Annotated in this window: 103 protein-coding genes, 1 tRNA gene and 2 pseudogenes (1 of these 106 only partly in view); 60 read left to right on the forward strand and 46 right to left on the reverse strand. The window is 61.8% G+C overall.

Annotation, left to right across the window (positions count from 1 at the left end):
- On the forward strand, nucleotides 1-96 hold a 96-nt coding region (locus JNA92_RS12380; RefSeq protein WP_241805182.1), incomplete at its 5' end, for a transposase domain-containing protein.
- Between the two features lie 267 nt (nucleotides 97-363).
- Here JNA92_RS12380 and JNA92_RS12385 read toward each other — a convergent pair.
- Nucleotides 364-687, reverse strand: coding sequence for a helix-turn-helix domain-containing protein (locus JNA92_RS12385; protein ID WP_100412841.1), 324 nt, complete (start codon nucleotides 685-687; stop codon nucleotides 364-366).
- Between the two features lie 87 nt (nucleotides 688-774).
- Between JNA92_RS12385 and JNA92_RS12390 the strand changes: the two genes are divergently transcribed.
- On the forward strand, nucleotides 775-1191 hold the full coding sequence (locus JNA92_RS12390; RefSeq protein WP_241804934.1) for a hypothetical protein: 417 nt from the start codon (nucleotides 775-777) through the stop codon (nucleotides 1189-1191).
- Between the two features lie 8 nt (nucleotides 1192-1199).
- Here the strand turns inward: JNA92_RS12390 and JNA92_RS12395 are convergent, their stop codons facing one another.
- From JNA92_RS12395 to JNA92_RS12410, 4 genes are read right to left on the reverse strand one after another with little or no spacing between them, the layout of a single operon-like run.
- Entirely contained in the window at nucleotides 1200-1559 is a 360-nt protein-coding gene (locus JNA92_RS12395; protein ID WP_100412839.1) for a hypothetical protein, read from the reverse strand.
- Nucleotides 1556-3946 carry a hypothetical protein gene (locus JNA92_RS12400; protein WP_241804935.1) on the reverse strand — a complete coding sequence of 797 codons (2391 nt, stop codon included), beginning with the start codon at nucleotides 3944-3946 and terminating at the stop codon, nucleotides 1556-1558. Before JNA92_RS12400 ends, JNA92_RS12395 begins: the two co-directional genes overlap by 4 nt.
- 8 nt (nucleotides 3947-3954) lie before the next feature.
- Entirely contained in the window at nucleotides 3955-5559 is a 1605-nt protein-coding gene (locus tag JNA92_RS12405) for a site-specific integrase (RefSeq protein ID WP_241804936.1), read from the reverse strand.
- Nucleotides 5552-6748 carry a tyrosine-type recombinase/integrase gene (locus tag JNA92_RS12410; protein ID WP_100412847.1) on the reverse strand — a complete coding sequence of 399 codons (1197 nt, stop codon included), beginning with the start codon at nucleotides 6746-6748 and terminating at the stop codon, nucleotides 5552-5554. Before JNA92_RS12410 ends, JNA92_RS12405 begins: the two co-directional genes overlap by 8 nt.
- A 46-nt stretch (nucleotides 6749-6794) precedes the next feature.
- Between JNA92_RS12410 and JNA92_RS12415 the strand changes: the two are divergent.
- Nucleotides 6795-6959, forward strand: a pseudogene (locus JNA92_RS12415) (JAB domain-containing protein); the annotation flags it as partial.
- 70 nt (nucleotides 6960-7029) lie between these two features.
- Here JNA92_RS12415 and JNA92_RS12420 read toward each other — a convergent pair.
- Complete coding sequence (locus JNA92_RS12420) at nucleotides 7030-8619, reverse strand: ABC transporter substrate-binding protein (protein WP_241804937.1); 1590 nt, start codon at nucleotides 8617-8619, stop codon at nucleotides 7030-7032.
- 360 nt (nucleotides 8620-8979) lie between these two features.
- Here JNA92_RS12420 and rpmB point away from each other — a divergent pair, with 360 nt between their 5' ends.
- Nucleotides 8980-9216 (forward strand): 50S ribosomal protein L28, encoded by a 237-nt coding sequence (gene rpmB / locus JNA92_RS12425; protein ID WP_012312138.1) that lies wholly within the window; start codon nucleotides 8980-8982, stop codon nucleotides 9214-9216.
- 10 nt (nucleotides 9217-9226) lie between these two features.
- Entirely contained in the window at nucleotides 9227-9382 is a 156-nt protein-coding gene (rpmG, locus tag JNA92_RS12430; RefSeq protein WP_003253507.1) for a 50S ribosomal protein L33, read from the forward strand.
- A gap of 78 nt (nucleotides 9383-9460) precedes the next feature.
- Here the strand turns inward: rpmG and JNA92_RS12435 are convergent, their stop codons facing one another.
- Both JNA92_RS12435 and JNA92_RS12440 read right to left on the reverse strand, forming a co-directional pair.
- The gene (locus JNA92_RS12435; protein WP_241804938.1) at nucleotides 9461-9661 is read right to left on the reverse strand and encodes a hypothetical protein; all 201 of its coding nucleotides are present in this window, start codon (nucleotides 9659-9661) and stop codon (nucleotides 9461-9463) included.
- Nucleotides 9662-9756: 95 nt separating this feature from the next.
- A complete protein-coding gene (locus tag JNA92_RS12440; protein WP_241804939.1) occupies nucleotides 9757-10116 on the reverse strand; it encodes a cupin domain-containing protein in 360 nt (119 codons plus the stop codon).
- A 196-nt stretch (nucleotides 10117-10312) separates the two neighbouring features.
- On the opposite strand from JNA92_RS12440, the gene JNA92_RS12445 reads away from it, so the two are divergent.
- Both JNA92_RS12445 and JNA92_RS12450 read left to right on the forward strand, forming a co-directional pair.
- Nucleotides 10313-11806 (forward strand): aldehyde dehydrogenase, encoded by a 1494-nt coding sequence (locus JNA92_RS12445; protein WP_241804940.1) that lies wholly within the window; start codon nucleotides 10313-10315, stop codon nucleotides 11804-11806.
- Nucleotides 11807-11908: 102 nt separating this feature from the next.
- The gene (locus tag JNA92_RS12450) at nucleotides 11909-13048 is read left to right on the forward strand and encodes an MFS transporter (protein WP_241804941.1); all 1140 of its coding nucleotides are present in this window, start codon (nucleotides 11909-11911) and stop codon (nucleotides 13046-13048) included.
- An 8-nt stretch (nucleotides 13049-13056) separates the two neighbouring features.
- On the opposite strand, the gene JNA92_RS12455 is transcribed toward JNA92_RS12450, so the two are convergent.
- Nucleotides 13057-14607 carry a phospholipase D family protein gene (locus JNA92_RS12455; RefSeq protein ID WP_241804942.1) on the reverse strand — a complete coding sequence of 517 codons (1551 nt, stop codon included), beginning with the start codon at nucleotides 14605-14607 and terminating at the stop codon, nucleotides 13057-13059.
- A 60-nt stretch (nucleotides 14608-14667) separates the two neighbouring features.
- A complete protein-coding gene (locus JNA92_RS12460) occupies nucleotides 14668-16098 on the reverse strand; it encodes a PLP-dependent aminotransferase family protein (protein WP_241804943.1) in 1431 nt (476 codons plus the stop codon).
- Between the two features lie 177 nt (nucleotides 16099-16275).
- Here JNA92_RS12460 and JNA92_RS12465 point away from each other — a divergent pair, with 177 nt between their 5' ends.
- Nucleotides 16276-16506 (forward strand): DUF1127 domain-containing protein, encoded by a 231-nt coding sequence (locus tag JNA92_RS12465; RefSeq protein WP_241804944.1) that lies wholly within the window; start codon nucleotides 16276-16278, stop codon nucleotides 16504-16506.
- Between the two features lie 41 nt (nucleotides 16507-16547).
- On the opposite strand, the gene JNA92_RS12470 is transcribed toward JNA92_RS12465, so the two are convergent.
- On the reverse strand, nucleotides 16548-17840 hold the full coding sequence (locus tag JNA92_RS12470; RefSeq protein ID WP_241804945.1) for an NAD(P)/FAD-dependent oxidoreductase: 1293 nt from the start codon (nucleotides 17838-17840) through the stop codon (nucleotides 16548-16550).
- 132 nt (nucleotides 17841-17972) lie between these two features.
- Between JNA92_RS12470 and JNA92_RS12475 the strand changes: the two genes are divergently transcribed.
- Nucleotides 17973-18326, forward strand: coding sequence for a YkgJ family cysteine cluster protein (locus tag JNA92_RS12475; RefSeq protein ID WP_241804946.1), 354 nt, complete (start codon nucleotides 17973-17975; stop codon nucleotides 18324-18326).
- A 2-nt stretch (nucleotides 18327-18328) separates the two neighbouring features.
- On the opposite strand, the gene dadR is transcribed toward JNA92_RS12475, so the two are convergent.
- Nucleotides 18329-18817, reverse strand: a complete 489-nt coding sequence (dadR, locus tag JNA92_RS12480) for a transcriptional regulator DadR (RefSeq protein ID WP_039581953.1) — start codon at nucleotides 18815-18817, stop codon at nucleotides 18329-18331.
- Nucleotides 18818-18970: 153 nt separating this feature from the next.
- On the opposite strand from dadR, the gene dadA reads away from it, so the two are divergent.
- The 5 genes from dadA (at nucleotide 18971) to JNA92_RS12505 (ending at nucleotide 24626) form a co-directional block, all read left to right on the forward strand.
- The gene (gene dadA / locus JNA92_RS12485) at nucleotides 18971-20272 is read left to right on the forward strand and encodes a D-amino acid dehydrogenase (protein WP_241804947.1); all 1302 of its coding nucleotides are present in this window, start codon (nucleotides 18971-18973) and stop codon (nucleotides 20270-20272) included.
- Between the two features lie 85 nt (nucleotides 20273-20357).
- Nucleotides 20358-21431: an alanine racemase gene (alr, locus tag JNA92_RS12490; protein ID WP_241804948.1), complete on the forward strand. Its 1074-nt coding sequence runs from the start codon at nucleotides 20358-20360 to the stop codon at nucleotides 21429-21431.
- Nucleotides 21432-21541: 110 nt separating this feature from the next.
- A complete protein-coding gene (locus JNA92_RS12495) occupies nucleotides 21542-22090 on the forward strand; it encodes a cupin domain-containing protein (RefSeq protein WP_241804949.1) in 549 nt (182 codons plus the stop codon).
- A 154-nt stretch (nucleotides 22091-22244) separates the two neighbouring features.
- Nucleotides 22245-22649, forward strand: coding sequence for a c-type cytochrome (locus tag JNA92_RS12500; protein ID WP_241805183.1), 405 nt, complete (start codon nucleotides 22245-22247; stop codon nucleotides 22647-22649).
- A 117-nt stretch (nucleotides 22650-22766) separates the two neighbouring features.
- Complete coding sequence (locus JNA92_RS12505) at nucleotides 22767-24626, forward strand: acetyl-CoA hydrolase/transferase C-terminal domain-containing protein (RefSeq protein ID WP_241804950.1); 1860 nt, start codon at nucleotides 22767-22769, stop codon at nucleotides 24624-24626.
- A gap of 82 nt (nucleotides 24627-24708) precedes the next feature.
- On the opposite strand, the gene JNA92_RS12510 is transcribed toward JNA92_RS12505, so the two are convergent.
- Together JNA92_RS12510 and rep are read right to left on the reverse strand one after the other, a co-directional pair.
- Nucleotides 24709-25281: a xanthine phosphoribosyltransferase gene (locus JNA92_RS12510; protein WP_241804951.1), complete on the reverse strand. Its 573-nt coding sequence runs from the start codon at nucleotides 25279-25281 to the stop codon at nucleotides 24709-24711.
- Nucleotides 25282-25344: 63 nt separating this feature from the next.
- A complete protein-coding gene (gene rep, locus JNA92_RS12515) occupies nucleotides 25345-27354 on the reverse strand; it encodes a DNA helicase Rep (RefSeq protein WP_241804952.1) in 2010 nt (669 codons plus the stop codon).
- A gap of 297 nt (nucleotides 27355-27651) precedes the next feature.
- On the opposite strand from rep, the gene JNA92_RS12520 reads away from it, so the two are divergent.
- Nucleotides 27652-29319, forward strand: coding sequence for a putative bifunctional diguanylate cyclase/phosphodiesterase (locus tag JNA92_RS12520; RefSeq protein ID WP_241804953.1), 1668 nt, complete (start codon nucleotides 27652-27654; stop codon nucleotides 29317-29319).
- 97 nt (nucleotides 29320-29416) lie between these two features.
- Here the strand turns inward: JNA92_RS12520 and JNA92_RS12525 are convergent, their stop codons facing one another.
- Nucleotides 29417-30805 carry a NorM family multidrug efflux MATE transporter gene (locus JNA92_RS12525; protein ID WP_241804954.1) on the reverse strand — a complete coding sequence of 463 codons (1389 nt, stop codon included), beginning with the start codon at nucleotides 30803-30805 and terminating at the stop codon, nucleotides 29417-29419.
- Nucleotides 30806-30956: 151 nt separating this feature from the next.
- On the opposite strand from JNA92_RS12525, the gene JNA92_RS12530 reads away from it, so the two are divergent.
- From JNA92_RS12530 to JNA92_RS26080, 3 genes and pseudogenes are all read left to right on the forward strand, one after another.
- Nucleotides 30957-31883 carry a LysR substrate-binding domain-containing protein gene (locus tag JNA92_RS12530; RefSeq protein ID WP_241804955.1) on the forward strand — a complete coding sequence of 309 codons (927 nt, stop codon included), beginning with the start codon at nucleotides 30957-30959 and terminating at the stop codon, nucleotides 31881-31883.
- Between the two features lie 235 nt (nucleotides 31884-32118).
- Nucleotides 32119-33159 (forward strand): annotated as a pseudogene (locus JNA92_RS26075) (Cache 3/Cache 2 fusion domain-containing protein); the annotation flags it as partial.
- A gap of 135 nt (nucleotides 33160-33294) precedes the next feature.
- On the forward strand, nucleotides 33295-34017 hold the full coding sequence (locus JNA92_RS26080) for a methyl-accepting chemotaxis protein (RefSeq protein ID WP_431312461.1): 723 nt from the start codon (nucleotides 33295-33297) through the stop codon (nucleotides 34015-34017).
- 85 nt (nucleotides 34018-34102) lie between these two features.
- On the opposite strand, the gene hglS is transcribed toward JNA92_RS26080, so the two are convergent.
- Both hglS and JNA92_RS12545 read right to left on the reverse strand, forming a co-directional pair.
- Complete coding sequence (gene hglS, locus JNA92_RS12540) at nucleotides 34103-35497, reverse strand: 2-oxoadipate dioxygenase/decarboxylase HglS (RefSeq protein ID WP_241804957.1); 1395 nt, start codon at nucleotides 35495-35497, stop codon at nucleotides 34103-34105.
- 131 nt (nucleotides 35498-35628) lie between these two features.
- Nucleotides 35629-36519 carry a LysR family transcriptional regulator gene (locus tag JNA92_RS12545; protein ID WP_241804958.1) on the reverse strand — a complete coding sequence of 297 codons (891 nt, stop codon included), beginning with the start codon at nucleotides 36517-36519 and terminating at the stop codon, nucleotides 35629-35631.
- Nucleotides 36520-36654: 135 nt separating this feature from the next.
- On the opposite strand from JNA92_RS12545, the gene amaB reads away from it, so the two are divergent.
- Together amaB and amaA are read left to right on the forward strand one after the other, a co-directional pair.
- On the forward strand, nucleotides 36655-38145 hold the full coding sequence (amaB, locus tag JNA92_RS12550; RefSeq protein WP_277818149.1) for an L-piperidine-6-carboxylate dehydrogenase: 1491 nt from the start codon (nucleotides 36655-36657) through the stop codon (nucleotides 38143-38145).
- 148 nt (nucleotides 38146-38293) lie between these two features.
- Nucleotides 38294-39580 (forward strand): L-pipecolate oxidase, encoded by a 1287-nt coding sequence (gene amaA / locus JNA92_RS12555; protein WP_241804959.1) that lies wholly within the window; start codon nucleotides 38294-38296, stop codon nucleotides 39578-39580.
- A 129-nt stretch (nucleotides 39581-39709) separates the two neighbouring features.
- Here amaA and JNA92_RS12560 read toward each other — a convergent pair whose 3' ends face one another.
- The gene (locus tag JNA92_RS12560; protein WP_241804960.1) at nucleotides 39710-41137 is read right to left on the reverse strand and encodes a mechanosensitive ion channel family protein; all 1428 of its coding nucleotides are present in this window, start codon (nucleotides 41135-41137) and stop codon (nucleotides 39710-39712) included.
- Between the two features lie 352 nt (nucleotides 41138-41489).
- On the opposite strand from JNA92_RS12560, the gene ycaC (JNA92_RS12565) reads away from it, so the two are divergent.
- The 4 genes from ycaC (JNA92_RS12565) (at nucleotide 41490) to JNA92_RS12580 (ending at nucleotide 45806) form a co-directional block, all read left to right on the forward strand.
- A complete protein-coding gene (gene ycaC / locus JNA92_RS12565; RefSeq protein WP_241804961.1) occupies nucleotides 41490-42119 on the forward strand; it encodes an isochorismate family cysteine hydrolase YcaC in 630 nt (209 codons plus the stop codon).
- A 115-nt stretch (nucleotides 42120-42234) separates the two neighbouring features.
- Nucleotides 42235-42801 (forward strand): antibiotic biosynthesis monooxygenase, encoded by a 567-nt coding sequence (locus tag JNA92_RS12570; RefSeq protein ID WP_241804962.1) that lies wholly within the window; start codon nucleotides 42235-42237, stop codon nucleotides 42799-42801.
- 38 nt (nucleotides 42802-42839) lie between these two features.
- Complete coding sequence (locus JNA92_RS12575; RefSeq protein WP_241804963.1) at nucleotides 42840-43658, forward strand: alpha/beta fold hydrolase; 819 nt, start codon at nucleotides 42840-42842, stop codon at nucleotides 43656-43658.
- A 306-nt stretch (nucleotides 43659-43964) separates the two neighbouring features.
- A complete protein-coding gene (locus tag JNA92_RS12580) occupies nucleotides 43965-45806 on the forward strand; it encodes an amidohydrolase (RefSeq protein WP_241805184.1) in 1842 nt (613 codons plus the stop codon).
- A gap of 186 nt (nucleotides 45807-45992) precedes the next feature.
- Here JNA92_RS12580 and JNA92_RS12585 read toward each other — a convergent pair whose 3' ends face one another.
- Nucleotides 45993-46904 carry a LysR substrate-binding domain-containing protein gene (locus JNA92_RS12585; protein WP_241804964.1) on the reverse strand — a complete coding sequence of 304 codons (912 nt, stop codon included), beginning with the start codon at nucleotides 46902-46904 and terminating at the stop codon, nucleotides 45993-45995.
- Between the two features lie 135 nt (nucleotides 46905-47039).
- Between JNA92_RS12585 and ycaC (JNA92_RS12590) the strand changes: the two genes are divergently transcribed.
- Nucleotides 47040-47669 carry an isochorismate family cysteine hydrolase YcaC gene (gene ycaC / locus JNA92_RS12590; protein ID WP_241804965.1) on the forward strand — a complete coding sequence of 210 codons (630 nt, stop codon included), beginning with the start codon at nucleotides 47040-47042 and terminating at the stop codon, nucleotides 47667-47669.
- Nucleotides 47670-48453: 784 nt separating this feature from the next.
- On the opposite strand, the gene JNA92_RS12595 is transcribed toward ycaC (JNA92_RS12590), so the two are convergent.
- Together JNA92_RS12595 and JNA92_RS12600 are read right to left on the reverse strand one after the other, a co-directional pair.
- Entirely contained in the window at nucleotides 48454-50241 is a 1788-nt protein-coding gene (locus JNA92_RS12595) for a monovalent cation:proton antiporter-2 (CPA2) family protein (protein ID WP_241804966.1), read from the reverse strand.
- 161 nt (nucleotides 50242-50402) lie between these two features.
- Complete coding sequence (locus tag JNA92_RS12600; RefSeq protein WP_241804967.1) at nucleotides 50403-51377, reverse strand: GlxA family transcriptional regulator; 975 nt, start codon at nucleotides 51375-51377, stop codon at nucleotides 50403-50405.
- 178 nt (nucleotides 51378-51555) lie between these two features.
- Here JNA92_RS12600 and JNA92_RS12605 point away from each other — a divergent pair, with 178 nt between their 5' ends.
- Both JNA92_RS12605 and ycaC (JNA92_RS12610) read left to right on the forward strand, forming a co-directional pair.
- Nucleotides 51556-51927: a helix-turn-helix domain-containing protein gene (locus tag JNA92_RS12605; RefSeq protein WP_241804968.1), complete on the forward strand. Its 372-nt coding sequence runs from the start codon at nucleotides 51556-51558 to the stop codon at nucleotides 51925-51927.
- Between the two features lie 73 nt (nucleotides 51928-52000).
- Nucleotides 52001-52627, forward strand: a complete 627-nt coding sequence (gene ycaC / locus JNA92_RS12610; protein WP_012312177.1) for an isochorismate family cysteine hydrolase YcaC — start codon at nucleotides 52001-52003, stop codon at nucleotides 52625-52627.
- Between the two features lie 162 nt (nucleotides 52628-52789).
- Here the strand turns inward: ycaC (JNA92_RS12610) and JNA92_RS12615 are convergent, their stop codons facing one another.
- Nucleotides 52790-57847: a trifunctional serine/threonine-protein kinase/ATP-binding protein/sensor histidine kinase gene (locus tag JNA92_RS12615; RefSeq protein WP_241804969.1), complete on the reverse strand. Its 5058-nt coding sequence runs from the start codon at nucleotides 57845-57847 to the stop codon at nucleotides 52790-52792.
- A 242-nt stretch (nucleotides 57848-58089) separates the two neighbouring features.
- Here JNA92_RS12615 and JNA92_RS12620 point away from each other — a divergent pair, with 242 nt between their 5' ends.
- Complete coding sequence (locus JNA92_RS12620) at nucleotides 58090-59082, forward strand: response regulator (protein ID WP_241804970.1); 993 nt, start codon at nucleotides 58090-58092, stop codon at nucleotides 59080-59082.
- On the forward strand, nucleotides 59079-59453 hold the full coding sequence (locus tag JNA92_RS12625) for a response regulator transcription factor (protein WP_241804971.1): 375 nt from the start codon (nucleotides 59079-59081) through the stop codon (nucleotides 59451-59453). The genes JNA92_RS12620 and JNA92_RS12625 overlap by 4 nt, the downstream gene beginning before the upstream one ends.
- A 140-nt stretch (nucleotides 59454-59593) precedes the next feature.
- Here the strand turns inward: JNA92_RS12625 and JNA92_RS12630 are convergent, their stop codons facing one another.
- From JNA92_RS12630 to JNA92_RS12640, 3 genes are all read right to left on the reverse strand, one after another.
- The gene (locus JNA92_RS12630; protein WP_241804972.1) at nucleotides 59594-60901 is read right to left on the reverse strand and encodes an Nramp family divalent metal transporter; all 1308 of its coding nucleotides are present in this window, start codon (nucleotides 60899-60901) and stop codon (nucleotides 59594-59596) included.
- Between the two features lie 219 nt (nucleotides 60902-61120).
- Nucleotides 61121-61381 (reverse strand): DUF2790 domain-containing protein, encoded by a 261-nt coding sequence (locus JNA92_RS12635; protein WP_241804973.1) that lies wholly within the window; start codon nucleotides 61379-61381, stop codon nucleotides 61121-61123.
- A 139-nt stretch (nucleotides 61382-61520) separates the two neighbouring features.
- Entirely contained in the window at nucleotides 61521-63011 is a 1491-nt protein-coding gene (locus JNA92_RS12640; RefSeq protein ID WP_241804974.1) for a YifB family Mg chelatase-like AAA ATPase, read from the reverse strand.
- Nucleotides 63012-63235: 224 nt separating this feature from the next.
- On the opposite strand from JNA92_RS12640, the gene JNA92_RS12645 reads away from it, so the two are divergent.
- Nucleotides 63236-65263, forward strand: a complete 2028-nt coding sequence (locus JNA92_RS12645) for a DUF4034 domain-containing protein (protein WP_241804975.1) — start codon at nucleotides 63236-63238, stop codon at nucleotides 65261-65263.
- A gap of 16 nt (nucleotides 65264-65279) precedes the next feature.
- On the opposite strand, the gene JNA92_RS12650 is transcribed toward JNA92_RS12645, so the two are convergent.
- The gene (locus tag JNA92_RS12650; protein WP_241804976.1) at nucleotides 65280-65543 is read right to left on the reverse strand and encodes an accessory factor UbiK family protein; all 264 of its coding nucleotides are present in this window, start codon (nucleotides 65541-65543) and stop codon (nucleotides 65280-65282) included.
- 365 nt (nucleotides 65544-65908) lie between these two features.
- Here JNA92_RS12650 and glnK point away from each other — a divergent pair, with 365 nt between their 5' ends.
- From glnK to JNA92_RS12675, 5 genes are all read left to right on the forward strand, one after another.
- Nucleotides 65909-66247, forward strand: coding sequence for a P-II family nitrogen regulator (glnK, locus tag JNA92_RS12655; RefSeq protein WP_002555808.1), 339 nt, complete (start codon nucleotides 65909-65911; stop codon nucleotides 66245-66247).
- 48 nt (nucleotides 66248-66295) lie between these two features.
- A complete protein-coding gene (locus tag JNA92_RS12660) occupies nucleotides 66296-67630 on the forward strand; it encodes an ammonium transporter (RefSeq protein WP_241804977.1) in 1335 nt (444 codons plus the stop codon).
- A gap of 429 nt (nucleotides 67631-68059) precedes the next feature.
- A complete protein-coding gene (gene sutA / locus JNA92_RS12665; protein ID WP_241804978.1) occupies nucleotides 68060-68389 on the forward strand; it encodes a transcriptional regulator SutA in 330 nt (109 codons plus the stop codon).
- 150 nt (nucleotides 68390-68539) lie between these two features.
- On the forward strand, nucleotides 68540-69313 hold the full coding sequence (locus JNA92_RS12670) for a hypothetical protein (protein WP_241804979.1): 774 nt from the start codon (nucleotides 68540-68542) through the stop codon (nucleotides 69311-69313).
- The gene (locus JNA92_RS12675; RefSeq protein ID WP_241804980.1) at nucleotides 69279-69671 is read left to right on the forward strand and encodes a hypothetical protein; all 393 of its coding nucleotides are present in this window, start codon (nucleotides 69279-69281) and stop codon (nucleotides 69669-69671) included. Before JNA92_RS12670 ends, JNA92_RS12675 begins: the two co-directional genes overlap by 35 nt.
- Before the next feature lie 166 nt (nucleotides 69672-69837).
- On the opposite strand, the gene JNA92_RS12680 is transcribed toward JNA92_RS12675, so the two are convergent.
- From JNA92_RS12680 to lptM, 6 genes are read right to left on the reverse strand one after another with little or no spacing between them, the layout of a single operon-like run.
- Nucleotides 69838-70533, reverse strand: coding sequence for an HAD family hydrolase (locus JNA92_RS12680; RefSeq protein WP_241804981.1), 696 nt, complete (start codon nucleotides 70531-70533; stop codon nucleotides 69838-69840).
- On the reverse strand, nucleotides 70530-71429 hold the full coding sequence (gene xerC, locus JNA92_RS12685; protein ID WP_241804982.1) for a tyrosine recombinase XerC: 900 nt from the start codon (nucleotides 71427-71429) through the stop codon (nucleotides 70530-70532). The genes JNA92_RS12680 and xerC overlap by 4 nt, the downstream gene beginning before the upstream one ends.
- Nucleotides 71429-72139: a DUF484 family protein gene (locus JNA92_RS12690; RefSeq protein WP_241804983.1), complete on the reverse strand. Its 711-nt coding sequence runs from the start codon at nucleotides 72137-72139 to the stop codon at nucleotides 71429-71431. Before JNA92_RS12690 ends, xerC begins: the two co-directional genes overlap by 1 nt.
- A 13-nt stretch (nucleotides 72140-72152) precedes the next feature.
- On the reverse strand, nucleotides 72153-72983 hold the full coding sequence (gene dapF / locus JNA92_RS12695) for a diaminopimelate epimerase (protein ID WP_241804984.1): 831 nt from the start codon (nucleotides 72981-72983) through the stop codon (nucleotides 72153-72155).
- Nucleotides 72984-72987: 4 nt separating this feature from the next.
- On the reverse strand, nucleotides 72988-74235 hold the full coding sequence (gene lysA, locus JNA92_RS12700) for a diaminopimelate decarboxylase (protein ID WP_241804985.1): 1248 nt from the start codon (nucleotides 74233-74235) through the stop codon (nucleotides 72988-72990).
- A gap of 9 nt (nucleotides 74236-74244) precedes the next feature.
- Complete coding sequence (gene lptM, locus JNA92_RS12705; protein ID WP_012312193.1) at nucleotides 74245-74448, reverse strand: LPS translocon maturation chaperone LptM; 204 nt, start codon at nucleotides 74446-74448, stop codon at nucleotides 74245-74247.
- Nucleotides 74449-74700: 252 nt separating this feature from the next.
- Here lptM and cyaY point away from each other — a divergent pair, with 252 nt between their 5' ends.
- The 3 genes from cyaY (at nucleotide 74701) to rnk (ending at nucleotide 75792) form a co-directional block, all read left to right on the forward strand.
- Nucleotides 74701-75033 carry an iron donor protein CyaY gene (gene cyaY, locus JNA92_RS12710; protein ID WP_054902389.1) on the forward strand — a complete coding sequence of 111 codons (333 nt, stop codon included), beginning with the start codon at nucleotides 74701-74703 and terminating at the stop codon, nucleotides 75031-75033.
- A 1-nt stretch (nucleotide 75034) separates the two neighbouring features.
- Nucleotides 75035-75247 carry a DUF1289 domain-containing protein gene (locus JNA92_RS12715; protein WP_241804986.1) on the forward strand — a complete coding sequence of 71 codons (213 nt, stop codon included), beginning with the start codon at nucleotides 75035-75037 and terminating at the stop codon, nucleotides 75245-75247.
- Nucleotides 75248-75381: 134 nt separating this feature from the next.
- A complete protein-coding gene (gene rnk, locus JNA92_RS12720; RefSeq protein ID WP_241804987.1) occupies nucleotides 75382-75792 on the forward strand; it encodes a nucleoside diphosphate kinase regulator in 411 nt (136 codons plus the stop codon).
- 13 nt (nucleotides 75793-75805) lie between these two features.
- On the opposite strand, the gene JNA92_RS12725 is transcribed toward rnk, so the two are convergent.
- From JNA92_RS12725 to JNA92_RS12740, 4 genes are all read right to left on the reverse strand, one after another.
- Nucleotides 75806-76648, reverse strand: a complete 843-nt coding sequence (locus JNA92_RS12725) for a hypothetical protein (RefSeq protein WP_241804988.1) — start codon at nucleotides 76646-76648, stop codon at nucleotides 75806-75808.
- Between the two features lie 78 nt (nucleotides 76649-76726).
- Entirely contained in the window at nucleotides 76727-79591 is a 2865-nt protein-coding gene (locus JNA92_RS12730) for a class I adenylate cyclase (protein ID WP_241804989.1), read from the reverse strand.
- A 145-nt stretch (nucleotides 79592-79736) separates the two neighbouring features.
- Nucleotides 79737-79982, reverse strand: coding sequence for a TIGR02647 family protein (locus tag JNA92_RS12735; RefSeq protein WP_012312198.1), 246 nt, complete (start codon nucleotides 79980-79982; stop codon nucleotides 79737-79739).
- A 69-nt stretch (nucleotides 79983-80051) separates the two neighbouring features.
- Complete coding sequence (locus JNA92_RS12740; protein WP_241804990.1) at nucleotides 80052-80351, reverse strand: hypothetical protein; 300 nt, start codon at nucleotides 80349-80351, stop codon at nucleotides 80052-80054.
- A 148-nt stretch (nucleotides 80352-80499) separates the two neighbouring features.
- Here JNA92_RS12740 and JNA92_RS12745 point away from each other — a divergent pair, with 148 nt between their 5' ends.
- Nucleotides 80500-81162, forward strand: coding sequence for a glutathione S-transferase (locus JNA92_RS12745; RefSeq protein WP_241804991.1), 663 nt, complete (start codon nucleotides 80500-80502; stop codon nucleotides 81160-81162).
- A gap of 135 nt (nucleotides 81163-81297) precedes the next feature.
- Here the strand turns inward: JNA92_RS12745 and argH are convergent, their stop codons facing one another.
- On the reverse strand, nucleotides 81298-82692 hold the full coding sequence (gene argH / locus JNA92_RS12750) for an argininosuccinate lyase (RefSeq protein ID WP_241804992.1): 1395 nt from the start codon (nucleotides 82690-82692) through the stop codon (nucleotides 81298-81300).
- 309 nt (nucleotides 82693-83001) lie between these two features.
- Here argH and JNA92_RS12755 point away from each other — a divergent pair, with 309 nt between their 5' ends.
- The 7 genes from JNA92_RS12755 to rsd all read left to right on the forward strand — a co-directional run bounded on the left by JNA92_RS12755 (nucleotide 83002) and on the right by rsd (nucleotide 89404).
- Entirely contained in the window at nucleotides 83002-83751 is a 750-nt protein-coding gene (locus JNA92_RS12755) for a LytR/AlgR family response regulator transcription factor (RefSeq protein ID WP_241804993.1), read from the forward strand.
- A 134-nt stretch (nucleotides 83752-83885) separates the two neighbouring features.
- Entirely contained in the window at nucleotides 83886-84827 is a 942-nt protein-coding gene (gene hemC / locus JNA92_RS12760) for a hydroxymethylbilane synthase (protein ID WP_241804994.1), read from the forward strand.
- Nucleotides 84824-85591, forward strand: a complete 768-nt coding sequence (locus JNA92_RS12765) for a uroporphyrinogen-III synthase (protein WP_241804995.1) — start codon at nucleotides 84824-84826, stop codon at nucleotides 85589-85591. The genes hemC and JNA92_RS12765 overlap by 4 nt, the downstream gene beginning before the upstream one ends.
- A 45-nt stretch (nucleotides 85592-85636) precedes the next feature.
- Nucleotides 85637-86737 (forward strand): uroporphyrinogen-III C-methyltransferase, encoded by a 1101-nt coding sequence (locus JNA92_RS12770; RefSeq protein ID WP_241804996.1) that lies wholly within the window; start codon nucleotides 85637-85639, stop codon nucleotides 86735-86737.
- On the forward strand, nucleotides 86734-87972 hold the full coding sequence (locus JNA92_RS12775; protein ID WP_241804997.1) for a heme biosynthesis protein HemY: 1239 nt from the start codon (nucleotides 86734-86736) through the stop codon (nucleotides 87970-87972). Before JNA92_RS12770 ends, JNA92_RS12775 begins: the two co-directional genes overlap by 4 nt.
- A gap of 223 nt (nucleotides 87973-88195) precedes the next feature.
- Nucleotides 88196-88702, forward strand: coding sequence for a disulfide bond formation protein B (locus tag JNA92_RS12780; RefSeq protein WP_241804998.1), 507 nt, complete (start codon nucleotides 88196-88198; stop codon nucleotides 88700-88702).
- Nucleotides 88703-88933: 231 nt separating this feature from the next.
- Nucleotides 88934-89404 carry a sigma D regulator gene (rsd, locus tag JNA92_RS12785; protein ID WP_241804999.1) on the forward strand — a complete coding sequence of 157 codons (471 nt, stop codon included), beginning with the start codon at nucleotides 88934-88936 and terminating at the stop codon, nucleotides 89402-89404.
- A gap of 9 nt (nucleotides 89405-89413) precedes the next feature.
- On the opposite strand, the gene JNA92_RS12790 is transcribed toward rsd, so the two are convergent.
- Nucleotides 89414-90079, reverse strand: a complete 666-nt coding sequence (locus JNA92_RS12790) for an FKBP-type peptidyl-prolyl cis-trans isomerase (protein WP_241805000.1) — start codon at nucleotides 90077-90079, stop codon at nucleotides 89414-89416.
- A 224-nt stretch (nucleotides 90080-90303) separates the two neighbouring features.
- On the opposite strand from JNA92_RS12790, the gene JNA92_RS12795 reads away from it, so the two are divergent.
- Entirely contained in the window at nucleotides 90304-91359 is a 1056-nt protein-coding gene (locus JNA92_RS12795) for an AlgP family protein (RefSeq protein WP_241805001.1), read from the forward strand.
- Here the strand turns inward: JNA92_RS12795 and JNA92_RS12800 are convergent.
- Nucleotides 91335-91817 carry a TIGR02444 family protein gene (locus JNA92_RS12800; RefSeq protein WP_241805002.1) on the reverse strand — a complete coding sequence of 161 codons (483 nt, stop codon included), beginning with the start codon at nucleotides 91815-91817 and terminating at the stop codon, nucleotides 91335-91337. The genes JNA92_RS12795 and JNA92_RS12800 overlap by 25 nt on opposite strands.
- A gap of 50 nt (nucleotides 91818-91867) precedes the next feature.
- Between JNA92_RS12800 and JNA92_RS12805 the strand changes: the two genes are divergently transcribed.
- Nucleotides 91868-93778, forward strand: coding sequence for an ATP-binding cassette domain-containing protein (locus JNA92_RS12805; RefSeq protein WP_241805003.1), 1911 nt, complete (start codon nucleotides 91868-91870; stop codon nucleotides 93776-93778).
- Between the two features lie 216 nt (nucleotides 93779-93994).
- A complete protein-coding gene (locus JNA92_RS12810) occupies nucleotides 93995-94627 on the forward strand; it encodes a LysE family transporter (protein ID WP_241805004.1) in 633 nt (210 codons plus the stop codon).
- Between the two features lie 30 nt (nucleotides 94628-94657).
- Here JNA92_RS12810 and JNA92_RS12815 read toward each other — a convergent pair whose 3' ends face one another.
- Together JNA92_RS12815 and JNA92_RS12820 are read right to left on the reverse strand one after the other, a co-directional pair.
- Nucleotides 94658-95410, reverse strand: coding sequence for a slipin family protein (locus tag JNA92_RS12815; RefSeq protein WP_241805005.1), 753 nt, complete (start codon nucleotides 95408-95410; stop codon nucleotides 94658-94660).
- Nucleotides 95411-95412: 2 nt separating this feature from the next.
- The gene (locus tag JNA92_RS12820) at nucleotides 95413-96762 is read right to left on the reverse strand and encodes an NfeD family protein (protein WP_241805006.1); all 1350 of its coding nucleotides are present in this window, start codon (nucleotides 96760-96762) and stop codon (nucleotides 95413-95415) included.
- 96 nt (nucleotides 96763-96858) lie between these two features.
- On the opposite strand from JNA92_RS12820, the gene JNA92_RS12825 reads away from it, so the two are divergent.
- The 3 genes from JNA92_RS12825 to JNA92_RS12835 all read left to right on the forward strand — a co-directional run bounded on the left by JNA92_RS12825 (nucleotide 96859) and on the right by JNA92_RS12835 (nucleotide 98330).
- Nucleotides 96859-97317, forward strand: coding sequence for an aminoacyl-tRNA deacylase (locus tag JNA92_RS12825; RefSeq protein ID WP_039601719.1), 459 nt, complete (start codon nucleotides 96859-96861; stop codon nucleotides 97315-97317).
- A 61-nt stretch (nucleotides 97318-97378) separates the two neighbouring features.
- Nucleotides 97379-97621 carry a DUF2789 domain-containing protein gene (locus tag JNA92_RS12830; RefSeq protein ID WP_241805007.1) on the forward strand — a complete coding sequence of 81 codons (243 nt, stop codon included), beginning with the start codon at nucleotides 97379-97381 and terminating at the stop codon, nucleotides 97619-97621.
- Nucleotides 97622-97691: 70 nt separating this feature from the next.
- Nucleotides 97692-98330 carry an NADH:ubiquinone oxidoreductase subunit N gene (locus tag JNA92_RS12835; RefSeq protein WP_241805008.1) on the forward strand — a complete coding sequence of 213 codons (639 nt, stop codon included), beginning with the start codon at nucleotides 97692-97694 and terminating at the stop codon, nucleotides 98328-98330.
- A 6-nt stretch (nucleotides 98331-98336) separates the two neighbouring features.
- Here the strand turns inward: JNA92_RS12835 and JNA92_RS12840 are convergent, their stop codons facing one another.
- On the reverse strand, nucleotides 98337-98774 hold the full coding sequence (locus JNA92_RS12840) for a CBS domain-containing protein (protein ID WP_241805009.1): 438 nt from the start codon (nucleotides 98772-98774) through the stop codon (nucleotides 98337-98339).
- Nucleotides 98775-99028: 254 nt separating this feature from the next.
- Here JNA92_RS12840 and JNA92_RS12845 point away from each other — a divergent pair, with 254 nt between their 5' ends.
- The 3 genes from JNA92_RS12845 to JNA92_RS12855 are packed head-to-tail and all read left to right on the forward strand — an operon-like array spanning nucleotide 99029 to nucleotide 103032.
- A complete protein-coding gene (locus JNA92_RS12845; RefSeq protein ID WP_241805010.1) occupies nucleotides 99029-100573 on the forward strand; it encodes an OmpA family protein in 1545 nt (514 codons plus the stop codon).
- Between the two features lie 21 nt (nucleotides 100574-100594).
- Nucleotides 100595-102202 carry a hypothetical protein gene (locus JNA92_RS12850; RefSeq protein WP_241805011.1) on the forward strand — a complete coding sequence of 536 codons (1608 nt, stop codon included), beginning with the start codon at nucleotides 100595-100597 and terminating at the stop codon, nucleotides 102200-102202.
- Nucleotides 102199-103032, forward strand: coding sequence for a hypothetical protein (locus JNA92_RS12855; RefSeq protein ID WP_241805012.1), 834 nt, complete (start codon nucleotides 102199-102201; stop codon nucleotides 103030-103032). Before JNA92_RS12850 ends, JNA92_RS12855 begins: the two co-directional genes overlap by 4 nt.
- A gap of 73 nt (nucleotides 103033-103105) precedes the next feature.
- Here JNA92_RS12855 and JNA92_RS12860 read toward each other — a convergent pair.
- Nucleotides 103106-103182 (reverse strand) — tRNA-Arg (locus tag JNA92_RS12860).
- Complete coding sequence (locus tag JNA92_RS12865; protein ID WP_241805013.1) at nucleotides 103173-103535, reverse strand: hypothetical protein; 363 nt, start codon at nucleotides 103533-103535, stop codon at nucleotides 103173-103175. Before JNA92_RS12865 ends, JNA92_RS12860 begins: the two co-directional genes overlap by 10 nt.
- Before the next feature lie 126 nt (nucleotides 103536-103661).
- Between JNA92_RS12865 and JNA92_RS12870 the strand changes: the two genes are divergently transcribed.
- Nucleotides 103662-104132 (forward strand): Lrp/AsnC family transcriptional regulator, encoded by a 471-nt coding sequence (locus JNA92_RS12870; RefSeq protein ID WP_241805014.1) that lies wholly within the window; start codon nucleotides 103662-103664, stop codon nucleotides 104130-104132.
- Nucleotides 104133-104230: 98 nt separating this feature from the next.
- On the opposite strand, the gene JNA92_RS12875 is transcribed toward JNA92_RS12870, so the two are convergent.
- Entirely contained in the window at nucleotides 104231-105607 is a 1377-nt protein-coding gene (locus tag JNA92_RS12875) for an inorganic triphosphatase (RefSeq protein ID WP_241805015.1), read from the reverse strand.
- Between the two features lie 114 nt (nucleotides 105608-105721).
- Here JNA92_RS12875 and argE point away from each other — a divergent pair, with 114 nt between their 5' ends.
- Both argE and argA read left to right on the forward strand, forming a co-directional pair.
- Nucleotides 105722-106864 carry an acetylornithine deacetylase gene (gene argE / locus JNA92_RS12880; protein ID WP_241805016.1) on the forward strand — a complete coding sequence of 381 codons (1143 nt, stop codon included), beginning with the start codon at nucleotides 105722-105724 and terminating at the stop codon, nucleotides 106862-106864.
- Nucleotides 106865-106989: 125 nt separating this feature from the next.
- Nucleotides 106990-108288 (forward strand): amino-acid N-acetyltransferase, encoded by a 1299-nt coding sequence (gene argA, locus JNA92_RS12885; RefSeq protein WP_012312225.1) that lies wholly within the window; start codon nucleotides 106990-106992, stop codon nucleotides 108286-108288.
- 63 nt (nucleotides 108289-108351) lie between these two features.
- On the opposite strand, the gene JNA92_RS12890 is transcribed toward argA, so the two are convergent.
- The gene (locus tag JNA92_RS12890) at nucleotides 108352-109728 is read right to left on the reverse strand and encodes a glutamine synthetase family protein (RefSeq protein WP_241805017.1); all 1377 of its coding nucleotides are present in this window, start codon (nucleotides 109726-109728) and stop codon (nucleotides 108352-108354) included.
- 574 nt (nucleotides 109729-110302) lie between these two features.
- On the opposite strand from JNA92_RS12890, the gene JNA92_RS12895 reads away from it, so the two are divergent.
- Together JNA92_RS12895 and JNA92_RS12900 are read left to right on the forward strand one after the other, a co-directional pair.
- Nucleotides 110303-111661: a glutamine synthetase family protein gene (locus JNA92_RS12895; protein WP_012312227.1), complete on the forward strand. Its 1359-nt coding sequence runs from the start codon at nucleotides 110303-110305 to the stop codon at nucleotides 111659-111661.
- Nucleotides 111662-111710: 49 nt separating this feature from the next.
- Nucleotides 111711-112689, forward strand: the 5' portion of a protein-coding gene (locus JNA92_RS12900) for an aspartate aminotransferase family protein (RefSeq protein WP_241805018.1). It continues 383 nt past the right edge of the window; the window shows 979 of its 1362 coding nt (coding positions 1-979); it begins with the start codon at nucleotides 111711-111713; the stop codon falls past the right edge of the window.

Genomic DNA, 112689 nt, shown 5'->3' on the forward strand with positions numbered 1-112689 from the left:
CCGTATGCCTACCTCAAGGACGTGCTGACACGACTGCCTACTCAACGGGCGAGCGAGATCGAGGCCTTGTTGCCGCATCAGTGGACGCCTGCTTAACGAGCGCAAGGTGTGTTCGCGGGTCGCTTACTATTTGAGACGATTGTGTCAGGGTGCCACCATACCCCTGCAGGGCTGCCACAGCCACCGTATCGTCCGGGCTTGATACCCAGAGTTCCTGATACGCTGTACCTGGCTATTCCTGCGCTGAGCCATGACTGTCCGGCTGTAGAGCCACGGGCAATGCGCCAGATCAGTGCTCCTACGTCGTCTACCAGGCCGCGTTCAGCTTCCTCACCTAAGATCCAGTCGACTCGCGCGGAGAGCCTAGGGGATCGAGCGAGAGGATTTACTCAATGCTGACAGTGCAGCCTCAAGGTCCATGTGTTCAGCTTCTTGAGCAACTTGAGCGAGGAGGTCCCTAGCTGATCGGTTCTCCTTAAGGGCATAGCTACCTATCATCAGGGTTACCGGATGCACTCCTAGCACCGGCGCGATCGTGTCCAATTTCTGTATGGTTGGAACGTATCGGCCCCGCTCCAGCGTGCTGATATAGGTACGGCTGCTCACAGTCGCGAAATCTTCCTGGGTCAGTTTTTGCTTGACTCTCATCCACTGCAAAATCCGGCCGAATGCGCTTTTCAATTCCACTTTGCATGTTCCACAAAAGGAACGATAAGGCACCCGACGAACAGTATATGACTACAATGTATGCTGTTCATTTGAGAGGGAGTCGGTATGTTTATCACCAACCGATGGGCAGAAGTGGATCGTTCACACGCCTGGCTGGCTGAGGATCAGCAGGCTTGGCATTTCGTAGAGCAACGGCTTTCATCGCCTTGGATCCACATCACGGTCACGAGGGCGCGGGGAGAAGACACATGTATCGAGGTCTTTTTCCTGGAGGACATGCGGGGCCTGGAACGATTCACACGGATGGCCCTAGAGGGCACAGCACAGCTGTCCTTGCAGATTGTCACTCCAGGATGGATGAATGGCAGCGGCGAGTGGTCAATGGAGCCCTTGGAGGCTATTCATGAAAGCGATGATGGCTTGCACAGATGTTACACCGTTCAGAGCGGGCGGCGTTATTACCAGCCTAATGGCGTTGATTGCCAGCAACGTTCATTCAAAGAGCTTTTCCGAAGAGAATAGAGGCTTTGTCAGGTTGTGGCATCTCCAAAATACCGTCTTGGATCGATCGCGTCCTCCGTCATGAGCTGAGCAGCTTTGATGATAATTTGAATCAGCCGATTGTTCTCCGCACGCGCTTTCTCAAGTTGCGTTTCGAGAGCAAAAATCCTGGCGCAGCTGTCTTTTCGTCCTTTCTTTTTTATATTTAGAAGGTAATCCTGGGTAGTAGCATATAAAGATCGGATCTCCTCGTCTCTCCATAGAGTCTGGCGACTGACAGCGACTTTCTGCGCAAGTCCACTTTGTGTGAGCGGCCCCGTAACTCGACCCTCCTTATAATCGGCAAGAATAGACCTCGCACGCTCCTTCCATTTTTTATCCTGCTTCACGATGATACCTGCTTAGATTTCGAATATGCATTCAAAGCTGCCTTGCAGCTCCTAACCATATCGCAAACAAACAAAACGTGCTGATCGAATTCATGTGTGCTGTCGAGTTCGGACTCGATGCTGGCTGTTATATCTGTTCGGTTGTCAAAAATCACCTTCATAATTCGCTCATACTCTGTGAGTAAGGTCTCAATGGCTGCCCTTGCTTCTAGATCATCAGGGTTCAGATGAAATGATTTGCACCCTGCTTCCGTGCCGAACCCTCTTACGCACATGAGGCCTCGATCACAAGGGCTAATGTACAACTCCCGTGAGCATCCGCCCCATGGCGTTAGATTTAAAATGCTCAGCTTCTGAATGATCATATCTTCAATTAGATCATCAGCGACTTCCTCCTCGCGCCATCGGATGACTAATTTTCCCAAAAAGTCTTCGGGTGGCTCATCGGTCAAGTATAACGACCTCACATATTCTGCCCGTTCTTTAGCGGTCCGATAGTCATATTGACGACTCTGGCGTGGAGTACGTCCCATCCAGAGATCCACCGCTGTCTCAGAGGGACCGGCGCGTAGGATCGCCGTGGTAACCCAGCGGCGGATCTGGTGGGGAGTGATGGAAAATATCTTCCCGTTTCGGTCCCTCAAATCAAGGCGTTGAAAAATAGTTTTTTTTGACGAGTTGTTTGAAAGGTAGTTATAAAGGTCCGCCCTGAAAAGCGGGCGCGGGATAATACCTTGCTGTGAGACCGAATTAAATTGGTTCTCCCAGATAACAATTAGGTTGTCGCTGAGTTTGTTAGGGTAGCCCTTGCTCGAAAATTTTGCATGATAAGGTGCTTCTTCGCCATCATCGGGCATAGCAAATTGTTCGTCAAAGTGGCGTTGCAAATGGAATCTGTACTTTTTTTCTAGAGCTCGTTTGAATAATCTGATGTCTATGGCCAGGGAGGGAACCCCCGCTCCCATCCCTCTCCTAGACAGCATGAGTTCTCTAATGCGAGCCCATTCTCTTTTAATGTCGAACAGCTGCACGTATGAGGGCAGGGCACCAGGCTTAAATAGCCCGCTTTTGACCATCCCCTTGAGAAATATTCGAAGTTCGTCATTAAACCACTTGCATTTGTTTACTGATGAGCGAGATGAGTTGGTGTGAATCCCGATATCAAGCACAGAGACACTATAGCAATTCTTTTTGTACTCATTAAGGTAGTTCGACCAGTCCCACTTGCTAATTCGGTCGTCTATCCAGGCCGCAAAGCGTGCAGCTGTTATTCTAGGAAGTTCAATTGCAGAGCTGTAAAACCGCCCGCCGCTGCAAAGCTCTTTAGCTGATATCGCAAAGCAACTCGTTAATTCCTCTACAAAATAGTGGTGCTCTACGGTTAGGTCCAGCGATGTGAGCTGATCTTTAGCTCCGGAGTCTAGTGGATTTTTTTCTCGGTAGGTGGTGAGTATTTTATCTACAAAGGAGAAACCATTCGCTTCGATATCAAGGGCTCGATCTCTTGCATCACGGCAAAACGCCAGTAAATACGCATAAGCTTCTGTGAGTGGAGTGCTCCATAAATCTGCGACTGGTACGGCGGCTGGTACGAGGTTTTTTTCAACAGGGACCCGCACGAAAGTTGTATGAGTATCATGGTCCTGGAAGAGGCAATTTTCCGGTAAGTTTGTGATTTCACCCACCCTCAAGCCGAGCGCCATGCCGAAGCAAGTCGCTTCCAGACGTACTCTGTCGAAGCCATTGATTGGCTCTAGGCTCGGATCGTTCTTTATAAGGCATCGGGCTTTCGCGATGCCCTCGTGTAAGTCAGGAGAGAACAGGGTTTCTTCTCTGTGTCTGAATTGTTGAGACGTGAGCTCAAGGTTGCTGTGGGTCGGGTTAGGTACGCCAGTCTTCCACTTGATGAATCTTTCAAGGAACCGAAGCGGTACTCCGCTACTGGTTATACTGAAGTTGTTGAGGAAGTTTAGAAAAGCCTTTAGGGCGTTCGCTCTATGGTATACCGTAGCCTCCGAGTGATCTTGCCTGATTGAGTCCACGGTGGTGTCAAAAACCTTGCGTGTTATGTCGCTCCATTTGACGTCATGGTTATTCATTACGGCCGAGAGGCGTCTGACCGCTGCCATTCGTCCGATGACCAGGGTGGCCGACGGACGCCTAAGCATTTCATGGGCTATGAAACAGCGAGCCAGCTTTCCCGTCACTGTCGGAAGAGCGGGCTGATCTTCATGTCGTTTTTGCACAGAGCAGAGTGACGTAAATGGGATATTACTCGATCTGTATTGCCATACCTTACCCTCGAAATCTCCGGACACTAGTCCACTCGATTTGAGGTCGTTAAACTGTTTTCGTGCAAGCTCATAACGTTCATCGAGAACAGCCATTGATACGCTCAATTGTCTAGCTCCTTCACGGCAATTAGAATTGACTTGGCGCCGTGTATTGCAGCTTCGACTTGTTGAGCCATGGCGCCACTAGAAGAGCTTCCCAACATTTGTTGAAATCTAGTGATGTCAGCTAGAGCGGCTTCATGGTCTGCGTGACGGCTGGGCCTGAATTTGGAACATGCATAGCATGTAACAGTAGGGTGAAAAGGGCATGGTTTTTTCGAGCTGCATAATCCCAAGCTGCTTATAGGTGATAATGCAGATCTGTCAGCAGTATCCTCCATGAACCTTCCGCACCACATCTCAACTGCCGCATTGATTTCCGGGCTAGCCATGTGAGTGGTGTTAATGAATTCTTGAAGTTCAAGGTTGTAGCGAAAATAATGCTTTATGGAATTTAGATTTATATGATCGAGAGCTTCTGCTACCTCGTCAGGAGACGCCCCAGAAAGGACCATGGAGGTTCCTTTGGTTCTGCGAAGCCGGTACGCAGAAATACGCATAAAAGGCGCGGCTTCTCTAGGGGACTTGTGAGGATCAAGCAACTGAAGCTCCCAAGTAAGCGAGGTTAGCTCATAGCTCAAGCGTCGATTATCTTGATGTAATGTGAAGGGGGTCAGTCTTGGATTGGTTAGAAATCGCACGAGACGGGGTTCAGTTCTGAATGGTGCTGGAAACAATGGTATGGGCAGTTGAGGGACGCTGATACCATGCGTTACGCATAGCTTTTCAATTAACCCCGATGCAGCTTTGCATTGGTGCTCAGCTAAGGCGCACTGTTGCTGAACGGCTTCCGCTGTATCGTTGGAAATGTAGCGTTTCTTCAAATTACTGGGGTGTCTCCTAAGCCTTGAACGTCGAATTCCTTTCACGCTTGGCACCATGACGAAAGGGCCGTTCTCGTCAATACCAAAATCTGTGACCTGCATGAGCGCTAGCTGAATTGGGCGTATTCCCCAATCCCGACAAAGGAGAAACATCGTGCGTTGTACATGCGATACATGCTTACTTGTGAAAATACGCATTTCAATGTGCGTTAACTGTACCCGAGTAAAAGGTCCGAAGTCATCGTCTCGCATCGTGACCAGGTGCTTGTTATCAAATGCCTTTACAGTTAACTGAGAAAGCTCAAGGCTATCATGCTCATTGAATCCTGAAACATCCTCGTCCAGGCACCATCGATAGAACACTCGGAGGGCAACTAAGTCGTCGTTGCGGCCGGATGTTTTTAGGCGGATGCATTCGCGTACAGCAAAGGATGATAGCCGATCTCCAATAGTCTCTGCATCGTCACCCGGAAACTCATGAGCGGCTAAGATTCGCTGCACGAGGATCAGCGGTCTAAGGTCAATGTGGGTTTGAATTCGATCTATAAACCATCCTCTGAGAAGCCACTCCACTAACAAATTCTCGTGAAGTTGTTGGCCCCAGGCAATATTCATCGGGGCACACCCGACGATTTCGATGGTCATCTTTTCGAGCCATCCAGTATTGTTGCGAATCGTTATGGTCTGGCCGAAAGTAGATTGCACCCGAAAAGGGAAATCGTCAGTCTCGATGCCGAATCTACGTTCGATCTCTGTGGTCAACTCAGTCGGAGAATTAGTCATCAGTTTTCTCTCGTGGAAGTGTTCTGTCAGATGTCCTTAGTATTTCTCCGAGACGATCAGATATGGCTTGTCGAGAGTACTTCTGAATGCTGTCGCTGTTCGGGCTCCAGCCTCCCAGATACGCAAGAGCATCTCTGATGTTGAGGCTGGGTGCATCGCTTTTTTCAAGCTTTTTGCGGGCGTCGTTTGCACCTGTTGTTCTCAAACCATGCGGGTGAAGGCGGGTTGAGAAATTGGATAGGCCAAGGCTACTAGCGACGGTTCTGAGAATCGTGTTCACTGTTCGTGCTGACATTCGTCTGCCGTCACGGGAGCTGACAAATAGTGCGGTACAAGGCTGTTTCGGCTTGAGCAGCCTCGGTCGATGGTCGCAAAGATACTCATTCAGCATCGCGGCCAGCGATACAGATATCGGAACTATACGTCCGCGTGTCTTTAGGCTCGCGCCGTCTCTTCGTCGCTCCCTGTTGATATCGTTCGGCTGCTTAATACGAATGGTTGCAGAGGGGCCTAGATCAAGATCGTTCAACTCAATCAGTACAACTTCGCCACGTCTGGCAAGTGTTTCCAGCATGACCAAAAAAAGGCAATAGTTACGGACCTGGATTTTTACGCTCTTGAAGGGATTTTTCGAGCTGCTCGGGTATAAAACTTTTTTGAGTAGAGCTTCTTCGTCTGCATCGAGTGGAGTGGAAGGTCGGGAGGGTTCAGACTGTTGCGCGATCTTAATGACTTTTTTACTAAGGTTTCGGAGGTTTTTATTTTTGTTTTTTTCAGCTTGGCTCTGCTCCTGCAGACCCAACCGATTGAGCTCGATGTAATGATCAAACGAAAAATCTATGAATGATTTGATGGATTCGAGCCGTCGCGTGCAGGTCGACTGACTCGCTTCCGCACCGCGCCTGGTTGAGCATAGGCGCTCAGCCAGCATTGTCAGCTCCGTTGAGCTGAAAACGGCCAAGCGTTCAAGCTTTCGCTCCAGGGGAGAGTCTCGGCTGAGGGCCCACTCGTACGCGACAGCAACGTCACGAAGGTAGCTCTCAACGGTGTTGAGGCGCGATTTGTGAAGCAAATCCTCGGCCCAGAGGTTTGCTAAGATCACCGGAACCCCCTCCACCAGCAGATACGGCCTGAGGCCGCTGGAAGCAGTCCGGATCATTCGGATTTCGCAGCAAGGCACGTCGGGCATCGGAAGCTCCACGTCTGCAACGTTTCCAAACATATACCATAACTGCCACAACCATCCTTCGGGGAACAGTGAGCCGAGCCAGGACGATGTGCACATGACGCTTGCATTGAAGCAGGGGTTGGCGCTGATCGACGTGCGGGTGCTCGATCACATCATCGTCGGTGATGGGGAGCCGCTGTCGATGGTGGAGCAAGGGTGGATTATCGCTTAGTTGCTGCCTGTCTGCAGGCTCGACCAGTCGCCGGCAAGCCAGCGGTGGGTCGAGCCTGCAAAGCCAAGGGTCAGCGTTTCACCGAAACCTTGCTCAGGTCCAACCGCCCGAACGGGCTTACCTGGTACCCCTCGACCCCGTCGCGCAACAGCGCTGCCGCCGTCGGGTGCGCCAGCGGCACCCAGAGCGCCTGTTGCTGAATCAGCGTCTGCGCCTGCTGGTACAACCGGCTGCGCACGCTCTGGTCGTTGGTGGTGCGCCCTGCACTGATCAACTGGTCCAGCCGGCTGTCACAGAACCGCGCGAAGTTGGTCCCCGACTTGACCGCCGCACAGGAAAACTGCGGGCTGAGGAAGTTGTCCGGGTCGCCATTGTCACCGGCCCAGCCCATGAACAGCAGGTCATGCTCGCCGGCCTTGGCCCGACGGATCAGCTCACCCCATTCGATCACGCGGATTTCAGCCTTGATGCCGATCTTGGCCAGGTCTGCCTGGAGCATCTGCGCGCCCAGGCTCGGGTTGGGGTTGAGCAGGCTGCCCGACGGGCGGGTCCAGATCGTGGTGCTGAACCCCTCTGCGTAACCGGCTTTGCTCAGCAGCGCCTTGGCTCGCTTGAGATCCAGCGGGTAGCCCGGCAGGTCCTTAGCATAGCTCCAGGTGTTCGGCGGGTAGGGGCCGTTGGCGGCGGTGGCGGTGCCTTCGAAAACGGCCTTGAGGTAGGCCTGCTTGTCGAAGGCCAGGTTGATTGCCTGGCGCACTTCAGGTTTGTCCAGCGGCGGGTGCTCGCTGTTGATGGCCACGAAGGCTGTCATGAAGGCCGGCGTCGTGGCGACCTTCAGGTTACCGTCCTTGCTGGCTTCGGCAACGTCCAGGGGCTTGGGCGACAGGGCGACCTGGCATTCCCCACGCTTGAGTTTCTGCAGGCGTACGTTGGCGTCGGTGGTGATGGCGAAGATCAGTGGATCGACCGCAGGCTTGCCATCGAAGTAGTCAGGGTTGGCGCGGTAGCGCACCACGGCGTCCTTCTGGTAACGCTGGAAGACGAACGGGCCGGTGCCGATCGGCTGGCTATTGAGCTTTTCCGGGGTGCCTGCCTTGAGCAGTTTGTCGGCGTACTCGGCGGAGTAGATCGAAGCGAAGCCCATGCTCAAGGTGGCCAGGAACGTGGCGTCGGCGTGGGTCAGGGTGAAGCGTACGCTGTTCGGCTCCGGGGCCTCGATCGATTTGATCAGGCTGCCCAGTTGCAGTGATTGGGCGTGCGGGTAGCCACCCGGTGCGGTCTTGTGCCAAGCGTGGGCGGGGTAGAGCATGCGCTGGAAGCTGAACAGCACATCGTCGGCATCGAGCGCGCGGGTTGGTTTGAAATAAGGCGTGGAGTGGAATTTGACCCCGTCACGCAGCTTGAAGTCGTACACCAGCCCGTCAGTCGACACTGTCCAGCTCTGCGCCAGGCTTGGGACGACCTTGCCTTGGCTTGCGTCGAACTCGACCAGGCGGTTCATCAGAACGTCGGCCGAGGCGTTGGTGGTGGTCAGCGAGTTGTACTGGACCACGTCGAAGCCCTCGGGGCTGGCTTCGCTGCAGATACTCAGTGGCGCGGCCTGGGCGATGCCGGCAGCAAGCAGGGTGGTGAGCATTAAGGAAAGGGCGGCGGCACGCATCGTGGCTCCTTGGCTGTCAGTGGCCCATCTGCCAGAGCAGTCTGGAAACGTCCTACCCTAGTGTGCGCATCAGCAAATGACCACCCTCTTTTTATGCGGGTTGGCGACGAGTGGTCGACAGTTCGCCGGGCTAGCCGCTATGCTGCTCGCGCACGATTTGTCTCCGGCAGATGCTCATCAGCAGTTGTTGCAATGCAGTCTTTCTGGTATAAAGCAGCGCTCTTTTCTAGGGGCTCGGCCTGTCGCATCAGCGGATCCGGTCGGTAAGACCTCCAGAATCACGGCGCCTGGCGCCAAAGACTGAGAGATTAAGCGGCCAACCCATGCCGGGTTGGGCATGTGGTTTTAGAGGGCTGAGTCATGTCGAGAGTCTGTCAAGTTACTGGTAAGGGTCCAGTAACCGGGAACAACATTTCCCACGCAAACAACAAAACCCGTCGTCGTTTCCTGCCGAACCTGCAGCACCACCGTTTCTGGGTTGAATCCGAGAACCGTTTCGTGCGTCTGCGCGTATCTGCCAAAGGCATGCGCGTCATTGACAAGCGTGGTATCGACGTAGTGCTGGCCGAGCTGCGTGCTCGCGGCGAAAAGTTCTAAGGAGAACGTCATGCGTGAATTGATCCGTCTGGTTTCGAGTGCTGGCACTGGCCACTTCTACACCACCGACAAGAACAAGCGCACCACCCCGGACAAAATCGAGATCAAGAAATACGATCCCGTTGTTCGCAAGCACGTGGTGTACAAGGAAGCCAAGATCAAGTAATTGATCGGCGACCTGAAAAAAACCCGCATCCGAAAGGACGCGGGTTTTTTTTTACGTGGATGCCAACAGCAGTGGATATCAGCTGATGCGCAGGCCGTCGATGGTGCCGTTGGCATCGACGCTGATCATCACCCGGTCGGAGCGTATGTCCAAGGTGGTGACGTCGCGTGGGCCGGCGGCGCTCAGCAGGCCAGTAAGTTCGAGAATGTAGGGTTTGACGCTTTCTACATACTGCGAGCCAATCACGTGACGAGCACGGTCGAGGATATCGGTAGTCATGGTGTTCTCCTTGAGTTGTCCCGAATTGGACGCATCAAGGATCCCGCCTTTGGCTTGCCGGGCTGTGGTACTTAATCACCACGCTGGCGTCGCAATCATTTCTGCTCGAACATCACATAAATCTTGCGGCACGGCTCCAGCACTTCCCAGGTGCCCTGGAAGCCAGCCGGGATGACGAACCGATCACCGGCACGCAGGGTCTTGGCCCCGCCATCCGGGTCGCGCAATACTGAAACGCCCTGCACGATCTCGCAGTATTCGTGCTCGGTGTAGTTCACCGTCCACTGCCCCACTTCACCTTCCCAGACACCTGCGGCGAACTGCCCGCACGGGCTGGAATAGTGGTTGTAGACAGCCTGGTCTGGCTCGCCCTTGAGGATTTTTTCTGCCGCGGGACGGTAGCGTTCAGCCTCGGTGAGGACCTGGGCGAAGTCGATGATGTTGGCGATGTTCATGGTGCGGCTCCTATTTTTGTTTAATAAAATGCACATCAGTAGGCTTTTGAGCCTCATGTGTCAAATATATTGATAGTTTGCACTGGCTGGTTTAGGGTATCGCTTGCCAGTGTGCGCTTGTCGCCCGGCCAGAATTCTGACAACGCCTGTGAGTCCTCAGTGCGGCGTTGCACCTAAACAAGAGGAGGAGTTTCGTATGACCACCCTGACTCGTGCAGACTGGGAGCAACGTGCCCAGCAATTGAAGATCGAAGGGCGTGCCTTCATCAACGGCGAATACACCGACGCCGCATCCGGTGAAACCTTCGACTGCCTGAGCCCGGTCGACGGACGCTTCCTGGCCAAGGTTGCCAGCTGCGACCTGGCCGATGCCAACCGCGCGGTGGAAAACGCCCGTGCAACGTTCGATTCCGGCGTGTGGTCGCAGCTGGCTCCGGCCAAGCGCAAAGCCAAGCTGATCCGCTTCGCCGACCTGCTGCGCAAGCACGTCGAAGAGCTGGCGCTGCTGGAAACCCTGGACATGGGCAAGCCGATCGGCGACTCCTCCAGCATCGACGTGCCAGGTGCGGCCAATGCCATCCACTGGACCGCCGAAGCCATCGACAAGGTCTACGACGAAGTTGCACCCACCCCGCATGACCAGCTAGGCCTGGTTACCCGCGAGCCAGTGGGTGTGGTCGGTGCCATCGTACCGTGGAACTTCCCGCTGCTGATGGCCTGCTGGAAGATCGCTCCAGCCCTGGCCACCGGTAACTCGCTGGTACTCAAGCCATCCGAGAAGTCGCCGCTGACCGCTATCCGCATCGCCCAGCTGGCCATCGAAGCCGGCATCCCCGCCGGTGTGCTGAACGTACTCCCAGGCTACGGCCACACCGTCGGCAAGGCCCTGGCCCTGCACATGGACGTCGATACCCTGGTGTTCACCGGCTCGACCAAGATCGCCAAGCAGCTGATGGTGTACGCCGGCGAGTCGAACATGAAGCGCGTCTGGCTGGAGGCCGGCGGCAAGAGCCCGAACATCGTCTTCGCCGACGCCCCGGACCTGCAGGCCGCTGCCGAAGCTGCCGCCAGTGCCATCGCCTTCAACCAGGGCGAAGTCTGCACTGCCGGTTCCCGCCTGCTGGTCGAGCGTTCGATCAAGGACAAGTTCCTGCCCATGGTGGTTGACGCGCTCAAGGGCTGGAAACCAGGCAACCCGCTGGACCCGCAGACCACCGTCGGTGCGCTGGTCGACACCCAGCAGATGAATACCGTGCTGTCGTACATCGACGCCGGCCACAAGGACGGCGCCAAGTTGCTGGCCGGTGGCAAGCGCACCTTGGAAGAAACGGGCGGCACTTATGTCGAGCCGACCATCTTCGACGGCGTGACCAACGCCATGAAGATCGCCCAGGAAGAAATCTTCGGCCCGGTGCTGTCGGTCATCGCCTTCGATACCGCCGAAGAAGCCATCGCCATTGCCAACGACACGCCCTACGGTCTGGCCGCTGGTATCTGGACCTCGGATATTTCCAAGGCCCACAAGACTGCCCGTGCCGTGCGCGCGGGCAGTGTCTGGGTCAACCAGTACGATGGCGGCGACATGACCGCGCCGTTCGGCGGCTTCAAGCAGTCGGGCAACGGCCGTGACAAGTCGCTGCATGCGCTGGAGAAGTACACCGAGCTGAAGGCGACCTGGATCAAGCTGTAAATCCACAGGGGCTGCGCTACAGCCCCAACAACAGCCGGGCCGGTTCACGCCGTCCCGGCTGTGTCGTTTCTGCTATTCAAGAATTCTGCCTGGGAGGCTGCTATGCGCTGGGGAACCTACTTTGCCGTGCTGGCATCGGTGCTGAGCGTCGGGCTCGCGCTCGGCGTGAGCATGCCGCTGGTGTCCCTGCGGCTGGAGGCCTGGGGCTACGGCAGCTTCGCCATCGGCGTCATGGCGGCTATGCCGGCGCTGGGTGTGCTGCTCGGGGCGAGCCTGGCCAGCCGCCTGGCCGGGTGGGTCGGCGTGCCTGCGGCCATGCGCTTGTGCCTGTGGGGCGGGGCGTTATCGATCGGCCTGCTGGCGGTGTTGCCGAGCTACCCGCTGTGGTTGGCGCTACGCTTGCTGATCGGTATGTCGCTGACCGTGGTGTTCATCCTTGGCGAGAGCTGGATCAACCAGTTGGTGGTGGAGCAGTGGCGCGGGCGCCTGGTGGCGCTGTATGGCAGCAGCTACGCCTTGAGCCAGCTGGCCGGGCCACTGGTACTGGGCTTTCTCGGCTCTGACGATGACTTTGGCTTCTGGGCTGCGACGGGCCTGTTACTGCTATCGCCCTTGCTGCTGTTGGGCCGTGGCGGCGCACCGAGTACCGAGGCCTGCAGCGTTACCTTCCGCGACCTGTTCGCCTTCTGTCGCCGACTGCCGGTGATCGCCTGGGCCATCGCGCTGTTCGCTTCCTTCGAGGCGATGATCCTCACCCTGTTGCCGGTGTATTGCCTGCAGCAGGGTTTCACCACCGAGCTGGCGCTGTTCATGGTCAGTACTGTGGTGGTGGGTGACGCGGTGCTGCAATTGCCGATTGGCGCCTTGGCCGACCACATGTCGCGGCGCGCGCTGTTCACCGCTTGTGCGGTGACCTTGCTGTGTTCCAGCCTGGCGATTCCGTTGCTTTTGCACACGCCGGCGATCTGGCCGTTGTGGGTGCTGTTCGGTGCCAGTGCCGGTGGCCTGTTCACCTTGTCGCTGATACTGATCGGCGAGCGGTACCGGGATGATGCCCTCGTGCGGGCCAATGCCCATGTGGCGCAGCTGTGGGGTATCGGCTGCCTGCTGGGGCCGTTGCTGGCAGGTGCAGGTAGCCAGTGGCTCAGTGGCCATGCCTTGCCGCTGCTGATGGCAATTGGGGCGGCCGGGTTGGTGGTGTTGACCCGGCGGCGCGGTGCCTTCGAGCCCGCCGCCGCCTGAGGCCCGGGCTAGAGCATTTTCTCCAGCCCGACGGCCTTGCTGATCCACGCATTGAACCGCCGCCAGAGCCCACCGGGCTCTGCCGTCAGGGTGTGCAGTCGGCCGTTGTCCTCGGTCACCCAGGCCAGTTTGTCATGCTCGAGCCTGACCTGATAACTGAGCGCTGGCGCCATACCCTGAACGGCCAGCTCGCGGGTGTATTCGGCCAGCTCCGGGCTGTCCACCAGCACCCCGACCTCGGTATTCCACAGCACCGAACGCGGGTCGAAATTGAACGAGCCGATGAAGGTCTTGCGCCGGTCGAACACGATCGCCTTGCTGTGCAGGCTGGAATCCGAACCGCCTTGGTAACTCAGGCGTCCGGCACTGGGGTCGCCCGGCTGGCGGCGTAACTCGAACAGCTGCACGCCGTGTTCGAGCAGCGCCCGGCGGTAGGGTGCATACCCGCCATGCACCGCCGGTACATCGGTGGCCTCCAGTGAGTTGGTCAACAGCTTGACCGACGTACCGGCGTCCGCACGGCCGGTCAGGTACAGCAGCCCCGGCTCGCCAGGGACGAAATAGGCCGAAACCAGGATCAACTCGTGATGCACGTTAGCCAGGTCAGGGGCCAACTGCTGGCTCATCAGCAGCTGCGGATCCGGCTCGTCGTCTGCCAGCACCTTGCTCGGTGCGTCCCACAAGGCCTGACTGTGGGCCCAGATCAGCTCATTACGCCAAACATCCAGGCGTGGCTCTGACTGATAGGCCATCAGGCGGTCATACAGCGCCTTGCGTTGGACCCGCGCCTCGGCCAGGGACACTTCCAGGCGGTGGCGGCTGGCGGCAAGGTCGGCGGCATCCGGCAGTTGCCAGAGGAAGTCAGTGACAGGCCTGCTCAGGGCACTGTTCCAGTATTGGTCGAAGCTGTGCCCGAGCTGCTCGGCCACCGGGCCCACGCCGAGCATGTCGATGTCAGTGAAATTCAGGTTGGGCTCGGCATCGAAATATTCATCGCCCAGGTTGCGTCCGCCGACGATGGCCATGCTGTTGTCCACCAGGAACAGCTTGTTGTGCATGCGCCGGTGCTGGCGCGACAGGTTGAACAGGCGCCCGAACGCCCGTGTCACCCCTGTGCTGCGGCCCAGGTGCAGTGGGTTGAATACACGGATCTGGATGTTCGGATGGGCATCCAAGGTGCCCATGATGGTATCCAGGCCATCGCTGGTGGTGTCGTCGAGCAGAATGCGCACGCGTACGCCCCGATCGGCCGCGCGCAGCAGTTCATGGACCAGGGCGCGGGTGCTCAGGCCGTCGTGGACGATGTAGTACTGCAAGTCGATGCTGGCCTGGGCGTTACGGATCAGCTCGGCGCGGGCACGGAAGGCCTCGTTGCTGTTGGGCAGCAGACGGAAACCGGACCGTCCCTCATAGGGTGCGGCCTGGCGCAATACCGAACGGCCGAAAGCTGAATCTTTGGCCGGCAATGCCTGGCTGGTCTCGCGGGGTGTACCGACGCTGGCGCAGCCTGCAAGGCCTAGCAGCGCCAGCAGCAGGGGCAGAGCTCGCTGGAGTCTCAAAGGTGGATCGTCCTGTGCGGCAAGGGCTTGAGAGGTAGGACCGTCAAGGGCGGCGCAAAGTTACCCGTCGGTGTGACTTTCATCCAGTAGACGAAGGGCGGTTTCCCCCACTTTGCGCACCGCGTCCTCGATTTGCGGGGTTGGCCGCGCGGCGAAATTCATCCGCAGGCAGTGGCGGAACTTGCCAGAGGCCGAAAAGATGCTGCCCACGGCAACCTGCACGCCCTGTTCCAGTAAAGCGCGGTTCAGCCGCAGCGTGTCGAAATGTTCTGGCAGCTCCACCCACAGCATGAAGCCGCCCTGAGGCCGGCTGACGCGTGTGCCAGGCGGGAAGTAACGGTTTACCCAGTCGCTCATCAGGTCGCGGCCGCGCTGGTACTGGCTACGCATGCGCCGTACATGGGGGTGGTAGTGGCCGCTGGCGATGAAATCGGCGATCGCCAGCTGCGGCTGGGTGGCCGTGCTGCCGGTGCTGATGTACTTCATGTGCAACACCCGCTCCAGATAGCGCCCTGGCGCCACCCAGCCGATGCGCAGGCCCGGGGCGAGCGTCTTGGAAAACGAACTGCACAGCAGCACGCGACCGTCGTCGTCGAACGACTTGAGGGTGCGCGGGCGAGGGTAGGTGTAGGCCAGGTCGCCATACACATCGTCTTCGAGGATGGCGACATCATAGCGCTGGGCGAGGTTCAGCAGGGCCTTCTTGCGCGCTTCGGGCATGATGTAGCCAAGCGGATTGTTACAGCTTGGCGTGATCTGGATGAGCTTGATCGGCCACTGTTCAAGTGCCAGTTCCAGCGCTTGCAGGCTGATGCCGGTGATGGGGTCGGTAGGGATCTCCAACGCCTTCATGCCCAAGCCTTTGAGGGTTTGCATGGCGCCGTGGAAGCTCGGCGAATCTACCGCGACAATGTCGCCCGGCTCGCAGACTGCGCGGATACTGCACGACAACGCCTCGTGGCAGCCGGTCGTCACCACCAGGTCCGCCGGGCCAAGGCGGCAGCCCGAGTCCAGCACCAGGCGGGCAACCTGCTCGCGCAAGGCGAGGTTGCCGTGGATGTTGTCGTAGTACAGCCCCGGCATGTCCTGGCGCCGGCTGAGCTGGGCCAGGCTGCGCAGCAGGGGCTTCAGGCTCGGGCTGTCGATGTCGGGCATGCCACGGCCGAGCTGTATGACGTCTTGACGAGGCGTGCTGCGTACCAGCTCCAGGACCTGTTCCCACTGCGAAATGTCCACTGGCCGCTGGGCCGGGCGGCTGACGGCGGGCAGTGCGGCGAGGTGGCGATGGTCGTTGACGAAGTAGCCGGATTTGGGGCGTGGCGAAACCATGCCGTTGTCTTCCAGCAGGCGGTAGGCCTGCTGCACCGTACTCAGGCTGACCCCGTGCTCCACGCTCAGGGCGCGCACCGATGGCAGGCGCTGGCCGGGGCGGTAGAGGCCCTGCTCGATACGGGTGCCGAGCAGCTCGGCGAGGTTCAGGTAGAGCGTCACGGCATACTCCTGTGGGCGATTGCCCGCCCGACCAGTACAGTTGCGTTGAAAATACAGCATTCAGGCAGAAATTGGCCAATTCTGTATGGGAATAATAAGGGTGTATTGAATCTGTATTGCTGGTGCTGGCAACGCGCATGCTTTCTCCACGTAACCACTGAACGGGAGAACGCAGCGATGGGCGGGATGAGCGATGTGCGCTTGCAATTGTTGGCCAGGGAGCTGGAAGCCGGGCAGCAGGCCAAGGTGTTCAACGCCCCGCAAGGGATGGGGCGCTGGGGCCTGATGCTGCATCGCTGGCACACCCGCAGGGCGTTGCTGCAGTTGACTGATGCCGAGCTGCGCGATGTTGGGCTGAGCTGGGAGCAGGCCCTGAGCGAAGGGCGTAAACCCTTCTGGAAAGACTGACCTGCATGAGCCTGCGCGGTCCTTGCTGGACCGCTCAGGTTTCAGGCCAATTCTTTGAGCCTGTGCCAGAGCATCCCCAACGCCAGCAGCGGCGAGCGCAGGTATTTGCCGCCAGGGAAGGTGATGTGTGGCACCTTGGCGAACAGGTCGAAGCGCCCGCTTTGCTGGCCGCTGATGGCTTCACCCAGCAGGCGCGCTGCCAGGTGAGTGGCGTTGAGCCCATGGCCAGAGTAGGCCTGGGCGTAATAGACATTCGGCTGGCTGGCCAGGCGGCCGATCTGTGGCAGGCGGTTGGCGCCGATGCCGATCATCCCACCCCACTGGTAATCGATGCGCACATCGGCCAGTTGCGGGAACACCTTGAACATCTTCGGCTGCATGTAGGCGGCAATGTCCTGCGGATCGCGGCCGGAGTAATGGCAGGCACCGCCGAACAACAGGCGGTGGTCGGCGGACAGGCGATAGTAGTCCAGTGCCACGCGCTGGTCGCACACCGCCATGTTCTGCGGCAGCAACTGGCGCGCGCGTTCCTCACCCAGCGGTTCGGTGGCGATGATGTAGCTGCCTGCTGGCAGCACCTTGCCGCCCAGCTCGCGGTTCAGGCCATTGTGGTAGGCATTGCAGCACAGCACCAGGGTTTTGGCGCGCACCCTGCCCTGGGCGGTGTGCACTTTCACTTCAGGGCCGTACTCGATGCGGCTGACGTGCGATTGCTCGAATAGCTGCACACCGAGGCGGCTGGCCACGGCTGCTTCGCCCAGCGCCAGGTTGAGCGGGTGCAGGTGCCCTGAGCCCATGTCGATCAGGCCGCCCACATAACGGTCGGAGCCGACCACGCTGTGGATAGCGTCTTTGTGCACCAGGCGCAGTTCGTGACGGTAGCCCAGGCTGCGCAATTCTTCGGCATCTTCGGCGAAGCCTTGCAGCTCGCCGGGCTTGTTGGCCAGGTCGCAGTAACCCCAGGTCAGGTCGCAGGCGATGGCGTGGCGCTCGACCCGCTCGCGGACGATGTCCACGGCTTCCAGGCCCATCAGCTTCATGCTGCGTACGCCTTCTTCACCGATCACCGCACGGAACTGCTCGAGGCCGTGGCCCACGCCCCGGATAAGCTGGCCGCCATTGCGCCCGCTGGCACCCCAGCCGAGCTTGCGCGCTTCGAGCAGGATCACCGACAGGCCACGCTCGGCCAGCTCGATGGCGGTATTGAGGCCCGAGTAGCCGCCGCCAACGATGCACACGTCGGCGCTGTGCTCGCCTTGCAGGTACGGATGATCGGGGTGTGGCGCGCTGCTGGCGGCGTAGTAGGAGGCGGCGTGCTGCGCGCTGTGGATCATTGGCGGGTCCTGGGTGTCGAGACAGAGGAGGGAGGATAAGCCGGGTTTTCGGGGTCGGGCAACCGGCCTCATTCTGGGCAAGCCGGCGATGAGGCCTATAATCGAGCCTCAATCTTCAATGTGTTTGTCACCATGTCCTGCAACCGCCACAAGATCCAGTTCCTGCGTGAACTCATCCCTTCCTTCGAATGCGAGCCCGGTTGTCACGACTGTTGCGGCCCGGTAACCACGTCTGCCGAAGAGATGGCCCGCCTGCCGCGCAAGTCACAGGCTGAGCAGAATGCGGCACTGGAGCGCCTGGACTGTGTGCACCTGGGGCCCAATGGCTGCACCGTCTACGAAGAACGCCCGATGATCTGCCGCCTGTTCGGCACCACCCCACGCATGGCCTGCCCACGCGGCCGTGGCCCGGAACCGATGATCGAGCCGCAGGCCGAGGAGCTCGTCCACCGGTTCATCGCCACCACCCGGCAGGTGCTGGTCTAGCGTCAATCCGGGATCGGCAGGCAGAGGCTTTCCTTCACCTCCTCCATCACGATGTAGCTCTTGGATTCACGCACATGCGGTAGCTTGAGCAGGATGTCGCCAAGCAGCTTGCGGTATGAAGCCATCTCCGAAATACGTGCCTTGACCAGGTAATCGAAATCGCCCGACACCAAGTGGCATTCCAGCACGTGGGGCAGCTTGAGTACCGCGCGGCGGAACTCCTCGAACGTGTCGCCCGACTTGTAGTCCAGGCTGATCTCCACGAATACCAGCAGGCTGCCCTTCAGGTGCTGAGGGTTGAGCCGGGCGTTGTAGCCCATGATGATGCCCTCCCGCTCCAGGCGGCGCACGCGCTCGGTGCAAGGGGTGGTGGAAAGCCCGACTTTCTCGCCCAGTTCGGTGAAGGAAATGCGCCCGTCACTCTGCAGGATCCGCAGGATGTTGCGGTCGATCTTGTCCAGTTCACGCTTGCTCTGGTGCTGGGTTCTCATAGGGGATGCCCCTCCGTGAAAGGCGTTTTTGCCGAGAATTCTCGCCAAATATAGGCTTTTATATAGTGAATTGCACTGGCCTGTAATTTTTATACTGCGCGCATCCATGCCATTTCAACAAAAATGCGGTGCGCCGCGTGCGAGGGATCAACGATGCGAGTTCTGGTACTTGGTAGCGGTGTAATCGGAACCGCCAGTGCCTATTACCTGGCCCGGCAAGGTTTTGAAGTGACTGTGGTCGATCGCCAACCGGCGGTGGCGATGGAAACCAGCTTCGCCAACGCAGGCCAGATCTCGCCCGGCTACGCCTCGCCCTGGGCCGCCCCAGGCGTGCCGCTCAAAGCCATCAAGTGGCTGCTGGAGCGCCACGCGCCACTGGCCATCAAGCTGACCGGCGACGTCGACCAGTACCTGTGGATGGCGCAGATGCTGCGCAACTGCACCGCCAGCCGGTATGCAGTGAACAAGGAGCGCATGGTGCGCCTGTCTGAGTACAGCCGTGATTGCCTCGACGAACTGCGCGCCGAAACCGGTATCGCTTACGAAAGCCGCACTTTGGGCACCACCCAGCTGTTCCGCACCCAGGCTCAGGTCGATGCTGCTGCCAAGGACATCGCTGTGCTCGAGCAGTCGGGCGTGCCCTATGAGCTGCTGGACCGCGACGGCATTGCCCGTGTCGAGCCCGCCCTGGCAGGGGTCAAGGACATTCTCGCCGGTGCCCTGCGCCTGCCCAACGACCAGACCGGCGACTGCCAGCTGTTCACCACCAGGCTTGCTGACATGGCCCTCAAGCTGGGTGTCGAATTCCGCTTCGGCCAGGACATCCAGCGCCTCGACTTCGCCGGTGACCGAATCAATGGCGTATGGGTCGACGGCAAGCTTGAAACCGCCGACCGCTACGTGCTGGCGCTGGGCAGCTACTCGCCGCAGATGCTCAAACCGCTGGGCATCAAAGCACCGGTCTACCCGCTCAAGGGGTATTCGCTGACCGTGCCGATCACCAACGCCGACATGGCGCCTACTTCGACCATTCTCGATGAGACCTACAAGGTCGCCATCACCCGCTTCGACAACCGTATCCGTGTCGGTGGCATGGCTGAGATCGCCGGTTTTGACCTGTCGCTGAACCCGCGCCGGCGCGAAACACTGGAGATGATCGTCAACGACCTTTATCCTCGCGGCGGTGACCTGAGCCAGGCCAGTTTCTGGACCGGCCTGCGGCCGGCGACTCCGGACGGCACCCCGATCGTGGGGGCTACCGCGTTCCGAAACCTGTTCCTCAATACCGGCCACGGTACGCTGGGTTGGACCATGGCCTGTGGTTCCGGGCGCCTGCTGGCTGACCTGATTGCGCGCAAAAAGCCGCAAATCAGCGCTGAAGGGCTGGATATTTCACGCTATGGCAACACCCGGGAAGCCGCCAAGCAAGGCCATACGGCGCCAGTGCACCAGTAATCGCCTGGCGTCACCGGCCCATCGCTGGCCTGCCGGCGATGGGTTCAACACTGTTTTCAACCTGAACCACCATAAGGCTGCCGCCATGCGTCCCGCCCGCGCCCTGATCGACCTCCAAGCCCTGCGCCACAACTACCGTCTTGCCCGTGAACTGACCGGCGCTAAAGCGCTCGCCGTGATCAAGGCCGACGCCTATGGCCACGGTGCAGTGCGTTGCGCCCTTGCACTGGAAGCCGAAGCCGATGGCTTTGCCGTGGCGTGCATCGAAGAGGCGCTGGAGTTGCGTGCGGCAGGCATCAAGGCGCCGATGCTGCTGCTCGAAGGCTTTTTCCAAGCCAGCGAGCTTTCCCTGATCGCCGAGCATGACCTGTGGTGCGTGGTGCATTCGCTGTGGCAGCTTGAGGCCATCGAAAATACCCCCGTGCACAAGCCATTGACCGTTTGGCTCAAGCTCGACAGCGGCATGCACCGTGTCGGACTGCACCCCAAGGACTATCACGACGCTTACCAGCGCCTGCTGGCCAGCGGCAAGGTTGCGCGCATCGTGCTGATGAGCCATTTCGCCCGTGCCGATGAACTGGATGCCGACGCCACTGGGCAACAGATTGCCGTGTTCGAGGCCGCCCGCCAGGGGCTGGCTGCCGAATGCAGCCTGCGCAACTCGCCCGGCGTGCTCGCCTGGCCTCATGCCCCCAGCGACTGGGTGCGCCCTGGCATCATGCTGTATGGCGCAACCCCGTTCGACGTGGCGCAAGCCCAGGCCGAGCGCCTGCAGCCGGTAATGACCCTGCAATCGCAGGTGATCAGTGTGCGGGAACTGCCCGCTGGCGAGCCCGTAGGCTATGGCGCCAAGTTCATCAGCCAACGCCCCACCCGGGTCGGTGTCGTTGCCATGGGCTATGCCGATGGCTACCCCCGCCAGGCCCCGACCGGTACCCCGGTGATGGTCGCCGGCAAGCGCAGCCAGCTGATTGGCCGGGTTTCCATGGACATGCTGTGCATCGACCTGACCGACGTGCCCGAAGCGACCATCGGCAGCCCGGTCGAGCTGTGGGGCAAGCACGTGTTGGCCAGTGACGTCGCCATGCACGCAGGGACCATCCCCTACCAGATCTTCTGCAACCTCAAACGCGTGCCACTGGACTACGTCGGCGAATGACACGCTGAAGCGGACAGCCTGAGGGGCGGTGTGTTGTAAATACTGAACGGCATTGCCATGATATCGTTCACATTCACCCCGCCATCTCACCGTTTCAGGAGGCTCCAGCTTTGGACGTCGGCGAACGACTGCAAGCCATCCGCAAGCTCAAGGGCCTGTCCCAGCGTGAACTCGCCAAGCGTGCGGGCGTGACCAACAGCACCATCTCGATGATCGAGAAGAACAGTGTGAGCCCCTCGATCAGTTCGCTGCGCAAGGTGCTCAGCGGCATTCCCATGTCCATGGTCGAGTTTTTCTCCGTGGAACTGGAAGCGCAAAGCCAGGCCCAGATTGTCTACAAGGCCCACGAGTTGATCGACATTTCCGACGGCGCGGTGACCATGAAGCTGGTAGGCAAGTCGCATCCCAACCGCGCGATCGCCTTCCTTACCGAGGTCTACCCGCCGGGTGCCGACACCGGAGCGGAGATGCTCACCCACGATGGCGAAGAGACCGGCATCCTCCTGGAGGGCCGGCTGGAACTGGTGGTAGGCACCGAGACCTTCATCCTCGAAGAAGGTGACAGCTACTATTTCGAGAGCACCCGCCCGCACCGTTTTCGCAACCCGTTCGATGAGCCGGCCCGACTGATCAGCGCGGCAACGCCCTCGAACTTTTGATCCAGCGCAGTGCATTGATTCGGCAATACCCCTTTCCTGAGTAGGGTCGTTTCACGGCTTGTGGGTTCCCGCTATACTTTTCAACGCTCGCATTACCGTGGCCGCGGGCGTGATTAGCCACCATGAGGGTGTTCGCGTGAACCAAACCAAGAAGATGCTGGCCGTACCAGCAGCCGTATTCGCCCTTTGGGCAATGAGCGCAACCGCTGCGACCAATGATGACATTGCCAAACGCCTCGAGCCGGTGGGTCAGGTGTGCGTCCAGGGCCAGGAATGCAAGGGCATGGAGGTGGCCGCTTCGGCTGGCGGTGGCGGTGCCAAGACACCGGATGAAATCATCGCCAAGCATTGCAACGCCTGCCATGGCAGCGGCCTGCTCGGCGCGCCGAAAATTGGCGATACCGCCGCATGGAAAGAACGTGCCGACCACCAGGGCGGCCTCGATGGGATCCTTGCCAAGGCCATAACCGGCATCAATGCCATGCCCCCCAAGGGCACCTGCGCCGATTGCTCGGATGAAGAACTCAAAGCAGCCATCCAGAAGATGTCCGGGCTTTGAACCAGCGTTGAATTGCCGATAGCCCGCCTTCCATGGCGGGCTTTGTCTTTGCGCAGGCAACGACCGCTGTCGATTCCTGTCCAACCCCTGAACCTACGGAAGACTCAGGAGGCCAAGATGCACCTCTGCTCCATCGACCAGGCAGTCGAGCAGGTCTTGTCACGCTTGCCCGCCCACATTCACATGGGCCTGCCGCTGGGGCTTGGCAAACCCAATGCCTTCGTCAATGCGTTGTACGCCCGGGTGCGTGACCTGCCAGAGCGCCGCTTGACGATCTACACGGCTTTGTCGCTTGGCCGCCCACCCTTGGGCGACGGCCTGCAACGACGTTTCCTCGAGCCCTTCGTCGAGCGTGTGTTCGCCGATTACCAGGAACTCACCTACCTGGCCGACCTGCGCAACGACCAGCTGCCGCCCAACATCCGCGTCGAGCAGTTCTTCATGCAGCCCGGCGGCCTGCTGCACAGTGATTGCGCGCAGCAAGACTACGTCAGCAGCAACTACAGCCATGCAGCCCGCGACATCAACGCCAAGGGCCTGAACCTGATCGCGCAATTGGTCGCCGCCACGCCGCAAAGGCCGGTGCACTTGAGCCTGGCCTGCAACCCCGACATCACCCTCGACCTGCTGCCGATGATCGCCAAGCGCCGCGAGGCCGGCGAAACCATCCTCATGCTCGGTCAGGTGCATGCCGAGCTGCCCTACATGCCAGGCGATTCGGAGTTGGGCATGGAGGCGTTCGACCTGCTGATCGATCAGGTGGAACAGCGTCGGCTGTTCTCCACACCGAACATGCCGGTAACCACCCAGGACCATTGCATCGGCCTGCACGCCAGCACCCTGGTGCGCGATGGCGGCACCCTGCAGATCGGCATTGGCGCCATGGGTGATGCCGTGACCGCTGCGTTGCTGGCGCGCCAAGGCGACAACCCTGGGTATCGGGCATTGATGGGTGAGCTGGATGTAGGGCCCTGGCACACCCTGATCGAGCGTGAGGGCGGGCTGGATGCGTTCGCCCAAGGCCTCTATGGGTGCAGTGAGATGTTCGTCAACGGCCTGCTGGCGCTGGCCGAAGCCGGGGTGGTGCGGCGCCCGGCTGACGAGCAAGGCGTGCTGGTACATGGCGGCTTCTTCCTTGGCCCGCAGGCGTTCTATCAACGCTTGCGGGAGATGCCACTGGAGCAGCGCGCGCAGTTTGCCATGACGCGTATCAGCTTCATCAACGAGCTGTATGGCCAGGAAGAACTGAAGCGCCGCCAGCGGCGTGATGCCCGCTTCATCAACACCGTGTTCACCATGACCCTGCTCGGCGCGGGGGTAGCCGACCAGCTGGAAAATGGCCGCGTGCTCAGCGGCGTGGGCGGGCAGTACAATTTCGTCGCACAGGGCCATGCGCTGGAGGGCGGGCGATCCATCCTGTTGCTGCGCAGTTGGCGTGAGGCGGGGGGCGAGGTCAGCTCCAACCTGCTCTGGGCCTACGGCCACTGCACCATCCCCCGGCACTTGCGTGACATCGTGGTGACCGAGTACGGCATCGCCGACTTGCGTGGGCAGACCGACAGCGAAGTGATCGCCCGGCTACTGGCAATCACCGACTCCAGATTCCAGGGCGAGCTGATCGAACAGGCCAAGCAGGCAGGCAAGCTCGCAAAAGACTTTCAACTCGATGCGCGGTTTACCGACAACACGCCTGAGCGACTTGAGCAGATCAGGGCGCGGCATGCACGGCTGTTCCCTGAGTACCCGTTGGGGACAGATTTCACCGCTGAGGAACGGGACTTGCTGCGGGCGTTGGGCTGGCTCAAAAGCAAGTTCAGGTTGAGCGAGGTGCTGGAGCTGGGCAAGGCAGCGCTGGATGCGCCGGGGCCGGAGGGGTATGCGGCGCAGTTGGCGCGCATGCAGCTCGATGAGCCGCGAGGGCTGAAGGAAGAGCTGTATCAGCGGTTGGTTTTGGCAGGGTTGGCAGCGACGCGATAAATACCGGGCCTGCTTTGCAGCGGACTGCCGGGAAGCCAGCTCCTTTGGGAGCCGGCTTACCGACGATGAGGCCGGTACAGGCTCAATCGATGAAGCTGACCACGCCACCTTCCAGCGACTTGACCCGGGCCAGGGATTCAACGCGGTAACCTTGGCTGTCCAGTTCGGCACGGCCACCCTGGAACGATTTCTCGATGACGATACCCAGGCCGGCAACGGTGGCACCGGCTTGCTTGATGATCGAGATCAGCGCCTGGGAGGCCTTGCCGTTGGCCAGGAAATCATCGATCACCAGCACGCGGTCGCTGCTGTTGAGGTGGCGCGGGGAGATGGCCACGGTGTTTTCGGTCTGCTTGGTGAAGGAATACACCGAGGCCGTCAGCAGGTTTTCGGTCAGGGTCAGGGACTGATGCTTGCGCGCGAAGATCACCGGAACGCCCAGCTTCAGGCCAGTCATCACCGCCGGCGCAATGCCCGAGGCTTCGATGGTGACGATCTTGGTCACACCGGCATCGGCGTAAAGGCGAGCGAATTCGTCACCGATCAGCTGCATCAGCGCAGGGTCGATCTGGTGGTTGAGAAACGCATCGACTTTTAGAACCTGATCGGAAAGCACGATGCCTTCGTCGCGAATCTTCTGCTGCAGTGCTTCCACTGTGTATCTCCGATGTAGCAAAGGTGGCCGCAAAGCGCGGCAGAGTTAAAGAGTAATGGTTGATCAGCGTTTGAGCATTGCCCGGATATCGGCCAGCGCGTTGTTGCCACGCGCGGCTTTGACTTCCACTGGCGCATCGTCCAGGCCTTCCCAGGCCAGGTCGTCCGGCGGCAGTTCGTCGAGAAACCGGCTGGGCGTGCAGTCGATGATTTCGCCATACTGCTTGCGTTTGGCAGCGAAGGTGAAGGCCAGGGTCTGGCGGGCGCGGGTAATGCCCACGTAGGCCAGGCGGCGTTCCTCTTCGATGGTGTCGGCTTCGATGCTCGAGCGGTGGGGGAGGATTTCCTCCTCCATGCCCATGATGAACACGTAAGGGAATTCCAGGCCTTTGGACGCGTGCAGGGTCATCATCTGCACCCCCTCGGCGTTTTCTTCCTCTTCCTGCTGGCGCTCGAGCATGTCGCGCAGCACCAGTTTGCCGATGGCGTCCTCGATGGTCATGTCACCCTCTTCGTCCTTCTCGAGGGTGTTCTTCAGTGCTTCTACCAGGAACCAGACGTTGCTGATGCGGAACTCAGCGGCTTTGTCGCTGGCCGTTTGCTGGCGAATCCAGTTTTCATAGTCGATGTCGCGGATCATCTCGTGCAGCGCGGCAATCGGGTCTTCCAGGGCGACTTTGTGGCGCACGCCGTCGAGCCAGTGCTTGAAACGCTGCAGACGCTCGGTATAACGCGCGTCCAAGTGCTCGCCCAAGCCCAGTTCCTCGCTGGCGGCATACATCGACACGCCCCGTTCGGTCGCGTAGTTGCCGAGCTTTTCCAGGGTGGTCGAGCCGATCTCGCGGCGCGGTACGTTGATCACCCGCAGGTAGGCGTTGTCGTCATCCGGGTTCACCAGCAAGCGCAGGTAGGCCATCAGGTCCTTGACTTCCTGGCGGCCGAAGAAGCTGTTGCCGCCCGACAGGCGATACGGCACCTGATGGTGCTGCAGTTTCAGCTCGATCAGCTTGGCCTGGTAGTTACCGCGGTACAGGATGGCGAAGTCACTGTAAGGGCGGTTGGTGCGCAGGTGCAGGGTGAGGATTTCCATGGCCACACGCTCGGCCTCGGCGTCCTCATTCTTGCAGCGGATCACACGGATCTCGTCGCCCACGCCCATCTCGCTCCACAGCTGCTTCTCGAACGCATGCGGGTTGTTGGCGATCAGCACGTTGGCGCAGCGCAGGATGCGGCTGGTGGAGCGGTAGTTCTGTTCGAGCATGACGATTTTCAGGGAAGGGTAGTCTTCCTTGAGCAGCATCAGGTTCTCGGGGCGCGCACCACGCCAGGCGTAGATCGACTGGTCATCGTCACCCACCACGGTGAACTGGTTGCGCATGCCGATGAGCATCTTCACCAGCAGATACTGGCTGGCGTTGGTGTCCTGGTATTCGTCCACCAGCAGGTAGCGCACGCGGTTCTGCCAGCGCTCCAGCACTTCGGGGTGCTCCTGGAACAGCTTGACCGGCTGCAGGATCAGGTCGTCGAAGTCCACCGCGTTGAACGCCTTGAGCGTGCGCTGGTAATGGGTGTAGACGATGGCGGCGGTCTGCTCGCGCGGGTTTCGCGCTTTTTCCAGGGCTTCGGCGGGCAGGATCAGGTCGTTCTTCCAGGCACCGATCATGTTCTTGATCTCGTCGATGCCGTCGTCGCCGGAATACTCCTTCTGCATGATGTCCGACAGCAGCGCCTTGATATCGGACTCGTCGAAGATCGAAAAGCCCGGCTTGTAGCCCAGCTTGTCGTGCTCCTTGCGGATGATGTTCAGGCCCAGGTTGTGGAAGGTACACACCGTCAGGCCTCGGCCTTCCCCCGGGCGCAGCAGGGTGGCGACCCGCTCCTTCATCTCGCGCGCAGCCTTGTTGGTGAAGGTCATGGCGACGATGTACTGGGCACGGATGCCGCAGTTCTGGATCAGGTGGGCAATCTTGCGCGTGATCACGCTGGTCTTGCCGGAGCCTGCACCGGCGAGCACCAAAAGAGGGCCGCCGACGTAGTCACGGGCTTCCTGTTGCCTGGGATTGAGTCGGGACATGCTAGAAACCGGGGGTCGCCAGAAAATAGCCGCGCATTCTAACAGGCATGGGGCCCTTGTGGCGCGACCGTCTGACGTCTGAGTCAGACTTTGTGTCGCGCATAGCATTAGTCAGGCTCATGCTATTCATGGAAAAAATCGTATTTGCTGGTTTAACCGCTTTCGAGCAGGATGCACGTCAAAATGTGTCGGGACGCACTGTGGGCAAGGATACGTCTAAAAGTGAAAATCATTTTCATTTATCCAGTAGCATACACGGCCACCCTTTTGCCACCGTCCTCGCTTTAAGGAGCCCGCTTGTCCACGCCTGTCGAACCTTTGCGTTTGCTGTTGTTGGCTGATGAGCCGGAATGGGCCGCCTTGTTGCGCGAATGCCTGCTGCCGCTGAACGGTACAGCGGTACTGCTGACTGCGCCCAACTGGGCTGCAGTGGACAGCCTGTTCAGCCAAGACCGCCAGGCCGTGATCCTGGCCACCCAGGCCCTGCAACCTGCGCCGGGGCGTTGCGAGCTGCCGACCATCCTGTTGCTGGACGAGGAGCCGCTGACCCCACCCACAGGCGTCAGCGACTGGCTGGTGCGCAGCCAGTTGAATACCGATGCGCTTCGCCGTTCCTTGCGCCACGTACGCGAACGTGGCGTGCTGGTGGCCACCTTACAGCGCCTGGCCGAGCAGGACCCGTTGACGGGCATCGCCAACCGCCAGGGTTTCCAGGCCCTGCTGACCGCCCGGCTGGCTGAGAACGACGGGCGCGGAGTAGCCCTTGGGCATCTGGACCTGGACAACTTTCGTCATGTCAACGATGCCCTCGGCCACCAGGGTGGCGACCGGCTGATCCTGCAGGTGGTGTCACGGCTGAAGCAGCAACTGGCGGCCGGCGACCAGCTGGCACGCCTGGGCAGTGATGAATTTGCCCTGCTGATCGACACCCGCCGCGACAACGCCCGCGCCGAGCGCATCGCCGAAAGCATCGTCGAAGCCCTGGCCGAGCCTTACTGGATCGACGGCGAAAGCCTGTTGCTTGGCTGCAGCCTGGGCCTTGCCCACGCCCGCGCGCAAAGTGGCGCCGACCCATTGATGTGGCATGCGCACATCGCCATGCGCCAGGCCAAAAGCAGCCAGGGCTGTACCTTCCATGTGTTCAATGAGCGAATCAACCGCAACGCCCGCAGCCTCGCCGACCTGGAAGGCGAACTGCGCAGGGCCCTGCGTCGTGATGAGCTGGAGCTGCACTACCAGCCACGGCTGAACCTGGGCGATGGCAGCATCGTCGGCCTTGAGGCGCTGGTGCGCTGGCGTCATGCCGAGCGCGGCCTGTTGCCGCCGAGCGAGTTCGTGCCGCTGGCCGAGCAGAGCGGGTTGATCGTGCCGTTGGGCTACTGGGTTATCTCCCGTGCCCTGCGTGACATGCAGGCCTTGCGCGAGAGCGGCCTGGCCCCCCTGCACATGGCGGTCAACCTGAGCTTTCGCCAGTTCCAGGACAGCCAGCTGCTGGCGACCCTGAGCCGGCTGATCATCGAACATGGCGTCGACGCCCGCTGGCTGGAGTTCGAACTGACCGAAACGGCGGTGATGCGCCGCAATGAGCTGGTCCGCCAGACCATGGATGCTCTGGGGCGCCTTGGCGTGCGCTTCTCGCTCGACGATTTCGGCACCGGTTTCTCATCCTTCGTGCACCTGAACAGCCTGCCGATCACCTTGCTCAAGGTCGATCGCAGCTTTGTCGCCGAAATGGAGATGCGCGAGGAAAACCGCAAGCTGGTGCACGCGATGATCAACCTGGCGCACAACCTCAACCTCGAGGTGGTGGCCGAGGGCGTTGAAAGCCCTGAGCAGATGGCCTTGCTACGCGAGTTCGGCTGTGACCAGGTGCAGGGGTTTCTGGTCAGCAAGCCACTGCCGGTGGATGAGCTGATGGCGTACCTGGGGCAGGCGTGTGAACGCAAGCTGACGCAAGTGCTCTAGCGCCATATCGCTGGCAAGCCAGCTCCCGCGACTGCCTGGTTCTTCAGGTCTGCGCTTTACCGTTGGGAGCCGGCCTGCCGGCGATGTGGCCCAGCAGTCAGGCCGAAACAGCAGCCTGTGCACCCGCTCCCGCCTTGCCCAGCATCCGCTTCATCCGCCACTCAAAGGCCAGGGTCAGCGCCACCGAAGCACACGCCAGCCCCAATGCCAGCCCCCACCACACACCGACTGCACCGCCACCCAGGTTGAAGGTCAGCAACCACGCACTTGGCGCTCCGACCAGCCAGTAGCAGCAAAGGCCGATCAGGAAGGTGGTCTTGGCATCCTTCAACCCGCGGATCGAACCCATGGCGATGGTCTGCACACCATCGAACAGCTCGAACCAGGCCGCCACCATCAGCAAGCTCACTGCCAGCTGGTAGATCGGCGCAAACGCTGGATCATTGCCATCGATGAACAGGCTCACCAGCATCTCCGGGCGCAGCCAGAACAGTGCCGCGAAGGCGAACATGATCAGCGCGCCAAAGCTGATGCCTACACGCCCGGCACTGCGCGCCGCCGGCAGGTTGCCGGCACCGTAATACAGCCCTACGCGCATGGTCACCGCATACGAAAGCCCGGTCGGCACCATGAATGCGGTAGAAACGATCTGCAGGGCAATCTGGTGGGCCGCAAGCTCGGTGCTGCCAAGTACACCCATGCACAGGGCGGCAAAAGCGAACAGGCCGACCTCCACCATGTAGGTGCCCCCGATCGGCAAGCCCAGGCGCCACAGCTCGCGCAAGGCCGGCAGCGAAGGGCGCGACAGGCCCTTGCGCAGCGGGTAGGCGGCATACGCCGGGTGCCAGCGGATGTACAAGGCCAGCGCGATGGCCATGCCCATCGACACCACGGCGGTGACCAGGCCGATGCCCATCAGCCCAAGCTTGGGCAGGCCGAACATGCCTTCGATCAGCGCGACGTTGAACAGGTAGTTGAGCACCGTACCGATCAGGCTGATGACCATCACCGGGGTCGAGCGGCCCAAGGCGCTGGTGAAACCGCGCAGGGCCATGAAGGTCAGGTAGCCCGGCAGCGCCAGTGGCAAGAGGGTGAGGAATTCGGTGGCCGAGGCGACGTTTTCAGGCTGTTGGCCGAACAGCAGCAACACCGGCTTGAGGTTCCACAACGCCAGCGCGGCCACCAGCGCCAGCCCCCAGGCCAGCCACAAACCGTTTTGCGCCAGCCGGGTGGCGCCTTCGATGTCATTGGCGCCCTTGCGGATCGCCACCAGCGTGCCGACTGCAGCGATCACCCCCAGGCAGAAGATCGACACGAACGAATAGCTCGCAGCCCCCAGCCCACCGCCGGCCAAGGCCTGGGGGCTGATGCGGGCCATCATCAGGGTGTCGGTCAACACCATCAGCATGTGCGCCAACTGCGAGGCAACCAGCGGCCCGGCCAGGCGCAGCAAAGCCTTGAGTTCTTTAGTGGGCGCGACGTGCATGGGGGTGGTCCTTCTGACTCTGTGAGCGAGGGACGATTCTGAGGCTTCGGTCAACTTTGCACAAAAGGATAAAAACGATGATTGGCATGAGTTGAACTCATGCATATATGATTTCATGCATCCCCTTTCTGCCCCCGTAAGCAGGTGCCATATGTCCCGTCAGCTGCCTGCGCTGTATGCGCTGCGCGCATTCGAAGCCGCCGCCCGGCTCAGCTCTTTCACCCGTGCCGGTCAGGAGCTGTCGATCACCCAGAGTGCGGTCAGCCGCCACATCCGTACCTTGGAGGAGCACTTTGCCTGTCGCCTGTTCATCCGCAGCGGGCGCAGCCTGCAATTGACCGAGGCCGCCCGGGTGCTGCTGCCCGGCGTGCGTGAGGGCTTTGCCGCGCTGGAGCGCGCGTGCGACACCTTGCGCGGTGAGGACGACATACTGCGCATGAAGGCGCCGTCGACGCTGACCATGCGCTGGCTGCTGGCGCGCCTGAGCCAGTTCCGGCACTTGCAGCCGGGCAATGAAGTGCAGTTGACCAGCGCCTGGATGGATGTCGACCACGTGGACTTCAACCAGGAACCCTTCGACTGCGCGGTATTGCTCAGTGACGGTGCTTTTCCGCCGGACTGGGAGGTACGCCGGCTGTTTTCCGAGCTACTGATCCCGGTGGGCGCACCCGACCTGCTCAAGGAAGGCCCTTTGGACGAGCGCAGGCTGGCCGGCATCGAGCTGTTGCACCCGACCCCCGACAAGCGTGACTGGCGAGAATGGCTGGAGCGCATGGGGCTGGCTGATAGCGTTTCACTCAAAGGTGGGCAGGTGTTCGACACCTTGGAGCTGGGGATGATTGCGGCGGCCCGTGGCTACGGGATATCCATGGGTGACCTGCTGATGGTCGCCGAGGATGTTGCGCAGGGTCGTTTGAGCCTGCCATGGCCGACGGCGGTGCCCAGCGGCATGGATTACTACCTGGTCTGGCCGAGAACCCGGCCGGGTGGGGAGCGGTTGCGGCGGTTGAGCGTATTTCTGCAGGAAGAGGCCGCGGCGGTGAGCCTGCCGGCTGTGCAAATACTGCCGGCCATCTGATTGCCTGCGCTGGCTTTATCGCCGGCAGTCCAGCCGGTGGGAGTCAGCTTGCCAGCGATTTGGGCCGGTACAGAAATAGAAAACGTTTGCGAATACCCCGGCCCGACACTCAAGTATTTGCCAGCGACGCCGATCTAGTTGCACCAGCGTCCCGGAAGAGGGCGCGACTCTCCGTTGATAACAGCAGGTGGTCGGGGTGATCAGGATGATCCGGGCCGCCTGCCAGGAGCTCCCCATGTCTCAACCGCGTGCCCGAATCGCCTCGCAGCTTGGTATCGCTCTCGCCATCGTGCTGGCGCTGGTGATTACCGGCAGTACCTTGTTCGCCCTGCGTTCCCTGGACGACGCCAACCTGACCACTCGCCAGGAACACCTGGCCAGTGAAGCGCGGCTGTTGGCCGACCAGCTCGACACCTTCCATGGTTCGCTCAAGGACAACACCCAGCGCCTGAGCGGCCTGTTCGAGCGCCGCTTCGCTTCGGGGCTGTCGCTGCATGCCGGCGAAACCGTGCAGGTGGCCGGCCAACCCACACCGGCGCTGTACCTGGGTGATCAACTGCTCAACAACGACTTCCACCAGGTCGATGAATTTCAGCAGCTGACCGCGGGTGTAGCGACCCTGTTCGTGCGCAGTGGCGACGACTTCGTACGCATCAGCACCAACCTGAAGAAACAGGATGGCAGCCGGGCCATCGGCACTCAGCTCGACCGCCAGCACCCGGCCTACGCAAAACTGATGGCGGGGCAGACGTATGTCGGCCGTGCCCTGCTGTTCGAGCGCAATTACATGACCCGTTATGTGCCAGTGACCGATGGCAGCGGGCGGGTGATCGCGGTGCTGTTCGTTGGCTTTGACTATACCGACGCGCAAAACGCGCAGTTCGCCAACCTCAAGCGCTTCCGGATTGGCGATACTGGCTCGCTGGCCTTGCGCGACGAGCAAGGCAAGTGGCTGGTACCCCCAGCCAATGCCGACCAGCCTCTGTACAGCGCTTCTGCACCCTTTGCCGAAGGCCCCTGGACGGTAGTCGCCAGCATGCCTCTGGAGGAGATCCGTGCGGTGACCTGGAGCGTTGGCTTGCGCCTGGCCATCGGCAGCTTGCTGGCGATGCTGCTGGCAGTGGCCGCCACGCTGTGGCTGTTGCGCCGCAAGTTGCGCCCGCTGGATGACCTGGTGCGCCAAGCCGAGGCGCTGGGTGCAGGCGACCTGAGCGCCCGCCTGGCCGTGACCAGCCATGACGAGATCGGCCAACTGGCACGCAGCTTCAACAAGATGGGCGAAGCGTTGGCGACCATGGTCGAACACATTCGCGGGGCTTCCGAGCAAGTCAGCAGCCGTGCCCGCTCGCTGTCTGGCCTGTCGGCCGGTGCCTGCGAAGGCATGGACCAGCAGTCCGGCGAAATCACCAGCATGGCCGGTGCGGTAGAGGAGTTCAGCGCTACCTCGATGAACATCGCTGACAACATGGCGGGCACCGAGCGCATGGCCCGTGACAATGCCCAGCAGACCCGCATCGGCCGTAGCGCGATGGATGAAGCGTCGAGTTCGTTGCGCCAGATCGCCGAGGCCCTGGGTGGCACTGCAACGGTGATGGACACACTGGGTGCACGCTCCCAGGAAATTGGTGGCATTGTCGGGGTGATTACTGCCATTGCCGAACAGACCAACCTGTTGGCGCTCAACGCGGCCATCGAAGCGGCGCGGGCGGGCGAGCAGGGCCGTGGATTTGCCGTGGTGGCTGACGAGGTTCGTGGCCTGGCGGCGCGTACGCGTCAAGCGACGGATGAGATCTCCGGGATGATCGCCAGTATCCAGCAGCAGACCGGCCATGCCATCAGCACCCTGGAGCAGGGCAACCAGCTGATGCAGGAAGGCCTGACACGCAACGACAAGGTGGCTGAAGCGCTGGCGCGTATTGACGAGCAAAGCCGCGTCGCGGGTGAGCAGTTCACGGTGATCAGCACTGCCACCCAGGAGCAAAGCAGCACCGCAACGGTGCTAAGCCGCAACCTGCAGAGCATTGCCCAAGCCAACAGCGAACAGCGTGACGTGGCCAATGAGCTGGCCTTTACCGCCAAGAAGCTCGAAGGGCTGGCGGCGCAGTTGCGCCAGGAAGTCGACCGGTTTCGTTGAGTAAACCGGGGCCGCGCCTGCGAATCTTCGTAGGCGCGGCCTTGTGTCGCCAAAGGGCGCACAGCGCCCCCAGCAACCCTGAGGCTTACACCAACTCCAGGTTCAATGCCTGCGCACAAGCCTGCACCGAGCGCTGCTCAGTCTGCGCGTACAACGCCAGCTCATCCAGTACCTGCAGCCCCAATGCCGCTTCGAAGGCCTCGCGGTTGGCGTTGCTGCCATACTCGGCCTGGGCATCGTCACCCAGGTTGGACTGGAAGATCCCCGCCGCGCTCACTGGCAGGAAGTCTTCGTAGACCAGCGCCTCGAAGTGCACATGGCCGGCCTCGATCAAGCCCTGCAGAGTGGTCGGGCGCTCAGCCTGCTCGCGTGCGGCCATGCCCTTCTCGGTCGCGAAATAGCGGAAGTACGCCAGCCCTTGCTCACGCATCTGTGCCAGGTCATCCGGAAACGCGGCAAAGTGCTCTTTCAGCAGTGCCATGTAGCGCTCGGCGTTGGCCTCTGCCGGTGCGCCGCCCAAGGCTGCACGGGTAGCGTCGAGCAGCGTGTCATACAGCTGCCGGCCTTTGGGCGTGAGTGCCGCGCCGCGCTGCTCGATCTCGCCGAAACGTGCGGTGTGGCTGCCTTCGCTACCGTGCTGGTCCCTGAACGCAACCTTCTCCTGCAGAGCCTTGAAGCTGGTCTGGCGCAGCAGGATCGGGTGGCGGCGAGTGGGCGGGCCTTCGACAACGGCTTTGGGTGGGATACCTTTGGCCGGCATGCCCAACTGGATCGCATCGATGTCCAGGGTGCGCGGGGTCAGGTGATTGATGTGCGGGCCCTTGAACGCCACCACGTCAGCGATCAGGCGGTGCTGGTCGTGTAACTGCTGGTACTGCTCGGCGGTAACCGTAGCCTCCTGGTGCCAGCGGAAGGTGTGCAGGGCCTCCTGCACGAACGCCTCGGCGTCGGTCGCGTTCAGGCCGCCATCGCGCTCGCACTGGGTGATCAGCTCAAGGGCGCGGGCGGTGAAGATCTTGCGTTTGGCCAGGAGGCTCTGTGCCAACTCACGCAGTGCGGGATTGTCGATCAGTTCCAGGCGCAGCAGCGAGGTGAAGACGCGGAACGGGCTGATGTGCAGTGCCTGTTCGTGCACGGCGCGAAACGCGGTGGAGTGCACGGGCACGCCTGCGCTGCTGAGGTCGTAGTACCCAACCGGCTGCATGCCCATCACCGCGAACAACCGGGCGATGGTGGCCAGCTCTTGTGCTGTGCCGACCCGGATGGCGCCGTGGCGCTCCTGGTCCAGGCGCTCCACCTCGCCGGTCCAGCGCAGCGCCTGGGCCACCTCAGGCTGCTGGGCCATGACCTGCTGGTTGATTTCGCTCACCAGCGCCAGCAGCGTGCCGTACAGCGGCACTTCCTGTTTGTACATGAGCGACATGGCGGCAGAGAACTGCGCGCGGATGCTGTCGGGGCTGACGAAATCGTGGGCGGGCATCGCTAGCTTCCTGGTTGGGTTCGGACGCTTACATGAAAGCTGGGAATGCACTATGGCCACAAGCGAAAAAAAGTGGCTGTGTCATTCCTTTTTTGATCGACCTTCGAGGCCTTTCGCCGCAATGGCGATTCTCAAGCCTGCAACTGCTCCAGAACCCATTGCGCCAACGCCCGCACCTTCGGCACCTCTGCCGCGTGCTCGGCATAGGCCAGGTAATGCGCCCCGGTACTGTTCATCGCATGGTTCCAAGCAATCACCAGGCTGCCTTCGCTCAATTCCTTGGCCACCAGGTAGCGCGGTACCAGCGCTACCCCGCAGCCCGCCTGGGCCGCACTCAGCGCCATGTAGAAGGTATCGAACCGTGGCCCGTGGTAGGCGCTGACGCTGTGCAGCCCCAGCTCCAGGAACCACTCGTGCCAGGCTTCGGGCCGCGACGTGCTTTGCAGCAGCACCAGCTCCGCCAGCTCGGCCGCATCCCCCAGTTCACGCCCGGCCAGCAGCTCCGGGGCGCACACCGGCACTACTTGCTCGCGGAACAATTCGATGCAGGTCGCCCCCGGCCAGGTGCCTTGGCCATAGAAAAACACCACATCCGCCGAGCCCTGCAGCAAGGCGAAGGGCTCCATCTCGTTACGGATGTCCAGATGGATGTTGCTGTGGCGCTTGCCGAAGCCTTTGAGGTGCGGGATCAACCAACGCACGCCAAAACTCGGTTGAGTGGCTACCTTCAATATCTCGGTCTGCTCGCCATAGGTCAGCACGTAGCGGCTGGACATGTCCACCTGGGTGAGGATCTTGTTGACCTCGGCCAGGTACAGGCTGCCAGCGGGGGTTAGTTGCAGGCGCCGGCGGATACGCAGGAACAGGTGGTGGCGCAGCATCTCTTCGAGCTGTGCGACCTGCTTGCTGACCGCGCTCTGGGTCAGGTGCAGCTCTTCGGCGGCACGGGTAAAACTCAAGTGGCGGGCTGCAGCTTCGAAGCACTGCAGGGCGGTCATGGAAGGCACCAGGCGTTTGGACATAGCGGTCTCTGCAACTCAAATCATTACCTGACGGAATGATATGCGGAATAAAGGTCGTTTGTTGCACTGGTGTGATCGGATTAATACTGATCCACATCATTTTTCCACCCCATCACCCGATGTAGGAGAAGCACAATGGTTGCTGGATTGCTCGAGCGCCTTGGCGTTGCCGCCACGGCTTACACCCAGGGCGACTACCCTGTTCACACCCCGATCGACGGTAGCCAGATCGCCTCGGTGAAACTGCTTGGCAAGGCCGAGACCACCGCCCGCATCGACCAGGCGCAGAGTGCCTTCCAAGCCTGGCGCAGCGTGCCGGCCCCGCGCCGTGGCGAACTGGTGCGCCTGTTCGGTGAAGTGCTGCGTGAACACAAGGCCGACCTGGGCGAACTGGTGTCGATCGAAGCCGGCAAGATCACTCAGGAAGGCCTGGGTGAAGTCCAGGAAATGATCGACATCTGCGATTTCGCCGTTGGCCTGTCGCGTCAGCTGTACGGCCTGACCATCGCATCGGAGCGCCCTGGCCACCACATGCGTGAGAGCTGGCACCCGCTGGGCGTGGTCGGCGTGATCAGCGCCTTCAACTTCCCGGTGGCCGTGTGGGCCTGGAACACCGCGCTGGCCCTGGTGGCCGGTAACGCGGTGGTGTGGAAGCCTTCGGAGAAGACCCCGCTGACCGCGCTGGCCTGCCAGGCACTGTTCGAAAAAGCCCTGAAAGCCTTTGGCGATGCCCCGGCTGGCCTGGCACAACTGGTCATCGGTGGCCGCGAAGCGGGCGAAGCCTTGGTCGATGACCCACGCGTGCCGCTGGTCAGCGCCACCGGCAGCACCCGTATGGGCCGTGAAGTCGGCCCGCGCGTTGCTGCCCGTTTCGGCCGCAGCATCCTGGAACTGGGCGGTAACAATGCCATGATCCTGGCACCGAGCGCCGATCTGGATCTGGCCGTGCGTGGCATTCTGTTCTCCGCTGTGGGCACTGCCGGCCAGCGCTGCACCACCCTGCGCCGCCTGATCGTGCACCGCTCTATCAAGGACGAAGTGGTTGCCCGTGTGAAAGCCGCCTACGCCAAGGTACGTATCGGCGACCCGCGCAAGGACAACCTGGTGGGCCCACTGATCGACAAATTGTCGTTCGACGCCATGCAGGGCGCGCTGGCCAAGGCCCGCGACGAGGGTGGCCAGGTATTCGGTGGCGAGCGCCAGCTGGCCGACCAGTTCCCGAACGCCTACTACGTGTCGCCAGCCATCGCCGAGATGCCCGCGCAGAGCGACGTGGTGCGCCACGAAACCTTCGCACCGATCCTCTACGTACTGGCCTACGATGACTTCGAAGAGGCCCTGCGCCTGAACAACGAAGTACCGCAAGGCCTGTCGTCGTGCATCTTCACCACCGACATCCGTGAGGCCGAGCGCTTCCAGAGCGCCTCGGGCAGCGACTGCGGTATCGCCAACGTCAACATCGGCACCAGCGGCGCCGAAATTGGCGGCGCCTTCGGTGGCGAGAAGGAAACCGGCGGCGGTCGTGAGTCGGGTTCCGATGCCTGGAAAGGCTACATGCGTCGCCAGACCAACACCGTGAACTACTCGCGTGAGCTGCCGCTGGCGCAGGGTATCGTGTTCGACTGATGCTGCATGGCCGGGGGCTTTGCCCCCGGTTCGCCGGCAAGCCGGCTCCCACAGCGATCGTGCGGGCGATGCGATCCTTGTGGAAGCCGGCTTGCCAGCGATGGGCCGCACAGCGGCCCCAACAAGAACAATAGTGCTGGAGCCGGCCATGTCCGAACTGCGTCAACAATGCTTGTGGGAACACGTCAGCCAACCTACCGTCGCCGCTCAGGCCCTGGCCGGTGAACACAAGGCCGACGTCTGCGTCATCGGCGGCGGCATCACCGGCCTGTCGGCGGCCATCCACCTGCTCGAACAGGGCAAGTCGGTGATCCTGCTGGAGGCCTGGAAGATCGGCCACGGCGGCTCCGGACGTAACGTAGGCCTGGTCAACGCCGGCACCTGGATCCGTCCCGACGATGTCGAGGCAACGTTGGGCCAGAAGCAGGGCAGCCGCTTGAACAAGGTGCTCGGCGAGGCGCCAGGCGAAGTGTTCGCCATGATCGAACGCCTCGGCATCGATTGCCAGGCGCAGCACAAAGGCACCCTGCACATGGCGCACAACGCCACCGGCATCGCCGACCTCGAAGCGCGCCATGAGCAATGGCGCCGACGCGGCGCCGATGTGCAGCTGCTGACCGGCGCCCAGTGCCAGGAGTACTGCGGCACCGACAAGATTTCCGCCGCGCTGCTCGACCGCCGCGCCGGCACCATCAACCCCATGGGGTATACCCAAGGCCTGGCCGCGGCGGTTGCGCGCCTGGGCGGCAAGTTGTTCCAGCAATCGGCCGTGGAAGGCCTGGAGCGCGAAGACGATGCCTGGCGGGTCAAGACTGCCCGCGGCTCGGTGCGCGCCGAGAAGGTGGTGATCTCGACCGGCGCCTACACCGAGGGTGATTGGAGCAACCTGCAGAAGCAGTTCTTCCGTGGCTACTACTACCAGGTCGCTTCCAAGCCGCTGCACGGTGCTGCTGCCGACAAGGTTCTGCCACATGGCCAAGGCTCGTGGGACACCCGCACGGTGCTCAGCAGCATCCGCCGCGACGACCAGGGCCGCCTGCTGCTTGGCAGCCTTGGACGGGTGGATAACAAGCCTGCATGGTTCGTGCGCAGTTGGGCTGACCGCATCCAGAGCCATTACTACCCTGAGCTGGGCAAGGTCGAGTGGGAGATGCACTGGACCGGCTGCATCGACTTCACCCCTGACCACCTGATGCGCCTGTTCGAACCGGCGCCGGGGTTGGTTGCGGTGACGGGCTACAACGGGCGCGGCAATACCACCGGCACGGTGATTGGCCGGGCGTTCGCCGAGTTTCTGCTCAAGGGCGAGGCGGACAGCCTGCCGATCCCGTTCTCGCCGATGACCGGGGTGAGTGCGCCATCGTTGCGCACCGCGTTCTACGAGTCCGGGTTCTCGCTGTACCACGCGGGGCAGTGTTTGCGGGTAGTGCTGTAGGTGTTTGTACCGGCCCTATCGCCGGCAAGCCGGCTCCCGCAGGGTTCTGCGGCGCTGCGGATGGCGCAGGTGGCACAGACTCATTTTGGGCGCCGCTTGCCGGCGATAGGGCCGGTGCAGGCGTCAGCATTACCTGTGCAACCAGCTGAGAAAGCCACCTTTCTTGATCGCTGTCGGCTTTTGCAGCAGCAATGACTCCCGGCTCTGGCGCCGGAACCGCTGCAACTTGGTCAACGCCGTCTGCACCTCGCCGCGCTGTACCAGGCAGCTGCGCACCTGCTCCTTCTCGATGCGATACAGCACGCAACTGGTCAGGGTACGGAATTCGGCAAACGAGTCATCCTCATCGATGAGGCCCTCGATCCCCAGCACTTCCCCCGGCCCCATGCGCCCGGCTTCCACTAACGTGTCGCCATCGCGAATCGCCGCCGAAACCACGCCGCTACCGATCACCAGCAAGTGATCGGAATGCTCGCCCACGCCCAGAATCACTTGGTCTGCCAGGTACTCGACGGCAGTCATGCGCTGGCTCAAGGCATCGCGCTCCTCGTCAGTCAACGAACGGAACACCCGTACCTCGTCCAGCACTTCACGCTGACGGCTGCGCGGCGGCATGGCCAGGTCGACGTTCCACATCACGCCACTGGCCTCCAGGTGGCGATGTGCAAGATCGAACAGCTGGTTGCGCGCCTCGGTCTTGCCGCCCAAGTCAGCGACGAAGCCGCTGGCTTCGTACTCCACCGATTCCAGCGTCGAGGCCTTCACCGTCACTTTCGGCTTGGGTGATGCGAGTATCGCGCGGGTGCCTTGCAAGGCCTTTTCCAGCGCATCGAAGACCCGCTTCGGCCTTACCTTGGCGGGTACCACCACACTGATCGACACCCCATGCACATCGGCCGGGCGGCTGTGGTTGAGCAACTTGGCCTTGGCCGCCACCGAGTTGGGGATCACCGCCAGGCTGCCGGAGCCGGTGAGCAGGCGGGTGGCCCGCCAGTCGATGTCCAGCACCTTGCCTTCAGTGCCGTCGATCGAGATCGCATCGCCGATCTGATAAGGCCGCGTGGTGTTCAGCACGATCCCGCTGAACACGTCGGCCAAGGTGCTTTGCAACGCCAGGCCAATGACGATGGCCATCACCCCGGAGGTGGCCAGCAAGCCCTTTACCGGCAGCTGCATCACATAGCCTGCAGCGGCGACCACCGCCGCCAGGAAGATCAGCGCCCCCAGCACATCCTGCAGCAACCGCCCGCCATGGCTGCCGCGCGCCCCCAGCAGCAGGCCGAACACCACCGTCACCGTGCGTGCGCCGAACAGCCACCAGCCGATCGCCAGCACCGTGGCCATCAGGTTGCGCGACACGTCGTCGACCCAGGGCGGCGGTTGCAGCGGGCTCATCCCGGCAGTCACCAGCACCCAGCTGAACAGCAGGAAAATCGCCAACCGCGCACCGATACGCCATGCCCTGCGCTGAACAGGGATCAGTTGCCAAAGCACGAGGTCGAGCAGGATCAGGGCACAACCGAGCAACAAAGGGGACGACTGGATGAAAGCCAGCATGGTGGTCTCGGGTGTGAGGGGAGGGCTGTGTGTAGTAATAGAGCAGGTTGAGGTGGCCGGCAATGGGGGCGAGTGAACCTTACAGGCGCATTTCACCCGCGCGCCATCGACGGCTGTGGGAGTGCCGTCCAGCCTCCAGCGTGGCTCGCCTTCGATGACGGCGCCTGGAACCCCGCAATGCGGGCGAAGGTGGTATTTGCGAGCCGGCCCAGGACCCACAATCATCGTTCACAAAACAGAACGCTAAAGCCAAAAATCACTATCTACCGCTCCAAAGGTGGTGGTTTTAAGCTTCTCCCATCAACGCGAAACACCCAACTTACTGAACATCCAAACCCTTAGGAGCACGACCATGACCCACTTCAAATACAACCGCCTGAACAAAGACGACGCCGCCGTTCTGCTGGTCGACCACCAGGCTGGCCTGCTGTCCCTGGTCCGTGACATCGAGCCGGATGCGTTCAAGAACAACGTGCTGGCCCTGGCGGACCTCGCCAAGTTTTTCAACCTGCCGACCATCCTCACCACCAGCTTCGAACAAGGCCCCAACGGCCCGCTGGTACCGGAGCTCAAAGCACTGTTCCCGGACGCCCCATACATCGCCCGCCCTGGCCAGATCAACGCCTGGGACAACGAAGACTTCGTCAAGGCGGTGAAGGCCACCGGCAAGAAGCAGCTGATCATCGCCGGTGTAGTGACCGAGGTGTGTGTAGCCTTCCCGGCGCTGTCGGCACTGGAAGAAGAGTTCGAGGTGTTCGTGGTGACTGACGCTTCCGGCACCTTCAATGCCATGACCCGCGACGCCGCCCACGACCGCATGAGCCAGGCTGGCGCACAACTGATGACCTGGTTCGGCGTGGCATGTGAGCTCCACCGCGACTGGCGCAACGACGTCGAAGGGCTGGCGGCGCTGTGCTCCAACCACATCCCGGATTACCGCAACCTGATGACCAGCTACAACGCCTTCAACGCCGGCAAGTAAGCCGACCGCCTCGGGCACCGGCAGCGGTGCCCGCGCAGGGCAGCACACTCATCCAATCATCCGCCCGTCCGCCGTTGCACAGTGGATGCGGGCAAGCTCATCCCAAGGAACGCCGATGAACACCGCATTCCAAGACAACCGCAACGTGGTGACGCTGGTCATCCAGCACAAGGTCCGCGCCCAGGCACTGGCCAGGTACGAGGCTTGGCTCAAGCGTACGGTCAGCACCGCACGGCGCCAGCCGGGGCACCTCGACGTCAACGTGATCCGCCCGGACGACGGCGGGCTGCACTTCACCACCGTGGTGCGCTTTGCAGATGCCAGCTTGTTGCAGGCCTGGGTCAACTCCAGCGAGCGCCAGACGCTGGTCAACGAAGTGCTACCGCTGCTCGACGGCGGCGACCACACCCAGGTGCATGAAGACCCGGAGTTCTGGTTCACACCGCCCAGCATGACGTCCGCGCAACCGCCGCGCTGGAAGCAGGCCCTGCTGACCTACCTGGTGATCTGCCCGATGACCATGATCATTCCGCAATTGCTGGCGCCGTTCTTCATCCGCTTCCCGCAGTTTGGCGGGATGGTCACAGGCAACCTGATCGTCAACCTGTTCGTGATCCTGCCCGTGGTGTTTTTCATCATGCCCTGGGTAACCCGTCGTTGCGCCAACTGGCTGCGCAGCTGATTCATCTCTCAACCAAGACACTTCAAGGAGATACAGACATGACTACGCTCGTTACCCGCGATGGCACTTCGATCTATTACAAGGACTGGGGCAGCGGCAAGCCCGTGCTGTTCAGCCACGGCTGGCCGCTGGATGCCGACATGTGGGACTCGCAGATGGAGTACCTGGCCAGCCGCGGCTACCGCGCAATCGCCTTCGACCGCCGTGGTTTCGGCCGCTCGGGCCAGCCGTGGAACGGTTATGACTACGACACCTTCGCTGACGACATCGCCCAGCTGATCGAGCACCTCGACCTGCGCGACGTGACCCTGGTGGGCTTCTCCATGGGTGGCGGCGACGTCAGCCGCTACATCGCCCGCCATGGCAGCGCACGGGTTGCCGGGCTGGTGTTGCTGGGCGCGGTGACGCCGGTGTTCGGGAAGCGCGACGATAACCCGGAGGGTGTCGACACCTCGGTATTCGACGGTATCCAGGCTGGCCTGCGGGCGGATCGGGCGCAGTTCATCGCTGATTTCGCCACGCCGTTCTATGGGCTGAACCATGGGCAGCAGGTGTCTCAGGGGGTGCAGACGCAGACCCTGAACATTGCGCTGATGGCTTCGATCAAGGCCACGCTGGATTGCGTCAGTGCGTTCTCTGAAACCGACTTCCGCCCGGACATGGCCAAGATCGATGTACCGACCTTGGTGGTCCACGGTGACGACGATCAGATCGTACCGTTCGAGACTACCGGCAAGCGGGCTGCGGAGTTGATTCGGGGGGCTGAGCTGAAGGTGTACAGCGGGGCGCCGCACGGGTTCGCAGTGACCCATGCGCAGCAGCTCAATGAAGACCTGCTGGCGTTCCTGAACCGCTGAGCAGGCTAGGGCCGCGTTGCGGCCCATCGCCGGCCCTGCCAGCACAAAACGTGAACAGGGCTAACCTTCTTCAACCCACCGCACATCCATGCAATCCCTAGCCAGGCTTGAAGCGGCATGCTCCGCAGTTGCCGCTGCCGCCGCCGCACCCAGACGGAGAAGACCATGTCCCAGGACCCCAACGACAAGACCCGTCGCCAGTTCCTTGCCACCAGTACCGTGCTCGGTGCCGCCGGCGCGCTCTGGTCCGCATTGCCCTTCACCGGCGCCGCCGGCTCCGCCCACGCATCCATCCAAGGAGGTTCCATGACCGCCGACCTGATCCTGTTCAACGGCAAACTGCATACAGTCGACCGTGAAAAGCCCACCGCCACTGCCGTCGCCATCAAAGATGGCCGATTCATTGCCGTGGGCAACGACGCCGAGGCCATGGCCCACAAGGGTGCTGCCACGCAGATCATCGACCTGAAGCAGCGCACGGTGATCCCGGGCCTGAACGACTCGCACCTGCACCTGATCCGCGGCGGTCTGAACTACAACCTTGAACTGCGCTGGGAAGGTGTGCCGTCGGTAGCCGATGCCCTGCGCATGCTCAAGGACCAGGCGGCGCGCACGCCAACGCCGCAATGGGTGCGCGTGGTCGGTGGCTGGAACGAATTCCAGTTCGCTGAAAAACGCATGCCCACCCTGGAAGAAATCAACCAGGCTGCGCCCGATACCCCGGTGTTTCTGCTGCACCTGTACGACCGCGCACTGCTCAACCGCGCCGCGCTCAAGGCCGTGGGCTACAGCAAGGACACGCCGAACCCACCGGGCGGTGAAATTCAGCGCGACAAGTTCGGCAACCCCACTGGCATGCTCATCGCCCGCCCCAACGCGATGATCCTTTACGCAACCTTGGCCAAAGGGCCTAAGCTGCCGCTGGAGTACCAGGTCAACTCGACCCGCCAGTTCATGCGTGAGCTCAACCGCCTGGGCCTGACCAGCGCCATCGACGCAGGGGGCGGCTACCAGAACTTCCCCGACGACTACGCGGTGATTCAGGAACTGGCCGACAGCGACCAGCTGACGGTGCGCATCGCCTACAACCTGTTCACCCAAAAGCCCAAGGAAGAGCTGGACGACTTCAGGAAGTGGACTTCCAGTGTCAAGCTGCACAGCGGCACCGACTTCCTGCGCCATAACGGCGCCGGTGAGATGCTGGTGTTCTCAGCCGCCGACTTCGAGGACTTCCTCGAACCGCGCCCGGACCTGCCACAAACCATGGAAGAGGAGCTGGAACCGGTGGTGCGCCACCTGGTCGAGCAGCGCTGGCCGTTCCGCCTGCACGCCACCTACAACGAATCGATCACGCGCATGCTCGACGTGTTCGAGAAGGTCAACCGCGATATCCCGTTCAACGGGTTGCCCTGGTTCTTCGACCACGCCGAGACCATCACGCCTCAGAACATCGAGCGCGTGCGTGCGCTGGGCGGCGGTATTGCCATCCAGGACCGCATGGCGTTCCAGGGTGAGTACTTCGTCGATCGCTACGGTGCGAAGGCCGCCGAGCAGACCCCGCCGATCAAGCGCATGCTCGAAATGGGTGTGCCTGTGGGCGCCGGTACCGACGCCACCCGGGTCTCCAGCTACAACCCTTGGACGTCGCTGTACTGGTTGGTCAGCGGCAAGACGGTGGGCGGCATGGCGCTGTACCCGGAGGGCCTGAGCCGCGATACCGCGCTGCAACTGTTCACCCAGGGCAGCGCGTGGTTCTCCAGCGAGCAGGGCAAGAAAGGCCAGATCAAGGTTGGCCAGCTGGCGGACCTGGCGGCGCTGTCGCTGGATTTCTTCAGCGTTGATGAAGAGGCGATCAAGGGCATCGAGTCGGTACTGACTATCGTCGACGGCAAGGTCGTGTACGGCGCTGGCGAATTCGACAAGCTCGGCCCGCCACAGGTCCCGGTATTGCCGGAGTGGTCGCCAGTGGTCAAGGTGCCGGGGCATTGGCGCGTGGGTACGCCCTCATTGGCTGCAGCGGTGCACCAGTGCAGCGGGCCTTGCGGGGTGCATGCGCACAGCCATGAAAAAGCGCGGCATTCGAGTGTGCCGGTGAATGACTACCAGGGCTTCTGGGGGGCCTTGGGCTGTTCGTGCTTTGCGTTTTGAGCTGATGTGAAGAGTGGCCCCCCTGCGGTTATGCCAGTCAGTTCGTGTTATCAGGGCTGCTACGCAGCCCATCGCCGGCAAGGCCGCTCCCACCGCGACCGCGCAGTTCTTCAGGCCTCACCTCTGGTTGAATGATCCGGGACTGTGGGGCAAGCGTAGAACAAGGTTTTGGAAGCGTGCGCTGGTTCAGGCCATGTCGCTGATCGCGAATTCCTCCGCCAGGTGGTCGATCAGCGACCGCACCGACGGCAACAACCCACGCCGCGAAGGGAAAATGGCATGCACGATGCCGCAGCGTGGGTGCCACTGCGGCAACAGCTCCACCAAACGGCCTTCGGCCAGATCTTCGCGCACTGCCACCCGTGGCAAGTGCGCGATACCCACCCCGGCCACCACGAAATGGCGCAGGGCAAACAGGTCATCGGTGACCATGCGCGGTGTGTGCGGGATCACGATGCTGCGGCTCATGTCCTCGCCCTGGAACAGCTCCCACTGGTAATCGCGCTGGGCGCTACCCCAGTGCACGCTGGGCAGCGTGCCGAGCAGCTGCGGGTCGAAGCCCTTGGGCAACTGCTGCAGATACTGCGGGTGCCCCACCAGGCACTGGGTGCTGTTGCTCAGCACCTTCATCACCATGTCGGTGTTTTCCAGCGGCGGGAAGCGCACGCGCAGCGCCACGTCGAAGCCCTCGTGCAGCAGGTCGACGCGGCGGTTGGTGCTCTCGATGAACAGCTCTACCTGTGGGTACTTGAGCATGTAGCGGGTGAGCATTGGCCCGACCCAGGAGTTGAGCAGTGTGGTCGGGCAGCTGATGCGCACCAAGCCGCGCGGCTCGCTGCGGTTGCGCTCGATGATTTCCGCTGCACCTTCGGCCTCTACACGCATGGCCAGGCAACGGTTGTAGTAGGCCTGGCCGATCTCGGTGAGCGAGCAGTGCCGGCTGGTGCGGTGCAGCAGGCGCACGCCCAGGCGGTCCTCAAGGTCGGCGATGCGGCGGCTGAGTTTCGACTTGGGCATGTCCAGCGCCCGCCCGGCCGGGGCGAAGCCGCCGTGCTCGACCACCTGGGTGAAATAGTAGAGGGAGTTCAGGTCTTCCAATGATCGTTCTCCAGGTGGAACGCTAAGGGCAATTTTCGCAGTCTACCGCTCTAAAGGTGATGATTTTAATCTGTGCCCATCAACGCGAAACACCCCAGATTGCTGAAAAATTCATAAACCTCAGGAGCACAGAACATGAGCAAATACACCTACAACCGCCTCAACAAAGACGACGCCGCCGTGCTGCTGGTGGACCACCAGGCGGGGCTGCTGTCGCTGGTGCGTGACATCGAGCCGGACAAGTTCAAGAACAACGTGCTGGCCCTGGCGGACCTCGCCAAGTTCTTCAACCTGCCGACCATCCTCACCACCAGCTTCGAACAAGGCCCCAACGGCCCGCTGGTACCGGAGCTAAAAGCACTGTTCCCGGACGCCCCTTACATCGCCCGCCCTGGCCAGATCAACGCCTGGGACAACGAAGACTTCGTCAAGGCGGTGAAGGCCACCGGCAAGAAGCAGCTGATCATCGCCGGTGTAGTGACCGAGGTGTGTGTAGCCTTCCCGGCGCTGTCGGCACTGGAAGAAGAGTTCGAGGTGTTCGTGGTGACCGATGCCTCCGGCACCTTCAACGCCATGACCCGCGACGCTGCCCACGACCGCATGAGCCAGGCTGGCGCACAACTGATGACCTGGTTCGGCGTGGCATGTGAACTGCACCGCGACTGGCGCAACGATGTTGAAGGGCTGGCGGCGCTGTGCTCCAACCACATCCCGGATTACCGCAACCTGATGACCAGCTATAACGCGTTGACTGCTGGGAAGTAATACACAGCAACTTGACGGATGGCTCCTGCAAAAGGGGCCATCGTTACTTGATTCAGAAGTATTGTCAGCGTTTTGCTGGAGCGCGAAACCAGCTGCCATCCAGCGGCACTCGCTGGTGGAGGAACCCTGTCGATGGCTGGATCATCAACGTCGGGTTAGACCTCCACACCCTGGCTTGAGGGTGTATGAATATCAAGCATGATTACAGGGCCACTGGTGACAGTGGCCCTTTTCTTTGTTCGACAGCACACCGTATCGCTTGTAGAACAGCTTCCCATGACGACGTTTGTTCAGTGCCTTTGCACCGCACTGCATGATGAAGGCGAGCCTATTGGTGCCATGGGTGTAAGCGACCTCCCACGCCTCGAACGGCCCGGTTGATGTACCCAGCGCTACTTTCACATATCGCTAACTGGCGTCTTGTCGTTTCTAGAAAATGTGACGGACACCCAAAAGATGGGCTGAGACTAATGCCAGACAGTTAGCGTTATCAGGGCTGCGCAGCAGCCCCCTAGCAGCGCTGTAATAGCCCGAGCGCTCGACGGGGCCAGCGAGTACTTGGGGCCGCTTTGCGGCCCATCGCCGGCAAGCCCGGCTCCCACATGGATTGCGTCAGCTTTTAGAGATTGGGCAAGACGCTTGCTTCCTCAGGTAAAGCACAGGCCTGAAGAACAGCACGGTCGTGGTGGGAGCCGGCTTGCCGGCGATGGGCCGCAAAGCGGCCCCGGATCACTTAACTGGCTGGCATTACGCCTGAGCCCTCTTTGTCTTCGACGTACAAGCCTCAATCCGCATCCGAATCGAACAATCGCTCCAACTCCATCCGCGCTTCCTTGGCCGTCTGCATCACCTTGGCCCGGTCATCACGCACCTGCCCCTGCGCCTCCAGCACTTCCTCGTCATGCTGGGCAAACCGATCGATGCGGTCCGCCGCCTGTTCACTGCTCAGCCCCAACCCGACCAGCGCCCGGCGGGTCATTTCCAGGCTCGAATAGAACGTCTCGCGAATAGGCTCTGCACCAACGTCCACCAGCTTGTGCACATGCTGCCGGTTACGCGCGCGTGCCAGCACTTTGAGGTGAGGGTACAGGCGCTTGACTCGCTCTGCCGTGCGTATGGTCACCTCCGGGTCGTCGGTGGTAATGATGAAGTATTCCGCTTCGCCGACCTTGGCAGCGTGCAGCACTTCGGGGCGCTGTGGGTCGCCGTAAAACACCGGCGCCTGTTCGAACATACGGGTCATCTCGATGGCGTCCACCGAGGTTTCCAGGGCCACGAAAGGGATTTTCTGCGCACGCAGGATGCGTGAAACGATCTGCCCCATGCGGCCCATGCCGACGATCACCACACGCGGGGTACCGGCATCGATGGCTTTGTATTGCTCAGGTACTTCACGCGCAGGCTGCGTGCGCTTGAGGGCACGGGCGCAGCCGAGCATCAGCAGCGGGGTGATGGCCATCGACAGGGTGATGGTCATCAGCAGCAGGTCGTAGGTCTGGGTGTCGAACAGGCCCTGGTCCTTGCCCAGCTTGAACACCACGAAGGCAAACTCACCACCGGCGGCCAGTACCATCCCCAGGCGCAGTGCACTGGCGCTGTTCAGGCCACCGGCCAAGCGGCCGACACCCATCAGCAGCACCAGTTTGACCGTCACCAACAGCAGGGTCAGGCCCAGCAGAACCAGTGGCATTTCCAGCAGCAGGCGCAGGTTTGCACCCATACCCACACTCATGAAAAACAGCCCCAGCAGCAGGCCTTTGAACGGTTCGATCTGTGATTCCAGCTCATGCCGGTATTCCGAGTCGGCCAGCAGCAAGCCCGCGAGGAAGGCGCCCAGGGCCATGGAAATACCGGCTTCCTCCATCAGCCAGGCGGTACCGATCACCACCAGCAACGCGGTGGCGGTGGACACTTCAGGCAGGCCGGTGCGGGCCACGATGCGGAACACCGGGCGCAGCAGGTAGCGCCCGCCGACGATCACCACTGCGATACTGGCGAAGACATTCAGGCCATGCTGCAGGCTGTCACCGTGGCTGGTGTCCGGGCCGCTGGCAGCCAGCAGTGGCACCAGGGCTATCAGCGGGATCGCGGCAATGTCCTGGAACAGCAGGATGGCGAACGCCAGGCGGCCATGCGGGGCGTTGAGCTGCTTGCTCTCGGCCAGGCTCTGCAGGCCCAGGGCGGTGGAAGACAGGGCCAGGCCAAGGCCGACCACGAGGGCGGCCGAGAGTGACTGGCCGAAACCGAACAGGGCAATGGCGCCGATCAGTGCACCGGTCAGCAGCACCTGTGCCGTACCGACGCCGAACACTGACTTGCGCATCAGCCACAGGCGCTTGGGCGACAGTTCCAGGCCGATGATGAACAGCAACAGGACCACGCCCAGTTCGGAAATGTGCGCCACGCTTTCGGTGTCGCGGATCAGGCCCAAGGCCTGTGGGCCGATGGCCACGCCCGCCAGCAGGTAGCCGATCACGGCGCCCAGTTGCAGGCGTTTGGCCAAGGGTACGGCAAGGACGGCGGCGAACAGGAAGATCACCGCGGTTTGCAGAAGGCTGCCTTCGTGTGGCATTGGCTCGAACTCCATGAGCTGCCGGGGCAGCGTTAGAACAGTGTGGCGGGCAATTCTGGGGATTGCGGCTGCCTAAGACAATCTGCCGCAGGAGAGAAACATTGTCCCACCAAGTGTGACAGTTTTACCTGGCGCTTCCCGGGCAACGCGGAACGCTCAGCTCAACTGCCGCCGAACTGCGCCCGGTACTGCGCCGGCGTCATGCCTAGCCGCTCGCAGAACACTTTGCGCATATGCCGGTCACTGCCAAACCCACATTGCGCCGCCACCACCTTCAAAGGACGGTCGCTGCCTTCGAGCAGTTTGCGTGCCTGATCGATACGCGCGTTCTGCAGGTACTGCATCGGCGTGATGCCCACCTCACGCTGAAAGGTACGAGCGAAATTGCGCCCGCTCATTGCCACCAGGTCGGCCATCTTCTGCACAGTGAAGGCTTGGTCGATATGGTCGACGACATACGCTTGTACGCGTGCTATCACCGAGCCGTCCCGTGGCACCGCAGCGAGCAGCGGACCGTAGGGCGCCTGCCCACCCTGGCGATGACGGGCGACCAGCAGCACCTTGGCCACCTCCAAGGCCAGCGCCTTGCCGTGATCTTCTGCCACGATGGCCAACGCCAGGTCGATACCTGCGGTGATACCACCTGAAGTGATCAGGCCACGGTCGACCACATAGATCTGCTCGGTCTCGACTTTCGCTTCGGGGAATGCGCGGGCCAGGCGTTCCACATAATTCCAGTGGGTGGTACAGCGGTAGCCGCTCAGCAGCCCGGCCCGCCCCAGCAAGAACACTCCGGTGCAGATGGCGCCGAAGCGTTTGGCACTGTGCACGGCGTGCCCAAGCCAGCGCTCCAGCGTGGGCAGGGCGACGTCATAGGCTCCTGGCCCACCGGGCACCAGTAGCAGGTCGACGTTGCCTGGCAGGTCCTCCAGGCGCAGGTCTGCGATGACGTTCAGGCCACAGGACCCCCGAATGGCACTTTGGCTTTCAGCCACGGTGATCAGCCGATAGCGCCTGTCTTCGGGCAAGAACCGGTTGGCGATGGCGAAGGCGTCCATGGGCCCCGTGACATCCAGCAATAGCACATCGTTGAACAGCACCATGGCCACGGTGCGATGAGCGCGATTTTCCTGCATACCTCTTACGCCTTGAATGCTGGCCGCTGCTGCGGCCCGAAGCTGAATTCGGCGTGCATTTTAAGGTATCGGTGAGGCCTTGGGGCCAGCAGTGCACAATTAAGAACTCTTCAGGTTCGGCTCAGGACTTTGTCATGCACCGAGGGTGAGACTTTCTGCATTGAACAGGAGAGTCGCCATGAACCCTGGTTTGCCCGAAGACAACCCTCATTCCCCCGGTGCCCTGACCCCCACACGGTTACGCCAGGCCAAGGAACTGATGCTGCGCAGTTCGCTGTCGATCATAGAGATCGCAGGGGTGTGCAACCTCACCCGGAGCCACTTCTCCCGTGCCTTCAAGGTCAATACCGGCCTTTCGCCCCAGGCCTGGCGACTGCTGGCGCGGATGGAGAAGGCAAAGCGTCTGTTGGCCACCGAGGCGCCCATTACCCATGTGAGCCTTGAGTGCGGTTTTTGCGACCAGGCCCATTTCACTCGCGCCTTCAGCCGCCTGGTAGGCCAGCCGCCCAAGGCCTGGCGCCGAGCAGCGCGCATCGATGCCCATCCTTAAGACGTTTTTATCCACAGGTATAAGCCCTCGGAACAGTGCCGAGGCCATTTTCCCTACCCAAGGAGTTACCCCAATGAGCCAACCCGATTACAAGCGCCTGAACAAAGACGACGCCGTGGTGTTGCTGGTCGATCACCAGACTGGCCTTATCTCACTTGTGCAGGACTTTTCGCCAAACGAATTCAAGAACAACGTTCTGGCGCTGGGCGACCTGGCCAAGTTCTTCGGGCTGCCGACCATCCTTACCACCAGCTTCGAGCAAGGTCCCAATGGCCCGCTGGTGCCTGAACTGAAAGAGATGTTCCCGGACGCGCCTTACATTGCCCGCCCTGGCCAGATCAATGCCTGGGACAACGAAGACTTCGTCAAGGCAATCAAGGCCACCGGCCGCAAGCAACTGATCATCGCCGGTGTGGTTACCGACGTGTGCGTAGCGTTCCCCACCCTGTCGGCACTGGCCGAGGGTTTCGAGGTCTTCGTGGTGACCGATGCCTCAGGCACCTTCAATCAAACCGTGCAGCAGGCGGCGTGGGTCCGCATGACCGAGGCGGGCGCGCAGATGATGAACTGGTTCTCGGTGGCCTGTGAGCTGCACCGTGACTGGCGCAACGATATCGAGGGGCTGGGCAATCTGCTGTCACAGCGCATTCCCAACTACCGCAACCTGATGAACAGCTATGCGGCGTTGAGCGCGCGTTGATGTGACGCGAGGGCCGCTAGGCGGCCCAACCGCCGGTCAAGCCGGCTCCCGCTTGGATTGTGCCAGCTTTCGGGGGCAGTCCAAGTGCAGGGCCGATCGAGCTTGAGCAACTGGGCTAGCTGAGGGCGCTTGCCGGCCATTGGCCGGTGCCGAAAGGAGAATTCAGGGCTGCTGCAGCGCGAGGGTAAGCCGAATCCTGCACCCACCCAGTGCCGAAACCTGCGCCTGCAACTGCCCCCCATGGGCCTGTACCACCGAATTGCAGATCGCCAGGCCCATCCCCAAACCGCCGCTCTTGGTCGTATAGAACGCGCCGAATACCTGATCCCGCTCCTCCGGAGCGATGCCCGGGCCGTTATCATCGACGCAGATCTGCACTTTGTCTGCCAGCACCTCGGATGAAATCTGCAGCAATCCATCGCTGCGATAGCCCGCCAGCGCCTCCAGCGCATTGGTGATGAGGTTGAACACCAACTGCTGCAATTGCACGGGGTCGGCCATCACGCTTACCCCGGCATGCAATCTGGTCTGCACCTCCACCTTGCATTTGCCGGCATCCCCAGAGGTCAGCCGCACTACTTCCAGAATCAGGTCGTCCAGCTTCACCGCCTTGAGCTGCATCGGCGTTTGTTTGGCCAGCGAGCGCAGTGCCCGCACGATGTTGGCGGCGCGCTCGCTGTCGTTGCGAATGTCTTCCAGGCCGGCAATGGCTTCCTTCAGATCAGGTGTTTCGCGCTTGAGCCAGCGCAGGCTGGCTGCGGCATTGGCGGCGATACCCAGAAGCGGCTGGCTGATCTCGTGGGCGATGGATGCCGAAAGCTCGTTCATCACCTGCTGGTGCGCACTGCTGGCAAGCTGCGCACGTGAACGGCGCAGTTCGGCTTCCATCTGCGCGCGAGTCTGGTTGTCTTCGGCCAGGCGCGTATAGAACTTTGCCGTCTGCAGCGACACCGCCGCTTGCGAGGCCAGAATCTCCAGCATGGCCAGGCGCTGGCTGCCGAACAGGTTCGGCACCAGGCGGTTCTCCAGGTAAACCAAGCCGATCAGCACACCCTGGATCACCAATGGCAGGCACAGTACCGAGCGCGCATTGCGCGCCTGCAGCTCTTGGCGGAAGGCTTCCGGGCATTCGCTCAGGGCATCGTCGAGCACCAGCGGTTTCTTGGTGCGCATGGTGGCGTTGATGATCGACAGCGGGGCCTGGGTCAGGAATTTCTGGCAGTTGTCCATGTGCACATGCAGGCCGACATCATCGATATAGGCCAGGGCGGCCATCTGGAACTCCGCGCCGCTGACGATCAGCAGTGCGCCGTGATCGGCGCCGGAGTGCTGGGTCAGGTGGCCCATCAGCGTCTCGATGAGGCCTTCGAGCAACACCTCTTCGGACAGCGCCCGTGCAGCTTCGATACCCGCTTCCAGGTCCAGCCGCGCCTGGCTGGACGAACGGTGGGTTTCTTGTACCGGCTGGGTGCGCAGGAACGGGTGCAGTGTCTCGAGTTGGCGCACTTTGCCAGTCGCGCCCCAGATATGAAAACAGTCGCGGGCAATGCGCAGGTGCAGGTTGGCGCCAGAGATCAAGCCGTTAGGGATGCATACCTCGGCCAGTTGTTCGTGAGCCAGGGCCTGCTCATGAATGAACCCGGCAGTGGTGGCGGCGATCTGTGCCTGATCGAAGCAGCGGATGGCGGCCATGCCGTCGTTATTGAGTTTGGCGATGACCCCTTCTATCAACAGCAGCTTGTTGCGGAAGGTAACCGGGTTGAAGTTCGCCCAACTGGCAAAACGCACGCGCGCGGCTTGCAGCGCGGCCAGTTTGCTGGCAAGGCTGCCAGGTGCCTCGGGGCTGCCCAGCGCCAGGCCATGGAACAGGTAGTAGTCCGCCAGGTTGATGTGCGCAGGTGCCGCCCAGGCATGCTCGTCCGCACAGGCAAGGCTGTGTATGGCCTGCTTGATGTTGCCCAGGTAGAAGGCCGACATGCCGCTGAACAGGTGTTTGAAGAACAGGGTCGTTGGTGATCTTACCTCCCCGGACGAGCCTGAGCAGGGGGTGCCGCACAGGTCGGCGACGAATGCTTGTTGGGCCAAGAGGATATGTTCAATGTCGCTGTAGTTGTACCTGCGCACGGTGGCCAAGCCTTGTGCCACTTCATCGGCAACTTCCGGCAGGTAGCGCCCCATGAACAGCGAGTCCGAGACCAAGTGATTGCAGGCATAGCAACTCATTGCCAGGTCGCCGCTCAAGCGGCCTGAATCAACAGCCTCCAGGGCGGTGCGCCGGGCGAATTCCATGGGGGCAGTCCAGGCACTGACCTGGTCCAGGGCAAGCAGGGCGCTGGTCAGGTCTGCCTCGAAGCCGTGACGCTCGATCAGTTTCAGTGCCGCCAGGCAGCAGGCATGCCCATCGTGGTAGGCACCGAAACGCTCGGCGATCATCACCCCGTACCAGGCCAGCCCATAGGTGCTGCCGGGCGCAACGCCCTGGCTCAGGGACAACTCCACGAGCTTGGCCAAGTGCAGGAAACAAATATCGTCCTGGACGAAAAAAGACGATGAAAGGGTCGCCAGCAGGCCAACGGCGACCGTCACCTCCTGCGCATTGCACCGCGGCAGTGACTCCAGGCAGTGGCGGCCTTTGCGCTCGATCAGGGCCTGCACAACGGCGAAGCTGGCCTCGACCTGGGCCTGATTGCTACCGCGGTCCAGGGTGATGCCCAGTAGCTCGAGGCCGTAAAGCGCTGCACTGATGGCCGCCTGATAGTCGCAGTGCAAGGTATGCAAGCGTGCCTGCAGCCTGCAAACCTGCGCCTGGTCAAGGGGCGTTCTCGCCCGTTTCTGGCAATCGGCGAGACGGGCCTGAGCCTGCGGCATGCGTGACAGCTGCATGTCGCACTCCGCTGCCAAGCAGGCGATGCTAAAAGCGTGTTGCGCATGGGCGGAAGGTGTCCCGCTGACGCGCAGCATAGGGTCGGCGGTGTGCAGGTAGCCTGCCGCCTGGTCAATGGCACCACTGTCGCGCGCTCGCAGGGCGGCCTCGCGCAGTAATGGCAGGAAGGCCTCGCAGGTATTCGTTTCAAACGCCTGGCCGCCGGTGCGTTGCAGCTGGTTGGCAATATCGAAGACGGCATCGTTCAGGTCGTCTTGCCATGTGTGCAGCATGGCGTGCGCGATCTGCGCATGCAGCTGTGCCCGTTCACGCAGCGGCGTGAGTGCGTAGGCGGCGCCCTGTACACGGTCATGGGCGAAACCCAGGCCCTTGTTACCCGGCAGCAGGAAGCCCGCGGCAGTCAGTGCTCGGAGCGATTCGGCGCAGAGCCCGGCAGGCAGCCCCAGGATGTGCTCAAGCAGCCGCTCATCGCAACGGTTGCCGACCGCGCTGGCAATGCGCAGCGTATCGCGCTGGGCAGGGGGCAGGCGCACCATGCGCTGGACCATCAGGTCGGCGACGTTATCGGCGTAACGGTGGCGCGACACCGCTTCCAATGACCATGACCAGCGCATGGCTTGGGTGTCGAACGTAAACAGCCCATCCTCGACCATCGCGGTGAGGATCTGGTTGATGAAAAACGGGTTGCCCGCGGTCTTGTCGTGCACCAGTTGCGCAACCTCCAGAGCAGCCTCGGGCTGCACGTGGTAGCGCTCGCCGATAAGCGCTGTCACAGCGCTCACGGTAAGCGGGCGCAGGTTCAAGGTGGTGCTGCGTACCGGGGCTGCAGGCGTCAGGGCATTGCTGCTGGGGTGGGCATCGTTGCGCCGGGCGAAAATCAGCAAGAGGTTGCCCGGCGGTTTGGCGAACAGCTCCGCCAGCAAGTGCTGGGTGCCATCGTCGGCCCACTGCATGTCGTCCAGGAACAGCACCAGCGGGTGGCCCGGCCGGCTGAGTACATGGAGGAACTCGACTATGGCCTTGAGCTCTTTCTGCAAGGCCAACCGCGAAGGTTTTTCCGGCAGTTCAGGCAGTGGGCCGATGATCAGGTTGAGGTCTGGCGCCAGCTTGCCCAGCAGGCGGCCACGGCCTTTTAGCCGGCGCAGGATCTCGCGGCGCAGCGTTTCGAGGTCTTGGCTGTTTTTGGCCAGCAACTGCGTGGCCAGCGACTGCAGAATTTCGATCCAGGGCGCGTAGGGCACTGCCTGTTCGAGGCTGTTGCATTTGCCGATGGCCCAATAGCCGTGGGCATCGGCCCTCAGCGCCGTCTCGACAAGGCGCGACTTGCCCATGCCGGTCGCACCGCTGATGAACAGCGCTTGCGGTGTGCTGTTACGGCGCACGGCTTTCATCAGCAGAGCGATCACCTTCTGCTCGGCATCGCGACCGTACAGGCGTTCGCGGCTGGGCGCGATACCGTCCGCGCTGCCTGGTTCAAAGCCTTCGATGGCCTGCGTGGTGGCCCACTGCCGCTGACAATGGTCAAGGTCGATGGCCAGGGCACGTGCGCTCTGGTAACGGGCTTCAGGCTCTTTGGCCAGCGCTTTGGCGAGGATGTCGCTTAGCGCCAGCGGCACCCTGGCATCGACTTCGTTGGCTGCCCGCGGCTGCACGCCGGCATGTAGCTGGCGCCAGTGCAGCTTGTCGCGCCCGCGCAAGGGTAGCTCGCCCAGGAGCAACTGGTAGAGGATCGCGCCCAAGGCATAGATGTCGCTGCGCTGATCGCGGCTGGTGCCATGGGGGCAGAGTTGCTCCGGTGCCAGGTAGGCCCAGTTGCCGATGGGCGTTTGCTGTGCGCTGCCCTGTGCCTGAGTGTCGGCGCTGAAAAAACCAAGCCGCACACGCTGCGCTTTGCCGATGCAGATATGTTCCGGTTGCAAGGCCCCATGCAGCACATTGTGCTCATGAGCCTGCGCCAGAGCCTTCGCAGCGTTTACCGCAACGCCGAGAAAAGTCGCAATCGCCGCCGGGCCTTGGGCGATGAGGTCCGCGACCGAACGGCCTGCCGGGTATACCAGCAATGAGCCTTCGGCGCAGCGCAGAAAAGCCGAAGGGAGCACCGCCCACTCAGGGTCAAGGTGCAGGCGGTAGTCGCGTTCCAGGCGTTGGCAGGCGGCGGGCGCTTCGACCGGGGCGCGCACGGCTAGCCAGGCCAGGCGTGTGACAGGGTCGTGCAGGCGGAAGTAAGTGAGGTCGCCTAGCTGGCCCCGTTGCGTGATGTCACACCGGTTCAACCAGCCTTCGTCAATAGACTGAACGTAGTCGACGTGCCCGTGCACAAGGCGTTCATCGAGCATCCATCACCCCCTGCTTGGCGACATCCAGAGGCGCGAGTATACGCAGCGAAACCCTTGCCCTTGATGCAGGGAGGCAGCTTGGCAGGATTGGGCACCATCTTGACCGTTATGAGCCCCGGTGCAGCGGCGCACGCTTGTATAGTCCTGATGCCAACCTATCCCTCGGGATAATTGTTAGATCGCGCCCGCTGGCCTAGATTGCACAAGGCCGCGCAACCGCCCGTGCCCGCGAGATGAAGCCCATGATCCGATTAGGCAATGCCCAAGTATCGTTGGAGCGGCGAGAAGCCTTCGTCGACGGCAAGCCGGTGCCTTTGGGCGGGCGTGCGTTCGAGGTGCTGGCCACCTTGATCAAGGCCAAGGGCCGCGTGGTCGGCAAAGACGAGCTGTTCAGCCAGGTCTGGGCGGGCACGGTGGTTGAAGACAACAACCTGCAGGTGCAGGTCTCTTTGCTGCGCAAGGCCTTTGGCGCCCCGGGTCTGATCCAGACGGTACCACGGCGTGGCTACCGGCTGGCTGTCGACGTTGTCCTCGATCTGCCGCGCACTGCCCTGGGTAAGCCACCCTTGGAGGACGCGGCAGAGGGCCTGGTAGATCTGGGCGACAGTGCCAGCGTGCCGGTGCTGGTGGTGGATGACGACCCGGCGGTGCGCAAGGCTCTGGCGCGGCTGTTCCGTTCACAGGATATCGCGCATCGGTTGTATGCCTCGGCTGAAGAACTGTTCGAAGGCCAGGCAGATACGCCCTACGCGTGCCTGTTGCTGGACATGAACCTGCCGGAGGCCAGCGGGCTGGAGGTCCAGGATGTACTGCGTCGGCTCGACCTGCCCTGGCCGGTCATCTTCATGACCGGTTACGGCACCATCCCCATGACGGTGCAGGCCATGCGCGCAGGTGCGGTGGAGTTTCTGACCAAGCCCTTTGACGAAGCGCAGTTGCTGACGGTACTCGACGCGGCGCGCGCACGGGCCTTGGTGCAAGGTCGCAAATGGCATCGAGCGCGGCAGGTGAAGGAGAAATACCAGCGCCTTACCCAGCGTGAGCGTCAGGTGTTCTCGTTGGTGGTCGATGGCCTTTCGCACAAACAGATTGCCAAGCAGATCGGCACCAGCGAGGTGACCACGAAGGTCCACAAGAAGAACATCATGAACAAGATGCAGTCGCGCTCACTGGTCGAACTGGTCGCCATGCACAACGTCATCGAGTCGTGTGCCGAGGGCCAGGGCCCGGCATGAACGGAGTGGTGTGTATCGTTGATGACGATGCTTCAGTGCGAAAAAGCTTGGCCAACCTGTTGCGTTCGGCCGGGGTTGCCACGTTGCTGTTCGCCTCGGGTGAAGAGTTGCTGGCCTCTGAGCTGGCACCGATGGCCGGGTGTGTGCTGTTGGACCTGAAGATGCCTGGGCTGAGCGGCCTGGAGGTTCAGCGGGAACTGGCGCGGTTGGGCTGGCGGTTGCCGGTGATCTGTATGTCGGCGCACTGGGATGATTTGGCGGTGCAGGCGTCTATGCGCAACGGGGCATTGGCATGCCTTGGCAAACCATTCAGCGAAGAGGTTTTGCTTGGGGTTGTCGAAGAAGCCCTGGCAAGTGCAAGGCATTTGTGAACTTCAAGCCAGATGCTTCAGCGTCGACCTGTTTGGCAAGGGTCCCAAGCGCATGCCTCAGGGATAACGCGTTCGCCAAGAACAGCCAGCGTTGACCTTCAGTGCCCCATCGCCGGCAGGCCGGCGATGGGGCGAGGGGCTCAGCCCAGGCCGAGCAGATCCACACCCAACTGGAAGGCCACCCATAACGCCAGCCCGGTCGCGAATGCCAGCGCGATGTTTTCGAACAGGTTGTTGCGGTATTGCTTGCTGAGCAGCGACTTTTGGTTCGACATGATCAGCAGGCCCAGCGAAATGACAGGCAAGCCAATGATGTTCAACGCACTGACGCCAATGGTCAGGGTCACGAAGTCGGGCATGCCCGGGATCGACCAGATCAGCGGCGTTACCAGAATGAACAGCATGAACCACTTGTGCATCGGGTCCTTGTGGAACTCTTTGCCGTAACGCTCACGCCGCTGCGGGCGGACATGCTGGAAGGCATCGGTAATCAGCATCGGGAAGGCCGTGGTCTTGCCGGAAATGCTGGCGCACAGTGTGGCGAACACACCGATGAAGAAGATGTACCAGCCGATCGGGCCGAAGAATATTTCCAGTGCCTTGCCCAGGTCGCCGAGGGTTTTCACTTCGATGCCGTTTGGCCGCAGTATTTCCGCGCCGACGATCCAGATGGCCAGGTTGATGACGATACCGATGAACACGGCGAACAGCAGGTCATTGCGCTGGATGCGTTTGTGTTGCGGGCCTACCCAGCCCTTCTGGCGCATCACGTAGGGGTGCACGAAGTTGGCCACCGAGCCTGCCACCGCGCCGATCACCGACACCGCCACCAGCAGTGCACCGTGCACGCCTTCGTCGGCGGGGATGCTGAAGCCGATGGTGCCTTTGACGATACCGGCCACATCCGGGCCAGACATTACGGCCAGTGCCAGAAACGCCAGCGTCATCACCGCCAGCAGCAGCTTCATCACGCCTTCGATCATGGCGTAGATGTTGCGCCCGACCAGCATCCACACCGCCAGCACCACAGCCATCGAGCACAGCAGCGGGTAGTCGATGCGCAACAGCATCGCCAGCGCTTCGCCTGCGCCCTTGATCATGTAGGCGTTCATCAGGTGGCCCATCAGCAGCGCGTAGGCCAGCATGAACCAGGCAAATATGGGGTGCAGTTGCGCGTACCCCTGGAGGATGGTCATGCCTTGGTTATTGCACAGCTGGAAGCGGGCGATGATGTTGACGATGAGGTACCTGAGCAGCAACGAAACGGCCAGTACCCACATCATGGCGTAACCGTAGTTGGCGCCTGCCACGGATGAGGTTATCAGATCACCTGCGCCAAGCCAGGACAACACCGCGATGATGCCTGGGCCCAGCAGTTTGATCAGCCGTGTTACGCGGCTTTGAGAGGGTGCGGCAGCACTGCCCTCGGCCGAATGAATGCTCGACATGGGGATGTCTCCGTTATTGTTCTTGTTTAAACGAGCGCAGTCGAACACAGTAGATAGGATGTCGTACAACTACATTTTGTTTTCAAATGTGTCTAAGTATTACAGGTTTTAGGTAACGCCTTGTCGCTACGGGTGTCGCGAGCAGTTGCTTTGAATATGCCAGGATCCTGCAAATGCAAAAGGCCGCTTGCACGGCCTTGTTCGATCTTGCATGGGCATTCAGTTCTGGTTGCCTTGAGCGTTATCGGGCTGGTAGTAGCGAATGCTCCGGACTTGGCCAGTGCTGTCTCGGTAGGTCATGGTAGCGGTGCTTGGCTGGCCCTGGATCGTGGCCGAGGGGGCCAGGCTGATCACTTGCGCGATGTCCAGGTTCATGCCGTAGTGGTAGGGCGTCGCTTCGGTGGACTGAGCAAAGGTACCGGCACTGGTGCCCAGTGCAAGGGTGGCGAGGGTGAGTGCGAATACGGTGCGAAGGGTCATGGTCGTTCTCCAGATTCAGTAAGGGGTGGCGACGATTGCTTTCTGTCTGGAGCTAATATTGCGCGCTATTATTTTGCGCACAAAATATATTGCCGCTATGGGTAGTATTGAGTGCGCATATGAAGGGCCCGCCGGATGGCTAGTGACTTCCGGGCCGGTACTGCAGGGCTTCGGCCAGGTGCGCCCTGGCAATCGTACTGGCCCCCTCCAGGTCAGCCAGCGTGCGGGCCACCTTCAACAGCCTGTGGGCGGCGCGCAGGGAAAGTGTCAGGCGCTCGCAGGCACTCTCCAGCCAGGCCTGGTCGGCAGCGCACAATTCGCAGTGCCGGCGCAGCCCCTCGAGGTCCAGAAACGCATTGGCACAGCCTTGCCGCCGGTACTGCACCTCGCGTGCCTCGGCCACCTGGGCGGCCACATCGGCGCTTGTCTCGCCGCAAGGTTGGTTGTTGAGCGTGGTGGTTTCACGCGCCACGGTAAGGTGCAGATCGATGCGGTCCAGCAGCGGGCCGGAAAGCTTGTTGCGGTAGCGCTGGATCTGTTCGGTGCTGCAGCGGCAGCGGCCGGTGGGGTCGCCCAGGTAGCCGCAAGGGCAGGGGTTCATGGCCGCCACCAGTTGGAAACGCGCCGGAAAGCGTACTTTGTCCCGTGCCCGGGCAATCACGATCTCGCCAGACTCCAGCGGCTCGCGAAGCACCTCAAGTACACGACGCTCAAACTCCGGCAATTCATCGAGAAACAGTACCCCATGGTGCGCCAAGGTGATTTCACCTGGTTGCGGCCGGCTGCCTCCGCCGACCAGCGCGGGCCCGGACGCTGAGTGGTGCGGATGGCGAAACGGCCGTTGCGGCCAGCTATCAAGGGGTTTGTGCCCGCTTACCGACTGGATGGCTGCCACTTCCAGCGCTTCATGTTCATCCAGCGGCGGCAGCAGGCCGGGCAGGCGGCTGGCGAGCAGTGTCTTGCCCGTGCCGGGCGGGCCGGTGAACAGCAGGTTATGAGCACCTGAGGCCGCCAGCAGTAACGCACGCTTGGCGGCTACCTGGCCCTGCACCTCGCTGAGGTCGGGGTAAGGGCGGCTGTGCAGCAATAGACCGTTAGCGGCAAAGGGAGGCAGAGGTACCTGGCCGTTGAGGTGCGCCACCAGTTCCAGCAGGTGCCCCACCGCGTACACCACCAGCCCACCCGCCAGGCTCGCCTCTTCGGCGTTTTCCCGTGGCACTACCAATGCCCGGCCAGCCTCGCGCGCCGCCAGTGCCGCAGGCAGCACGCCCTGAACCGGGCGCAGCTTGCCAGACAGCGCCAGTTCGCCCAGGCATTCGATATCGGTCAGTGTGGCCACCGGCACCTGACCGTCAGCGGCAAGGATGCCCAGGGCGATGGCCAGGTCGTAGCGCCCGCCATCCTTAGGTAGGTCTGCCGGTGCCAGGTTCTGGGTGATGCGCCTTTGCGGGTAGTTCAGCCCGGAGTTGACGATGGCGCTGCGCACCCGGTCCTTGCTTTCCTTGACCGTGGTTTCGGGCAGGCCGACCAGTGTGAGATTGGGCAGCCCGTTGGCCAGGTGAGTTTCGACGCTGACCGCCGGTGCCTGCACGCCAACCTGGGCGCGGCTGTGGACGAGGGCAAGGGACATGGACGCTCCGTTGTCGCGAATAGGGGCCGCTTCGTGCGGTATTGCCAAGCATAGCGAGGCTCAGGAGGCCAGGAGCAAGAAGAGTGCATCCTCGTTTTTCACGTCATTACAAAAATGGATCCAATAACTTTGCACCCGGCAAATCTATGGCTTAGTGTTTAAACGTTACTTTCCTGCCATCGGATGGCAATGCATCGCCTGCAAATGGACTTGAGGTACTGCCCGTGCAATCACTCACTCGCACCCGCCAGCAGATCCTGGAACGGGTCAAGGCCAATGAGTTCACTGAACTCAACCGTTTCTTCGATACCCTTCAGGCGCAGTGGCGGCAAGCGCGCCCTGGGGAGTGCCCGGCCTACCTTGAGGCCGTTCAGGGGTACATGCTGGTCGACTGGGATGTCGAAGGCAGCAAGGCCCTGACCCAGCGCCTCAACGCTTGGATCGAAGCCTGCCCCAAGGCCTATCACCCCCAGGTGGCCATGGGCTTTCACTGCTTCAATCGTGCTTGCCATATTCGCGGTACGGCTCCCGCCCATGAGGTGTCTGCAGCGCGCTGGCTGGCCGCCGAGCAAGCCTGCGAAATGGCTGCGGCGCACTTTCTGAGGGCCATCGAGCGATGCGCGCAGCCCGTAGCGGCGGCGATCGGTATGTTGCAGATCAGTGCGCACTTTCGTGAGCCAGGCTGGCTGGTGGAGCTGTTTCATGGCCGGCCGGCGCGCTTTCGGCCCAGTGCCCATGCCGATGTCGAAGTGCAGGAGGCCGCTGCACCGTTGCTGGTCAAATATGGACTGGCACCGCTGGTCGAGCTGCCGCACGTGTTGCCTTCGTGCCTGAGTTTGCGCCCGCTCGCCGAGCAGGGGTCTGCGCGGGACTACTGGTTGCGGCATGCCTTGAACGGGTTCCCTGGCTGTTTCGAGGCGGTCGAGGCCTATGCCAGCTACCTGACACCCCGTTGGGGCGGTAGCTATGAGGCCATCGATGCCGTGGCCAGCGGCCCTTTGTGTCGGGACTGGCCTGAAACTTTGCGTAATGCGATCCGCTGGCTGGCGCTTGAGGATCAGTTCCGGCTGCCGCCTGCCGATCAGGTGCAGCAGGTCGCGGCGTGGCAGCGCGTCTTCGAGCGGTGGATGCAACGCGAACTCAGGCCAAAGGAACGCGCCACGCTCATGGCGTGGCGAGGGGCCTTTCGCCGCTATTCGCTGCAAGACTACCCCGGTGCGATGTGCGACTTCGTCGCCTCTGTCGCGCTATACCCCGACCAGGGCTTCGTACCGGCCATTGGCGAGCCGTTCTACAGCTTTGTCTGCCTGGTCGTGAGCCATGGTGTGCCAGACGATGCGCAAAGCCTGCGTATCGCCATCGAGCGGTTAAGCGAAAACCGCAGGCAAGCGGCGGCCTGTGCGTTGCGCTCGGTTGGGCACCAGTTCGGCATGTGGGGTTTCAGGCAGTGCGTCGAGCAGGCGCGTATCTGGCTGCACGCTGCGGTGAAACGCCAGTGCGGGCGCGAGGGGCTGGGCTTTGATGTACTCGAGGTGGCGCGCCTGCTTTGGGCCGCCAAGTACCACGAGGCCGCGTATTTTCTATACAGGCAGTGTGCCGAGTGCAAGCTGCCCGATGCCGCCGCCGCGCTTTATGCGCTGCATTGCGGTCGGCTCGAGAGTACGCCGGAACACTACATCGATACTGGGGTTGCTGCGCATTGGCTGCTGTGTGCCGCGCAGTCAGGCAGCCAGGTAGCCAAGTACGAACTGGCCTGCCAGCGCATGCGTGATGAACAGCGTTTGAGCGAGCGTAGCGCGATGCTGGCGGTCAGGCGCTTGCTGCTCGATTGCCTGGGCAACGAAGCGCTCGATGCCCATGCCCGCTTGCAAGTGGCCATTTTGCAGCGCCAATTCGGCGACCCTCGGGAACGTGCGGAGGCGGTCGCCTATTTGCTGGATCTGGTGCACTACCCCGATTGCGCGATAGCCGGGCGAGCCAGCGCGGAGCTTGGCCTGGCCTGGATGCACGGGCATGGTACGCGCAAGCCGAGCCGCTTTGCGGCCATCGAGTGGGCCAACCGTGCTGTCGCGCTGCAGCCGGGGGATGCGACCATCGAGGGCATTCAGGCGCAGATTCGCAACTCGCACAACCTGTTCAGGACGCTGTTCACGGTGTGCGGCGCAACGCTGTTTCGCGGGGACCTGCACGCCAGCGAGCTGCCGCCCAAGCCAAGCAGCCAGGCGCCCGGCCGGGTGCGGGCTCCCGCGTGAGGGCAGGGCGCGGGGCTTACTCCTGTGACGCAGGTGCCATGCGCGCTTCCAGCTCGGCGACCTGTTTTTCCAGGGCCTCCAGGCGCGCACGGGTGCGGGCCAATACGACCATCTGGCTGTCGAATTCTTCGCGGCTGACCAGGTCCAGCTTGCTGAAGGCACCTTGCATCAGCACCTTGAACTGGCTTTCCAGTTCAGCGCGGGGCTGGGCGGTGTCGCCGCTGAACAGGCGCGAGGCCTGGTCGCTGAGGGCATCGAGAAGGGCTTTGGGCGCGAGCATGATCGGCTGTCCACTGCAGATGGGTAATGGCCGGCAGTGTAACACGGGGCCGGTTTGGCGTTCCGTTGCACATTTTTCGAGCAGCCCCGTGCACTGCCGTGCACCAAGGTTGTGCATCTTTTCAATGCTGGCGACTGGCCAATCCTCAATCTTTCACTCAACTGCCTGTTTTTCAGCGCTTTAACAGAACTGGCAAGGTTTCTGCAAAGACCTGTACGAGCCATGCACTGATGCAGTTCCTTGTGACCAGGCAGTGCGCACGCGGAGCCGGATGCCGACGACGCGTTACAAAGCCAACCGCTGCGCTTAGACTTGAGACGGGTTTGTTTTCCTGGGGCAAGTCCACCAAATCGGGAGAGAGTTTCATGAAGCTAGTCACAGCCATCATCAAGCCGTTCAAGCTGGACGACGTGCGCGAGTCACTGTCGGAAATCGGCGTGCAGGGCATCACCGTCACCGAAGTCAAAGGCTTCGGTCGGCAGAAGGGTCACACCGAGCTGTATCGCGGTGCGGAATACGTGGTCGACTTCCTGCCCAAGGTGAAGATCGACGTCGCCATCGACGACAAGGACCTCGATCGAGTGATCGAAGCCATCACCAAGGCTGCCAACACCGGCAAGATCGGTGACGGCAAGATCTTCGTGGTGAATCTGGAGCAGGCAATCCGCATCCGTACCGGCGAAACCGATACCGACGCGATCTAAGCGCCCAAAAAAAGCCTCACCAAACCCAACGCCCCAGGAGAAAACAACATGACTCTGCGTAAGATCGCAGGGCTAGGAGCCCTATTGTCCCTCGTAATGCCGGGCATCGCCCTGGCAGAGGAGGCTGCCGCCCCTGTACTGAACTCCGGTGACACCGCCTGGATGCTGACTGCCACGGCGCTGGTGCTGTTCATGACCATCCCGGGCCTGGCCCTGTTCTACGGCGGCATGGTGCGTTCGAAGAACGTACTCTCGGTGATGATGCAATGCTTTGCCATCACCGGCCTGATGAGCATCCTCTGGGTCGTTTACGGTTACAGCATGGCCTTCGATACCACCGGTATGGAAAAGGGCGTGCTCAACTTCAATTCCTTCGTCGGCGGCTTCTCCAAGGCGTTCCTCAGCGGCGTAACGCCGGACGGGCTGACGTCGGCTGCGGCACTGTTCCCTGAAGCGGTCTTCATTACCTTCCAGATGACCTTCGCCATCATCACCCCGGCGCTGATCGTGGGTGCCTTCGCCGAACGCATGAAGTTCTCGGCGATGCTGGTGTTCATGGGCATCTGGTTCACCCTGGTCTATGCACCGATCGCGCACATGGTCTGGAGCGGTGATGGCGCGCTGATGTGGGACTGGGGCGTGCTCGACTTCGCTGGCGGCACCGTGGTGCACATCAACGCAGGTATCGCTGGCCTGGTCTGCTGCCTGGTACTGGGCAAGCGCAAAGGCTACCCGACCACCCCGATGGCCCCGCACAACCTGGGCTACACCCTGATGGGCGCAGCCATGCTGTGGATCGGTTGGTTCGGCTTCAACGCCGGCTCCGCCGCGGCCGCCAACGGCACTGCCGGCATGGCCATGCTGGTGACCCAGATCGCTACCGCTGCTGCAGCGCTGGGCTGGATGTTCGCCGAGTGGATCGGCCACGGCAAACCGAGCGCCCTGGGCATCGCCTCTGGTGTGGTCGCCGGCCTGGTTGCCATCACCCCGGCTGCCGGCACCGTGGGCCCGATGGGCGCCCTGGTGATTGGCCTGGTGTCTGGCGTGCTCTGCTACTTCTGCGCTACCAGCCTCAAGCGCAAGCTGGGTTATGACGACTCCCTGGATGCCTTCGGCGTGCATGGCATCGGCGGCATCATCGGCGCCATCCTCACCGGTGTGTTCGCGGCACCGGCCCTGGGCGGCTTCGGCGCGGTCACCGACATCGGTGCGCAGGTCTGGATCCAGGCCAAGGGCGTGATTTTCACCGTGGTCTACACCGCCATCGTCACCTACGTGATCCTCAAGGTGCTGGACGTGGTGATGGGCCTGCGGGTCAACGAAGAAGAAGAGTCGGTCGGCCTCGACCTGGCTCAACACAACGAACGTGGTTACAACCTGTAACTGCGACGCTGGAAAAACTTGCCCGGCTTGCCGGGCATTTTTTTGCCTGTTTTTCGCCATTTTCCGCAGAGCAAACGGTTTATCAGTCACGTTCGCGACGTAGGCAAAAAACTTACAACTCGCAGGGCGTTCATGGAGCTTTGCTTTTTCTCCGGGCGCGCTAGAATGCGCGCCGAGAGGTGTTGCACGAGTTGTCCGCACGCTTCGTCAGCCTTTGCTAGGCTTGCCAATAGCGTGTGGCCAGCAAGGGCTGCAAGGTTTTGTCGGGTCCTGCCAGGAGCAGGGCCTGCTGGGCGGGGCGTCCCATCAGGAGTGCCGTCTCAAGGGCAGTGGCCAACCCACGGCCAGTTGAATTTTCACTGGTGGCTGCCGGTCTACGGCTGCACTGGTCTATAACTAACCTGCTTTTCGCAAGTCATGAGGTAGAACATGAGCGACGACGATCTGGAAAATGATGACCTCGAAGTAGGCGACGAAGACGAGGCTGATGATGGCCTCGAAGCTGCGGCTGACGATGTTGCCGAGGACGCTGGCGATGACGACAGCAGCCCGGCACCGGTCGCCAAGGGTAAATCCAAGGCGGCTGTTTCGGTAGACGAGATGCCGAGCATGGAAGCCAAGCAAAAGGAGCGTGATGCCCTGGCCAAGGCGATGGAAGAATTCCTTTCGCGCGGTGGCAAGGTGCAGGAAGTCGAGGCCAACGTAGTCGCCGACCCGCCCAAGAAGCCGGACAACAAGTACGGCAGCCGCCCTATCTGAGTGGCTGAATACAAAAGAGCCCGCCGTCGCTGCGGGCTTTTTTGTGCCTGACGAAAATTGCAGTTATTTCTTACACAAAAAGTAGGTGTTTTAAGCTAGGCCATGTTGTCGCTTCCAGGCAAGCATTGCTCACTGATTCTGGAGGTGTTTATGGACAAACTGGTTCGTCGTTGCAAGCTACGCAAGGAAGACTTTTCTAGAGTAGAGGACCCTTTTTTTGCTAAGGGAAACGGAGAGCGTGCTCTTAAAGGGAACAGTCGCCTTGACGGTAAGGATGAGTTTCTCAGGAGTTGCGGCATCACCCTTCAGCGAGACCTTTCCGCCAAAGATATCGAGGTAGGAGTCGAAGAAATCAGAAGCGGCAGGTGGCTATTTTTGACCAACGAACCATTCAAGCCCATGAGGATAGATGGTTACCAAGGTGCAACTCAGTGCTTTCCTCTGCCAGGGCCGTTCAAGCAGCAGGCCGATGATGAGAGAGGGCCTGGTAAGTGGCGCACGATCGACATCGATTATGACGGGTTGAAAAATACATTCGCGATGCTGCAAAACCGCCTAGGCTCGCTGGGTGACGAGGGTCGTCTCTTCGGCTCGGAAGGCAAGGATTATGACAACACCACCCGTGTCGTAACCCCGCAATGGGTTCCCCTCGATGGTAATGATGATCATCTGGCATCACGATCTGTTATTCGTCGCTATGGGGAATTGCGAGCTATAACGCAGCGGTATTCTGAAGGAGATGATAAGTGGCAGGTCAGTGGAAAATCTTGGCACTGGCAGCCAGTTCTTCCTTTTGAAACCTACGAACACCGAGAAAAAAATGATGCCCGGAGGACGAAAAGAAGAGCGTTGGGTATTGCAATTGTGGGGCATTCTGGATGCCCTTTCTTTGCTGCTCTACATCGTAGCCAGCGTGCGGCGTAGCCATCTACCTTTCTTTACTGACTTGCAGAGCATGTTGAGCTTATGGCGAGAGCAAGGTCTGCTAACCGTTATGCTCATTTTGATGAATCTGGTTCTGCACGTTTCGATCATTCTCAGCACTGTGCTTCTCCTCAGTGGCAGAAAGTCTGGTGTGTATTTAGGGCTCGCGCAGATACCCTTTAGGCTGCTTTTCGCTGCACCTTCGCTCTCGATATTGTTGATCTGGGCTAGCTTCGTACCCGATTACGATCCGTGGCTGATGCTTGGTTTCATAGGGCTTTCAGAGCTGATCAAGGGCGGCACCTCCTGGTGGTGGCTGCATCGCCAACGATCGCATCACCGGTTAGCCAGCAATTGAACAGTCTTTGTTGTGCCTGTGAGATTTGTATGGCCTGTGCCGGCCTCTTTGCGGCGGTTCGGCGCCCCGACACGCCCGCTCCCACAGGAACCGCACAATGCCTAAGGGCGGTGGTATTACTGTGGGAGCGGGCTTGCCCCGCGAATGGGGCGCGAAGCGGCCCCTGTCAGCGCCAGCGCGCGAGCACGTCGGGCAGCTGGGACAAGCGCTGGATCTCGGCATCCGGCGCCCGCTCGCCCGCCCAGGCCTTACCCTGCGGGTTGAACCAGACGGCGCGCAAACCGGCACGCTGGGCCCCGGCGATGTCGTCGCCTGGGTGATCACCAATATGCACCGCCGCACTGGCTTCAGCCTCGCCACGCTTGAGTGCTTCCATGAACGGCGCCGGGTCTGGCTTGCCGATGCCCAGGTCCTCTGCACACAGGGCAAAGCGGAAGTAATCCGCCAGCCCCAGACGGCTTACATCGGCGTTGCCGTTGGTGACCACGCCCAAGGTGTAGTGATGGCGCAGAATCTCCAGCACCGGCTGCACTTCAGGGAATACTTCGACCTGATGGCGTGCATGCAGGAACACTTCAAAGCCCTCGTTGGCCAGTTCTTGTGCCTGCTTCTCGCTGTAGCCGACTTCTTCCAGGGCGTGGAACAGCACACGCCGGCGCAGGGTACTGATGCGGTGCTTGAGGCCTGGCTCGGCCTGTACCAGGCGTTCGCGAATGGCGAACAGGTGTTCCACCGGCACGCCGCCAAGGATCGGAGCGTTGGCCTGCAGCCAGTCGCGCAGCACGATTTCCGCGCTGGCAATCACTGGCGCGGTATCCCACAGGGTGTCGTCAAGGTCGAACGTGATCAGCTTGATGCTCATGAGTCTGTGCCTTTGCTGCGTTTGGCCCGTGGGTGGGCGCTGTCGTACACCGCGGCCAGGTGCTGGAAGTCCAGGTGGGTGTAGATCTGTGTGGTGCTGATGTCGGCATGGCCGAGCATTTCCTGCACCGCCCGCAGGTCCTGGGACGATTCCAGCACATGGCTGGCGAATGAATGGCGAAGCATGTGCGGGTGCAGGTGCTGGCCCAGTTCGCGTTCACCGGCTGCCTTGACCCGCATCTGGATAGCCCGTGGCCCAAGGCGGTTGCCTTGGCGGCTGATGAACACGGCGCCGTCACGCGGGCCGCCGATACCGCGCAGTCGCAACCATTGCTGCATGGCCTCGCGCGCCTTGCGGCCCACAGGCAGCACGCGCGCCTTGCCACCCTTGCCGAGCACTTGTACCAGGCCGGCGGCAAGGTCCAGGTGTTCGAGGTCGAGGTTGGTCAGCTCGGACAGGCGCAGGCCAGAGGAATAGAACAGTTCGAGGATCGCCTGGTCGCGGCGGGCGATGAAGTCGTCGTCCACGCCGCCGTCGAGCAGTTGCAGGGCGCGGTCGGTGTCCAGCACCTTGGGCAGCCGGCGCTCGCCTTTGGGCGCGCTCAGGCCGCTGGCAGGGTCGTGCTGGCAAAGGCCTTCACGGTTCAGGTAGCGATACAGCCCGCGTACCGCCGACAGCAGCCGCGCCAGGCTGCGCGAGGACTGCCCATGATGATGCTGGCGGGCGATCAGTTGGCGCAGTTGCTGGATCTGTAATGCGCCCCAGCCAGCGATGCCTTGGGTGTTGCAGTATTCGATGACCTTTTGGAGGTCGCGACGGTAGGCCAGCAGCGTGTGTTCGGACACTTGGCGCTCGTTGCGCAGGTGGGCGCAATAAGCCTCCAGCTGGCGTTCCATCAGCGCACCGGGCGCAGGGGCTGGGTCACCCGTGGGACCACGCGGGCGAGCACTTCGGCGATGTAGCCAAGGAACAGGGTGCCGACGCTGCTTTTGTAGTGTTGCGGGTCGCGGCTGCCGATCGCCAGCACGCCGTGCAACCCTTGGTACTCCAGGGCAGCGACGGCGCTGGAGCCCACTTCCTGGTGCTGCTGCTCACCGAACAGGAACACCAGTTCGTGCTCACGCAGGTTGCCACTGACTGTCTTGCCACCGCCCAGCAGGCCGCCGATGGCCTGTTGGGCCTCGGCATTGCTGGCCCAACGGCCGACCGGCGCTGCATGGTCACCGAACAGGATCAGGCTGACGAACGGTACCTGGAACTCCTGGCGCAGGCTGTCTTCGACCGCCATGACCACTTCTTCCAGGCTGCCGGCATCGAGCAGGTCCAGGATCAGCCGGCGCGTCTTGTCGAACAGCCGGTCGTTGTCCCGGGCCACGTCCATCAGTTGCGACAGGCGATGGCGCATCTCGATGTTGCGATCGCGCAGCAGTTTGAGCTGGCGCTCCACCAGCGACACGCTGTCGCCTCGCTGGTGAGGGATACGCTGCTCGACCAGCAGTTCATCGTGTTCGGCGAAGAAGGTCGGGTGGGCGCGCAGATAGGCGACCACCGCTTCGGCATCGAGCTCACTGGACTGGTGGGGTACAACCTTGGGCTGATCGGTCATGGCAGTTACTCGCTTAGAGACGAACCTGTCCTTCGTAGACACGTACGGCTGGGCCAGTCATCAACACGGACGTGCCGGGGCCGGCCCACTCGATGTGCAGGCGCCCACCAGGCAGGTCCAGGGTCACCGGAGAGTCCATCCAGCCCTGGCTGATGGCTGCCACGGCGGCTGCACAAGCACCGGTGCCGCAGGCCTGGGTCTCGCCGGCACCACGTTCCCATACCCGCAGGTTGGCGCGGTGGCGGTCAATGACCTGAAGGAAACCGGCGTTCACCCGCTGCGCAAAGCGTGGGTGGTTTTCGATTTTCGGGCCCAGGTCATGGACCGGCGCAGTATGTACGTCATCGACGCGCAGCACGGCATGCGGGTTACCCATGGACAAGGCAGCGATAGCGTGCACTTCGCCGTCCACCTCCAGCGGGTAACTGAGCGCCTGCTCATCAGCGTCGAATGGGATTTCGGCGGGATTGAAGCGCGGCGGCCCCATGTCGACACACACCTGGCCGTCGTTCTGCACGTCCAGTTCGATGATGCCGCCCTTGGTTTCCACACGGATGCGCTTTTTCGCGGTCAAGCGTTTGTCCAGCACGAAGCGTGCGAAGCAGCGTGCGCCGTTGCCGCATTGCTCCACTTCCGAACCGTCGGCATTGAAGATCCGGTAGCGGAAATCCACTTCCGGATTGTTCGGAGCCTCGACGATCAGCAGCTGGTCGAAGCCGATCCCGGTGTGGCGGTCGCCCCATTGCTTGGCGTGCTTGGGCTGGATGTGTGCGTGTTGGCTGACCAGGTCCAGGACCATGAAGTCATTGCCCAGCCCATGCATCTTGGTAAAACGCAGAAGCATGGGGTCACTCCGGCAGCAGGCTTTCGCCAGCGTACAGTTCGGCAATGGTCTCGCGACGGCGGACTTCGAAAGCCTGATCGCCGTCGACCAGGATTTCCGCACAACGGCCACGGGTGTTGTAGTTCGAGCTCATGACGAAACCATAGGCGCCCGCGGACTGCACAGCCAGCAGGTCACCTTCGGCCAGGTTCAGCTGGCGGTCCTTGGCGAGGAAATCGCCGGTTTCGCAGATTGGCCCGACCAGGTCGTAGGCACGGCCTTCGCCTTCGCGTGGGATGACCGCGCTGACGCCCATCCAGGCCTGGTAGAGGGCCGGACGGATCAGGTCGTTCATCGCCGCATCGATGATGGCGAAGTCTTTGTGTTCGGTGTGCTTGAGGTATTCAACGCGGGTCAGTAGGGCACCGGCGTTGGCCACGATGTAGCGGCCAGGCTCGAACACCAGGGCCAGGTCACGATCACCGACGCGCTCGCGGATGGCCTTGATGTAATCGGCTACCAGCGGCGGCTCTTCGTCGCGATAGCGCACGCCAACACCGCCGCCCAGGTCCAGGTGGCGCAGGTGGATGCCGCAGTCGGCCAGGCGGTCGACCAGGTCCAGCAGGCGGTCGAGGGCGTCGAGGAATGGGTCTACGCTGGTCAGCTGCGAGCCGATGTGGCAGTCGACACCGACCACTTCCAGGTTTGGCAGCTGCGCGGCACGCACATAGATGGCTTCGGCGTCGGCGATGGCGATGCCGAACTTGTTCTCTTTGAGGCCGGTGGAAATGTACGGGTGGGTACCGGCATCGACATCCGGGTTGACCCGCAGCGAGACCGGGGCCACCTTGCCCATCTCGGCGGCTACCACCTGCAGGCGCTCCAGTTCGTCGGTGGATTCGACGTTGAAGCAATGCACGCCGACTTCCAGGGCCCGGCGCATGTCATCGCGGGTCTTGCCGACGCCGGAGAACACCACGCGGTCAGCCCGCCCACCGGCGGCCAGTACCCGCTCCAGCTCACCGCCGGAAACGATGTCGAAGCCTGCGCCCATGCGGGCCAGCACGTTCAGCACGCCAAGGTTGGAGTTAGCCTTGACCGCGAAGCACACCAGGTGCTCGACACCTTGCAGGGCATCGGTATAGCTGCGGTACTGGGCCTCGATGTGGGCGCGCGAGTACACGTAGGTGGGGGTGCCGAAGCGTTCGGCGATGGCCGACAGGGCCACGCCCTCCGCGAACAGTTCACCGTCGCGGTAATTGAAAGCGTTCATCTGATTTCCTTACTGCTCTGGCGTTTGCTCGGGCTCGATTGGCTGTTCATCCTGTGGCTGGACAGGCTGAGCGTGCTGGTGCTGATGCGACTTCTGGCTGCCCTTGCCGTCCTTGCCGTCTTCTGGCAGGTAGAGGGGGCCTTTCTGACCGCAGGCCGAAACGAGGCAGGCAACCGCGACCAGCGCCGCGAGCGAGGAAATCAGGCGCTTCATGGGTGAAATCCTTTGAAATATGCAGTATTGCGCCCGAGTATACCGAGCGACTGCCGGATTGCCTATGCAAGAGCCGGTCCGCCGGGCGGGCAGAAATTGGCCCCGAGCGGCGAGCGGCAAGCGGCAAGAAAAAACGTTCAGGTGTAGGCTGAGCTTTTTCCTGCCGCTTGAAGCTCCCCGCTTGCGGCTGGCGCCAAGCGCCCGTATCGTGCCCGACCTGCCTGTAATGCAGCCAATTTCGAGGTTCCTGCAATGAGTTTGAGCGAAGCGCGTTTCCATGATCTGGTCGACGCCACCCAACAGGCCCTGGAAGACCTGTTCGACGAGAGCGGCCTTGACCTGGACATGGAGAATTCCGCGGGCGTCCTTACCGTCAAGTTCGACAATGGCAGCCAGCTGATCTTCAGCCGCCAGGAGCCGCTGCGTCAGCTTTGGCTGGCCGACCGCTCCGGGGGCTTCCACTTCGACTACGACGAAGAGAGCGGCAAGTGGGTCTGCGAGAAGAGCGAAGAGCTGTTGGGCGAGATGCTCGAGCGGATTGTCTGGGAGCGGGCCGGCGAAAAGCTGGACTTCGACGAGATCTGAAATGAGCGCCCAGGCGCGGCCGGCCAAGCCGCTTTACAGTAACGTCAGCCCAGCGGTGCCGTCGCCGTGCATCAGCGTGTGCCGGCTGAATGAACAGCGCGTTTGCACCGGTTGCCATCGCCATGTCGAGCACATTCGCGAGTGGCGCTCGGCCGATGACGAACGGCGCCGGCAGATTTGCCGCGAAGCCGAGGCCTTGCGCACGCAGGGTTGAGTATTTGCCCGGCTGTGGTAGTGTCGGGTTATGCGTCGGTGACGCCAAAGCACTCATCAAACCCCGCCCTCTGGGCGGGGTTTTGCTTTATCTGCCCTTAGAAAACCACCTGTTCAATGGAGTCTGACTGGATCATGAGCACCAAGCCCTCCCTCATCCTTACCCGATTGGACGTGCAGCGTCTCGAGCGCCTGATCGACAGCCTCGACGAAAGCACCCCAGGTGTGCTCGCCCTGCAGGAGGAGCTGGACCGCGCCGAGCAGGTGGTCGGCCACGAGGACGTGCCGGCCGGCGTGGTGACCATGAATTCGCGCGTGCACTGCCGCGAAGAAGCCAGTGGCAAGGACTACCACCTGACCCTGGTGTACCCGAAGGATGCCGGCGGCGAAGGCAAGGTCTCGGTCCTGGCACCGATCGGATGCGCGCTGCTGGGCTTGTCGGTGGGTGAACAGATCGATTGGCCGGCGCCGGGCGGCAAGACCCTTAAGCTCAAGCTGCTGGAGGTGGAATACCAGCCGGAAGCGGCAGGCGATTTCGACCTCTGATCCCCCATGGCTTTCAGGGCGTATTCCGCGCCCTGACAGAGCAGGCATGGATGCAGTTGTCGACGATCCTGCTGCGCAGCGACCAGTCCGTGTTGATGATGTGGAAGTTCTGGATGTAACTGTCGATACCCGTTGATTCGAACCATTCATCGACCTTGTCGCTGAAGTCGTCCGGCGAAAACCACCCTTTGTTGTATTTGGCGCACTGGATGGAACGCAGGGTGTAATCAGGTTTATAGCGTTGCGCCCGCTCGTCCATGAAGGCTTTCAGCTCTTCGGTGGACGGTGTGTTCTCACCCATCCAGCCATGTTCCACGCCTGGCCAGTGCTGCCCGCGGGCGGAGTTGTTGTACGCAATCACCACGGTCTTGCCTGGGTGTTCAATCCAGAGTTGATCCAGCGTCAGGGGGTGCAACGCCCAGGGGATGATGCGCTGGCCCAGGTGCTTCTCCAGCGTCTCCTGCAACCAGGCATGTTCCTGGTCGCTGAAGTTGTCGAACCCATGGAAGTCGAGAATGATGATTTCGCGAACGTTTGCCGGGTCTTCGTAAAAGCGGTTCAGTTCCAGGACGATGTCGCCCAGTACGGTGCGCCCCGATGTACTCAGGTGGAACAGCTTGTAGCGATAGGGCGAATCGGGCATGTACTCGCGGTTGGCGCGCACCCGCAGATCAAGCACGCGGATGCCGCCGCGAACCTGTTCGATGCAGGAAACGTCCTGGGTCACTTCCTGGGGCGGGACGATGTTGTCCGCCTGCTTGTCCATCCCAGAGTCATGGCTGCCGGGGAGAATCAGCTGATCGATACGCAGGCGGCCTAATTCGGGCAGGGCGCCCATCCAGTTCTGCTTGTCCATGACGCACTCCAGTCATTGATTGAGTGCCCAAGGATGTTGCCGCCGTGTGCGGCCGTGCAGAGGGAAAGCGCACCGGGGTCAAGGTGCGAGCGACGCCTGCAACTGCTCCAACCCGTCGTTCAGGGCTTTTTCCAGCTCCCGCTTGTAGCGCAGGTAGAGGAGGGTCGAACCCTGTTCGTCATCGAGCAGTTCGGACAGGTCCAGGTCAGTGATGTAGCAACGATAATGCCCGGCATCGCGGCGCTGGCTCAGAATCTGCCTGGCTACCACGGTGTACAGTTCATCGCCGTGGTCCAGTTCGGAGAATTCCAGTTGGTCGCAGTAGAGCGTGACGTGCACGTCATCGCCGGTGCCGGCCTGGAGGATGGCCTGAACTTCATAGTAGGGCTGATCGTTGACGATGTCTGGCGTCGGTCGGGGCTCGATGCTGCGTGCCTTGCCCGTGCCCGAGGGCAGTAGCTGAGCATAATCGATGTACAAAGATGCCTGGTGCAGGTTATCGAGCGGCACGCGGGCGTCGTGGCGCATTACCACCGAGCGCAGAAAGCGCTGCAGGGGCAATAGCAGGTGATTCTCGTCGTGCAATGGCAGGCGTTGCTGCCATAACGCGTTGTACTCATCCAGCACATACAGGTCGGCCCAGCCCTCGAGCAGGCGGTAGAACACCTGAATGCAGCCGGGGCGGCCTTGTTCCAGCAGCAGCGAAAGGTCGTGGTCCTGCAGTGCGTTGGCATCCAGATAAAGTGGGCTGTAGGCGCTGCGTTCTTCGCTTAGGTAATCGAGCACGGCATCGTGATCGGTCAGGGTGGCGAGGCTGACCTGGCCGGGCACCAGTTCCAGTGCGTGGGTGTACTGCGCCACCTGCAGCAGGTAGCGGTGGTTGCGGCCCTGGTCGAGCAGTAATTGCACCGTGTCGAAAATCTCCTCGACCCGCTGGCTGATGGCTTGCGCGCGGTTGTGGCAGAAGCAACGCACCCGCACGCGCGGCCGGTGGCTGCGCTGGCCGAGGCTGTTGAGGAAGTCCCGCATGCAGCGCAGCAGGGCGTGCTCGCCGTCGTAGCGCTGCACCAGCACCTCGTTCCAGCTGTTGAGGGTGACCTGATCGAGGGTCAGCACCAGGTTTTCGCGCACGCCTGCATAGCTCAGCGAGTCGGTGCGCTCGGTGGTCATCAGGATGTTCAGGTCGCGGTGGTGGCGCAGCGGGTCGACGCCAACGTTGACCAGCAGCAGGATCTCTTCGGCCACGCTGGGCTGCAGCAGTCGCACTTCGCTGACGGCCTCAAGCGGCAAGGGAATGCTTTGCTGCAGGCTGCCAAGCAGGTTGAACAGCTCGAATTCGCTCAAGTCGCTGACGCCTGGGTGCAGCGCAAAGCGCGTAGTGCTGTCGATAACGCCGTTGCGGTGGGCCCAGGTCAGCAGTTCGAGCAGCTCCCGGCAACGCTTGATCGGGCTGAAATGCTCCCACTCGTGGACGCCCAGGTTGCCGTTGTACAGGCCCCAGTGGTGGCTGCCGGGTTCCTTGCGGTTGGGTGACTGAACCAGTGTCAGGGTGTCCTCGGCGAGGTCCGGTGCGATGCCTGGGTTGATCACCTCTATCTTGCCGGCGCGCCGCTCGAAGGCTGCGTACAGGCGCCGGCCCAGTACGTTGAGGTCGCGTTGGTCGGCGCGGCTGTTGGCGTTCTGGTTTTGCGCGAACTGGCTGAGAAAGCGGTAGCTGTGGTTGAGCTCGGCGACCAGCTCGCGGCGCTCGACCGCCACCTGGCGTACCTTCCACTGGCTACGGCTGTCGAGTAAGGCCAGCTGGCGCTCGTCCCAGCCCCACTCATCGGCCAGGCGCTTGAGCAACCGGCGCTGCCAGCCGTTGCTGCGTGCGCGGTCCAGGCCGCTGAGCTTCTTGTTGACCTTCAGGTAAAGGCTGCGCCTTGCCAGCTCCAGCCGCCTGGTTTCACCGCGCGCTAGCAAGTAGCGTTCGATGCGCCGGTAAACCATGACATAGGGGTCAAGCGCGTCGAGGTCGAGGTGGTTGGCGAAGACCGCCTGTTTGTAGTCCAGGCTCAGGCAGCGCACGGCTGGGTGTTCGCTGGCGTAGACCTCGGTTAGCAACAGCTTGAGCAGTGACTTGTAAGGTGAGTCGATCCCTTTGAACAGCTGCCACAGGCCAGCACCGACGAACTCGCCGGCCGGGATGTGGGCCAGGTTGCCCAGGTCGAGGGCATCGGTGCTGCGGATGAAACGCTTGGACAGCAAGGTTTCGGTATAGCGGCTGTAATTGCGCTCCTCATACACCGGCACCAGCCACCAGAGCGGTGTGCGCCCGGCCAGCCAGATGGCCGTGCGGTAGAACTCGTCGAGCAGCAGGTAGTGCTGGGTGGTACCACAGTCGTCGGAGCTGAGCTGGCTGTCGCGCTGGCCTCGGGCGAAGCTTTGCGGGTCGATCAGGAAGCAATGTGCTTCGGCGCCGAGGCTGGCAGCCCAGGTTTCGAGCAACTGGCATTTGCGCCGCAGCTCTTCGAGCTGGCTGTCACCCAGGCCGGGGGCATGACAGACCCACAGGTCGATGTCGCTTTGCTCGGCCTGGGCCAGCGTGCCAAGGCTGCCCATCAGGTACAGGCCGTGTATCGGGCGGTTGGGGTTGCCCAGGCGTGTCTTGTAGGTGAATGACCGCGCCAGCCGTTGGCCCTCGGCGACCAGGTTGGCATCGGGCTCGAAGCCCGACACGCCGGCCGGTGTGCTACCCGAAACATACCCAGGCAACAGGGGATGGTTGACGTGAAACAGCAGCGGTAGCAGGGTCAAAACCTGTTGCTGGCGGGTCGAAAGCCCATCCATGGCGCGCTGTAGCCGGCCCGTGTTCAGCTGCAGGAACCGCGCACGCAATTTCGCCAGCACCTTGCGGTCGATGCCGTCTTCGATATCAGGGCGAATCTCGTGGGGATGGGTCATTGCGAACTCAGGGCAGGCCGGGGGAACTTTGGCGAGTTTAGCCTGAGTAATGCACTCGGATAAGCGGCAGTTGGAGTTTTGACGCCATTTTTCTCGCGCCTTTGTGTGCCCCATCCCCGGCTTGCCGGCGATGGGGCCGGGCAGGTTACGCCGGCTGGGGCGACTTGAGGATGTTCAGCAGCAGTTGCACGCTTTCGACCGCGTCATGCCCAAGGCTGGTGAGGTAACCGCCATCAGGCTGATCGGTCAATTGCTTTTCATGCAGGCGTCGAGCCGCTGCGACCAGCGCGGGTGAGGCATTGGCGTGAATCTTGATGCCTTCCTGGCTGCTGTCCAGATTGAACAGGGCAAGGACTTCCAGTTCAGCAATCAGTTCGGGGGTGAAGGACATGGCGACTCCTGACTTCCAGACAAGGATGGCGGCACCGCCAACGGTGCCTGACCCTGGAGTGTAGTCGGGTTATTCGTCCCCGCCTTGATCTGCCTCAGGTGGTAGCTCGGGCAGGGCGCGCAGGGCGGTTTCGTACCATTGGGTGTCGAACGGGCGGTCCTCGTCGAGCATGTTGTCGATCTCGATGGCCAGCACGTGGGCCATGAGGTTGAGGATGTCTTCGCGCTCGTAGCCGACCAAGCTCAGCTTGTTGAACGTCGCCTTGGCGGCCGGCGGTTCGCCGCTTTCGATCTGGTTTTCGATGGCCTGGGTCAGCGTCGCCTCGGCGAAGGCTTCGTCGTCATTGTCGATGTCGGTGGGCTCGCTCATGGCGCTACTCCTGTGATTGGGCACACAGTGTGCCACGCCCGAGTCGGCAATGCCCGGTCATCGACCGGGTGCATGACGCTGGTCAGGCGCAGGCGTAACGAGCTATAAAAGCCCAGCCAACCCCTTACGGCCTGGAGGCTGTTACCCCATGCTCAAGCTTCACGGATTCTCGGTCAGCAACTACTACAACATGGTCAAGCTGGCCCTGCTGGAAAAAGGCTTGCCGTTCGAAGAGGTCACCTTTTATGGCGGCCAGGCACCGCAAGCGCTGGAAGTCAGCCCGCGCGGCAAGGTGCCAGTGCTGGAAACCGAACACGGCTTCATCAGCGAGACCAGCGTGATTCTCGACTATATCGAGCAGACGCAGGGCGGCAAGGCGCTGTTGCCGGCCGATCCATTCGAACAGGCGAAAGTGCGTGAGCTGCTCAAGGAGATCGAGCTGTATATCGAACTGCCGGCGCGTACCTGCTATGCCGAGTCGTTCTTTGGGATGGAGGTCGATTCAGTGATCAAGGAGCGGGCGCGTGCGGATCTGCTGGCGGGCTTCGCCACCTTGAAGCGCAACGGCCGTTTTGCGCCCTATGTGGCCGGTGAGCAACTGACCATTGCCGACCTGATGTTCTGCTTCTCGGTCGATCTGGCGTGTGCGGTAGGCAAGAAGGTGCTGAACATCGACTTCCTCGCAGACTTCCCGCAGGCGAAGGCGTTGCTGGAGAAAATGCGCGAGAACCCGCACATGGCGAAGATTCTGGCGGACAAGGAGGCGGCAATGCCGGCCTTCATGGAGATGATCCGCAGCGGCAAGCGCTGATCTGAAGAGGGGCTGCTGTGCAGCCCAATCGCCGGCAAGCCGGCTCCTACTGGGATTGCGCACCGCTTGAGAGCGGCGCGGTCATTGTGGGAGCCGGCTTGCCGGCGAACGAGGGCGAAGCCCTCGCAATGGCGCTTAGCGCGAAGCCAGCAATGCCTTGCCGCGCACAACGGCAGCGCGCACCTGGGCAGGCGCAGTACCACCAATGTGGTTACGGGCATTCACCGAGCCTTCCAGCGTCAACACGGCGAATACGTCCTGCTCGATCTGGTCGCTGAACTGGCGCAGTTCGTCCAGGCTCATCTCGGCCAGGTCCTTGCCGGTGTCAACGCCATACTTCACCGCATGGCCGACGATCTCGTGGCAATCACGGAACGGCAGGCCGCGGCGCACCAGGTAGTCGGCCAGGTCGGTGGCGGTGGAGAAGCCGCGCAGGGCCGCTTCGCGCATGATCGCGTGCTTGGGCTTGATGGCCGGGATCATGTCGGCAAAGGCACGCAGCGAATCGCGCAGCGTATCAGCGGCGTCGAACAGCGGCTCCTTGTCTTCCTGATTGTCCTTGTTGTAGGCCAGCGGCTGGCCTTTCATCAAGGTCAGCAGGCCGGTCAGGGCGCCGAACACGCGGCCGCTCTTGCCGCGCACCAGCTCAGGTACGTCGGGGTTCTTCTTCTGCGGCATGATCGAGCTGCCAGTGCAGAAACGGTCGGGCAGATCGACGAACTGGAACTGGGCGCTGGTCCACAGCACCAGCTCTTCAGAGAAGCGCGACAAATGCATCATCGCCACGCTGGCGGCCGCGCAGAATTCGATGGCGAAATCACGGTCCGACACGCCATCCAGCGAGTTGCCGGCCACGGCTTCGAAACCGAGCAGTTTGCAGGTCAGCTCGCGGTCGATCGGGTAGGTGGTACCGGCCAGCGCAGCGCTGCCCAAGGGCATGCGATTGGTGCGTTTGCGGCAGTCCACCAAGCGCTCGTAGTCGCGGCTGAGCATTTCGAACCAGGCCAGCAGGTGGTGGCCGAAAGTGACCGGCTGGGCGGTCTGCAGGTGGGTGAAGCCCGGCATGATGGTTTCGGCTTCGCGCTCGGCCTGTTCCAGCAGGCCCTGCTGCAAGCGGGTGATTTCGGCCAGAATCAGGTCGATCTCGTCGCGCAGCCACAGGCGGATGTCGGTGGCGACCTGGTCGTTGCGGCTACGGCCGGTGTGCAGCTTCTTGCCGGTGATGCCGATGCGGTCGGTCAGGCGTGCTTCGATGTTCATGTGCACATCTTCGAGGTCGACGCGCCAGTCGAAATTGCCGGCCTCGATTTCAGCCTGGATGGTGTTCAGGCCATCGATGATGGTGTCGCGCTCGGCATCGCTGAGTACACCGACCTGCGCCAGCATGGTGGCGTGGGCGATCGAACCCATGATGTCGTGGCGGTACAGGCGCTTGTCGAAATCGACCGAGGCGGTGAAGCGGGCGACGAAGGCGTCGACGGGTTCACTGAAGCGGCCGCCCCAGGACTGATTGGTCTTGTCGGTGCTCATGGATTCACTCGTTGAAGGCGTGAACGAAAAAGTGGCGGCGATAATAGCAGGGTTGGGCGTGTGGCCGAAGGACGCCGGTCGACAGAAATCGGCATAAAACCCCGCTCGATTGAGGTAAAGACGATATTCAACGATTGAACGGCAGTGTTCCACGGACCGTCTACAGTTGGACAAAGGACTGGCAGCGAATCTGCCAGCGCAGTGAATCTTTGGCCATCGTATTGGTCTAGAGCGTGACCGCAGTGTCGCTCGACCTGCAACTGTCTACGCTATACCTGTGCGAGACTCACTCAGGAATCCAGAGCAATTATGAATGTCCTGATCGTTGATGACGAATCCCTACCCCGTGAACGCTTGGCGCGGCTATTCGGGGAGCTGGAGGGGTACACCGTGCTGGAGCCCAGCGCTACCAGCGGCGAGGAGGCCCTGGCCCTGATTGAAAGCCTCAAGCCTGATGTGGTCCTGCTGGATATTCGCATGCCGGGCCTTGATGGCCTGCAGGTCGCGGCCCGCTTGTGCGAGCGCGAATCACCGCCATCGGTAGTGTTCTGCAGCGACGCCGATGACGATAAGTACGGCGCAGAGGCTTTCACCGACAGCACCCTCAGCCATGTATCCAAACCGATCCATCCCCATGCTCTGCGTGATGCTTTGCGCAAAGCTGAGAAACCCAGTCGCACGCAGTTGGCGGCGCTGACCCGGCCAGGAAGTGAAGGGGGTGGCCCGCGCCGCCATATCAGCGCGCGTACGCGCAAGGGCATCGAGCTGATCCCTTTGCTCCAGGTGATCTATTTCATCGCCGACCACAAATACGTCACGCTGCGCCACGAAGCGGGCGAAGTGTTGCTCGATGAGCCACTCAAGGCCTTGGAAGATGAGTTCGGCGACCGCTTCGTGCGTATTCACCGCAACGCCCTGGTAGCCCGCGATCGCATCGAACGCCTGCAGCGCACGCCGCTTGGGCATTTTCAACTGTTCCTCAAAGGCCTCAATGGTGATGCCTTGACTGTCAGCCGCCGGCATGTGGCTGGCGTACGCAAGATGATGCAGACGCTCTGAGCGCTGCAGGTGCCCCATCGCCGGCGACCTGGCGATGAGGGCGCGCATGGCCAGCCTGGTTCATGACCCACATCTGCTAGCGATACCGACGGAGCTGTTATCATCGGCGGCATTCCTAAGCATCGGGGCGTTCCATGTCCACTCGCGAAATCCGCATTGCCACCCGTAAAAGTGCCTTGGCCCTGTGGCAGGCCGAATATGTCAAAGCCCGCCTGGAACAGGCGCACCCTGGCCTTCTGGTGACGCTGGTGCCCATGGTCAGCCGCGGCGACAAACTGCTCGACGCGCCGCTGGCGAAGATTGGCGGCAAAGGCCTGTTCGTCAAGGAGCTGGAAACAGCCCTGCTGGACAATGAGGCCGACATCGCCGTGCATTCGATGAAGGATGTACCCATGGACTTCCCCGAAGGCCTGGGCCTGTACTGCATCTGCGAACGTGAAGACCCGCGCGATGCCTTCGTTTCAAACCGTTTTCCCAGCCTCCAAGCGCTGCCGGCCGGCAGCATCGTCGGCACCTCCAGCCTGCGCCGTCAGGCCCAGTTGCTGGCCCGCCGCCCTGACCTGCAAATCCGCTTCCTGCGCGGCAACGTCAACACTCGCCTGGCCAAGCTCGATGCCGGTGAGTACGACGCCATCATCCTTGCCGCGGCGGGCCTGATCCGTCTGGGCTTCGAAGACCGCATCACCGCCAGCATCAGTGTCGACGACAGCCTGCCGGCCGGTGGCCAGGGCGCGGTGGGTATCGAGTGCCGTAGCGCAGACAGCGAGATCCATGCGCTGTTGGCGCCTTTGCACCACAACGATACCGCTGACCGTGTGGTGGCTGAACGCGCGTTGAACAAGCACTTGAACGGTGGCTGCCAGGTACCGATTGCCTGCTATGCCGTGCTCGAAGGCGAGCAGCTATGGCTGCGCGGCCTGGTCGGCCAGCCCAGCGGTGGGACCCTGCTGATGGCTGAGGCGCGTGCACCGCGGGCATCCGCTGAAACCTTGGGGGTGCAGGTGGCCGAAGACCTTCTGGGCCAAGGTGCCGCGGCCATTCTCAAGGAAGTCTATGGTGAGGCCGGGCATCCGTGAGTTCGTGGCGCCTGTTGCTGACCCGTCCTGAAGAGGACTGCGCGGCGCTGGCCCAGACGCTGGCCGCGGCCGGCATTGCCAGCGAGTGCCTGCCGTTGCTGGCGATCGAGCCGGTGCAGATGGATGCTCAGCAGCGTCAGCAGCTTGCCGGCCTAGGGCAGTACCAGGCGATGATCGTGGTCAGTAAGCCGGCAGCCAGGTTGCTGCTTGCGCAGCTTGCTCAAGCAGGGCTGCAGCCGCCCCCAGCTGGTTGGTTCACCGTAGGTCAAGCCACGGCGGCGGTGTTGCAGGCTGCGGGGCTGTCGGTGGCTTTCCCTGCACAGGGTGACGACAGCGAAGCCTTGCTCACGCTCCCGGCGTTGGACCAGGCTATCAAGGGGCCCGCACCCCGTGTCGTGATCGTCCGTGGGGTAGGAGGTCGCGAACTGCTGGCCGAGCGTCTTGCAGAGCAAGGTGCTAGTGTCGATTATCTGGAACTGTATCGTCGTTGCCTGCCGGTATACCCGGCGGGCACGCTGGTGGCTCGCATCGAAGCGGAACGCCTGAACGGCGTGGTGGTCAGCAGTGGGCAGGGTCTTGAACACCTGCAACAGTTGGCCGCTGCCGATTGGCCGCGTGTGGCGCGCTTGCCCTTGTTCGTGCCGAGCCCCAGGGTCGCCGAGCAGGCCAGGGCCGCAGGGGCACAACAGATTGTGGATTGTCGTGGCGCGAGTGCCACGGCCTTGCTGGCAGCCGTGCAGCGCAGCGCTGCACCTGCCTCTTAAGGCGCTAAGCTCAGAGCGACGCGCCCCCATGCAAAGGATGGATACGTGAGCGAAACTGTCTTGTCCCACAACGATCAGCCGTCGGCGCAGGAGCCGACGCAACCCGTCACCCCGCCACCTGCCAAACGTTCCGGCACAGGCCTGGCCTTGCTGGCATTGTTAGTGGGTGCTGCCGGGGTCGCAGTGGGCGGGTGGGGTGTTTGGCAGGTGCGGCATCTGCAAGGCAATGAGCTGAGCCAACGTCAGCACCTTGAGACGCTGAGCCAGCGTGCCGCTGCTCTGCAGCAGCGCGAGCAACAGATCAGTGCCCAGTTGGCCAGCCTGCCGGCAGCCAGCGAACTGGAAGACCGCCGCCGCCTGGTGGCGCAGTTGCAGGGTGACCAGCAGCGACTGAGCCAGCGCCTGGAAACCGTGCTTGGCGAAAGCCGCAAGGAATGGCGCCTGGCCGAGGCCGAGCACCTGTTGCGCCTGGCTACTTTGCGGCTTTCGGCCCTGCAGGACATCACCAGTGCCAAGGCCCTGGTCGAAGGCGCAGACGAAATTCTGCGCGAGCAAAGCGACCCTGGTTCCTTTGCCGCCCGTGAGCAGTTGGCGCGTAGCCTGGCAACGCTCAACAGCACCCAGCAACCGGACCGTACCGGGTTGTATCTGAAACTGGCGGCCCAGCGAGAGTTGGTGCAGCACCTCAACGCCCAGTCGCCGGAGTTCGACAGCGATGCCGATGCCCTCGGTGCGTTGACCTCCGATGGCGATGGCGCCAGCCGCCTGGCGCAGTGGTGGGCGGAGATTTCCAAGTACTTCCAGATCGATTTCAACGCCGACGACAATGTACGTCCGTTGCTGGCCGGGCAGTCGCTCAACCAGTTGCGCCTGGCCCTGAGCCTGACCATCGAGCAAGCCCAGTGGGCTGCGCTCAATGGCGACGCCAAGGTCTACACCCAAGCGCTGGATGACGCCCGCAGTGTGCTGGTGGCCAATTTCGACGCTGACAACCCGCAGAGCAAGGCCATGCTCGAAAGCCTCAATGCGCTGGCCGAGCAACCGGTGTCGGTGGTTACCCCGGACCTCAGTGAAAGCCTGGCTGCGGTGCAGGCGTATATCCAGCGCCGCCACCTGCCTGCCGAGGGCGAGGGGGGCAAGCCATGAAGCGTGTGTACCTGCTGGCCGTGCTGGCGATTGTGATCGCCGCGGCACTGGGCATCGCGGTGGCCAAACACAGCGGCTACGTGCTGGTCTCCTACGGTGGCTTCCGTTACCAGTCCGGGCTGTGGGCGGCGCTCGCGGCCCTGGTTGCCGTGCTTGCACTGTTGTGGCTGCTGCGCTACCTGGTCGGGCTGGTGCTGACGTCCAGTGGCGTGGTCAACCCGTGGTCACGACGTAACCGCAGCCGTCGCATTCGCATCGCGATCGAGCAGGGCCAACTGGACCTCGCAGAAGGCCGCTGGGCCAGCGCCCAGCGCCACTTGCACCGCGCAGCCGAGGCCGAACGCCAGCCATTGCTGTATTACCTCGGTGCCGCACGGGCGGCCAATGAACAGGGGCGTACCGAAGACAGGGACAACCTGCTCGAGCGTGCACTGGAGCGTCAGCCCCAGGCGGAATTGGCGGTCGCCCTGGCCCATGCGCAATTGCAGATGGACCGTGGCGAAAGCGACGGCGCCCTGGACGCCCTGCTGGTCATGCAGGAGCGGCACCCGCACAACAACCAGGTCTTGCGCCTGTTGCAGCGCCTGTATCTGGAGCGCGGCGACTGGTCGGCGCTGATTCGCCTGTTGCCTGATTTGCGCAAGGGCAAAGTGCTGCCGGCCGAGGAGCTCGCTGCACTGGAGCAGCGTGCCTGGGGTCAGAACCTGGGGCTTGCGGCGACCCGTGGCGACGATGAGCAAAGCGCCCGTCAGTCGTTGGAGCGGGCCTGGCAACAGCTGACTGCGGCCCAGCGTCAAGAGCCCCGGTTGGTGCTGGCTTATGCCGAACAACTGCGCCAGGTTGGCGCTCAAGGCGAGGCCGAGCAGGTATTACGTGCCGCGCTCAAGCGTGATTACGAAAGTCACCTGGCGCGGCTCTATGGCCTGGTGCGCGGCGATGATCCGGCGCGCCAACTGCAAACAGCCGAGGGCTGGCTCAAGGCGCACCCACAGGACCCGAGCCTGTTGCTGACGCTTGGGCGTCTGAGCTTGCAAAACCGCCTTTGGGGCAAGGCGCGCGATTACCTGGAAAGCAGCTTGCGCATGGAGCGCAACCCAGAGACCTGCGCTGAACTGGCCCGGCTGCTGGCTAGCCTGGGGGAGACCGAGCGCAGCAACCAACTGTTCCAGGAAGGCCTGGGCCTGCTCGATGAGCGTTTGTTGGCCCTGCCATTGCCGCAAGGCGTGCGCGCCTGAGAGATCCCATGAGCCCGCGCTGAGGGCGGGCTCATGGGGTGTTTGAGGCGTCTCGCGATCCCTGCGTTATTCTGTAATACCCTTCGCAAGATTTTTCCCACATTGCGATTGGAAATTTCTGCTACCCCTCAGTGACTTATCTCCCCTGTAGTGCCTTGAAACAAAGCACCTCTTTCCTCTACCGTTCCAAGCCACTCAATTTGCCCCGGGACCACCACCTTTCATGTTGCCGGCCCGCTTGCGCACGTTTTTTCTACCGGCCTGCCTTGCCTCGTTGGCGGTGCTGATCGCGTCCATTTACCTGGAGATCACCCTCGGTCTGGTGCCTTGCCCGCTGTGCTTCAGCCAGCGGTTCCTGCTGGGCGTGTATGCCATGATCTGCCTGTGTGCGGCCGTGCATGCGTCGGGCGTTGCCGCTATGCGCCAGTACGCGCGTGCTGCCCTGGGCTGTTCCGCGGCCGGGGCTCTGCTGGCGGCCAGGCATGTCTGGATACAAGGGGAGATCGCTACGAGCCAGGAGTGCCCGGTGCCTTTCTGGCATGTACTGGAACGCTCGTGGGGTGAAGCGGCCCGTCAACTCTTGCTTGGCGGCCCCGATTGCAGCTCGCTGACCTGGAGCTTTCTGGACCTGACCTTGCCCGAATGGAGCCTGTTGTCCTTCTTGCTGCTGGCAGTGCTGCCCTTGACTCGCCTGATGGCGTATCGTTTCCGCACGCTGGCCAACGCTTGATTGGGTGCGGCTGCGCTAGCCGGCACGACCAGTGGTGCTGCCCCAGGGTATTAAACACTTGTATGAACTTTGTCTGCTGCGTACCTTGAAGGGCAGCACGCACGGGAATAATCTCCCTGCACGCCTATCAAAAAACACAACTGCTCGATGCCGTCCTGCTGATGTCACCTTTGTGCCGCACGATCGGGGTGCGAGGTGCAGCGGCATCTACCCAGAAGGGATGAGATCGCCATGCTCGATAGTTGTCAGAACGCCCAGGAACGCTGGGGTGGGGTTCACAAGCTGATCGACCGCTGGCTCAAGGAGCGAGAGGAGCTGGTTCAGGCTTTTCGTGCCTTGCGCGATGCCAAGCCGGCATTTGCGGACAAGGAAAAAAACCGAGATTTCTGCGCGGTGCTGGTCGATTATGTGTCGGCTTGGCATTTTGAAGTCAGCGAGCAATTGGTCAGTGAAGCCAAAGCTTTCGGTGACACGCGTGGCCTGGAGCTGGCCAAGCAAATCACTCCGCGTATCGATGCCATCACTGAAATCGCGTCGGCCTTCAATGACCATTGCGAAAAGGGCGATTGCAAGGACCCGGACCGTTTCGCCAAGAAGCTCGGCGAGCTTGGTAGTCTGCTGCATGAACGCTTCGAGCTCGAAGACTGCCTGATCGAAGTGCTGCATACCGCGCACAAGGAAGAGGGCGCGGTCGAGGCTTGAGGGTCGGCGTCAGTCGCCGACCGCCAGCAGTTCTATCTCGAACACCAGTGGCGTATAGGGCGCGATCAGGTCACCCGCGCCCTCGGCACCGTAGGCTTGTGCCGATGGGATCACCAGGCGCCATTTCGCCCCCGTTTTCATGTGTGGCAACGCCACTTGCCAGCCTTCGATCACCGAGTCCAGGCTGAACCACTGTGGCTGTTGGTTCTGATCGAATACGGTGCCGTCAGGCAACTTGCCTACATAGCGTACCTGCACCTTGCTCTTGGGGTTGGGCTGCGCGCCGTTACCACTTTTCAGTTCACTGTAGAGCACGCCCTCAGGCAGCTCATGCACACCGGCTCGTGCGCGCTCGTTGGCCATGAAGCGCGCCTCGATGCCGTGCAGTTTTTCCACTTCGGCTTGCACGGCGGTATTGTTCGCCTGTTCTTCATGCTGCTGAAGAATGGCTTGCATGCGCGCCTTGTCGAGTTTCAGCGGCTGGTTCTGGTAGGACTGGCGAAGCCCTTCAACCAAAGCCTCCAGTTGCAACCCAGGCACTTCCTCGCGCAGCCGCTCCCCCAGGCTGGCGCCCAGGCTGTAGGCCACGTCGTGATCACTGGCAGGCGCCGTTTCAGGGGCGGCGAGTGCGATGGGAGCCGCCAGGCACAGGCCGATAAAAAGATAACGAGGCATGGTCAACTCCGAGCTCAAGAGCAGAGAAGTATGCCAGCCTTGTTGCATCGATTTGCGTAAATCTCGGCAACCATTTGTTGAGCAACTACACTTTCACGCAGCTGCAAGACAACAACTTTGCCCAGGCATGCAACGCGGCGCCAACGATACTGTCCACATGCCCTAGCGGCGGTAGCAGCACAAGCATAGTATTAGCCGCACTCTCGTCAGCCAGGAGGTAAACCATGTCGGCCAAGAAGAAGCCAGTAAGTACGCCGTTACACCTGCTCCAGCAACTTTCGGGCAGCTTGCTCGAACACTTGGAAGATGCTTGCTCGCAAGCGCTGGCCGATGCGGAAAAACTGCTGGCGAAGTTGGAGAAGCAGCGTGGCAAGGCTCAGGAAAAACTGCACAACGGTCGCCTGAAATTACAGGACGCGGCCAAGGCAGGTAAAACCAAGGCGCAAGGCAAAGCCCAGAAAGCCATTGGTGAACTCGAGTCGTTGCTCGACTCGCTCAAAGAGCGCCAGACGCAAACCCGTACTTATATCCAGCAACTCAAACGCGATGCTCAGGAAAGCCTGAAGCTGGCCCAGGGTGTAGGTAAGGTGCGTGAGGCTGCTGGCAAGGCCCTGGACCAACGGGCAGTTGCAGCCAAGGCGGCTAAACCAGCCGCTGCCAAAGCGCCTGCCAAAGCTGCGGCCAAACCTGCAGCAAGGTCTTCCACCAGCGCTGCGGCCAAAGCGCCTGCCAAGGCCGCTGCTGCCAAGGCACCGTCGCGCGCTGCTGCCGCCAAGCCTGCTGCCCTAAAAACCCCGGCCAAGGCTGCGGCTAAACCTGTAGCTAAAGCTGCAGCCAAGCCAGTCACTGCCAAAGCGGCTGCAGCCAAGGCGCCATCGCGCACTGCTGCGGCCAAGCCTGCTGCCACCAAGGCCCCCGCCAAAGCCGCTGCTGACAAGCCTGCCAAACCCGCCACGTCCAGAGGCACTGCAGCCAAACCGGCCGCGGCCAAGGCGCCGGCTAAAACCACTGCAGCCAAGCCTGCTGCGAAAACTGCTGCCGCCAAGCCTGCCGCTAAGGCCACAGCCAAGCCAGCTGCCAAGGCCCCGGCCAAGCCCGCAGCCAAACCAGCTGCCAAGAGTGCGGCCAAGCCCGCCGCTGCAAAGCCGGCCACCAGCAAACCAGCTGAAACCAAGCCAGCGGCGCCTGCGGTGACCAACTCGGCAGGCCCTGCCGCCCCGGCGACGTCCTCCGCCGCACCGGCAAGCACCTCGCCTCAGGCGCCGTCTTCGGCCTCCTGAAGCCCGGTGGCCGCGACACGCAGCTGAGTCAGCGAGTCGTGGCCATGGACCTGGTCGGGCGCCAGCCTGGCCAGCCAATCGTCCACGGGTTCAGGCGAGCCCGTGGGCCATTGCCTTGCACATGCCTCCAGGCGTTGCAGCAAGTGCTTCTCTGCCTTTAATTCCAAGCCCTTTACCTGCTCACGCAACGCCTGCAGGTGCGGGTCATGCTGCGCGGCCGCCCGCCATTGCTGGCGCAAATGGCGTAGCGGCGTCACCACTTCAGTTTGCCAAGGCTCGGCAATTGCGCGTAAAGCGTCGATTCGCCCGGCTTCTACGGCGACACCTCGGGCTTGCAGCCAGCTTGCGCACAACAGAAGGCACACATCGCCCCCCTCGGCCTGCACGCTCAGGCAAGCCGCTTCGACGCCCGGCCGGCCATACAGGGCCAGGGCGTAATTCCACAGGTCGGTGTACATGATTCCACTTACGCTCCGGGTCGAGGAAGCTGGTAGACTCCGCGACCATCATGATCAGACTATCCAACCTCACTTTACAGCGTGGTCCGCAGCGCTTGCTAGAAGGCGCCGAGATGACCCTGCACGCCGGTCACAAGGCCGGCCTGATCGGCGCCAACGGCGCCGGAAAATCCAGCCTGTTCGCCTTGCTGCGCGGTGAGCTGTCGCCTGATGCCGGCGACTGCCAACTGCCGGGTGACTGGCGCATCGCCCACATGCGTCAGGAGGTCGATACCCTCGATCGGCTGGCCGTGGACTATGTGCTCGACGGCGACGCGCGCCTGCGCAAGGTCCAGGCCGAGCTCGCTGTGGCCGAAACTGCCCACGACGGCACTGCCCTGGCACGCCTGCACAGTGAGCTGGAAAGCGCCGACGGCTATACCGCCGATGCCCGTGCGCGCAAATTGCTGGCCGGTCTTGGGTTTACCAACGAGCAGATGGACCGCCGCGTCGGCGACTTCTCCGGTGGCTGGCGGATGCGCCTGAACCTGGCCCAGGCCCTGATGTGCCCATCCGACCTGCTGCTGCTCGACGAACCGACCAACCACCTGGACCTCGATGCGATCCTGTGGCTCGAAGACTGGCTCAAGGGCTACCCGGGCACGCTGTTGCTGATTTCCCACGACCGCGACTTCCTCGACGCCGTGGTCGACCATGTGTTGCATGTCGAGCAGCGCAAGCTGAACCTGTACAAGGGTGGCTATACCGCCTTCGAGCGCACCCGTGCCGAGCGCCTGGCGCAGCAGCAACAAGCCTACGAGAAGCAACAGGCCCAGCGTGCGCACATGGAAAAGTACATTGCCCGCTTCAAGGCCCAAGCCACCAAGGCCCGTCAGGCGCAGAGCCGGATCAAGGCCCTGGAGCGCATGGAGGAGCTGTCGGCGGCGCACGTGGATTCGCCGTTCGACTTCGTTTTCCGTGAATCGCACAAGATTTCCAGCCCGCTGCTGAGCCTTTCCGAAGGCCGTCTGGGCTACGGCGACAAGGCGATCCTCGACAAGGTCAAGCTGCAGCTGGTGCCCGGTGCGCGCATCGGCCTGCTGGGCCCCAACGGCGCTGGCAAGTCGACCCTGATCAAGAACCTTGCCGGCGAACTGTCGCCGCTGTCGGGCCGCCTGGTGCTGGGGGAGAACCTGGCCGTCGGTTACTTCGCCCAGCATCAGTTGGACTCGCTGGACGACAAGGCCAGCCCGCTGTTGCACTTGCAGCGTATTGCGCCGGCCGAGCGCGAGCAGACCCTGCGTGATTTCCTTGGCGGTTTCGACTTCCATGGCGACCGCGTGGACGAGCCGGTGGTGAATTTCTCCGGGGGCGAAAAAGCCCGCCTGGCGCTTGCCCTGATCGCCTGGGAGCGGCCTAACCTGCTGCTGCTCGACGAGCCGACCAACCACCTGGACCTGGAAATGCGCCTGGCACTGACCATGGCGTTGCAGGAGTTCGCGGGTGCTGTGGTAGTCGTTTCCCACGACCGTCACTTGCTCAAGAGCACCACCGACGATTTCCTGCTGGTGGCCGATGGCAAGGTCGATACCTTCGATGGCGACCTGGACGACTACAGCCGCTGGCTGGTCGAGTACCGGCAGCGCAGCGCACCGGCGAGCAACGCGCCGGTCAACCCGGACAAGACCGACAAGAAGGCCCAGCGCCAGGCCGCCGCTGCCTTGCGCCAGCAGCTGGCACCGCACAAGAAGGCTGCCGACAAGCTGGAGGCCGAACTGAACCAGGTGCATGCGCAGCTGGCCGAGGTCGAAACCGCCTTGGGCGACAGCGGCCTCTATGAGGGGGCGCGCAAGGACGAGCTGCGCGACCTGCTGGCCCGCCAGAGCAAGCTGAAGCAGCGTGAAGGCGAACTTGAGGAAGACTGGATGCAGGCCCTGGAAACGTTGGAAAGCATGCAAGCCGAGCTTGAGGCGCTGTCCTGACAGCGAGGTTGAGCTAGACCGACGCAGGGTTTGCGGCTGTCAGGCTGAGCGTTTGCAACGAGCGCATGATCGAGCGACGCCCGCGCGGGTGGCGCTCGATGCACAACACATCCGACAAACCACGCTTTCCCTTCGCGCCCTACAAAATTTGCTGGTTATTTTTTCGCCAACATCTTAGCTTAACGTTTTGCAACATATGTTCGAACGAGGTGTGTGATGTCGATGGAAGTGTGGTTGGGCTTCTTTGCCGCTTGTTGGGTGATCAGCCTTTCTCCCGGGGCCGGGGCGATCGCCTCGATGTCCAGCGGCCTGCAATATGGTTTCTGGCGCGGTTACTGGAACGCCCTGGGCCTGCAGATTGGCCTGGTAGTGCAGATCGCCATCATCGCAGCGGGTGTCGGCGCCATTCTTGCGGCCTCCGCCACGGCCTTCACCCTCATCAAATGGTTTGGCGTCGCTTACCTGGTCTACCTGGCCTACAAGCAATGGCGCGCCTTGCCTATGGACATGACTGATGAATCCACCGTGCGTCCGATCGGCAAGCCTTTGAGCCTGGTGTTCCGTGGTTTCCTGGTCAACGTCAGCAACCCCAAGGCCTTGGTGTTCATGCTTGCTGTGCTGCCACAGTTCATCAACCCGCATGCACCGCTGTTGCCGCAATACGTGGCGATCACGGTGACCATGGTCACCGTCGATATGCTGGTGATGGCGGGTTATACCGGGTTGGCTTCACGGGTGCTGCGCCTGTTGCGCACCCCCAAGCAACAGAAACGTCTGAACCGGACGTTCGCCGGCCTGTTCATCGGGGCTGCCACGTTCCTCGCGACCCTGCGCCGCGCGCCTGTCTGACCGTTTTGCGGGGGGCCTCGTGCAGGCCCCTCATTTCTCCCGGTCCATCATCCCCTTGAGCAAGTCCAAGGGCATTGGGAAGACGATGGTCGAGCTCTTGTCTCCGGCAATCGACCCCAGCGTCTGCATGTAGCGCAACTGCATGGCGCCCGGCTCCTTGCTGAGCATCTGCGCGGCCTGCATCAATTTTTCCGACGCTTGCAGTTCCCCTTCGGCGTGGATGACCTTGGCCCGCCGCTCACGCTCGGCCTCGGCCTGACGGGCGATGGCGCGCACCATCGATTCGTTGAGGTCGACGTGCTTGATCTCGACGTTGGCCACCTTGATGCCCCAGGCGTCGGTTTGCGCGTCCAGCACCTGGCGGATATCCAGGTTCAACTGTTCACGCTCGGCCAGCAGCTCGTCGAGTTCGTGCTTACCCAATACCGCCCGAAGGGTTGTCTGTGCCAGCTGGCTTGTGGCGACCAGGAAGTCTTCGACCTGGATGATCGCCTTCTGAGGGTCGAGCACACGGAAGTACAGCACCGCATTGACCTTCACTGACACGTTGTCGCGGGTTATCACATCCTGCGGTGGTATATCCAGCACCACGGTACGCAAGTCCACCCGCACCATCTGCTGGATCACGGGGATGAGCAGAATCAGCCCCGGCCCCTTGACCTGCCAGAAGCGCCCCAATTGAAACACCACCCCACGCTCGTATTCGCGCAAGATGCGAAACGCCGACAGCAACAGCACGCCCAGCAGCACCAGCAGGGCCCCGAAACCCAATTGCATGAACATCGTCATTCTCCTTGCGCTGGAGGAGCAGCAGCGCTCACTTCGAGCATCACGCCATGACGCGCGGTGACCCGCACCTGCTGGCCGAGCTGCAAGGGCGTAGTGCACTGGACCTGCCATTGTTCGCCCTGGGCCTGTACTGCGCCACAGAACGGGTTGTCTGCCACCACCTGAGTGACGCTCACCAAGCTGCCCACCAAGCCGGCGTCACCGCTGACCAAGGCCCGCTTGCGAGCTTTGAGGGCCATGCCCAGCACACCCCCTATCAGCAATGCCGAGAGCACCGCCAGGCTCGCGATCAACGCCAGCGGAATGCCGAACCCGGGGGCGTCGGTGTCTATCAGGATGACCGCGCCCACCACGAACGCCACGATGCCGCCAAAACCGACCACACCGAAGCTGGGCAGGAACGCCTCGGCGATCATGAAGGCGATACCGAGCATGACCAGCGCGACACCGGCAAAGCTCACCGGTAGCAACTGCAGGGCATACAGCGCCAGCAACAGGCAGATGCCACCAACCACGCCGGCCACGCCGGAACCTGGGTTGATGAACTCGAACAGCAGGCCATACACGCCGATCATGATCAGAATCAGTGCCACGCTAGGGTTGGTGATCACGGCCAGCAGGCGTGTGCGCCAGTCCGGCAGATGCTCGACCAGGTTGGCGTCACGGGTCTGCAACGGGTGCGGCTGGTCAGCGGCGATGAGGGTCTTGCCGTGGAGCTGGCGCAGCAGGTCAGGCAGGTCGTTGGCCACGTAGTCGACCACTTTTTGTTTGAGCGCTTCGCTGGCCGACAGGCTCACTGCTTCGCGTACAGCCTGTTCTGCCCAGTCGGCGTTGCGCCCGCGCAGCTGCGCCAGGCCGCGGATATAGGCGGCGGCATCGTTCACCTGCTTGCGCGCAAGGGCTTGTTCATTGCTGTCGGGGTTGGCCTTGTCATCCTTTGGTGCACCCGGTGGGCCGCCAATCTGCACGGGTGTGGCGGCGCCGAGGTTGGTCCCGGGCGCCATGGCCGCTACGTGGCTGGCATAAAGGATGTAGGTGCCAGCACTGGCAGCACGGGCACCGCTTGGGGCAACGAAGGTCGCAACCGGCACGGGGCTGGCGAGGATGACCTTGATGATCTGACGCATGGCGCTGTCCAGGCCGCCGGGGGTATCCATGCGGATCACCACCAACTGCGCGCCCTGTTCCCTGGCCTGGTCCAGGCCGCGTAGCACATAGTCGGCAGTGGCCGGCCCAATGGCGTCATCGATGCTCAGCACCCAGATTGCTCCGGGCGCGGCCTGGCTGCCTGGGGCGAGGCCAAGCATCAGCACCAATAACCACCAGCGCCAGCAGCGAGCGATCACCTGTCGTCACCTTGTTCGCTTCCGTTCTCCAAGTTTAGCCCTGCCCGCCCCGGCAGGGCCTAAAATTGGAGATGGGGGCGAAACCGGAGGTGCATCATGCGAATGGCCAAGACCCTGCAGCAGCGCCTGGACCAGGCCAACTGCGACTACGACATCATTCCCCATCCCCACTCGGCGACCAGCCTGGAATCGGCGCGTACGGCTGGCGTGCCTGCCGAGCGGGTCGCCAAGTCGGTCATGCTCGACGATCGCCATGGCAACTACATCATGGCGGTGCTGCCTGCCAACCGGCACCTGGACATGAGCAAGGTGCGCATGTCTGGCGCCTGGCAACTGACCCGCGAAAGCGGCCTGCCGAGCCTGTTCGGTGACTGCGAGCGTGGCGCCATCCCGGCAATGGGTGACGCTTATCAGATAAAGATGCTGCTCGATTCGAGTCTTACCCGCCAAGGCGATGTCTACCTGGAGGCGGGTGACCACGATCACCTGATCCACATGAGCATGGAGCAGTACCTGAAACTTGTGCCGCAAGCGGAAGTACGCGAGCTGTGCTGATGTTCTCAAACCAATGCCGGGCTGGCGTCGTGGACGGCCCGCCCGGTACCCAGGAGGAAACATGGAAGCGCCTACCCATCACTTTTCCGAGCTGTTCAAGCAGTTGGGCTTGCCCGATGATCCTCAGAGCATCGATCAGTTCATCTCCAGCCATTCGCCGCTGAAAAACGAGATCAAGCTGGTGGACGCGCCGTTCTGGACCGACTCCCAGCGCGCTTTTCTCAAAGAAAGCATCATTGAGGATTCCGATTGGGCAGTGCCCTTCGATCAACTCAACGAAGCGTTGCGCCGCCCCCGAAAATAAAGCGCCGAGCGGCACCTGACGAGTGATCGGCCGTTGCTATGCTCAGGAAAACAATAAGGGGATATGCGCGATGAAAGATCCCTACGCACCAGGTTTCTGGTGCACCGTGACCATCCTGGGCACCCTGACGGCCGGTTACTTCTACGGTATCCGCCACACACACCACATGAGCCAGGCTGTGCAGTTTCTGTACGCTGCTGCGGCAGTCGCTGCAGCGGTCGCGCTGCTGGGCCTGACGTGGATCGCGTGGCAGCAACTGCACCTGAACAAGCGCGAGGTGATCCAAGGGCGAACGTTGCTCACCATCTGGAACACCAAGGTGGCGCTACGCCGGGTAGAGACGGTATTCGACCGGTATTTCTGGGGCAGCTATTGGCATTCGGGGCGCACCTTCGAGGAAGTGATGGGCGAGCTCAGAGGTACACCCCTGGAACAAAGCCTTGATGCGCTCAAGCGCCAGTGCCGAGCCTTGGACCGCGAGGTCCACGACCATCACCATCACTGGTTGGCCAACGCCCGGGATCTGTCCAGCGTCGCCACAGCCATGGCACGCGAACGTTACCAACTCGACCTGCTCGAGCCCTCGAGCAGTGGCCATGGCAATACCGCAGTGCTCAACCGTGACCTTGAAGTGCTGGTCTACACATGGTCGGCGCGCCTGCGCAGCTTCGACCATCAGTTGGACGAACTGGAGCGCGCCTACCACTGAAGTGGGTCATTCACCGCGGATGTACTGCTCCAGCTGTACGATCAGGCTGGCCTGTTCGGCGATGGTTTCCTTGACCAGGTCGCCGATCGACAGCAGCCCGAGCAACTCGCCATTGCTGACCACCGGCAGGTGGCGCAGGTGGCGGTTGGTCATGAGGTTCATGCAGTACTCCAGATTCTGCTTGGGCTCCACCGTGACCACGGGTGCACTCATGATTTCCCGCACCGGCGTAGCCGCCGAAGACCGGCCCTTGAGCACCAGCTTACGGGCATAGTCACGCTCGCTGACGATTCCCACCACCTGGTTGTTCTCCACGACCGGCAGCGCACCGACGTTTTTCTCCGCCAGCATTTTCAGGGCTTCGAGCACCGAGTCGTCAGGGCCGATGGTGTAGACGGTCTGGTGCTGGGACTTGGTCCTGAGGATTTGTTCGACGTTCTTCATACAGGCCTCTGCGGATGGAAAAAACGGGCTCTTGGAGTAACTAAAGCATCCGGCACGCTGGGCTGCACGGCAATGCAGGAAGCGGCATCGAGTCGATTGAAAAACGTCATGGCTGAAGTCGTTACGGGGTGAAGTGATAGACAGGCTTGAGGGCGCAGGGGAGATGCCAAATCGGATGGGGTAATATGCGCGATAATCTGTGACAATACATGTCAAGTTGCCATCATTCAGTCCTCTTTCGGCAAGGAGCCGCAATGCACCGTGCGTTTCGCCTCACAGCGCTAAGCTGTGCCTTCATTACCGCTGCCGGGTGCAGCACTCAGCAGATGGACACCCTTTCCAAGAAAGTCAAAGACATCGGCAGGGACTACGGCATGCCGGTGCTCTGTGGTGTCGGTGTGGTGGCCGGGGGAGCTGCCGGTTACGCCCTCAACGGCAAGGACGGCATCTTGCCGGGTGCTGCCGTAGGTGGCGCGGTGGGTTGCGTCGTGGGTTATGCGTGGCAGTCCCGCCTGCAGGAGCTGGACCGCATCGCCAAAGAAGAAAACCTGAAGATCACCACAGAGAAGCTGACAGTGGCCTCTGCCGCCGTGGTAACTGCTGTGCCGGAGCAGGCAGGTTTGGTGACCCAGATCGAAGACAGCGGCATGTTCGCCACCGGCTCTGACCAATTGACCCCAAGCGGGAAGCGCGCCGTGGCCAAGCTGGCACAGATGTATGCCAAGCCTGCCGCCACCGATAAGCAGGCCGCTGCCAAGGAGTCGCTGGACCGTCGCCTGCTGATCGTCGGCCACAGTGATGCTGTGGGTAACGCCGAATTCAACCAGAAGCTGTCCGAGCGCCGCGCCAAGACGGTCGGCAAGGTCATGCTGCAGGCGGGCATACCTGCCCATGCGATCTACTACCAGGGGGCAGGAGCCTCGCGACCGATTGCCGACAACAGTGACCCGCTGTTGCGTGGCCAGAACCGTCGTGTGGAAATCGTCGAGCTGGCCAACGAACAGGCCTTGGTGATGCGGGCCCAGGCAGAGGCGGGCAACACCCGCTACCTGCACTATGGCACCTCGACCGCAGCCAGGTCCAAGGCTGCCGGCAGCGCTAAGGCCAGCAGCACGCCGGCACAGGCCCAGCCGACCCAGCGGGCGACCGTAATGTCCGGTACGGGCGTTGCCAAAACCCCTGGCAGCACCCAGCCCACGAAGGCCGCAGCCGCTGCCCGGCCGCAAGTCGATTTCGCCGGCACGCCGGTGGCCAGCTACAACTGGACCATGGCCCAGAGCATCAAGCCAAAACAGAGCGGCTTTACCTTGATCAGCAGCGCTTATGCGGCGCAGATGCCGATGTCGAGCTGTGAGGCCGACAGGCCGCGCACCGCCGGCGAGGTCTTGAGCATGGCCAACGACCAGCCGCTGCCAAGGCACGCGACCAAAGACTACCTGCCTGGTTATAACAACCGTGTCTGGGCCAACTTGGTCAATGGGCACCTGGTGACGGTGTCGCCGGTATCGATCCTGCGCGAGAACGCCAAGGTCGATCGCCAGCCGATCCTTCAACTGGTGGAAGATTACAAGCTGCCAACCCAGCACAAGCCACGGACGATGAAAGCCGTGGCCAACACCTATGAAGGCGAAAGCGAAGTGCTGTACCGGGTCTTCGCCCGTGATGCCAAGGCCTCGATTTCCTGCATGGATATCGTCTTCAGCAAGGGCAATGCCCAGGCCAGCCAAGGTGCCTTGTTCTATGCCGCCGGCGCTGATGCTTTCGTCGCTGCTTACACGCCGATCCCGGCCACCAAATAACCCAAGTCAAGGACGTCCTGAATGGAAGACTTTTCGCTAGCTGCACTCAAATCATTGATTCTCGCCAACCAGTTATTCACCGCCGGCCTGCTTTCGCTGCTGGTGACTGCGCTGATCGTGCATAAATACTGGGAGGAGGTTTCCTATTTCCTCATCCGTGTCTGGCACAGCTTCCCCCTGATCGGTACGGTGGCCCGGCTGTCGCGCAAGCGGTCTTCGGTCGACAGCGATGGCTGGATCAACCACGAAGTGACCTTGTCCAAGCCGTACTACGGCCAGTACAAGAAGTACATGAAAGGCGTGAACGCCTACAATGCCTCCCTGGACTACCTCGCCAAGGCCGGTGAGGCCGGGCGCTCGCCGCGCCCGGGTTGGGTGCTGGTACTGGTGCTGATGCTGGTACTGATCGAGGCCATGGGTTTTGCCTACGTTTTGGCCGGCTGGATGAACATGGATGCCTCGACCAATGACCGCCATTGGCTGACCGCGGGCACTGCGATCCTGCTCGCCGTCGCCTCGGCGTTTTTCGCCGAAGCCGCCGGCCATACGCTGCACCACAACAGCCTGATCGCCCGTGCCCGCCACTGGTGGCAAGGTGAAGAGCCTACCAAGCGCTCGCGTTCGCTGAAGGCCGGCAAGGCGATCAACCTGGAGGATTCCTTCACCGACTCGGACAAGCCGGACTACGAGCAACTGCTGGTCCGGGTAAAGGACGTCAACTCCACCGTCTCGCGCAAGTACGTCTGGCTGGTGGTCTGCGGTGTGTTCGTGGCGGCCATGGCTGTGGGTGCGTTCGTGGTGCGCTCGGCGACCCTGGACAGCATCGAGACCGAGATGGTCAACGGTATGCGCGCAGAGTCCGCGGCGCAAAGCTCCCTTGCAGGTTCCCCGTTTGACCTGCCAGCAGAATCCCAAGCCATCAATGATGAGGCCGACAACGCCACCATCGATGACAAGATGCACGCGATCCGCCAGGCCAGCCTGACCACCTATATCATGCTGTCACTGATCTACATCGCCATTCAGGGCATCAGCATCTGGCTGGCCAGCCGTTACTACTTTGCCGGCACCCACTCGCCAACCGCCTGGCGCCTGACCCACGAGTACGCCACCGCCGAGGAAATGCTCGACGCGATGGACCAGAAACGCCATGCCATTGCCAGTCACGCCGACGACAAGCTGCGCCGCCTGCAGACGTCGCTGTCCGGCCGCGACCATACCGACGCCGCTGTGCTGCACGCGCTGGAAGGTGAAAACACCGCACATCGCAACTTCCTCGCCTACGTCGAGTACAAGGCCGGTAAGGTTTCGCCCCAGCCAGTCAAGCCAAAGCCTAGCGTTGAGGCGGCTGCACCCGCGCCTTTGGCGCAGCCTGTAGCCCCGGCTCCGGTTGCGCCGCAGCCTGCCGTGGCCGAGCCTGTCGCCGCGGCCGTTGCCCAGCCTGCCGCGCCGGTTGAAATCAAGGCTTCGGACTTCCACGACATGACTGGTCTGCCGGAAGAGAACCTGGCTGCCGCCAGCCGGGCGCTGAACGTCAGCGAGGCGACACTGCGTGACATCCGCGAGCAACAGCAGGCGCTCAAGGCGCTTGGCCTGTTCCCAGCAAAAAAGGAGGGCATGCTGTCATGAGGCTTGCCAAGGCCCTGATCCTTGCGTTGGCGTTGCCTTGTGCAGCGCTGGCGGCTGAGCGCAATGACCTGCAGAGCTGCTACACGCGCAACGGTCTGGCGGACATCAAACCCGCAGCCTCGGGGCGTGAGCTGGTGGTGATCATCGATCAGACCATCCCGATGCCTGAAGACCTGCAGCGCAGCAGCTGGGGCCATATCGACCGGTTCGTGCAGCCGGGTGATCGCGTCAGGCTCTATACGTTTTCAGCGTTCTTGCCGGGGGAATACCAGCGCCTGGTGTACGCCGGCGAACTGGACATGCCGTTGCAGGGCGATGTTCGCGACGACGTCAACATGCGCAAGCTGAGGGCCCTGGATCTGTGCCTGGCGACCCAGAAGAAAGCGTTCCAGGCCGGCTTTGGCGGGCTGTTCGTCAAAGGGCTGCGTGATGCGCGCCAGGACATTCCCAAGAGCGAAATCATGAACACCTTGCGCCGGGTAGGTGAGGACATGAGCAAAGAGCAGGGTGTCCAGGAGCGGGTGGTGTATCTGATTTCGGACATGCTCGAGCATTCTGACTACACCAGTTTCTATGCGGCCAACCAGATCAAGCAGCTCAATGTCAGCAATGAACTCAAGCTGGCACAGAGCAAAGGGCTGTATGCGGACCTGCAGGGTGCCAGGGTGTATGTTTCCGGTGCAGGCTTGGTGACCGATGCGGTGAAGCATGCCTACCGATCGGGCAAGACAATGGATGCCCTGAACGATTTCTGGGCGCAATACCTGAATGCGTCCAATGCAACGCTGGAAGGTTTCGGCACGCCCAGCCTGAGTACTGACCTTCGCTGAACGGGGCGGGGCTGTAACCAGCCCCAACCCACCAACGAAAAAGCCCCGGGCGCAGGCCCAGGGCTTTTTGATATGGCGCACTCGGCGGGATTCGAACCCACGACCCCTGCCTTCGGAGGGCAGTACTCTATCCAGCTGAGCTACGAGTGCAACGCGCACGCATGATACCCATCTGATTCGGTCGCGTCCATCGCCTTGATCTTCGTCCATTTTTCCTGATCCAGGCGCACTTGCGCGACGCATACCAGATTGCGCAATTTTTGCGCAATCACCTCCGCCCGATGCCAGCTCAGCCCGCCGATACCCACTTCGATGTCCAGCAAATCATCTTGCTGGCTGACCTGCACGCTGTGCGGCGTCAGAAACTGCAGGGCGAACAGGTTGAGTACCCGGCACAGGGTGTCCGGCTCGGCTTCGGCTTGCAGGCGATAGCACACGCTGCTGTGGCTACTGCTGGCGGCCCAGACATCGGTTCGGGGCAGGGCGCGTTCGAATGGGTTCATGCTGGTCTCCGCAAAGGTGGGAGAAATTCTGGCAGGTTGATGCGGGTATTTTTTCGCTATTATTTGATGAATTGGCCAGTGCGGTGAATTGATCAATTTGAATAATACGAGATCAGGGAATTTTTAATGCAAAGCGAACTGGATGCGTATGACCGGCGGATTCTCGAGCTTCTTCAGGAGGATGCGTCACTGTCCAGCGCGCAGATTGCCGAGCGCATAGGGCTGTCGCAGTCACCGTGCTGGCGCCGTATTCAGCGGCTCAAGGACGACGGGGTGATTCGTGGGCAGGTCACCTTGCTCGATCGCAAGAAGGTCGGGCTGAACACCCAGATCTTTGCCGAGGTGAAACTGAACGCCCATGGTCGCTCCAACTTCACCGAGTTCACCGAGGCGATCCGGGGCTTTCCCGAGGTGCTGGAGTGTTATGTGCTGATGGGGTCAGTGGACTTCATGTTGCGTATCGTCACGCAGGATATCGAGGCTTATGAGCGGTTCTTCTTCGAAAAGCTCTCGAACGTACCGGGGATTCAGGAGGTGAACTCCATCGTGGCGCTTTCGGAGATCAAGTCCACCACCTGCCTGCCGCTGACCCGCTGACGCTGTCGCCTGCAAGCCGGCCCCTAAACGTCAACCGCGGCCTGCGAGGCCGTGGTGACAGGGGTGCCGGCTTACCGGCGATGATGCACAAGCGGATGTCAGGCCTTGAGCAGGTGCTTCCAGCCGCGGCTCTGATCAATCGCGCGGGCCTGCTCCACGCGGGCTTCCAGCAGCTCGTCAGGCGCTTCAACCAATGGCAGTTCCGCCAGCTCATGCAGCTTTTTCAGGTCGCCATACAGGCGGTCCATCTGCGGCGCCTCGAGCACCTGGCGCGCATGGTGCAGCCAGGCCAGCAACTGCTCGATACGCGGCAGTTGTTCAGCCAGGTCTTCCGGGCGTTGGGTGTAAAGCGGTAGCTTCAGCGCACGGCCTTCCTCGCCCAGCAGGTGTGCCAGCCAGCTGGCCAGTTGAGCCTTGCCCTGGCGTTCGCCACGAGCCTTGCGCTCTGCGGTCCAGGCACGGGCCAGCAGCCAGCGTGATGTTTCCAGAGAGAATTGGCCCCAGCGGACGTCCTCGAGTTCTTCGAGGAACTGCTCTGGCGCGGCGCGACGGATGTCCTCGTCGTCATTGCCGGCCTGAACCAGCGGGCGCCAGTCTTCCAGCAGCGCGTCCAGGCTGGCGCGCAGGTCACGGGTGCTGGCACGCGGCGCGGCCTGGCCAAGGCTGGCGACCAGTGCACGCAGTTCTGCCAGGCACTGCACCCAGTCCTGCAGCAGGCGCCAGTGGCCATTGTGGCGGTATTGCTCTGCCAGGCGCTGGCTGCTGCCCAGCAGTTGCCAGGCGAGGGCCGCGAAGGCATCGTCGACCGGCATTTCGGCGTCCAGTTCGCTGCTTGGCAAACCCAGCTCGTAGCTGTCGGGCTCCAGCAGGCGGTAACCGCGCTCGGCCTTGCTGATGTCGCACGGCATCAGGGGCAGGCTGGCGGCCAGCTCAGCGGCCAGTTCCAGCAGCGCCTCGGGGGCACCTTCGCGCAGTTCCAGCTCCAGCTCGCAGATCGCTTCCTTGCGTTTGCCGGCGATCACGAAGCCCTGGTCCAGCGCTGCCTCGATCACCACTTTGCTCTTGCCGCGGCCCCAGGCGATCTCGGCGAATTCGCGGGTGAAGTCGGTGGTGAACAGCGGTTTGATGGATTTTTTGTCAAGCTCGGCCAGTTGCTCAGGCCAGCAGGTGGCGTCGAGCTTTTTCAGGTCGAGTTTGACTTTGTCCAGGTGCCACTCGTATTCGTTGCGTTCGGACAGGCCGGCGACGCTTTGGCCACGGCACTTCAAGGTCTGGATGATCACCTCGCCGTCGCGGCGCAGGCGCAGCGCGACTCGGGCAGCAGAAAGTTCGCGCTCAGGGGTGTCGAAGTACTGGTTGAGCAGCTCGCGGGTCTGCCAGCCGGACTTGTTGCGCTTTTTCAGCAGAGGGTGCTCGCGCAGTGCGGCCAGTGTCTCGCGGCTGGCGCGGAGCTTGAGTTCGGTTTCTTTGTGCATCGCAGGCTCGAAGAGGGGCGTGATTGCCGTGCAGTCTACAGCAGTGTGCCGGCAACGGTTTATTCCTTACGGCGGATGGCCCTATGATGGGCAATGCTTCCGAGGAGTTCGCGCATGCCGTTGCCAACGCTGAAAGACCAGTTTGCCGCTTTGATCGCCGCGCCCTCGGTCAGCTGCACCCAGCCTGCCCTGGACCAGTCGAACCGCCAGGTCATTGACCTGCTGGCCGGCTGGTTGGGTGACCTGGGGTTCAGCTGCGACATCCAGCAGGTCGGCCCAGGTAAGTTCAACCTGTTGGCCAGCCGTGGCAGTGGCCCGGGCGGGCTTGTGCTGGCTGGCCACAGCGACACCGTGCCGTATGACGAGCAGTTGTGGACCAGCGACCCGCTCAAGCTGACCGAGGTCGATGGCCGCTGGGTGGGCCTGGGCAGCTGCGACATGAAAGGCTTCTTCGCCCTGATCATCGAGGCGGTGATTCCATTGCTGGAGCACGACTTCAAGCAGCCGCTGCTGATCCTCGCCACCTGCGACGAAGAAAGCTCGATGTCCGGTGCCCGAGCCTTGGCTGAGGCGGGTCAGCCACTCGGCCGTGCGGCGGTCATCGGTGAGCCGACCGGCCTGCGCCCGATCCGCATGCACAAAGGTATCCTCATGGACCGCATCGACATCCTCGGGCGCAGCGGCCATTCCTCGGACCCAAGCCTTGGCCACAGCGCGCTGGAGGCCATGCACGCGGTGATGGGTGAGCTGATGGGCTTGCGCCGGCAATGGCAGGATACCTACCGCAACCCGCAATTCACCGTGCCCACGCCGACCATGAACTTTGGCTGCATTCACGGTGGCGACAACCCCAATCGTATCTGCGGGCAGTGCGCCCTGGAGTTCGACCTGCGCCCACTGCCAGGCATGGATGTAGAGCAGCTTCGTGCGGCCATCCGTGAAAAGCTCCGGCCGGTGGCCGAGCGCCATGAGGTGCGCATCGACTACGCGCCGCTGTTCCCCGAGGTGCCGCCGTTCGAGCAGGCGGCCGATGCCGAGCTGGTGCAGGTGGCCGAGCGCTTGACCGGCCATCGCGCCGAAGCGGTGGCGTTCGGTACCGAAGCGCCTTATCTTCAGCAGCTGGGGTGCCAGACGATCGTGCTGGGCCCTGGCGACATTGCCTGCGCCCACCAGCCGGGCGAATACCTGGAAATGTCACGAATCGAGCCTACCGTGCGTCTATTGCGTGACCTGATCCGGCACTATTGCCTGAATTAAACGTCCACCCTGCTGATTCGTCTTTGCCTAGAGGAGACCGCGCGTGACCGCAAGCCTGTTCCGACGATGATCCTGAACGCCGTGTGATCCAACGTTCTCCGTCCACTTTATCCACAGGCCCTGTCATGCCCGATTACGTCAACTGGCTGCGTCATGCCTCCCCGTACATCAATGCCCATCGCGACTGCACCTTTGTTGTCATGCTCCCCGGCGATGGGGTAGAACACCCCAATTTCGGCAATATCGTCCATGACCTGGTGTTGCTGCACAGCCTGGGCGTGCGCCTGGTGCTTGTGCACGGTTCCCGCCCGCAGATCGAAAGCCGCCTGGCGGCCCGTGGCCTGACCCCGCACTACCACCACGGCCTGCGCATCACCGATGCCGCAACCCTGGACTGCGTGATCGACGCTGTGGGTGCCTTGCGCCTGGCCATCGAAGCGCGCCTTTCGATGGACATCGCCGCCTCGCCGATGCAGGGCTCGCGCCTGCGCGTGGCTTGCGGCAACCTGGTGACGGCCCGGCCTATCGGCGTGCTCGAAGGGGTGGACTACCACCACACCGGTGAAGTACGGCGCATCGACCGCAAAGGCATCAGCCGCCTGCTCGACGAGCGCTCGATTGTGCTGCTGTCGCCGCTGGGCTATTCGCCGACGGGTGAAATCTTCAACCTGGCTTGCGAAGACGTGGCCACCCGCGCCGCCATCGAATTGGGTGCCGACAAGCTGTTGCTGTTCGGCGCCGAGCCCGGGCTGCTGGATGAGAGCGGCAAGTTGGTGCGTGAGTTGCGCCCGCAGCAGGTCGCACCGCACCTGGCGCGGCTGGGCAGTGATTATCAGGGCGAGTTGCTCGATGCCGCCGCCGAGGCCTGCAAGGGCGGCGTGGCACGTAGCCACATCGTCAGCTATGCCGAGGACGGCGCACTGCTCACCGAGCTGTTCACCCGCGGCGGTGGCGGCACGCTGGTGTCGCAGGAGCAGTTTGAAGTGGTGCGCGAGGCGACCATCGAGGATGTGGGTGGGTTGCTGGAGCTGATCAGCCCGCTGGAGGAGCAGGGCATTCTGGTGCGACGCTCGCGTGAAGTGCTGGAACGTGAGATCGAGCAGTTCAGCGTGGTCGAGCGCGAGGGCATGATCATCGCCTGCGCGGCCTTGTATCCGATTGCCGATTCCCAAGCCGGTGAGCTGGCGTGCCTGGCGGTGAACCCGGAGTACCGCCACGGCGGGCGCGGTGACGAGTTGCTGGAGCGGATCGAGAGCCGGGCGCGGGCGTTGGGGTTGAATACCTTGTTCGTGCTTACCACCCGGACCGCGCACTGGTTCCGCGAGCGTGGCTTTGCCCCCAGTGGGGTAGAGCGGCTGCCTTCGGCACGAGCATCGCTGTACAACTACCAGCGCAATTCGAAGATTTTCGAAAAGTCTCTGTAAACCAGACGATCGATTGCCCTGCCAACCCATGCAAAACGCCGCCCCAGAGGGCGGCGTTTTCATTTACACGGTATGCAGATACCAGTTGTACTCGAGGTCGGAGATCGAATGCTCGAACTCCTCCAGCTCGCTCTCCTTGCACGCGACGAAGATGTCGATGTACTTCGGATCGATGTACTTGTTCAGGATCTCGCTGTCGTCCAGCTCGCGCAGGGCATCGCGCAGGTTGTTCGGCAGGCTCTGCTCCAGCTGTTCGTACGAGTTGCCTTCGATCGGCTCACCTGGCTCGACCTTGTTGGTCAGGCCATGGTGCACACCAGCCAGCACGGCGGCCATCATCAGGTACGGGTTGGCGTCGGCGCCGGCCACGCGGTGCTCAAGGCGTACGGCGTCGGGCGAGCCGGTCGGTACGCGCAGGGCCACGGTGCGGTTGTCCAGGCCCCAGCTCGGCGCGTTCGGCACGTAGAACTGAGCGCCAAAGCGACGATACGAGTTGACGTTCGGGCAAAGGAACGCCATCGACGCAGGCAGGGTCTCGAGCACACCGCCGACAGCGTGACGTAGCGCGGCGTTCTGCTCGGGATCCTCGCTGGTGAAGATGTTGTTGCCATCCTTGTCCAGCACGGAAATGTGTACATGCAGGCCGTTGCCTGCCTGGCCCGGGTAGGGCTTGGCCATGAAGGTGGTGTCCATTTCATGGTCGTAGGCGATGTTCTTGATCAAGCGCTTGAGCAGCACTGCATAGTCACAGGCCTTGAGCGGGTCAGGGACGTGGTGCAGGTTGACTTCGAACTGTGCCGGGGCGCTTTCCTTGACGATGGCGTCGGCCGGAATGCCTTGTTCCTTGGCGCCTTCGAGGATGTCCTGCAGGCAATCGGCGTATTCGTCCAGGTCGTCGATCAGGTACACCTGGGTCGACTGCGGGCGCTTGCCCGAGATCGGCGAGCGCGGTGGCTGCGGGCGGCCGTTCACGTTCTCCTGGTCGATCAGGTAGAACTCCAGTTCGAACGCGGCGCAGATGGTCAGGCCCATGTCGTCGAACTTGCTCACTACCTGACGCAGCACTTCACGAGGGTCGGCGAAGAAAGGCTCGCCTTCAAGCTCGTGCATGGTCATCAGCAGCTGTGCGGTGGGGCGTTTCTGCCAGGGCTCGTTACTGAGCGTACCCGGGATCGGATAGCAGATGCGGTCAGCATCGCCGATGTCCAGGCCAAGCCCGGTGCTTTCGACGGTGGAACCGTTGATATCGAGGGCGAAGAGGGAGGCCGGCAGGTTGATGCCTTTCTCGTAAACCTTGTGGAGGCTGGTGCGCTCTATGCGCTTGCCGCGCACCACACCATTCATATCTGCAATCAGAAGGTCAACGTAGAGAACCTCAGGATGTTCCTTAAGGAACGCGTTCGCTTCGTTAAGCTGAACGGCACGCGGGGGTACCGACATGATGCAACACCTTTGTTGTTAAAAATATCAATCAAGGGGGGCTTGCAGGACCAGTCAATCGAAAAGCCATACTGATGTCAAGCCAACCCCATGATGCCCTGAAATGGCACATCGACGGCAGATTTGCTGCATATCGGGGCGTGCCATTATCCGCTATTTCCCTGCCAATGGGCTATCTCCGACGTGCCGTGTTTTATTTTTTACGGAGGTGTTGTGTAAAAAAATGAACAAGGCTAAGCTCGGTCTCAACCCAAAACACAATAATACGAGGGTCACATGGTCCGCTTGTCGCGACCTGAAAGCGCTGCCTGTGCAGTGCGCTCGGGTATCCCTGCCGTTTCGGCACGCATCGATCGCGCTGTGGCCGCACTGGCCGCAATAATTGACGCTTTGCGTTTCTGGACTACCCCTCGTAGCGCCGTTTCGCTTCCTTTCTTGTATTCCTGCCCTTCGAACTCATTACGGACACGCTTGTTTCCAGTGTATCCACTGTGGTCCTGCGTGGGGGTTTTTGCTTTAGCAACCCACTCCATCCAGAATCAATGCGCGGACCACATTACCTCCTGAGGTATCTATGAGTAACAACCTCGACCAGCTCACCGATTGGTTGAAAGAGCACAAGATCACCGAAGTCGAATGCCTGATCAGTGACCTGACCGGCATCACCCGCGGCAAGATCTCGCCGACCAACAAGTTCATCGCCGAAAAAGGCATGCGTCTGCCCGAGAGCGTGTTGCTGCAGACCGTGACCGGCGATTACGTCGATGACGACATCTATTACGAACTGCTCGACCCGGCCGACATCGACATGATCTGCCGGCCCGACGAAAACGCTGTGTTCCTCGTGCCGTGGGCCATCGAGCCTACCGCCCAGGTCATCCACGACACCTACGACAAGAAGGGCAACCCGGTCGAGCTGTCGCCGCGCAACGTCCTGAAGAAAGTCCTGCAGCTTTACGCCGACAAGGGCTGGCAACCGATCGTCGCGCCAGAGATGGAGTTCTACCTGACCAAGCGCAGCGAGGACCCTGACTTCCCGCTGCAGCCGCCGGTAGGTCGTTCCGGCCGCCCCGAAACCGGCCGCCAGTCGTTCTCCATCGAAGCTGCCAACGAATTCGACCCGCTGTTCGAGGACGTCTACGACTGGTGCGAGCTGCAGCAGCTGGACCTCGATACCCTGATTCACGAAGACGGCACGGCGCAGATGGAGATCAACTTCCGTCACGGCAACGCCCTGCACCTGGCCGACCAGATCCTGGTGTTCAAGCGCACCATGCGCGAAGCGGCGCTCAAGCACAATGTGGCCGCCACTTTCATGGCCAAGCCCATGACCGGCGAGCCGGGCAGTGCCATGCACCTGCACCAGAGCGTGGTCGATTCGGTCACGGGCAAGAACATCTTCAGCAATGAAGACGGCAGCATGAGCGAGCTGTTCCTGCACCACATCGGTGGCCTGCAGAAGTTCATCCCCGAGGCGCTGCCGCTGTTCGCCCCGAACGTCAACTCGTTCCGCCGCTTCCTGCCCGACACGTCGGCCCCGGTCAACGTCGAGTGGGGCGAGGAAAACCGCACCGTCGGCCTGCGCGTACCGGATGCCGGCCCGCAGAACCGTCGCGTCGAGAACCGCCTGCCGGGCGCCGATGCCAACCCTTACCTGGCCATCGCTGCGAGCCTGCTGTGCGGCTACATCGGCATGGTCGAAGGTATTGCCGCCAGCGCCCCGGTGCAGGGGCGCGGTTATGAGCGGCGCAACCTGCGCTTGCCGCTGACCATCGAGGACGCCTTGGAACGCATGGAAGTCAGCCGCGCGCTGACCCAGTACCTGGGCAAGAAATTCATCACCGGTTACGTCGCCACCAAACGCGCCGAGCATGAGAACTTCAAGCGTGTCATCAGCTCCTGGGAGCGTGAGTTCCTGCTGTTTGCTGTGTGATCAACCCCTGAGGCCGCCCGCCGGCGGCCTGTGGACCCTGGAGAAGCACATGAGCGTCAAAAACCCGCAAACCCGTGACTGGCAAACCCTGAGCGGCGAGCACCACCTTGCACCTTTCAGTGACTACAAGCAGCTGAAGGAAAAGGGGCCGCGCATCATTACCAAGGCGCAGGGTGTGCATTTGTGGGACAGCGAGGGGCACAAGATCCTCGACGGCATGGCCGGCTTGTGGTGCGTCGCGGTGGGTTATGGCCGTGAAGAGCTGGTCCAGGCTGCCGAAAAGCAGATGCGCGAACTGCCGTACTACAACCTGTTCTTCCAGACGGCGCACCCGCCTGCGCTGGAGCTGGCCAAGGCCATTACCGACCTGGCGCCCGAGGGCATGACCCATGTGTTCTTCACAGGCTCCGGCTCCGAAGGCAATGACACGGTGCTGCGCATGGTCCGCCACTACTGGGCGCTCAAGGGCAAGCCGCAGAAGCAGACCATCATCGGCCGTATCAACGGCTACCACGGCTCGACGGTTGCCGGTGCAAGCCTGGGCGGCATGAGCGGCATGCACGAACAGGGCGGCCTGCCGATCCCGGGCATCGTGCATATCCCGCAACCGTACTGGTTCGGTGAAGGCGGCGACATGAGCCCGGACGAGTTCGGGGTGTGGGCGGCCGAGCAATTGGAGAAGAAGATTCTCGAAGTCGGCGAGGACAACGTGGCGGCCTTCATTGCCGAGCCTATCCAGGGCGCCGGCGGCGTGATCATCCCGCCAGACACCTACTGGCCCAAGGTCAAACAGATCCTCGCCAAGTACGACATCCTGTTCGTCGCTGACGAAGTGATCTGCGGTTTTGGCCGCACCGGCGAGTGGTTCGGCTCTGACTACTACGGCCTCAAGCCCGACCTGATGACCATCGCCAAAGGCCTTACTTCCGGTTACATCCCCATGGGCGGTGTGATCGTGCGTGACAAGGTGGCCAAGGTGCTCAGCGAAGGCGGCGACTTCAACCACGGGTTCACCTATTCCGGGCACC

The sequence above is a fragment of the Pseudomonas putida genome (genome assembly GCF_022627325.1).
GTDB lineage: Bacteria > Pseudomonadota > Gammaproteobacteria > Pseudomonadales > Pseudomonadaceae > Aquipseudomonas > Aquipseudomonas putida_X.

Excerpts from the sequence above, each read along its gene's own strand:
- JNA92_RS12405 (WP_241804936.1), bottom strand. The coding sequence starts at position 5,559 with ATGACTAATTCTCCGACTGAGTTGACCACAGAGATCGAACGTAGATTC.
- JNA92_RS12400 (WP_241804935.1), bottom strand. The coding sequence starts at position 3,946 with ATGGCTGTTCTCGATGAACGTTATGAGCTTGCACGAAAACAGTTTAAC.
- JNA92_RS12715 (WP_241804986.1), top strand. The coding sequence starts at position 75,035 with ATGAGCGCCCAGGCGCGGCCGGCCAAGCCGCTTTACAGTAACGTCAGC.
- JNA92_RS12690 (WP_241804983.1), bottom strand. The coding sequence starts at position 72,139 with ATGACCGATCAGCCCAAGGTTGTACCCCACCAGTCCAGTGAGCTCGAT.
- sutA (WP_241804978.1), top strand. The coding sequence starts at position 68,060 with ATGAGCGACGACGATCTGGAAAATGATGACCTCGAAGTAGGCGACGAA.
- rpmB (WP_012312138.1), top strand. The coding sequence starts at position 8,980 with ATGTCGAGAGTCTGTCAAGTTACTGGTAAGGGTCCAGTAACCGGGAAC.
- JNA92_RS12870 (WP_241805014.1), top strand. The coding sequence starts at position 103,662 with ATGCAAAGCGAACTGGATGCGTATGACCGGCGGATTCTCGAGCTTCTT.
- xerC (WP_241804982.1), bottom strand. The coding sequence starts at position 71,429 with ATGGAACGCCAGCTGGAGGCTTATTGCGCCCACCTGCGCAACGAGCGC.
- JNA92_RS12830 (WP_241805007.1), top strand. The coding sequence starts at position 97,379 with ATGGAAGCGCCTACCCATCACTTTTCCGAGCTGTTCAAGCAGTTGGGC.
- JNA92_RS12505 (WP_241804950.1), top strand. The coding sequence starts at position 22,767 with ATGCACCTCTGCTCCATCGACCAGGCAGTCGAGCAGGTCTTGTCACGC.
- JNA92_RS12580 (WP_241805184.1), top strand. The coding sequence starts at position 43,965 with ATGACCGCCGACCTGATCCTGTTCAACGGCAAACTGCATACAGTCGAC.
- JNA92_RS12780 (WP_241804998.1), top strand. The coding sequence starts at position 88,196 with ATGTTGCCGGCCCGCTTGCGCACGTTTTTTCTACCGGCCTGCCTTGCC.
- JNA92_RS12605 (WP_241804968.1), top strand. The coding sequence starts at position 51,556 with ATGAACCCTGGTTTGCCCGAAGACAACCCTCATTCCCCCGGTGCCCTG.
- JNA92_RS12440 (WP_241804939.1), bottom strand. The coding sequence starts at position 10,116 with ATGAACATCGCCAACATCATCGACTTCGCCCAGGTCCTCACCGAGGCT.
- JNA92_RS12810 (WP_241805004.1), top strand. The coding sequence starts at position 93,995 with ATGTCGATGGAAGTGTGGTTGGGCTTCTTTGCCGCTTGTTGGGTGATC.
- JNA92_RS12875 (WP_241805015.1), bottom strand. The coding sequence starts at position 105,607 with ATGCACAAAGAAACCGAACTCAAGCTCCGCGCCAGCCGCGAGACACTG.
- JNA92_RS12835 (WP_241805008.1), top strand. The coding sequence starts at position 97,692 with ATGAAAGATCCCTACGCACCAGGTTTCTGGTGCACCGTGACCATCCTG.
- alr (WP_241804948.1), top strand. The coding sequence starts at position 20,358 with ATGCGTCCCGCCCGCGCCCTGATCGACCTCCAAGCCCTGCGCCACAAC.
- JNA92_RS12640 (WP_241804974.1), bottom strand. The coding sequence starts at position 63,011 with ATGTCCCTTGCCCTCGTCCACAGCCGCGCCCAGGTTGGCGTGCAGGCA.
- JNA92_RS12775 (WP_241804997.1), top strand. The coding sequence starts at position 86,734 with ATGAAGCGTGTGTACCTGCTGGCCGTGCTGGCGATTGTGATCGCCGCG.
- rsd (WP_241804999.1), top strand. The coding sequence starts at position 88,934 with ATGCTCGATAGTTGTCAGAACGCCCAGGAACGCTGGGGTGGGGTTCAC.
- JNA92_RS12545 (WP_241804958.1), bottom strand. The coding sequence starts at position 36,519 with ATGTCCAAACGCCTGGTGCCTTCCATGACCGCCCTGCAGTGCTTCGAA.
- JNA92_RS12790 (WP_241805000.1), bottom strand. The coding sequence starts at position 90,079 with ATGCCTCGTTATCTTTTTATCGGCCTGTGCCTGGCGGCTCCCATCGCA.
- JNA92_RS12420 (WP_241804937.1), bottom strand. The coding sequence starts at position 8,619 with ATGCGTGCCGCCGCCCTTTCCTTAATGCTCACCACCCTGCTTGCTGCC.
- JNA92_RS12465 (WP_241804944.1), top strand. The coding sequence starts at position 16,276 with ATGGGCGGGATGAGCGATGTGCGCTTGCAATTGTTGGCCAGGGAGCTG.
- JNA92_RS12635 (WP_241804973.1), bottom strand. The coding sequence starts at position 61,381 with ATGACCCTTCGCACCGTATTCGCACTCACCCTCGCCACCCTTGCACTG.
- JNA92_RS12410 (WP_100412847.1), bottom strand. The coding sequence starts at position 6,748 with ATGCCCGACGTGCCTTGCTGCGAAATCCGAATGATCCGGACTGCTTCC.
- JNA92_RS12595 (WP_241804966.1), bottom strand. The coding sequence starts at position 50,241 with ATGCCACACGAAGGCAGCCTTCTGCAAACCGCGGTGATCTTCCTGTTC.
- JNA92_RS12745 (WP_241804991.1), top strand. The coding sequence starts at position 80,500 with ATGCTCAAGCTTCACGGATTCTCGGTCAGCAACTACTACAACATGGTC.
- JNA92_RS12795 (WP_241805001.1), top strand. The coding sequence starts at position 90,304 with ATGTCGGCCAAGAAGAAGCCAGTAAGTACGCCGTTACACCTGCTCCAG.
- argE (WP_241805016.1), top strand. The coding sequence starts at position 105,722 with ATGCCGTTGCCAACGCTGAAAGACCAGTTTGCCGCTTTGATCGCCGCG.
- JNA92_RS12735 (WP_012312198.1), bottom strand. The coding sequence starts at position 79,982 with ATGTCCTTCACCCCCGAACTGATTGCTGAACTGGAAGTCCTTGCCCTG.
- JNA92_RS12470 (WP_241804945.1), bottom strand. The coding sequence starts at position 17,840 with ATGATCCACAGCGCGCAGCACGCCGCCTCCTACTACGCCGCCAGCAGC.
- JNA92_RS12530 (WP_241804955.1), top strand. The coding sequence starts at position 30,957 with ATGTCCCGTCAGCTGCCTGCGCTGTATGCGCTGCGCGCATTCGAAGCC.
- hglS (WP_241804957.1), bottom strand. The coding sequence starts at position 35,497 with ATGCCCGCCCACGATTTCGTCAGCCCCGACAGCATCCGCGCGCAGTTC.
- JNA92_RS12435 (WP_241804938.1), bottom strand. The coding sequence starts at position 9,661 with ATGACTACCGATATCCTCGACCGTGCTCGTCACGTGATTGGCTCGCAG.
- JNA92_RS12725 (WP_241804988.1), bottom strand. The coding sequence starts at position 76,648 with ATGGACAAGCAGAACTGGATGGGCGCCCTGCCCGAATTAGGCCGCCTG.
- JNA92_RS12895 (WP_012312227.1), top strand. The coding sequence starts at position 110,303 with ATGAGTAACAACCTCGACCAGCTCACCGATTGGTTGAAAGAGCACAAG.
- JNA92_RS12615 (WP_241804969.1), bottom strand. The coding sequence starts at position 57,847 with ATGCTCGATGAACGCCTTGTGCACGGGCACGTCGACTACGTTCAGTCT.
- JNA92_RS12805 (WP_241805003.1), top strand. The coding sequence starts at position 91,868 with ATGATCAGACTATCCAACCTCACTTTACAGCGTGGTCCGCAGCGCTTG.
- JNA92_RS12850 (WP_241805011.1), top strand. The coding sequence starts at position 100,595 with ATGGAAGACTTTTCGCTAGCTGCACTCAAATCATTGATTCTCGCCAAC.
- JNA92_RS12630 (WP_241804972.1), bottom strand. The coding sequence starts at position 60,901 with ATGTCGAGCATTCATTCGGCCGAGGGCAGTGCTGCCGCACCCTCTCAA.
- JNA92_RS12650 (WP_241804976.1), bottom strand. The coding sequence starts at position 65,543 with ATGCTCGCGCCCAAAGCCCTTCTCGATGCCCTCAGCGACCAGGCCTCG.
- JNA92_RS26080 (WP_431312461.1), top strand. The coding sequence starts at position 33,295 with ATGGCCGGTGCGGTAGAGGAGTTCAGCGCTACCTCGATGAACATCGCT.
- JNA92_RS12890 (WP_241805017.1), bottom strand. The coding sequence starts at position 109,728 with ATGTCGGTACCCCCGCGTGCCGTTCAGCTTAACGAAGCGAACGCGTTC.
- JNA92_RS12845 (WP_241805010.1), top strand. The coding sequence starts at position 99,029 with ATGCACCGTGCGTTTCGCCTCACAGCGCTAAGCTGTGCCTTCATTACC.
- JNA92_RS12525 (WP_241804954.1), bottom strand. The coding sequence starts at position 30,805 with ATGCACGTCGCGCCCACTAAAGAACTCAAGGCTTTGCTGCGCCTGGCC.
- amaB (WP_277818149.1), top strand. The coding sequence starts at position 36,655 with ATGGTTGCTGGATTGCTCGAGCGCCTTGGCGTTGCCGCCACGGCTTAC.
- JNA92_RS12570 (WP_241804962.1), top strand. The coding sequence starts at position 42,235 with ATGAACACCGCATTCCAAGACAACCGCAACGTGGTGACGCTGGTCATC.
- JNA92_RS12575 (WP_241804963.1), top strand. The coding sequence starts at position 42,840 with ATGACTACGCTCGTTACCCGCGATGGCACTTCGATCTATTACAAGGAC.
- amaA (WP_241804959.1), top strand. The coding sequence starts at position 38,294 with ATGTCCGAACTGCGTCAACAATGCTTGTGGGAACACGTCAGCCAACCT.
- JNA92_RS12730 (WP_241804989.1), bottom strand. The coding sequence starts at position 79,591 with ATGACCCATCCCCACGAGATTCGCCCTGATATCGAAGACGGCATCGAC.
- dadR (WP_039581953.1), bottom strand. The coding sequence starts at position 18,817 with ATGAGAACCCAGCACCAGAGCAAGCGTGAACTGGACAAGATCGACCGC.
- JNA92_RS12855 (WP_241805012.1), top strand. The coding sequence starts at position 102,199 with ATGAGGCTTGCCAAGGCCCTGATCCTTGCGTTGGCGTTGCCTTGTGCA.
- JNA92_RS12680 (WP_241804981.1), bottom strand. The coding sequence starts at position 70,533 with ATGAGCATCAAGCTGATCACGTTCGACCTTGACGACACCCTGTGGGAT.
- lptM (WP_012312193.1), bottom strand. The coding sequence starts at position 74,448 with ATGAAGCGCCTGATTTCCTCGCTCGCGGCGCTGGTCGCGGTTGCCTGC.
- ycaC (WP_012312177.1), top strand. The coding sequence starts at position 52,001 with ATGAGCCAACCCGATTACAAGCGCCTGAACAAAGACGACGCCGTGGTG.
- ycaC (WP_241804965.1), top strand. The coding sequence starts at position 47,040 with ATGAGCAAATACACCTACAACCGCCTCAACAAAGACGACGCCGCCGTG.
- argA (WP_012312225.1), top strand. The coding sequence starts at position 106,990 with ATGCCCGATTACGTCAACTGGCTGCGTCATGCCTCCCCGTACATCAAT.
- JNA92_RS12755 (WP_241804993.1), top strand. The coding sequence starts at position 83,002 with ATGAATGTCCTGATCGTTGATGACGAATCCCTACCCCGTGAACGCTTG.
- lysA (WP_241804985.1), bottom strand. The coding sequence starts at position 74,235 with ATGAACGCTTTCAATTACCGCGACGGTGAACTGTTCGCGGAGGGCGTG.
- JNA92_RS12660 (WP_241804977.1), top strand. The coding sequence starts at position 66,296 with ATGACTCTGCGTAAGATCGCAGGGCTAGGAGCCCTATTGTCCCTCGTA.
- glnK (WP_002555808.1), top strand. The coding sequence starts at position 65,909 with ATGAAGCTAGTCACAGCCATCATCAAGCCGTTCAAGCTGGACGACGTG.
- cyaY (WP_054902389.1), top strand. The coding sequence starts at position 74,701 with ATGAGTTTGAGCGAAGCGCGTTTCCATGATCTGGTCGACGCCACCCAA.
- JNA92_RS12560 (WP_241804960.1), bottom strand. The coding sequence starts at position 41,137 with ATGCTGGCTTTCATCCAGTCGTCCCCTTTGTTGCTCGGTTGTGCCCTG.
- JNA92_RS12450 (WP_241804941.1), top strand. The coding sequence starts at position 11,909 with ATGCGCTGGGGAACCTACTTTGCCGTGCTGGCATCGGTGCTGAGCGTC.
- JNA92_RS12500 (WP_241805183.1), top strand. The coding sequence starts at position 22,245 with ATGCTGGCCGTACCAGCAGCCGTATTCGCCCTTTGGGCAATGAGCGCA.
- JNA92_RS12800 (WP_241805002.1), bottom strand. The coding sequence starts at position 91,817 with ATGTACACCGACCTGTGGAATTACGCCCTGGCCCTGTATGGCCGGCCG.
- JNA92_RS12390 (WP_241804934.1), top strand. The coding sequence starts at position 775 with ATGTTTATCACCAACCGATGGGCAGAAGTGGATCGTTCACACGCCTGG.
- dapF (WP_241804984.1), bottom strand. The coding sequence starts at position 72,983 with ATGCTTCTGCGTTTTACCAAGATGCATGGGCTGGGCAATGACTTCATG.
- JNA92_RS12815 (WP_241805005.1), bottom strand. The coding sequence starts at position 95,410 with ATGTTCATGCAATTGGGTTTCGGGGCCCTGCTGGTGCTGCTGGGCGTG.
- JNA92_RS12865 (WP_241805013.1), bottom strand. The coding sequence starts at position 103,535 with ATGAACCCATTCGAACGCGCCCTGCCCCGAACCGATGTCTGGGCCGCC.
- JNA92_RS12825 (WP_039601719.1), top strand. The coding sequence starts at position 96,859 with ATGCGAATGGCCAAGACCCTGCAGCAGCGCCTGGACCAGGCCAACTGC.
- JNA92_RS12670 (WP_241804979.1), top strand. The coding sequence starts at position 68,540 with ATGGACAAACTGGTTCGTCGTTGCAAGCTACGCAAGGAAGACTTTTCT.
- rep (WP_241804952.1), bottom strand. The coding sequence starts at position 27,354 with ATGTCCCGACTCAATCCCAGGCAACAGGAAGCCCGTGACTACGTCGGC.
- hemC (WP_241804994.1), top strand. The coding sequence starts at position 83,886 with ATGTCCACTCGCGAAATCCGCATTGCCACCCGTAAAAGTGCCTTGGCC.
- JNA92_RS12445 (WP_241804940.1), top strand. The coding sequence starts at position 10,313 with ATGACCACCCTGACTCGTGCAGACTGGGAGCAACGTGCCCAGCAATTG.
- JNA92_RS12600 (WP_241804967.1), bottom strand. The coding sequence starts at position 51,377 with ATGCAGGAAAATCGCGCTCATCGCACCGTGGCCATGGTGCTGTTCAAC.
- rnk (WP_241804987.1), top strand. The coding sequence starts at position 75,382 with ATGAGCACCAAGCCCTCCCTCATCCTTACCCGATTGGACGTGCAGCGT.
- JNA92_RS12840 (WP_241805009.1), bottom strand. The coding sequence starts at position 98,774 with ATGAAGAACGTCGAACAAATCCTCAGGACCAAGTCCCAGCACCAGACC.
- JNA92_RS12625 (WP_241804971.1), top strand. The coding sequence starts at position 59,079 with ATGAACGGAGTGGTGTGTATCGTTGATGACGATGCTTCAGTGCGAAAA.
- JNA92_RS12740 (WP_241804990.1), bottom strand. The coding sequence starts at position 80,351 with ATGAGCGAGCCCACCGACATCGACAATGACGACGAAGCCTTCGCCGAG.
- JNA92_RS12475 (WP_241804946.1), top strand. The coding sequence starts at position 17,973 with ATGTCCTGCAACCGCCACAAGATCCAGTTCCTGCGTGAACTCATCCCT.
- JNA92_RS12620 (WP_241804970.1), top strand. The coding sequence starts at position 58,090 with ATGATCCGATTAGGCAATGCCCAAGTATCGTTGGAGCGGCGAGAAGCC.
- rpmG (WP_003253507.1), top strand. The coding sequence starts at position 9,227 with ATGCGTGAATTGATCCGTCTGGTTTCGAGTGCTGGCACTGGCCACTTC.
- argH (WP_241804992.1), bottom strand. The coding sequence starts at position 82,692 with ATGAGCACCGACAAGACCAATCAGTCCTGGGGCGGCCGCTTCAGTGAA.
- ycaC (WP_241804961.1), top strand. The coding sequence starts at position 41,490 with ATGACCCACTTCAAATACAACCGCCTGAACAAAGACGACGCCGCCGTT.
- dadA (WP_241804947.1), top strand. The coding sequence starts at position 18,971 with ATGCGAGTTCTGGTACTTGGTAGCGGTGTAATCGGAACCGCCAGTGCC.